This window comes from Paenibacillus algorifonticola (assembly GCF_050481745.1).
Taxonomy (GTDB): Bacteria; Bacillota; Bacilli; order Paenibacillales; family Paenibacillaceae; genus Pristimantibacillus; species Pristimantibacillus algorifonticola_A.
Window position 1 is genome coordinate 1 of record NZ_JBCNGR010000010.1, and the last position, 115,343, is coordinate 115,343.

Genomic DNA, 115,343 nt, shown 5'->3' on the forward strand with positions numbered 1-115,343 from the left:
GCAAAACAAGTCGCACAACGCAAATAGACCGCCCCCTGGTCAAGGAATGCGGTCTATTTCGGTCGTAAAACCTGATTAAAGCCTACTGCCCTTAAAAGCAGCTGTTGCAGGGGAGTCGTGTTCGCGCACGGCTCCTTTCTGCATTATAAGCTTCTGTTGCTAATAATATAACACTGTCGAGTGGATAAGTAAATTATCCACGTTACTTATCTATTCCTCACAAATTTAGCCTGACCATCATAAGGATACAATTTCTATACTTCCTGGCACAAGTACAATTCTTGCTATACTCACAGAGGTATCTTTTTGTGAATCATAATAAAAAGACACTTTAGAGATAAAACTCTAAGGTGTCTTCAATTACATGATGTGGTCATGGAATTATTCAATCATATGTTTCGTATGCGGAAGCATAGGCTACTTGGTTCCCATCTGCCGCGGCGTGCTAAAGCCTTGATTTATAAGGGTTTTCTCCACTCTTGTAGGGCCCTGTTTGATTGACGTTTACTCGGATATGACGGCTTTCGTCCCCAATTCGTCCCCATAAAAACTAAACTGCCCACATCAGCATTCACAGTTGTAATTCAACTCTTTCAGGTATTCCATTAATAAATGGTGCCCATTCTTCTTCAAACATTCCAATCACACTAACTCCAGAGTCGTAGATTGGTATCGGTGTAAATCCTAATTGTTTTCCTCCTATGGCGTCTATACAACTTCTTAATATCATCTGTCTTTCCAATGTCGCTACGTTTGCACCGTAGAATTCTATTAGAGGTATCCAGTCGTAGAATGCCCTGCATCTATCGAATGTAAATATATCCGTAAACATTTTTCTTACTTTTGCTGTATAACTATACCGTTTGTGATTGAACATTTGAGGATGATAAGGTAAACCCAACTGATTTAAAGCTATTTCTGTTAAAATATCTGGAAAGATAATGTCACAGAACAATCTTTTCTTTTCGATTTCATCCATAATTCTATACGTTTCTATTACGGACTTTAATAATGTTGGTGAATATATCTCAGTATTCCCTGTACTGAATCCCGAACGTAAAAGAGCTGCTATTCTCACAGCTTCTGATCTATTACATTTTCCTCCAGCTTCTTTAGTTCTATATACAGTATCCCAGTACTTGGATAACTTATAATCCGAGCGGTTTATTCTTTCTATAAAACCAACTTGAGGGTAATCTTCGTATACCATATATTCATCTCTATATTCTTGACTGATAAACTTATTATAAGCGGCTTCGTCATTATTAAATAATTTTTCAAACAGCACTCTTTCATTTGATACTCTATAATCCGGAGATATAACATTTGCATAAAAAATTGGATATAGTGAGCAGAATGAAGAATACGCACCTTCAAAATTATCTTCTATCTTGGAAACTAAAGCTGACTTATTCCCAGTACCATAATACGGCCCAACACCGTCGCCGAACCAAGTAATTAATTCTCCTTCCTTATCTAAAACACCATGCACATTGCCTTCAAGATATTTTTGGTCTACAAAGAAGTTAGCTAAAAAGTCGATCCCTTCGTCTGTTTTATCTGGAACTGATGAATTCGTTATCAAAATACCTAACTCAGAGAGAACTTGATTGTCAAAGATATTGTGTATTGTTAAAAATGGTTTTTTCTCCTTCGAAAACAAAGGAGCAGTAAAATCTAAATATATAATGTCGAAAGTCATAGGATATATCTTAAAAAAAGCTTCTATGCTGCCGTGAAAAACTTTTAATGTTGGATAGTTATTGCGTATGCTATCAATTGCTGTATTAAAATATCCTTTATCAGCTTCTATTGCCCAAATATTTTCTATGCGTAAACCTAATCGTAATAATATCTGCAAATCATTCTCTGGCTCTGGTCCACATAAATAGACGACTCTTAGATCACTAGCCTTTTTAAATCCATAGGTGTTATTTGCGAAATCGCACCATGAATTTAATATAGAGATATCAGGTTTAAAAGATGTAAAATAATCCTTTGTATATTTACATTTATAAAAAATATAATTCCACAAATTTCTAATGTACTCTTCTTTAAGGACTCTATTATTGCTTCTATTGCTAGTCAATGAATATACAGCATGCTCCCATATCATCTCACGAGATCGTTCTTTTATACCTTGCTTATAAGTTCCCACAGTTATCACCTTATTAGCACAAGGAATATTTTAAGCTTGAACCTTGTGCCCTAGTATTAGAGACTTGTAATTATCTTTATTAATTTTTGTCCCAATATGTTCCTTTAAGATATTAATATGATACTCATTTTCAATATTACAATCATATACAACTGCTTCAAAATTCCTGATATTTATACCACTCTTTATTACATTTTGCACGTATTCTATTATTACATCAACATAGTAGTGAAGATTTTCAATCAATGTACTAAGAAACGGCATGTTATAATATCCAGAATGGACAATCTCATTTCTACATCTATATATTCTGTGCAACTGCCACTCTACTTTTTGTTGATGGATCTCGATACTTTTTAATATTGTTTTGGGGTCTGAGTAAATTGTTTTTAACTCGAAAATACGGTTAATAGCTAAGGGATTTATTTGATTAAATTTTTTGTAAAGACGTTCGGTTCTTTCGCTCTTATACTCATCGAGACAAACCAAAGCTATAAATCGTTCAAGATTTGTGCTTCCTGCTATATCATCTAACTTCAGATCAGGAAGTATTCTCGTAATATCTAAGTAAAACTCTAGAAATAAACTACTTATATATATCTTTCTAAGAATAGGACTGATGCAACTAATCAAGTAATTTATTCGGCTATTTTTATCTCTTGGGACAGGAAATAGTGTTTCTACTGCCGACCATAAGTTTAGTAATTGGCTCTGCTGCAAATCTGTTTTCATTGCAGCTCCGTGTAATGCCACAATTGTGCGTAGTCTTAAAGAAGATTCTTCTGACAGTCCTGTTCCAGATAGAGTTAAAATGGTATGTTTTATTACATCTTCTTCTTTCATATTTGGCCTTGTTTCCATTAAATGAATGGATGGTTTTATACTTTGTACATTACCGTCATTATCACATACTAGAGCCCACTTATTCCATGTAAGCTTTTTAGTATGTGAGTAAAGACTAATTACATTCGATAAACTCGTCAATCTATTGTTACTTATTCTAGCAGCATGAAAATAATCTAATGCATAAATGCGACTTTCGATTATTATTTCAAATGCTTTTTTATTATCATAAAATTTCTTTTCCTTAAGACTTGAAATAGTACTGGGAATTTCATCTCTCATAGAAATAATATCTAATGGGTCTGCAATGTCTCTAAATAATTTAAAATTTCGGTTTACTAAACGAAAAATTATAAACTCCTTTTTTATTCCTTTAAATAATTCAAAGTATTTGGAAATGTCTTCAAGAGAAGTGACTTCTTCAATTGGAGTAATAAATAAATCCTTTAATGAAAAGTACATAAATTGTTTGTCATACCCTAGATTTAGCAACTCAGAAGTTAATGTTCTTGAGAGGACAGAAATGAGTTTCTTTTCCCTGGGATTTTTAATTGCTTCCCTCAATTGAGTTTGAGTCTCTATTAAATATCTATTGTTCCCTAGGTGACGTAACATAGCATCAATGGAATGTTCTACTTCGTCTATATTATCAGTTGTGTTTAGTTTCTTTACTATAAAATCCTCTCTTATACCTAGAAGCTTTTTCGCAACTGAATCTGTTTTTAAATTTATCTTTATTTCTTCAATTAACGGAAGTAGATTGGGTAATACATTGATTTTTTCCGTCTTTACTTTGTTTATCAATTTTTTTGCTTCAAAAGCGAGCGTTCTTACATTTGTAGCATGCACCTTGGTTGAATGGGTATTAAAATGAAATAACATTTCATCCATTAATTGAACAAAAAGAAGTAATCCTTGTAATTCTTCATTTAGCATCCATTTTGTCAAAACTAACTGTTTCATACTGGTCTCCCTCATCAGGTTATGATGGCTTATTCTATTTCAAAAGGATGGTTATACATAATATAAGTGGGGAACTGCCTTAGAAAACGACAATTCCCCACTCATTTAAAATCCTAGCCTTTCGGTGGATATGGATCATTCCCATAGCTATTTTTGTCACGAATCTGTCCATCTACCCTGTGTATTACTACTTCGGACTGTTGATTTCGAGCAATTTCGGTTGCACGCACTATTGCTTCCGCTTGAGTATTCGTCCTAGCAGTTGCTCGATCATTCCCTGCTCCTTTTACTTGCCAACCTCCATCACGATGTGGAGTTACATGCTGGTTCTTTTTCATTTCGCATTTCCCCCAAGTTTATTTTATCTTTTTTACAACGCCTAACTTTGTGACGCTGGCTTTAGCCTTAACTTTCTTCCATTCTTGTACATGACCCATTAGGCAATCGATTAGAGCATCAACTGTTGTAAGAAATTCTTCTTTATTGGCAATTTTGATTTCTTCTATACTAGACAGAACATCTTCTGGAATCTCATGTTGACTCGGCACGCTATTTAGCAATGCATTAAGCTTTTTCACAATAGCAAGTTGACCATACCCAGAGTTAACAAAACCATTATTAAGAAAATCACTATTATTGGTACTTGTATCTACTGCCTTCAATTCGGGCTTGGCAGGATGCTCTTTTTTATCTTTCTCGTAATCGGACCAATCATTAATAAGTTGATGTACTGGTCTATTCAACAATATTTCCTTACTTTCAGAACTAATATCTTTCGCTAAAAACAACTCAGATATCCGTTTAACGTCTTTGACTGGAGCTTGTTCAGCGGCTACTTTTGAAGCGAGCTTATCTCGATATTCAATGGCTACATTCTTTAAAGGCAGTACTTGTTCCTCAGAAAGCTTATTGGGCAAAATATCTTTGCCACTGTGAATCAATTGCTGGACTTCCTTACCAAATATAAGGAGGTCTAACTTTTGACTAATGTATCTTTCGCTTTTACCCAATCTACTGGATAGTAACTTTTTGGAAATTCTAAATTTTGCATCATTTAAGAGCCTATTAAATGCTTCGGCCTCTTCAATCGGTGTAAACCCTTCTCTTTGAATATTTTCAGTTAACTGCTCTAAATAAATATCTAGTTCTGATTCACTATCAGATATGATTGCTGGTATTTGTTCCAAGTTGAGAAGTTGACATGCCTTAAACCGACGATTTCCAAAGATAATTTTATATCGACCGTTATCAATTTGCCTTACCTTAATCGGATTCAACAATCCTACTTCTTTAATACTTTCCGCTAATTCATTTAATGACTCTTCATTAAAGTTATATCGCGGCTGTTCTTTATCTTCATCTATTAAATTCAAAGCTACATTTATTACCCTCATGATAACCTCCTACTTATCCGTTTATCAGCTACCTTCTTCAGATAAATTGTCAAATAGATCAAGCTGCTCAGGCTGATTCTCACGTCGTTTTCCAACCTGACGAGCTCCATTGTCAAGTTTTTCAGCTTTTCCAATCATACCTTCGCCTCGTCTTCTAAGAGGCTTGCTTATTCTTTCAAATTGGTCAATGTAAACTGGAATCATATATCCATCACTAGTATACCCAAAGTATTGAAGGTCTTCATTTTTGTCGACTATTTTCCTCATGCGATACTTGAGACTATTCTTATAACTCGTGTTTTTCAATGCTATACCAAGCTCAGAGGCAAACTCTTTCAGATGCCGGGGACCAGTTTCGACAGTGCTGAACAAAACATGCTCAAATTTCGTATTTAAATCAAAATTCCATTTAAATGACATCTTGGTATCCTCCCTAATAATAATTGAACAAGTTGTGAATTTATTGCGTTAGGGGAAGGAATTTGTCACACAAGAAGAGAATATAGATGTTATGTACATAGTAGAAAGTTGCCGCAGATTCTCGTATCTATCAACGTACTTTTGGCGAAGGGTTGAGAGATATTATTTCTGTGTGTCAAATTCCACCCAGCCCCTTTAGCAGAATGCTAAAGGGGTTTAGTTTGGTGTCGAACGTCTATGGGGTCTGACAGAAATCGTTTTTCTTACTCCTCCTGGTGCACTTCTCTTGTGCGGCTTTACAGTAACGATTTTATTGCCTTTTTGAGTCTTAACCATATCTAACACCTCCTCTCACAGTAACCAATCTCTATTCCGATTCCTGTTCCCCGTCAGTAGCCTGTCCTTCAATAGGATTATTAAGATCTACAAGAAGCAACCCTGTATTTTCATCCCACTTTGACAAACATCGAACTGCACGATCAAATTTCAAGTCTGGACAATAACGTGCAATAAACCGAATAAAATCCTTATTATTAACACGAGTAAAGCCATTTCGTTCCTTTCCAGCAAACGGTAGAGAATCTTTATCTTCCTCGTCTTCTTCGTGAAGCGGTTTTACACCAATTATTTTTAAATTTTCATCAAAGCCTATTTGAATCCTTAGCGGGTTTCCCATTTCCTCTGCCGCTGCTCTGTTGAAGGTTATACCATATTCTGCTATGGACACAATCGGCGTTCCGATGCTTGGCTTGTACCATCTAAAGTTGAATTCCATTCTCTCCACCGCAATTCTCGATTTTTTTCTAGCAATTTTATTATAGCATATTTTACCGCTTGACTACATATTTTTTCCTCCTCCGTCGCGTTTCTGTCGCATTATTTTCCGCCCCCTCTCCTTTGTTATCTATCGAGTATTTATTTTGAAATTCTCGTGCGCTTAAACAGCCCTCCCACTCCTCGAGAGTATTCATACGTATCTCTTGATTTTCTCGGAGTCCAATTTGTTTTTTTACTTCTAGACTGCGCGAAACCGGGGTATTATCATCGCTTCATTCCAGTATCTTTTTGATTAATTTTATTTACATACACTCATTTCTGATTTTTCAAAACCTTTTTTCACTTTTTTTGTATTTTATCATTGGTTTAAGATACAGTATCCTCGATGTTTAGGTAGTATCAGCGCATAGCAACTAAACTCAATTATATATTATTATAATGAGAATGAACGAGAGCTTATCTTAAGTCCTCGTTCATTTATCTATTCCTTTATACACGCCATTAGACTGTTACAAATTACTAATTATTGAGGAGATGATTTAAATGCTAGCAAACGTTTAATGAATATTTTTGTAAATTTATTGAGCCAACCACTTTATAAACTGTACCCTATGTAAAGGACATTTCAAAAAAAGCTAGGCAAATTGAAGGAGATGCTGTCTGTATCGTGCAGGCGGCATCCTTTTTAGGTTCCATTGTCCGCGATAATGATTGTAATAGATCATATAGCTTTTCACTTCGCGTTTCACATCGTTTAAGGTCCCACAGCCTTTCAAATCCATTTCATCTTTTAAATGACCAAAGAAAGATTCTTGTGGTGCATTATCCCAACCGTTTCCTCGTCGAGACATAGACTGTCCTAATTTCATTTTCTTTACCAACTTTTGAAACTGGGGATTGGTATAGTGGAATCCCTGATCCGAATGAATAAAGGCATCTTTCACGACATGCGAATGATTGCGTTTTAGTTGATGTAGCGTATTTAGGGCAATATCTAAGGTGATCTTATCGGATACTTCATAGGCTAAAATCTCATTCGTTTCAGCATCTTTAATCGTCGATAAGTAAGCACGTTTACCGTGTGCGTAGGTTAAGTAAGTGATGTCCGTTAATAATACCTTACCTGCGACACCTTGCTTAAATTGGCGCTGCAGGAGGTTTGGACACGTACGGTGCTCGTGTGTCGCTTTTGCCATCCGACGATATGGATTTGCTTTTCGGATCGGGCAGAAGATATTAAATTTCTTCATAATACGACGAATTCGTTTTAAGTTGTAAGTGATCCCATATTGATTTTCTAACGTCATTTTAATTTGGCGAGCCCCTTTCTTTCTTCGACGAAAAGAATAGGCTTTTAAAATAATGTCTCTTACTTCTTCATCTGCTGCATCGTGTGCTGCACGCTTTTGTGCTGATTTCTCATGGAAATAATGATAGTAACCAGAACGAGATACACCAATCATTTCACACAAATAGCGTACCAGACGCTTTAACTGATATTTTTCAATCATCTGTTGAATGAGTTGGAACTTTTGTTTCGCTACAAGTTTGGTTTCTTCTTCAACATCCGCCTTTCGAGTAGATCGAGCTTTTTTAAAAGTTCATTTTCCGCCCGTAATAATTGATTTTGTGCTTCTAGGCGTGAAATCTTTTCTTCTACACTTAATTCTCGTTCTAAAGGGCGACCTGAGCTTGTCTTTCTTGTATCTTGTAGACCTTCAGCTCCGTGTTCCCGATAAGCTGCACGCCAGCGCTTACCCGCAGATTGGATGCGTTTTAAGCCGATTATTTCAATATCTAAGCCGGCTTCTTCAAAAATAGTTCGGGGTACTTTCCCTTTTTCATTTTCAGTAAGGAATAGCCGTTTAAACGCATCAGAATAGGTGATGGCTTTGTCACTAACCGCTTGAACATGGGGATTCCCTTTTAATTGGGCTTGTTCTTTTTCCGTAAATACTCGCTTCCTCATATTCGTTCGCTCCAACCTGTTTTTTCTGGCTTATAAACAAGAATACCCTACAGGATAGACTTTTTTCAAAGTGTCTATTCTATAGGGTACAGTTTATTATGGGGTTGGCCCTTTTTCTTTGCAATGAATCATAAAATTAATTTGTAAAGGAGAACTGAACTTTATATGAAGCATGCTCCTACTGATCTAAAATCATTATTGGCCAGTTCCCTTCGTGAAAAGCCGGGAAGCTATATCGTGGAAGAAATCTTGAACCGCTTCCCTACCTTTGCTGAACTTGTTGATATCACAGAACAGGAACTGCTTGCGATTGAGGGAATTGGGAAGGTGAGGGCGAGACAGATCGTTGCCACACTTAAACTTTCCCAAATCATATCTGCCCCAACGCCTTCCGTCAAAACGATAAAATCACCTATGGACGTATATAAGCTTCTTGAACCGGAGTTCCGGCATTTAAAACAGGAACAATTCATTTGTTTGTTCCTTAATACAAAGAATGGCGTAATCGGAAAAGAAACCATCTCCATTGGTTCTCTAAACGCGAGTATCGTTCATCCAAGAGAGGTTTTTCGCCCTGCCATTAAACGAAGCAGTGCATCCATTATTTGCGCTCACAATCATCCAAGCGGCAATCCTGACCCAAGTCCCGAGGATGTTGAGATTACAAAAAGGTTGGTAGATTCGGGCAACATCATTGGAATTGATATGCTCGATCATATTGTAGTTGGCAACTACAATTTCGTCAGTTTAAAAGAACGAGGGTTGATGTGACATTCACATTCAACCCTCAATTTATTTTGATGAGGTACCTTATTTATGTTAACAGTGCCAAATTTATCGCAGGAAGGCTTTTCAAAAATATATATTATAAACTTGACGCTATGCATGATAGCGGTCAGCGCATCGGATCATACGAAGTAGGATCATACAAAATCCCACCATGAATCAGGAACGTGCATCGTCATCATAGTACAAATCATACTTACAGCATTTTTAGTGACTATATCCATTTATTTAGCGTTTATATCCTGTTGAGAGGAATTGGTAATTGCACTATCGTTTTATGTGGGGTGAGAAGAATGACGAACATAGAACGTATCGGGGAGAACGTCCGTTTTTACCGTCAAAAAAAGGGATTAAGCCAAGAGCAACTGGCGTTGCAATCGGAAATAAACACCTCATATATCGGGCAGATTGAGCGCGGCGAAAAAAATCCGACCATCAAGACACTAGAAAAAATAGCCGCTGCACTGAATATTACGCTAATCGATATCATTTCTCCTTTCGAATTGCGGAAGGGAGGGGAAGAGAGAAGTCAACATCAACAGTTTTTAGCCCTTCTTACCCCAGAGGATATTAAACGATATATGATAGGAATTTTAAAAGATGAATCAAATCGTTCATCACATTAAAGCAAATTCAATCTACTAATGGAGGAAACGAACATGTCAGGTGAATTGATGCCAACATTACCGGAAGTGAAAAAGAAATCGATATTCAAGAAATGGTGGTTTTGGCTGCTAGCGTTCGTATTGTTAATTGTGATTATTTCGGTATCATCCCAAGGTGAATCCAAGATCTATGAACTGAGTCAAATGGTACAGATGAACAAACAACAGATCGTTGAAAAATTCGGAAAACCGGATGAAGTTGTTAGGGATGATCAAGATGGATACAGCTATGCATACAACGGAGGTTTTACGGTTAGCGGCAACGACAAAGGAGCATCAAATATCGTATTATCGAGCGCATTTACAAAAATCAAATCTACCGATTCTTATAAAATATTCGATGTTCAATTGGACTCCTCTCTTCAGGAAAACATAAAAAGACTAGGCAAGCCCCAATTAAGCCTTAATCAGGACGATAAGAACTTGGTTGCATACTTAACAAAGGAAGGCTATCTGCTCACGTTTTCCTCCAAGTATAACGAAGATAAGGTGAGTGCGATTGAGATTAGCAAGTATAATTCAAGCACTTTATCTATGGCATTAGACATAAGCAAAATGCTGAACAATCAAGCTACAGAGAATGACATTAAACAAAGCTTCACAATCAATGACAAGTCAACGGAGTCCAAGATAACAACTTATTACTTGGATGACTTTAGTTTAATAGTTGATAACAAGGATCAAACCATTTTGGAAGTTATCATTAATTCTGACAGCATCTTCAACATTTTGGGTCTTAGAACTTCTGATTCACTCGATAAAGCCGTTCAATTATTCGGAGAACCTGTCCAAACCGCTGATGGAGTACAGAACACAACGCGATATATATTCAAGGTCGATAACGCTGGTAAAAAAAGTAACTTACTTGTAACTGCCGATAATTCCAGCAAAAAAATTCAATTTGTTAGCCTGTCAATACATTAGGCGGGGGTTCTAAACTATGGAGTTATATGTCGTAATATCCGCTATATTTGGATGGATGTTTATTTCAAAGTTACAACGTAACTTCGTCATTTTCACTACGATTTCGAATTATATTGTGGTCAAAGATATCTTAGCATTATTTACAGGATGGGCCGTTACCCCGTTTTATATCATTGGTTATTTGTTAAAGATCATCAAACGAATTCTGCTGCAGTAAATGAAAAATCGTAAGTATTTAATCAAGCAGCTATCTCCGGTCATCCCAAAGATAGCTGTATTTTTTTGTATTTCTTAAGTTTCCCCCATTTAACAACCATACAATGTAAGACCATTTAAAGCGAAATAACGTCGCACAATGTTACTTAATGGAACAATAACATAAATAAAGCTTAAAGGAGATGACAAGATATGTATGATGATTATAATGAAATTATCACTGTCGACCAACTGGCCGAGCTCTTGCAGATTGGCATGAACACTGCATACAAGCTGATTAACTCCGGGGAGATAGAGTCATTTCGAATTAATAATGCCCATCGAATTCAGCGGAGTGCAGTTACTGATTATATTATCAGGAAGAGCATCAGTTGCCATGGGACTAAAGGAGATTAGTCAGATATGTTGTATATAAATTCAACTTCGCAAGACAATATGAAAGAATTAGCTAGACTTTATCATTTACCTGTTCGCGGTCCCAAGGAAATTGCCAATACTTCAATACTAGCTGAGTATGTGTTTCAAAAGTGTTTCCACCTCATTCCACATGACATAAAGGAATTCTTTAAAATCGGGCGTAAAGACAATATTGTAAAATCAGAATTAATTATGCATATGATAATTAACGCATATATGGTTCAACTCAATGAAACCGAAGGGCATATAAAGCGAAACGGGGCCTTCTTCACACAAGTTTTTGATTTTTTTGAAGTTGCCTTAACTAATGAAAAGCCGGTAAGTAACTTATTTGGGGATAAGAATGTGAGCCGGGCTGCACAAGAGCACTTTAAAAAATTGGCTGATCACTGGATGCTCACACCCTTAAACGATCATTCCTGGGCTATTCCTGCCTTTGCATCTCCATTTATTGCATTTCAAGCCGTTCATGTTGACTCTCATAAGGTCATAAAGGACTACAAGGATAGTCAGCATAGTTGGAGCTATCTCAAGAAGCATAAAGGTAAGGGTGAAAAACTACATTTGCATTTTTACGATAATTTTAAATATCTGTTAGATCAGTTCCCTACCATCGACAAAATTGAACGATCGTTTGAAAATAATCAATTAAGTTATCATCCTACCCTCAACAGGATTCTATTTGAACGTGAATATCAAATAGGGCTCGCAAGTAAAATCGCAATGATGACTATGCATTATCCCGATGAAATTAAAATACAATACTATCGTTTACTTAGCACAATCGCTATGCTCCCAAATGTTAATGGTAGATTGTATTATTTAACCTCAATGCTAATTGGAATTCCCTTTACTTCCCGCAGTCAGGTCGCTTTTATTGAAGAGAAAGACCAAGTGTTTGAATCATTGATTGTAGACGAGCACTTAATCAGGGTAAAAAAAATCCGATCTGCTCTTATAGGTATGGCGCTGATAACCATCCCTGTAATGGAAGTCTATTTTCTATACTTATGGAAACAAAGAATTGACTCAATTAAAGTCCCTAATATGAAACAGGTCATGGAAGAGTATGCAAGGTTGTTGTTTTCCGATAAACGGGTCATGCCACTGAAACTCTTTGGAAATGCTTCAAGAATATTTGGAGCGCAATTGGGAGGCGAATGGGAACTTGCGGATTTACCCTTTAATCAGATTCGTGATATCTTACTAATCCTCAATAAAGTTTTAGATGGTATTCAGATGTTTTCATTAAGCAATATTTATGTAAGACCTCACCAGTATTTAGAAAATAATGGATACGATAAATATGATCTGCTGTTATTAAATGAGGGCCAAGTCGTTAAAGCTATTTCGGAAGTAGTTGAAGAGAAGCATTTCCGAACATTATGAATAAGACATGACAAAGTGAAGCAACAATTAAAAAATGGAGTTGACCCTTACATGAGGGTCAACTCCATTTTTTAGTTAAATATTTTATCACAATCAATCAATAAAAACTAGACAGTTTTCTAAAAAACAAAATGGTTTATCGACAGTTTTTATGAGTTTTATAAAGTACGATCATTCACAGAGGCGCCTCAAAAAACCAATCTACAAGGAGCGGAAACGAATGGTCACAAATGTATTGCTCGATAAAATAACTGAAAAGGAAAAAAAGCTTGCTTATCTAACCCCCTGTGTCAGACTAGTTGTCGTACCCCTCAAATGAAAGTATAGTGAGAAAAAAGAGAACGAGGTGGACGACAATGAATCAAATGAGCCTGGAGCTTAAGCAGCGTATGTTAGAGCGTATGATGCCGCCCAAGAACGAACGGGTCAGTGAGATAGCGAGGGAAAATGGAATATCAGAAGCAACGCTGTACAAATGGAAAAAGGAAGCAAAGGCGCAGGGGCTAGTGATGCCAAACGGAAATCAGCCGACCAAACAATGGAGCTCGCGAGATAAATTTTCCATCGTGGTGGAGACGGCAGCGTTAAGTGAAATCGAGATAGCAGAATACTGCCGAGCCAAAGGACTTTATGTCGAACAGGTAGAGGAATGGCGCGATGCTTGCATGCAAGCTAATGGCGGAGTCGCGGAGCAAGCTGCAAAGAGATCTCCGGTCAAAAGAACAAGAAGTAAAGGCACTCAGTCGTGAACTGCAAAGGAAAGAAGCAGCGCTGGCCGAAACAGCCGCTTTACTCGTGTTGCGAAAAAAGGCCCAAGCGATCTGGGGGGACCAAGAGGACGAATGATCAGTGCCCCAAATCGTCAGCTAGCCGTATCACTGATTCATGAAGCGGTTGAAGCCGGCGCAAGAGAACGGCACGCTTGCCTGGAACTTGGACTTACCCACCCAGCGGACCTTGCAACGTTGGCGCCAGCATGACCGTCGTGAAGATCAGCGTCCACGGGCGAAACGTTCTGCCCCTGCCCATAAGCTGAGCGAGGAAGAAGAGAAACAAATGCTGGCCGTCCTTCATCAGCCCGCCTTCCAGAGCTTGCCGCCCAGTCAAATTGTGCCTGCGCTTGCCGATCAAGGCATCTATATCGCCTCCGAGTCGAGCTTCTACCGGGTGATGCATAAACACCAGCAACAACACCATCGTGGACCGAGCAAAAAACGGACAACGAGACCGTTAACTAGTCACTGTGCAACAGGTCCTAATCAGGTTTGGATGTGGGACATCACCTGGTTGCCAGGCCCAATCAAAGGGTTGTTTTACTACCTCTATCTGGTTCTTGATCTATACAGCCGTAAAATCGTAGGCTGGGAGATCTGGGAAGAGGAATCTGCGGAACACGCAAGTAGACTCATCCATCGAACCGTGCTTCGGGAGCAATGCGTGGTTCGTACAGAGCCACTCGTGCTGCATTCAGATAACGGAAGTCCGATGAAAGCGACGACCCTACTCGAAACGTTGTACAGCCTAGGTATTACACCATCCCGAAGTCGACCGCGGGTAAGTAATGACAACCCCTATGCAGAGTCTGCCTTTCGGACATTAAAGTACCGCCCCATCTATCCAACCAAAGGATTTAAGGGTCAAACTGCCGCACGAGAGTGGGTATTGCGATTTGTACGTTGGTATAACCACGAACATCGCCATAGCGGACTCAAATTTGTGACGCCCATAGAGCGGCATCAAGGACGTGCAGGTCAGGTATTGGAGCAGCGAAGACAGGTTTATGAGAAGGCGAAAGCCCAGCATCCGAATCGGTGGTCAGGTGCTACAAGTGATTGGAACTTGAGCGATGAGGTATGGCTCAATCCAGAAAAATCAACGCCCGTTCAAGCCGAGCAATCCCGTCAGAACTAGCTCTCGTTTAGAGGAATCGCGACAACTATCTTGACAAACACCGGTATGGGGAAGAATAAGCGGGCATCACAAGGTAATGAAGAGTTCTATGATTCCGATCAAGAATATCTAGAGCTAATGTATCAATTAAAAAAAGGAAGTCTACATCAAGATAACCTGAAGTCAAAGAGCATCGAATTCGAAAGTACCGACTTCTCAGATTTCAAAAACGGTTGTATTGAAGATGACTACATTCGGTCTCATGACACGAACATTCATGAAATTGATATATCCCCTTCATCGGGGAGCAAGGTAAAGCAAGAATATATTGTACAGCATGATGAGCGGATTGAAGAACCTAAAGAGGCAAAGATTACCGTTCCGTCTAAATTCGCGGATAATGAATTGGAGCCAGAGGAAGTTATTACTGATTCTCGAATACCTTTTGACGTCCAAGTCAAAAGGGCATTTCTTGAAAAACGGGCTGTACGATGTTGTGGATCAATTGTATTCCTCTACAATGACGAGTTTGGGTATTACGAGGAACAAACTGAGACTAGCCTTCATGTAGCAATCCGCCAGAGCTTGAGTCCTGAGATGGATATGAAGCTCGGTAAACACAAAATAGCAGATGTTGTCCATCGTATTGTAAGTTGCCCTGAACTTCAAGTAAATCACGACGAATTTGATAGTCATACTCATTTGATCAATTTTAGGAACTGCGTGTTTGACGTCAATAAGCAAATGAGTTATCTCCACAGTCCTGACTATTTATTCACTAGTTACATCGATGCCGGATACGGGGAACCACCTCCTCCTATCCGGGTTTATAACTCGAACTATAGTCGCAAACAATCAAATCAAGGCTATTACTTTACGAAGTTTTTAGAAGACTGTACTGAGAGCGACCAGTTCAAAATTAAATCTCTTCAGCAATTAACCGGCTACATTATTAGTAACGAATGGCGGGCTAAGAAATTCTTTGTGTTGATTGGACTCCCGCATACCGGAAAAAGCGTATGGTTAGCATTATGGCGATCATTAATTGGCCCTAAACATACTACTGCTATGTCGTTAAAGCAATTGGGTGAATCACGGTTCATGACAGCAGAATTATTTAAGTCAAAGTTAAATATCAGCGCAGAAATGGATGAAAACGGAACTATTAAAAGCGCGGATATCATTAAGACGATAACGGGTGGTGATCTACTTACCGCTGAAAAAAAGGGAAAAGACCCATTTCAATTTTATGGGAAAACAAAGCTCGTGGCAGCTGGAAACCATATGCCGTTACTTAATAAGCTCGACGGCACTTCGGCCTTCACTGATCGCATCCTATTCCTAATGTTCAGCAATACCATCCCAGAAGAACGAAGAGATAAAACTTTAATGGACAAGTTGATTAACGAGAAAACGTACATCGTTGAATGGGCACTAGATGGTTTGCGTGAATTGATGAAAAACAATCTGATCTTCACAGAGAGTGAGAAAGCGCACGCTTTTAAACTGCGTTATATCAATGAGATAAACAACGTCTCAGAATTTGTCCGAGATTGGTGCCACATCGACCTAGAAAATGAAGATTGCAAGGTACATCGCAAAACAATTTATCCGACTTATAAGCAATACTGCCGTGATAACGGGTATAAAGCTATCAGTAAGCAGGAGTTTTTCATTGAGATTTTAAAGATGAACGTGAAGTCAGGCAAGTTTCGAGTAGATGGATCAACGCCATTACAAGGTTTTCGTGGTATGCGACTTCTAACAAAAACAGAACAAAAACTACTAGAAGCACAGCAGGTTGAAAGGTCTACTTTGGCTACATAGTCTCAAAACCCTTGATTTTATTGAATTTATGAAGCTTTTACCGTAGATAATACTAGCTACGGCAAAGCTACACTAAGCTCCGTTACTAGCTATTTTAATTGATATTCGTTAAGGCTCCCCAAATAAATATATATTATTCATCTGATAGTCCATAAATATTGAGGTGAATCCGATGCAACAGAAATCAACTAGCAATGTTTATTTTACAAACGAAGCACATCAAGGTAATTTCCTTAAATGCATGCATCAATTCAAATGTAATAATCGAGAATATCGTTCTACGTGCTACTTAGCAGCGTTCCCTGAAATTTTCAAATGTTTCTCACTTGAAAATCAAGAAAACGGCCCATTTGACTGGTATTTTGAGCAAATGCAGAATGCTGACTCTGCTAATTACGAAGGATCAATCAAGGGCAATACTGCACCATTAACCAGCCAAACAAACGCACTAGTTCATCTGGCTCTGAACCTGTGGAATGGGAACAAATTCGATCTTGCAGATGGCCTTTCGATCTGGGATACCGATCTTTACAAGGTTGCTCTGCAGGCAATCGATCTAAGACGACGTGAACAAGAATTAATCGTCCAGTAATACTCTATCGATTCTAGGAGGTTAAATGGAATGAACAATACAGTTCAGCAGTTAGTTACTAACCCGGATTTTAATCAACTTGAACAACATCACACTTATAATACTCTCACATTTTCGGAAGCCTGGGCAATCTTCTTCCAGGGGAAAATATCCAAAGACAAACTCTATAGCGAAGTAAGGGCCGGTAAAATCCCCCACCTTCGTGTAGGAACCAAAATTTTATTCAGAAGATCCACATTGAATGCTTGGTTTCAACAGCAAGAGCTTAGTAGCCTACGTTAAAACAGTAGTGGAAAGGCTCGTGCATCTCACGAGCCTTCTGTTTTATAAAGACTCAATAATTGGGACATAAAGAAATTCTGAACCAGGAGGTAATTACATGGCAAGCATAGAAAAACGCGGGGAAAATTCATGGAGACTTGTGGTTGAAGTCGGATACAGTGCTAATGGTAAGCGTTTAAAACGATATAAATCCATTAAAATTGAAGATCCGGCCTTACTAAAAACAACGAAGCGATTGAAGGATTTTCTTAATGATGAATTGGTTAAATTCAAAATTGAGGTAGAGGCAGGAGAATATATCGCTCCAGAGAAGATGACTTTCGAAGCCTTTGTCCAGGAATGGGAAGTCAATTGACCAGATTAAACCACTTCATATCGTAAGTTTTATCGACTCATTATCTAATGAAGGAGCTCGTTTAGGCTTTAGAAAAGGAGATCTGTCTACTGGTACGATTGAGATCAATCACCGAGTACTCAAAAATATATTCTCTAGGGCTGTTGAATGGAAGCTAATCAAGCAAAACCCGGTTTCCGGCGTAAAGAAACCAACTGTTAAGCACAAGGAAACCATTCCGTATGATGAAATCGAAGTTCAGGAGTTGCTTCACGCCTTGCAGAAAGAGCCTATTCATTGGCGAGTCATGATAACACTTGCTCTCACTACCGGACTTCGCCGCGGTGAACTGCTTGGATTGGAATGGCATCATATCGACTGGGAAACGGGCGTCCTTAGTGTAATACAAAGTGTTTCAATGTCTCCTGCGGGTATAGCCCATGTAAAGGAACCCAAAACCAAATCATCCAAACGCAAAGTAGCCCTCCCCTCTTCCATGCTTGAAGAATTGAAGGAATATTACTTATACAAGCTTGATGTACGCAATAAAATCGGGGATAGATGGCAGGGTTGTGAACACAATTTTATGTTCTGCCATTCAGACGGCAAGGCATTCCATCAGGAGCGGCCTTACCTGTGGTTTCGTGCTTTCCTCAAGAAAAACAATTTAAGGTACATCAAGTTTCATACGCTTCGGCATACGAGCGCTACGCTCCTGATCAACCAGGGAGTTCATGCCAAAATCATTTCTGAGAGACTCGGCCATGGGAATATTCAAGTAACCATGAATACCTATGGATTCGCACTTCGATCCGCTGATAAGGCTGCTGCTGACAAATTCGAATCCATCCTGATAAGTAAACAGAGACGTGAGTAACACACACGTGAGTAACACACACTCACTCAACTTTTTACTCGAAAAATTATGATATAATGAAATTATCAAATACCATTAGCGAGGTGTTTATCATGCAATGGCAAGAAGTTCGGAGCATTTACCCTGATCAATATGTCCTGCTCGAAATTTTGGACTCTCATACAGAAGACAGTGTTCAATATGTTGACGAAGTTGCCCTAATCAAAGCAATCCAAAATCCTGACGAAGCAACCAAGGAACTACTTAAGTGCAGAAACAACAATATCGTCTATCATACAGGTCAGGAAAAAATAGCAATTGAACTGAGAAAAAATCCTTTCTACAGGAGTCGGTAGAATGCAGATTCAATTCATCGATGGTTTGCTGCAAGCTTCCATGACAATCTGCTATAAAGGACACTCATTAACAATTGACAAGCTCATTATTGATACCGGCGCGGCGCATTCCCTTCTATCCTCCGATACTGTCTCAGAGATCGGCATTAAATTCGAAAACGGAGATAAGCTCGTAAGAAGCTTCGGGATCGGCGGAGATGAGTATTCGTTCCGAAAACAGGTAGATCAAATCCAGTTTGGCGATCTGGTTATGACAGACATCCCTATTGATTTCGGTATCTTCCATGACGATATTAATTACATTAATGGCCTAATAGGTCTGGATATTTTAAAAAACGGCAACATGATCGTTGACCTGCATCGAATGGAAATTTATCCGGCTCACCTTAAAAACAATTAAAATGGGGACGCGAATCGCTCGCGTCCCCATTTCGTCCCCAAATACCCTCTGTACTTACTCAAAACCCCTATAAATCAAGGAACAAACGCTCTCGATATGCACCGTATGCGTGAACAGGTCGACAGGTTGCACGCTCACACAAACGATTCTGTGCATCAAACGAAAAAAAATGATATTATGTATGATGGGTAAAGGACTTGCTATAGCTTATAGGGTTTTTTATATATTGCAACAAGAGGAGATAATATGAGTAACGAACAAAATTTTTGGCTAGACTTACCAAAGCCATTTTTTATATTAGCACCAATGGAAGATGTCACAGATGTTGTATTTCGTCACGTCGTTAGTGAAGCTGCAAAACCCGACGTATTTTTCACGGAGTTCACAAATACAGAAAGTTATTGTCACCCTGTCGGCAAAGACAGTGTACGTGGGCGGTTAACGTTCACAGAAGATGAGCAGCCGATTGTCGCTCATATTTGGGGCAATAAACCAGAATTTTTTAAACAGATGAGTATGGATATGAAAAAGCTTGGGTTTCGTGGTATCGATCTGAACATGGGATGCCCCGTCCAAAACGTCGCATCCAATGGAAAAGGTGCTGGTTTAATCCAGCATCCTGAATTGGCAGCAGAAATTATTCAAGCCGCAAAAGCAGGTGGATTGCCGGTTAGCGTTAAAACAAGATTAGGCTACTATAATATTGACGAGTGGCGCGATTGGTTAGGACATATATTAAAACAAGATATTGCGAATCTTTCCATTCACCTGCGTACAAAAAAAGAGATGAGTAAAGTAGCGGCGCACTGGGAACTAATCCCTGAAATAAAAAAATTACGCGATGAAATTGCTCCAAATACGTTGTTAACGATTAATGGAGATATTCCTGACCGCGCAACCGGATTAAAATTAGTAGAACAATACGGCGTCGATGGCGTTATGATTGGCCGCGGCATTTTCACCAATCCATTTGCGTTTGAAAAAGAACCTAAAGAACATAGCGCGAAGGATTTTCTCCTTTTGCTTCTTTTACAGTTGGATCTTCACGATAAATATTCAAAAGAAATTCTGCCACGTTCATTTAAACCGCTTCTTCGCTTTTTCAAAATCTATGTTCGTGGATTTAGAGGCGCAGGCGAGCTAAGAAACCAGTTAATGGATACAACGTCAACAGATGAAGTACGTCGTTTAGTAGAAGCTGTTTTAGAGCAAGAATTAGATTGAATGATGCTCACGTGTGCATGATTAAAAAGACTTGCTGTTTAAATAATGAGAGACCTTTCAAAAGTTCAATGAACTCATGAAAGGTCTCTTATTTTTGTAATATGTGGTCAAACGGTGTTTTTACTCAAGGAAGCTTTTGATGCTACAGACTTCCCCTTTCGCAGAGGCTGGAGCAAATATCTTTCAAATCAATGAGCGACTCGGGCATAGTAGTGATGAACTAATCCGTACCGTATATCTACACGTCACTAAGACAATGAAACAGAGGCTTCCCCAAAATTCAGTGAGCTCATGAAAAATCCTTTAGTACATCTGGATGCTACTGTCAGTTTGGTAATTGTGAGTAAACCCTGAATCAGCTATACTTAATCCAAGGACGGTGATTAACATGAACTTCGTCAGAAAAATTACAAATAGCGATGCTTTAAAGCATATCGTCGATCTCCCTGAAGACCTTCAGAACCAGGATGTTGAAATAATCATATTGCCTATTGGGGACTCCTCTCTATTCAAACATCCCACAACTTCTTCCCACACTGCCAGAGGGGCACTAAAGCAGTACGCCAATTGGGATTTAATCCAATACGAACAAGACGCTTGGGAAAAGGGTGTGCAAGACAAACATGAACATCGTTGATGCAAATTTAATTCTGCGTTACTTGCTGTAAGATGCGGTTCAGTTCATAGGACAAGCTAGAGACAAAATCGAAAATCATCATATCTTTATCCCTAACGAAGTCATCGCCGAAGTTGTATATGTGTTGAAAAAGGTATACAAAGTCGAACGAGTCAATATCTTTGATGCCTTACAGAACCTGCTCACTTATAGCAACATTACAACACATGACAAAAGTATCTTGGTGGAAGCCTTAAAGATTTACAGTGAAATCAAAATCGATTTTGTTGACTCGCTGCTCTTCGCTTATTCAAAGATCGGTGGACATACCGTTTTTACTTTTGACAAGAAGCTTAACCAAATGCTTGATGAACTACGCAACGCTTAATAAAATAGGCTTCTCACAAAGTTCGATCTGAACTCGTGAGAAGCCTATTTTTAATTGATTTGGTCAAAATGTGGTCATTACTACAGACTTCTCAGCCTGATTACCGCATGGAGCGCTTTTCAGCTCCATCGGCGATGAAATCTACCGCTTAAGCGCGGTCGCTCATCATCGAATTACTTCGATAATGATTTCATCACATCATGCCGCCCATTCCACCCATGCCGCCCATGTCAGGCATGCCGCCGCCAGCACCTTTTGGTTCTGGCTTGTCAGCAACAACCGCTTCAGTTGTCAGGAACATAGCTGCAACGGAAGCTGCGTTTTGCAGCGCGGAGCGTGTAACTTTGGCAGGGTCAACGATACCTGCTTCGAACATGTTAACCCATGTTCCAGTAGCAGCGTTGTAGCCTACGCCGATTTCTTCGTTTTTCAAGCGCTCAACGATAACCGAACCTTCTTGGCCAGCGTTCGCAGCAATTGTGCGAAGCGGCTCTTCAAGGGAACGAAGAACGATGTTAACGCCTGTTTGCTCGTCGCCTTCTGCATTAACAGCAGCAACTGCTTTATATACGTTAATTAGAGCAGTACCACCACCGGATACGATACCTTCTTCAACCGCTGCGCGAGTCGAGTTCAGGGCATCTTCGATGCGAAGCTTGCGCTCTTTCAATTCTGTTTCAGTAGCAGCACCGACTTTGATTACTGCTACGCCGCCGGACAATTTAGCCAGACGCTCTTGCAGTTTCTCACGGTCGAAGTCGGAAGTTGTTTCTTCCAGCTGCGTACGGATTTGGCTTACACGAGCCGCGATGTCAGAAGCGTCGCCGCTGCCGTCAACCACGATTGTGTTTTCTTTTGTTACACGTACTTGACGAGCGGAACCCAGCTGCTCAACCGTAGTCGATTTCAGCTCAAGGCCCAGTTCCTCAGTAATCACTTGACCACCAGTAAGTGCAGCGATATCTTGCAGCATCGCTTTACGACGGTCGCCGAAGCCTGGTGCTTTAACAGCTACGCAAGTGAATGTGCCGCGCAGTTTGTTCACAACCAGAGTTGCGTTCGCTTCACCTTCAACATCTTCTGCAATGATCAGAAGCTGTTTGCCGGATTGAACGACTTTCTCAAGCACAGGAAGAATTTCCTGAATGTTTGTAATTTTTTTGTCAGTGATCAGGATATACGGGTTATCCAGAACAGCTTCCATTTTGTCCGTGTCAGTAACCATGTAGTGGGAGATGTATCCACGGTCGAATTGCATACCTTCAACCACTTCAAGCTCCGTTACAAAGCCTTTCGACTCTTCAACGGTAATAACGCCGTCGTTGCCCACTTTTTCCATAGCTTCTGCAATCAGTTGGCCTACTTCATCGTCAGCGGAAGAAATGGCCGCAACTTGAGCGATGGATTGTTTGCCTTCGATTGGTTTAGCGATGTTTTGCAGCTCTTCAACTGCAGCTTTAACCGCTTTTTCGATACCTTTGCGGATAACCATTGGGTTAGCGCCAGCTGTTACGTTTTTCAGACCTTCGCGAATCATCGCTTGAGCCAAAACAGTAGCTGTAGTTGTACCGTCGCCGGCAACATCATTTGTTTTTGTTGCTACTTCTTTAACAAGCTGTGCACCCATGTTCTCGAATGCATCTTCCAGCTCGATTTCTTTTGCGATGGATACACCATCGTTCGTAATCAACGGACTGCCGAATTTCTTCTCCAGCACGACGTTGCGGCCTTTAGGTCCGAGTGTAACTTTTACAGCATTTGCAAGTGCATCTACACCACGCAGCATTGCGCGGCGAGCGTCTTCGCTAAATTTAATATCCTTTGCCATTATCATTTACCTCCCGAAAATATATTCATATAAGTATGCTTAACGGCCTGCGCCGTTTCGTTTAAGTCCAGTCAAGCTGTATGTGAGCAGCCTATTCAAAGATCGCGTGAATGTCGCTTTCTTTCATAATCAAATACTCTTTGCCGTCGTATTTAACTTCTGTTCCCGCATATTTGGAGAAAAGGACGCGATCGCCTTCTTTAACTTCAAGCGCTACGCGAACTCCGTCTTTCAGCGCGCCGCTGCCAACAGCCACCACTTTACCTTCTTGCGGTTTTTCCTTAGCCGAATCTGGCAAAACGATACCGCTTGCAGTCGTTTCTTCTTTCGCGATCGCTTCTACTAATACACGTTCACCCAAAGGTCTGATCATTGAAAATAGCCTCCTTTAAAAATTTGTCGCTTATTTTTGTTAGCACTCATGAGCATGAAGTGCTAACAATCATGTTTATCATACTTTTTTTCGTTATTAATTTCAAGTGCTTAGGAATGATTTTTGCAGGAAATTTACATACCACTGGAAAAAGACCGCTTTATGAGACCGTCTACTTTAACTTGCAGCGCTAGCAAAGCCCCTCATCCATTGTTACCGAGCTTATGTCAAGGTAAACGGTCTTCTGTCAAAGTTTGAGGCGCGGCTGAAGCTTCGCATTTATAAAGTGCGCAGGCCACAGATAGCTGCAAAAATAAGAGAAAGCGCACCTGTATGAAAATGGCTGCGCCTCTTCACTTACTCTCGCTGCTGGCAGCTGGTAATCATACTCTTGCTCATAATCTTGTTCATAATCTCGCTGCCTATTATGACTGCTACCCCTTTATTGCATGATCAATTGAAAAAGCACTCCCTGACCACGCTTTGCGCGCTGTCCAATCCTCGGGCTCGCCGCTCCAAAAGGGATGCTCGGCGGCAAGGCCCAGCGGGAGAAACACAGCCGCGCATAAATACAGGCTTCCTGTGGAAATATAATGCTCGCCAATGTCTGGCTGGCTTCCGCAAAAGCCGATGGTCAGCCAGCCGTCCTCTGTAAATGTGCCGGGGACAGACAAGCTGCGGCGGATAACCGCTGTCAATGCGCAGCGCGCCTGTGCCGGAGAAACGCTGCCGGGAAGCTCGCCGAGCAGCGCGCTTTGCGCCAAGCTTTGCATGGCGCCGCAGCGGTAGGCAAGCGAGCGGCCCAGCGGTGGAAATGTGCCCTCCGGCGAAATGAGCCGCTCCTGCACCTCCGCCCAGCGCTTCGCTCTCTCCTTGATGCTCGCCTGCATCGCATCCCAATCTTCATAGCAGCCTCGAACGGCTGCTATGATGTCAACGAGCATAGGCTGGATAACAAAGCTGTTGTAATAGTCGAAGTGGAACGATGGCCCATCACCATAGGCCCCATCTCCGACATACCACTGCTCATGCTGCTTAAGGGCATAATCAATGCGCATCGGGTCCCAGTCGCTTTCTCCCATGCGGTACAAGGCTGCTTCAATGATCGCGGAGAAAAGCAGCCAGTTCATGGCGAATGGCTTGCGCGAGCGGGTTAGTTTGAAAGCTTGGACAACGTGCTTCTGCACCTCGGCATCCAGCTTGTCCCATAACTCCGACGGCGCACGCAAAATCGCCTGCGCGAGAAACGCCGTATCGACAATCGGCTGAAAGCCTTCTGCAAAATTCATATAGTCCGGTGACTGCGGATCACAGCCAGCGGCAATCGCGGCCCGTGACAGCTCCGCATATTGCTGGCGAAGCCGCTCTTCTGCTTCATCTGCCCCGCCGCTGCCTTCAAGCCAGGGCGCTATTCCACATAATAGGCGGCCCAGCGCCTCCAGATGGGTCACATCGGAGCGATCCTGTCCCGCAGCAGACTGGACGGGCATCGTTTTTTTCAACTCACGAGCCGCAAGCAGGCGCAGCACAGGCTCAGCAACCCGGCATAACTCGCTCACCCAATACTTGCGTTCCTCCGCTAACCGTACTCTCTCGCCTGAATCTGTACCTTTTTCCCCAATCAACGGCCGTTCGCCCCTTTCTGTTTCCTATCTATGCGAATTGGATAACGATCAGATGACACTTGATGCTCGCCTTACGACCAGAAGCTGTCGTAGCCGCGCAGCTTGGACAAGCCCTCCGTAAAGAAATAATCACCGTAGATGAGCGGGACGTCGAGATTTTTGCGTTCCGGATAGTGGCTCGTGCCATGCAGAACCAGCCCTTCCTCCTGTGCATCGTCCGCCCAAGCGCCATAGTTCTCGTACAGCGATTTCAAAATCCGCTCGCCCGCACTGCGATACAATTTACGCTCAACCTCTGGCACTACATCCGCAATAGCCAGCAAACCGCAGGCTGCGCAAGCGCCCGCCGATGAATCGCGGTATGGCTCCACGCCATCCGGTAACCGGAAATCCCAATGCGGCACGGAATCCTCTGGCAAATTCGCCAGAAAAAAATGAGCCGTGCGCTTCGCCGCATCCAAATACCGCTGCTCGCCGCTATGGGCGTAGCTGAGTGCCATGCCGTAAATCGCCCAGGACGCGCCGCGCGACCATGCCGATTCGGCTGCAAGTCCTTGCCCGCCATGCTTTGCAGCTACTTCGCCACTTTGCGGATCAAACTCTACGATATGATAAACCGAGCCATCCGGCCGAATAAAATGCTCCAGCACCGTATCGGCATGCGCCATCGCCAAATGCTTGTAGCGCGGGTCCTCCGTCGTACGCGAAGCCCAGTAGAGCAGCGGCAAATTCATCATGCAGTCGATAATGGCCAGCCCGTCATTGCGCTCGCCTTCCCGCCAAGGGTTCCATGCCCGAATATAGCGTCCTTGAATATTGAAGCGGCCGCACAGCAGGTTTGCTGCAAGCAGCGCCCGCCGCCGGGAATCTTCCTCCCCAAGCAGCTTATAACGTGCCACACTAGTCAGCGTCCACATGAAGCCGATATCATGGTCGAGCCGGTCATAGCCCATGATGACTTCGTCGAGCTTAAGCTCGCAGGCTTCGGCAAGCTCTTTATAGCGCTCCGTACGCGAATTCTCATCTTGATAGAGCAGCCATAGCAGCCCCGGCCAAAAACCCGCCGTCCACCAATGCGCCGCCTCCAGCACATAAACCCCGTTCACGCTTGCATGGGGAAATTGCGAGCCGATGCGGCCGCTAGTCCGTCCGATCTTCTGATTCACCTTGTCCCAAGCTTCATTCACCCAATTTTGCTGCTCCTGCACCTGCACCTTCTCCTGCACTGTCATGGCTTCGCTCTCCTTTTCTTTGGCGCTTTAATCTCGTGCTCTTAGCTATTCCACCCTATGGCTCAAAGCGAAAAACAAACTCGGAATCCACGTCCGCAGCTCCCGCCTCCAAATGATGAAAATCCAGCGTGTACCATTGCCGTTCACGCCCAAAATGATCCATGTCGCTCCGCTGCGTCACCACTTGCTTCCACTGCTTCGCATCGAACGCAATCGTCAGCCTCTTGCGTCCCTGCAGGACCACGACACCGCCGGCCTCCCCGGCCTCCGGCATCTGCCATGCAACGAAGCGCTCGATAATCTCGCGCCCGCCGACTACTTCCTCCCGAAACCGATACCGGCTTCGGATCGTCAGCACAGGCAGCGCGCCCTTCTTGTTCCACTCGAAGCGCCGCCCCAGCACGGCAAGGCCCGCTTCCTCGCCGTACGCGGCCTGCATTTCCAGCTCCAGCACGTCAAGCTCCGCGCTGGTCGCCGCCTGCACAACCATGGCGCGCGCGTCCGCGCCCTCGCGCTGGCGCGCGCCGCCAATAATCGGCACGGAATGTCCCTGCGAGCCGTTGCACCAAATCGTATACCGCTGCGGGCCAAAATAGTCCGCCGTATACTCCCCGCTGCCCAAATCCGCCAAATAGGCTTCTCCGTCCGCATGCAGTACGAACTGCCCGACATCATTATGATTATGCGGCTCGGCGTTATGTCCGCCTTTGGCGGCAAAGCTATAAGTAGCGCCATTCGCTGCGACATAACGGGAAAGCAGCCACTGTACATTTTCCAAATAAAACGATTCTGTCGGCCATAGAGCTGCAGCGCTCTCCGAACCTCTCAGCCCCTCGGCACTTTCGCTATTCGTTGTCGCTGTCGTTCTCGTTGTTGTTCTCGTTGTCGTTGTCGTTGCCGTTGCGTTTGCCGTTGTCGTTGCGTTTGCCGACTCCGCCCACCAAAGCAAATTCCGCACCGCAGGCGCCCACCTTGCGCAGTGATCCCCTGTGTAGCTGTCGCGCAGGCTGGCATGCGGCAGAGCCACAGCTGGAAACTCCTGATGCAAATAAGAGCTCAGCCCCATGAAGATTCCGCTTTCAGAAGGGGCATCGGAGAAATTCACAATGCTGCGTCCACCCGTAAAGCATTTCTGCTGAAACATTGCGATCTCTTGTACTTTTGCGCTGCGGAATAAATCAAAGGCTCCATCCGTTGCCGCCTTAAGCAGCTGTGCAAAATAAACATAAAAGCCAAAACCATATTGCCAATACGAATACCCTTCCGCACAAGCTCCGTCTTCGCCATAGCCATCCAAAAAGCAATCCATCGCAGCTAATACGCGCGAAAGCACCGCTTCCAGCCGTTCGCGATCATCCATCAAATGCAGCGCCGCTGCGCCAATCGACCCGGCACATACCGCCGCCCAATTATGCTCCGCACTCTCCCAAAAATAAGGTCCCTCGGTCAAAAATGGCTGAAACAGCCGCTTTTCCACTTCCTCACGAATACGCAGGTGCAGCTCCTCTGGCAGCCGGGGGCCGAGCAGCACGCTTATTTCGCTGAGCGCGAAGCCCGTCTCCGCAGCGAATAAATCAATCGGCGTCTGCTGCTCCGCCCCGCCCAAATGCGCAGGCAGGCACCACGTCCGCTCCTCGCAGATCGACCAAAGCGCAGCCTGAAGGGCTTCCAAATATGGCGCTTCCTCCGGCTCAATCAAGGACATCAGTGCGAATGAATTCAGCCGCCGCCTTTTTTGAAAATAAACCCGTTCGTACGGCAGCCGCTCCCCCGTCTCCCCGTACATTCGAAACAAGGTTTTACTCAGCTCCGGCTCTTCGCTTACCAATTGGCGCTGTGCCTCGGCGCGAATCTCCGCGACTAACGGACGCTGCATCTCAGCTTGGCGCAGCTTGTCATACCATGCCTCGACTAGCTGTCCCGCAGACAGCGGCTCTCCATTCACCAACAGCGCCAGTCCGCTCCGGCGCTCTGTCGGCAAATACAACTGCTCCGAGAAACGTTCCGCAAAGCGCCTTTCCAGCGGTAGTTGCTGTTGCTGTTGCTGTTGCTTCTTCTGCTCCATATATCCCGCCCCTCTCCCCAAACTTCTACAGCCTTACGTTTGTTCTCCGTTCCCTATCCGTTACTATCTGATTTCGTTCTGCCCTCGATCTTCTCTTGATCTGTTCTCTATCTGTTCTCTATCTGCTCTTGATCTGTTCTTGATCTGTTCTTGATCTGTTCTTGATCTGTTCTTGATCTGTTCTTGATCTGCTCTCAATCTGTTCCCAATCCATTTCTATCTGCTCTCGATTTCCTCTCTATCTGTTACCTATCTCCACCCTATCCGTTTCCAAGCCGATCCCGACACCTTAAGCAACTATCCCATCTCACCTAAAAATAACAGGCTTCCAGCTACCTTAGCATCTCTTACAATCGCTTTGCCCTTCTTACAATCTCTTTTGGCCTCTCCGATATTCCACAGGTGTCACACCTGTACATGACTTAAACAGTTTTATAAAATAGCTCTGGTTATCGTAGCCGAGCGTCTCGCATATTTTGCCGACGGGCGAGCCGGTTTGATCAAGCAGCTCTTTGGCCCGATGCATTTTCATCCGTATTACATATTCGATAAAGGTCTCGCCCATTTCCTTCTTGAACAGGCGGCTGAAATAGCTGGGGTTCATAAACAGCTGATCGGCGACCTCGTCGAGACTGATCTTTTTGTCCAGATGCAGCGAAACGTATTCGCACGCATCGATGACCTCGGCTCGCTTGCTGCCGCTGACGCCATTTTCGGAGGCGGTTATGGCTGACAGGCAGTGGGCAATCAGCCACGCTTGCAGCTCGGAGAGGCTGCCCAGCTCCCACACCTCATGGTGGCTGACGTCAATCGAGCTGGCTGAGCGGGTATGCTGCATCAATTGAAGCTTGAGCTTTACGTCCAGCAGCAGCTTAAACACCCAATCCTTCACCTGCTCGGGCGGCAGCCTCCGCTGCTCCGCGAGCGACAACCACTGGCGCACTAATTCCTCTGCCGACTCGCGCTTATGGCCCAGCAGCGCCTCCCGCAGCAGCTCGGCCGCCTCGCCAAACCTTTCCAGCAAAGGATTGGCGCTATCTGCCGTTGCAAACTGTGCCGCCCGCACGGCGTCTGCCTTCACAATAGAGCCAGGCGCGCGGTAAAAGCGCGCCTCCGCCCCGGAAAGCAGCTCCGCCAGCGATTCCCGCAAGCGCAAAGGTTCGCTCGCACTATCGCCGATCAGAAAAGACATCGTTAGCTTCAGCGAGCTTTTGAGCATGCGCTGCACTTCCGCGAGCAGCAGCTTTACCTCGTCGAACCCGTTAATTTTCAGCCCGTGCGGCCCTACCTGCATGAAGAAGGATTCCTGTGGACTGTACACAAAATGGGCAGCGGGGCAGCCTGTCTCCCTGCTCGCCATCACCTCGCGGGTAACATTGTCCACTACAAAACGCAGCACCTCTTCCGAGCGAAAACGCTGCAGCGCCCGCGGGTAATCGTCGATGATGCCGAGCACGGGAATGACCCGCTCGCAGGCTCCGAACGGCAGGCCGAATGCTCCCAGCTCCTGCTGCCATTTTTCGGGATCCAGCATCGGCTGATGAAGCGTCGCCCTAATAAACTGCTCCTTCAGCAGCGCCTTGTTACGATCGACCATATGCTCCTTGCGGAGCTGCTCCATATGCAAATCTTTCGTCTCATTCAGCTCCGCCTGAAATTGCAGCAGCAGCTTGCGTATGTCCGAAGGATCAAGCGTATCCTTGAGCAAATAATCCTGCACTTGCAGCTTGAGCGCCTGCTGCGCATAACGGAACTCATCGTGGCAGGACAGCACCGCTACGCGCAGCTCAGGTTTGTGCTCCTTCAGCCGGCGTATGAGCTCCAGTCCGTCCATGCGCGGCATCCCGATATCTGTAATTAGAATATCCGGCATTTCCTCCAGCGCCGCTGCCAGCGCGACCTCGCCGTTCTCATGCATGCCTAACAGCCGAAAGCCCAGCTCCTCCCACTCAATGGCAAAAGCCAGCAGATCCAGCACGGGATAATCATCATCAACCAGCATCACCTTAACCATCAGAATCCACCACCTGCTTCGGAATGTACAGCGTAATGACTGTGCCTTGCCCGATATCGCTGTCTATCGTCATCTGGAAGCGCTCGCCGTAGGTTATGCCCAGCCGCTCATACACATTAACAAGCCCAATGCCCGAAAACTTGCCCGGCAAGGCGCCTGTTTCTCCTTCTTCCTCGCCTTCGGCTCCCTGCTCTAGCTCTAGCTTTTCTAAGGATCCTGCGCCCAGCTTATGTCGCAGCCGTTCAAGCTTTCCCTTCTCAATGCCTTGACCGCTGTCGCTTACCGTTATTTGATAGCCGCCTTCCGCTTCGCTCGCACTAATCGTCATTAAGCCGGCCTGCTGGCTGAAGCCGTGAATGAGCGCATTTTCAATAATCGGCTGCAGGCAGAAGCGCGGGACGAGTGCCGTTAAGCTCAGAGGCGACAGGTCGAGCGTCAGCTCCGCCTTCTCCTTTTGCCGCATATTCATCAGCCTCACATAATCAATGGCGAGATCGACTTCCTCATGAAGCGGAATGACGCCTTTATCCTGGCTAATGGTCATTCGCAGCAGCTTCGACAGCGAGCTGATCATTTCTGCGCTTTCCGAATCTCCTTTGCGCAGCACCTTCATCCGGATCGAATTCAGCACATTAAACAGAAAATGCGGGTTGATCTGCGCCTGGAGCATCGCAAGCTCCGCCTTGCGCTTTCGCACCTGCGTCTTCGTAATTTCGCCAATCGTCTCCTTCACCTTATCGAGCATTAAATCGAAGGACTGGCCCAAATAACCGATCTCATCCTCCCCGCGAATGCCCGAGCGCACCTCCAAATTGCCGCGCTGCACCGTCTCCGCTACCCGTCCTAGGCGAACGAGCGGCCGTGTGAATTTACCCAGCAAATAAAGCAGCAGCACCATAAATAAGCAGAAAGATACGAGTTGGAACGTAAAGACGCGTTTGAAAATGACATTCAGCTTAAATACAGCGCGGTCATAAGGCGTAAGCGACACCAGCCTCCAGCCCGTAAGCGAATTCGTATGCCAGGCCATTAAATAATCCTCTTTATCCATTTGCAAAATATGCGGGTCCGACTGCTCGCTTGCAAGCGTTGCATAAGGAAAAATCTCGCCCACACGCTTAGCGTCGGGATGCGACAAAATGCGGTCCTCGCTGCCAAGCAGCATCGTCTCCTGCTCCAGCTCGATTTTCCGAAAAATATCGCTCACCTTGGTTTCCAGTATCGTCACGATAACGTAGCCGTAGGGATTTACGCTGTCGCCGCGCAATGCCCGAGCAATGGACAGTTGGTAGGGGCTGCGGCCTTTATCACTGTCAAATACCGTCGGCGTAGCTCCCGGCCAATACGATTGCAGCCCGGACAACCCATTCAACTGCGCGAACCAAGGCTCCTCGCGAAACAAGCTGGGGTCGTATTCATCAAACGAATAATTGGCAAAATTCGTTCCGTCCTTCAGCAAAATCGTCACATACGCCTTATCACCGACGACGGTCATATTTTCAATTTTATTCATAATTTTCATGCGATCGAGGTAGCGGTCATATTCCGCGCTTGCGCCCTCGTAGGTTTTGCCTGAAGCAATCGCTTTCATAATCCGGTTCATTTCCGAGTCCAGCTGTACGTTATTGGCGATATAAAACATATAATTAAACAAATTCGACACATAGCCATCCACCAGCTCCAGCTTTTGCTGCGATTGCGTGACCGCCTCCTGCTTCATCGCATCCTTCGTCAGCATATTGTAGACGGCGAGCGTAATTAAAGCGGGGAGGAGCAGACAGACGACGGCCGCTACCATCAACCGATAGCGAAACGACCTCAGCCGCAGCAGCGACAGCCATTGACCAGACATAACCCCACCCCTTTTTTCGTCGTTCTTTCAAGTGTAACGGAAAAGCACCATTTCCGCGTCGTTTTCCCTTATGATTTTTTCAATATCGATTGGTCTAGAGCATATAAAATCGGGAAGCTTCAGTCGATCAGCATTGACCCTAAGATAAAGCTGTTTAAATGGAAATAACCTTTTGTCGTACTGTGAGGCCGTTATTTGTGAGCAAAACAAGCTTTGGCCGTGCTCGCGGACTCAGAAGCAGCTAAATGTGCTGCATAACATGAAATGAGCCTGGTTTGAGGGATATAACGGCCTCACAGTCCGCGAGCAACGCAAGGAGTGCAATTGCATAAAGAACGCCACGGTACAAAGCTGTACGAGACAACAAAATCATTGATTTTCTGCGGTTTCAGGCAAAAAGAAGTGCAGCAACAGCTCTGCACTTCTTCCTATTCCTTTCACCGTGTGGCAAGCGTAAACGGCTGCCGCCGTCCTCTGGCGGTAAAGCTAACGTTTCGCGGTGAAATATAAGCGGAGTATAAGGGTGAAACTTATAAATTCTTATTTTTCGAAAAAGTCTGCGCAGCAGACTTTCCTCCACCACACGCTCCTGCTTCTACTTTTTGTTCGAATCAATCACCTGCTGTACACGCTCCTGCAGGGCGGCTAACGTCTGATCAATGTCCTGCTGATCAAAAATCAGCTTCTCGTACTCCTCATTGATCACTTTATAAATTTCCGCTTGATACGTAACCGGCGGAATGATTTTGGAAGATTTGGCGTTTTTCAGCACCGACAGCAGCGACTGCTTGTCGACCTTCTCCGGATTTGCCGTACCACTCAAAATCGTATCAATAATCGACTCCAGCTGGGAATCGTCAATGCCATTCCAGGACGGAACATTTTTACCTTGAGCAATCTGTCCTTCAGTCGTATACCAGCGAACAAACTGGTACGCAGCATCCTTATGCTTGGAGGCAGCCGCAACCGATACATAATCCGTCGTCACCATCGTGTAGCCGCCTTCGTCTGTGGCTGCATTTTTCGGAATAGGAGCGACTGCTACTTCAAAGTTAAGCGGGAATTGCTCGGTTCCGCCAAGCTCGGTGTTCATCCAGCTGCCAATCATGACCATGCTGACTGCTTGGTTGAAAAACTGATTACGGTAATGCAGCTTCTGCGAAATCATATCGGTGTAAGGGGATGCCGATTTGTCCAGCTTCTCCATCTGCACGCGCAGCTCCAGCGTTTTGCGCATAAGCGGATTATCCAGATTGGAGGTGCCATCCGCCTTCAAAAACTCGGTATTATCCGGCTGATTAGCCAGCGCCAGCTTCAGAAACTCCATCCAGCCGCCATTTTGCGGACCGTGGAAATACGTACCATAATGCTTCGATGCCCCGTCGCCTGTCGTAAGCGTCTTCGCATAGCTCATAAAGTCATCCCATGTCCATTCGGTTGGCACCTCTAGCCCCGCAGCGGCCAGCTGCGTCTTGTTCAGCAGCACATACCAAGGGTTGAACTTGCCTGGCAGCGCATAATATTTTCCGTCCAGCATCGTATCGACCTTGTACTCCTCATTAACCTTAAAGCCTTCTTTAGCAATAAAATCATCAATTGGAGCAACCATGCCCAGACCAACGCGCTGCGCATAGCCAGCTGGATCACTGAACATGATGACATCCATCTGCTCATTGGAGGATGCGGCAAGATCCAGCTTCTGAATCGCCTCCTGCGTATCGCCCTTCTCGCTCAATACGACGACATCAACCTTGATGTTTGGATTTTTCTCCTCAAATGCCGCAATCGTCTGCTTCCAATTATAGCTCGCTTCGTTGCCGAACGTATGCAGCTTAATCGTAACCTCTTCATCAGCCGCCTGCGCCGGGCTTTCCGTGCCGCTGCTCGCTGCTGGCGAAGCCGCTGCCCCGCCGCTATTTGCGTTTCCGCCTGATGAGCAGCCCGCCGCCACCATCATAATCGACATCAGCATAAGCGATAACCATTTCATTTTTCTAAACATGCAAACCCTCCTCCTCAAAAATAAAAAATAGCGATAGCTGTCTGAAATATATTTGTATACGCTTTCTATCTATCGTTATTGTAGCAATGCGGCAGCCCGCTCCTATACTACAATATTGACTACATTTACGACTATTTTGACTTCCCCTAGAAGCCTGCTTGGGGTAGGCATCGCTGCCGCATATCCTGCGACTGACCCTACTACCCCTTTACGCCGCCCAGCGCAATGCCTTCAATGACGCTTTTTTGTCCAATGACGAAAATGATCAGCAGCGGCAAGATGGACGATACGGCGGCCGCCATAATGAGCGAATAAAACTCGCCATTAATGGTCGTAAACTTTTGCATCGCCAATTGAATCGTATACAGGCTGTCTGTGCGCAGGAAGATCAGCGGATTCTGATAGTCGTTCCATGTCCAAATGAAACGCAAAATCGCATACGTCGCAACGGCTGGACGCACGAGCGGAAACGCAATTTGCATAAATATCCGGGCATGTCCCGCCCCGTCGATTTTCGCCGATTCAATATATTCATTATGAACGCCCATAAAAAACTGGCGCAGCATGAAGGTGCCAAGCACGCTAAAGCTGCCGAGCAAAATAAGTCCCAAATGGCTGTCGAAAAAACCAATCGAGCGATACAAAATAAACTGCGGCACTAAAATCGCCTGCTGCGGGATCATATAAGTGGCGAGTACGATAAGAAACAAATATTTTCCTGCTGCAAACTGGATTTTGGAGAAGCCATAAGCAGCAAGCGCGGATACGATGCACGATAGGATCGTCGTGACTACTGTAATTTTAATGGAATTCAAATAGTATTTATAGAATGGAAATTGCCCATTCCACACCTCCTTGTAATTTTCGATGATATGCCACGTTTTCGGTATCCACTGAATCGGATAGGTAAACACATCCGCCTCGATTTTGAAGGAAGTGGATAGCATCCAGACGAAGGGCAGCAGGAATAAAATGCTCATGCCCATCATAAGCACCGTGAAAATCGATTTGCGAACCGTATTTATCGTTTTTTGGTTCATTCTCTTCTTGCCTCCCTTATAGAAATGCTATTAATAATTCACCCACTTCTTCTGCGAGGCCCATTGCAGAAGGGTAATGAGCAGCACACAAGCGAACAGGACGACTGCCATCGAGGAGGCATAGCCGATTTTCAAATTGACGAATGCCGTATCGTATAAATACCAGACGATCATGCTGGTCGAGGAAAGTGGCCCGCCCTTGGTCAAAATCGCAATTAAATCAAACACCTTGAACGTCGAAATAATGCCTGTCACAAGCAGGAAGAAGGAGGTCGACGACAGCTGCGGGAACGTAATGCTTTTGAATTTCACCCAAGCGTTTGCCCCATCAATATCGGCTGCCTCATACAAATCCCGCGGAATCGATTGCAGTCCTGCAATGTACACGATCATATTAAAGCCGATAGCCGTCCAGACGGTAATCATCATGAGCGATGGAAGCGCATATTTGGGATCAGCTATCCATTTCGGCGGATTTTCGACACCGAGCGCCATGAGCAGTTGATTAACCGGTCCCGCTGACGGGTGGAAAAGCACCTGCCAGACGATAGCTACCGCTACGATGCTGGAAATGTACGGCATGAAATAAGCAACCTTGAAATAGCTTTTCAAATACACATGCTTGTCGATCATAATCGCGAGAAACATCGAAACGGCCAAATAAGCGGGAACGGTCAGCAGGAAATAAGCATTATTTTTAAGCGATTTCAGAAATGCCGCATCTTTTGCCAGCCGCTCAAAATTATCGAAGCCGACCCATTTCAGGCCATCAAAGCCCGCAATAAAATTCCAGTCTGCCAGCGACAGCCCGAAGGTTGCAAGTATCGGCAGCAGCGTCAGCACCGTCACTCCTATTAGCATCGGCCCTACGAACAGAAAACCCGCAAGCGTTTCTTTTCGCTGGATCGCGCCGCTTGACCGCCTCGCCGCCATTTGCTGTTTGCCTGAACGCTTCTGCTTAGTCGTTGTTTGTTGTAGCGGATTCATGAGCCTTCACCTCGATCTATAATGGATACCTTTATCATAGAAAAAATGCCGCTCGCGCTGTGACGGTATTTTGCCAACCTATATCATTATTTTGACTTTATCGCAGGCAAGCTTGAGCATCTGGCAAAAAAAAGCGATGACCAGCACCTTGAGGCGCCAATCATCGCTCTTACCTTTTTCCGCTTAGGCTTGCAGCGGCTTATTCTTTTTGTCAGAGGGGAGAAATACGGTGAATAGCCCCAGCAGCGGCAAATACGAGCAGCATTGAATGACGAACACAATGCTTGTCGCATCAGCAAGATTGCCGAGAATCGCCGATCCCGCACCGCCAAGTCCGAAAGCAAGGCCGAAGAAAATGCCGGATACGAGTCCGACCTTCCCTGGCAGCAGCTCGTTCGTATACACCATAATGATCGAGAACGCCGAAGCCAAAATCAACCCCGCAAAAAAGATCAAAATAACCGAAAACGTTAAATTCGCATACGGCAGGGCGAGTGAAAAGGGAGCCGTCCCCAAAATCGAAAACCAGATCAGCGCACGACGGCTAAATTTGTCCGCTAGCATGCCGCCGAACAGCAGTCCAATAACGTTGGCAACCAGGAAGACGAACAGAATCATTTGCGCCTGACTCGTCGATACCCCGAATTTTTCTATTGCATAAAAAGAATAATAGCTGGTTATCGCTGAAATATAAACATATTTAGAAAAGACCAAAATCATAATAATCGTAACCGCAAGCGCTACTCTTGTCTTAGAGAGGCCGCTTCTTGCGAACGGATGATTTTGCACCGTCCCCTTGCGCTCCTTCTCAGCCTTCAAGTGCTTCGTGTACCAACGGGCTACGTAGCTTTGCAGCATGAACCCGACAACGAGCAGCAGGGAAAACCAGATGACACCCTTTTGCCCCGTATGTACAAACAGCATCGCTGTCATAATCGGAGCAAGCGCTTGTCCAATATTTCCGCCAAATTGAAAAATCGATTGCGCCAGTCCTTTGCGCGCCCCGCCTGCCAAATAAGCTACCCGTGCCGACTCTGGGTGGAATATCGCTGACCCGACCCCAATCAGCATAACCGCAGCAAGAATCATCCAATAATACGCCGAGAAGGACAGCACCAGCACACCCGCAAGAGTGAAAAGAACACCGATCGGCAGCAGCCTTGGAATCGGCCGTTTATCAGTGAAAATGCCAATTAGCGGCTGTAAAATCGCTGCCGTCAAATTAATAATCAAAGAAATAAAGCCAATTTGTGAAAAGGTTAACGAAAAAGAATCTTTAAGCACCGGATACAGTGCAGGTACAATGGCTTGAATCGTATCATTGAGCAAATGTACCGAGCTTGCAGCAAATAAAATCGGAAAAAAAGTGGTGGCCGCGACATTGGCCGGAGCCGGCCGAATAACAGCTTGATTGGTTGACATCAGGTTCTCCTTTTTCGAAGTAAAAATCGACGTTTGATATGCGATATATTGCATATTATATTCTGATTATGTATGATATAGCAAGATTTATTTTCCCGATTGCTTTTTGTCTATACCGAGCTTACTTTAATCCATTTGCGCCCTCTTGCTGCTTCGATATATGATAGGAAGTAGCCAAAAACACCGTTAAGAGCTGCTGTTCGAATTTTTTTGAAGAAGGTGATGCAATGCCGATACCGACTAATTATTCCTCGCCGCTGCGAATATCTGCGAAGGACCGGGCCTTAGCCCAGCTCCAGAAATGGATTATAGAGGGCACGCTTCAGCCTGGAGAAAAGCTGATCGATGCTGAGCTTGCAGATGCGCTTGGCGTCAGCCGGACACCGATTCGCGAAGCGCTGCAATTACTTGAAGTACAAGGGCTTGTACAAATGATGCCCAGCAAGGAAACCAGAGTGACGATGATTGAAGAAGAGGACATGCCTAAGCTTTATGCGCCGCTTGTTGCGCTGCATGCGCTCGCGGCGGAGCTTGCGGCACCGCATATTCAGCCGGAGCATATAGCCCGCCTTAATGAGCTGAACGCCCAGTTTGCGAAATGCATTCAGGAGAATAAGCCTTATGAAGCGCTCGAATATGACGAGGAATTCCATAATGTCATTTTAGAGCTGGCGGATAATGCCTATATTCAATCGTTCACCTCCTCGCTGCAAATGCACCTTCGCCGCTATAAGTATTTATTTATTAAACAGCCTGCTTTCATTGCCCAGGTAGGAGTTAGAGAGCATCAGGCGATCATCGATGCGCTGGAAGCCCGTGATGCGGAAGCTGCTTCCCTGATGATGAAGAAAAATGTAAGCATTCATATTTAGGCACTAAGCTGGCTTTTGCTCATCTTGGGTGAAAAAGAAAACCAACTTCACTCCCCGCTTGTTACAACGGAGTTAAAGTTGGTTTTCTCGTATTTATGGATAATGTTATTCGGCTTATTCCGACGGTTTTAACGCTTTTAGAATAAAGGCCGTCGTATCTGCGATCCGCTCTTCCAGCGTGGTCGTATCCTCTCCCATAAGCACCAGCATACGAGTATTACCTTTAGGAAAAAGCAGGGTTGAGCTAACCGCTGTGAAAGCCGTATGAATCGAATTGAATTCAAATACTCCCTGCTCACGCCCCTCCAGCAGCCATTTATGAATCAGCTGCCATAGCGGGAGGACACGTTCCTGAATCATTTCAATACGCGGAGTGAGCAGCGCAAACTCGCATTGAATAATGTAAGATAGCTCAGCATCCCGATAACGAAAGGTGAGCAGCTCCCGAATAACGAGCTTCATGCCTTCAAGCGGCTCCATATCTTGAGCGATAGAAGCAATGCCTCTGCTAGGAAAAAAAGCTTCAAACAGGGCGAAAAACAAATTATCTTTTCCGCCAAAATAATAAGAGATCAGCGCCACATTCGCGCCCGCTTCCTCACAAATTTGCCGGACGGATGTCCTGTCAAAGCCTTGAGCGGCAAACAGCTTTTTCGCTGCCAGCAAAATTCTCATTTTCACATCGATATCCGCAGCCTTCATCTCAGCCTCCTAACGGCAACCACTTTATTTGATGCAAGCACTCGGGGCTGACCAGAAAGCGCGGAAACGAATTAATTCGACTTCATCGCCACTTGCGCAGCTTTTGGAGCAGCCTGCTTCTTCAAGCCAACCGCTGCCATGCTGATCACAAAGCCGACGATCGCAATAATAGCCAGTGCTGCGACCTCGCTTCCGATGCCCGTGCCACCGAACAGCACATTCATTAGCCCCTCAACTGCATAAGTTGCAGGAAGCGCTTCTCCAAGCTTTACATAAAAATCTGGGAGCAGCTCACGCGGCACAATTGCGCCGGAAGAAACGAGCTGCGCAGACAGCGCGATAATATTAAACAGCATGCCAGCCATGCCGAAAACGTACAGGAACATTTGAGAAACAAACATAAAAGCAAGCACGAACATGAGCTGGAACAGCCACAGCTTCAAGAAGCCCTGCTCCATTTGTCCATTAAATGCAGCGAGTAAAGAAGAGCCTACAAGAGATACGCCAATTGCCGAACCTGCCGTAATGATGCTTCTAGCTGCAAAACGCTTCCAACGACCAGCCTGAGCACTGACCATCATCGACGATTGCTCCAGGTTCATCCCCATAATCATCGCGCCGACATAAGAAGCTAGTACCATCATCATCGGAACCATCTGATTGTTCATGCCTTTGACTTGGTTGGTCGATTCAATGCTGGCCGTAATACGTTCCGCTAAGCTTTGACCGGCAATCGCCGCCTGCTCCGTCGGAACACCCGCCTTGCCAAGCGTACCGGCGATACCTTGCTCTACCGCCTGTGCATTAGCTTCTTTCGTTACTTCTGCGGCAACGCCGCTCATAATAGATTTAATTAATGCAGGATTGGATTCATTAATAATATAGCCAATATCCGCTTTGCCATTTGCTGCCATCGCCTTTTGCGTAAAATCAGCAGGGAAATAAATAATCATTTGCAGTTCACGTGCGTTAAGCTGCTGCTTCGCATCCTCAAGACTGGATGGCTGCGACATTTGGAAAGGCAAACTGCTCACCAAGGAGCCTGCGATTTGCGTGCCGAACTGTTGATCCTCATTGACCACTGCAATATGCAGTTTATCAATACGATCGGTCACTCCATTATAACCTGTCATCCATATAACTGAAAATACAATTTGAAACATAAGCGCCGTAATAATACCAACAATTGTTGTTGGACGCTTCATAAAAGCTTGAATCGTGTTTTTCATCGCCAATCCCATCCTGTCTGTGTCTATTTATCCGGTTTAAACAAATGTTTTAAACAATCGATTTAAACAACTGTTTTAATATTATATTTTGCTTCAAAAATTGTCAACATGAATATTATGATGTCCAGCTAGCTTATAAAGCTGAGCATCAGCCTAATAAATGATAAAAATCCCTGTGCCCGCTGCCATGAAAGCAGCGGATACAGGGATTTTTATAACGCTGGCCGCGCACGAAGCTATAACGCTTCTTCGTTCATTTCCTCTTCCTGCAGTTTGTCTGCCGCAAGCTGCTTGCGGTATATTGCAGCGGACAGGAAAACGCTCATTTCATATAAGCCGATTAATGGGATGGCAACGAGCGAATCCGATACAAAATCAGGCGGCGTCACTACAACCCCAATAAAAATCATAATAAAATAAGAGATACGGCGCATTTTGCGCAAACGAATCGGGTTCAAAATCCGGATTGCGGTCAAAAACATAATGACCAGCGGCAGCTCAAATAAAAGCGAAATCGGAATCAAAATATTAAACATAAAGGTGAAATATTGAATAATTCCGAACGTCTCCACCAAATTCAAACTGTCCGATACATTTCTGGTGAAATGAAACGCGAGTGGAAAAACGACAAAATAAGAAAACGACAATCCCACCAAAAACATCAATAAAGCGAATGGAATATATTTAAGCGTTGCCCGCTGTTCCTTCACATGCAAAGCCGGCTTAACGAATGCCCACAGCTGATACGCCGTAAACGGAATCGTAATAATAAGCGCAATGACGAGCGCGAATTTCATATAGACGCCTACGCCATCCCACAAGGAGAACGTATGCATCGGCAGAGAGCGCGCTGGCTCAAGGCTCATAATGAAATCGTATGCAGGCTTGGCCACAAACAATCCGGCAATAAGACCGACCAAAATAACAAGCAGCATATAAAAAATCCGTTTGCGAAGCTCTCCGATATGCTCCAGCAGCGGCATCAGGCCTTCCTCACGCAGCCGTTCGCGATTAAAGGGTTGTTCGGTAGCTTTGTCTTGCCTGATTCCCATCTGTCACAATCTCCTTCCAGAAAAAAAGCGGGCCCGATTAATCCGGCAGCCGCTTGTTATTCGACTCAGTATTGTCTGATTTGGAAACGTCGATCCGTTTCTCCTCTTTTTCCTTAGGCTCGTCATCCAATACATCTCTTGCACCTGCTTTAAATTCCTTAAGCGTCCGACCGAAAGCTCTACCCAATTCAGGAAGCTTGTTAGGACCAAACAACAGCAGGGCCACTAGCACCAGCAAAATAATTCCCGTTGCACCAATAGATGGCATAATCGTCTACCTCCTTCTCACTCTTGGATGTCTGTCCAAACTCAGCATCCGTACAAACCGCCATAACCGAGCTGTGTAATATCTTCCTTCACAATTTGATGCCCAGCAAGTATGCGTGCCAGCAGGACATCGAAAGAAGTAAACGGGTCATGCATGACGCATCCCGGTAAGCCAAGTATTGGCACTTCATTCAAATAACCCATTAACAGCATGGAGCCAGGCAGCATCGGCGTTCCATAACTAACAATGTGTGCACCCGACGCCTTAATTGCGCCTGGTGTGCGGTCGTCAGGATCGACAGACATTCCGCCTGTTACCAATATCATATCATAATCTTGCCTAAGCAAATAGTTAATTTCATTAACGATCACCTGCTTGTCGTCGGGTGCAAAACGCTGCTCGATGACCTCTGAGCCGAAGGCTTCCAGCTTGCTGCGGACAGCGGGACCAAATTTATCCTCGATCCTTCCACCGTATACTTCTCCACCCGTCGTAAGCAGACCCACTCGCAGCTTGCGAAACGGCGTTACCCGAAGCGGGGCAGCGCCCTTATGTGCCGAGCGATATTCAGCCGCCAGCCGTTCCACTTCCTCTATCTTGGACTCCGGCACGACGAGCGGTATGGCGCGAGTAGCCGCGAGCTGCCCGTCCTTCTTCACTACGCTATTCGTCTTTACCGTCGCAAGCGCAATTTCGCCCAGCGAATTAATCGCATGCACTAATGCTTCGTCTACCTCGACGAGCCCCAGCAGCTCGGATTTCATGCTTACTTTGCCTTCATGCGGCTCACTAAGCCAAATGCCGTCTCCGCAAAGCGCCTTTGCCATCCTGCTTGCAGCATCATCCTCATGGAGCTCACCAGCGGCTAGCTCCATAATGTAAATATGCTCCTTGCCAATATCGAGCAAATTCGGAATATCAGCTTCGGTTATAATGTGGCCTTTTTTGAAAATCCGGCCTTTAAACTCACCCGGCACAATGCGGGTGAGGTCATGAGCCAGCCGCAACCCAATCGCATCATAGACGGAAACTTCCTTTAGCACCGTCTTGGTTTCCAAACTCAGCTCAGCCGCTGTGACTGCTTGCCCTTGCTGCTTTTGCTGCCCGGCGCTGCTCATAATACGTCCTCTCCCTGTGTACCGGAAATAATCTCAAGGGCTTGAGGCAGTTGATCCATAATGGCCATTAAGCTTTCATGGACGCCCTTCGGGCTGCCCGGCAAATTCACAATCAGCGACTTGCCACGGATGCCGCATACGCCTCTGGACAGCATCGCGCTTCTCGTCTTTTGAATCGCGCCAAACCTCATCGCTTCTGCCAGCCCCGGAATGACCCGATCAACCACGCGCAATGTAGCATCAGGCGTCACATCACGGATCGCAAGTCCCGTCCCTCCCGTTGTCAGCAGTAAATCCGCCTGATAATATTCTGTCATCTCAATGATGGCTGCCATAATTTCATCCTGCTCATCGGGAACGATGCGATAATCGACAATAACGCCGCCAAGCTCCTCCTCTACCAGTTCCCTGATAACTTGAGCGCTCGTATCTTCACGTTCTCCGCGCGAACCCTTATCACTAGCCGTCAAAATAGCCACTTTCCACTGCATTTACCGTTCCTCCCATCCCTTGTCCGATCATGGGTGATTCCATCGCTGGAAACAGCCGCTCAGCTTTATTTTTCTCTCGAGTCTGCTTCCGCTTGAAATTGGTAATCGCCGTTTTTGCCACCAGTTTTTGAAACAAGATGTGTCGGGCCAATTACCATATCCTTCTGGATTGCTTTGCACATATCGTAAACGGTAAGCGCCGCGATCGATACCGCCGTCAGCGCCTCCATCTCGACCCCTGTTTTACCTGTTGTTTTCACGGTTGCCTGTACGTAAAGTTCATTTGCGCCATTGTCATCAAAGCGCACATCCACACCAGTCAAAGGGAGCGGATGGCACATTGGAATGACGTCCGATGTTTTTTTTGCGGCCATAATAGCTGCAACCTGCGATACAGCCAGTACATCCCCTTTGCCTATCGTTCCCGCTTTAATCCGTTCCAGCGTCTCGCTGTGCATCGTAACGGTCGTCTGTGCTGTAGCGCTGCGAGACGTAACATCCTTTTCGCTTACATCCACCATTTTGGCTCTACCCTGCTCGTTAAAATGCGTTAACCCCACAGCACACTCTCCCCTTCACTGCTTCTATATGAAATGAATCCCGGACTCCGTTACGATTCCGTTCATCTTTAAATCATGCTCCTGCATCGGAACCTGCTCTGCAACCTGCGCCTCATAAGCTGCGCCTATCCAGAACGCGCGCTTCCCGGCCTTACCTGCCCGCTCGGCGAAGCGATCATAATAGCCTCCACCATACCCCATTCGTCCGCCCATGCGATCAAACTGAATGCCGGGAACGATGATGCTGTCTGGCGCATGCCCCTGCGGAAGCTCCACGCATTTTGCCGGATCCGGCTCACGGATTCCGTATGCGCCCTCCATCAAATCTGCTTGCGATTGCAGCCGGTACAGTGTCATCGAGCGATCAAGCGGATGACAACGGGGCACGATTACTTCACGTCTTGTTGACCACAACCAGTTTATTAGCGGCCACAAATCCAGCTCGGAGCGAAACGGAACATAACACATGATTTCGCGCTGCTCCGGATGCTCTTCCAGCCACTGGATTAACGCGCCGCAAGCAAGCCCGGACCATAATGCCCGATCCTGCTTCGACAGGCGATCACGGACTTTAGCAGCATCTGCTCGTATACGCTGTTTATCCGCTTTAATTTGCGATTTTTCATTGTCCGCCATAACCGCTATTCTGCCTTTCCAATTCCTCAATTTCGATTATGTTCAGTTTACCATTGTTATGCAACTTTCGCCAATGGCGGCTTGCATTTGTGGTAATATATAATGAAACAGCAAGCAAGCAAAAGCTAAGCAATTATTCGTTGGAGGTATTTTTCATGCTGCTTCAAGTTTCTAATATAAGTAAAAGCTACGGTGTAGATCCCATATTATCAAATATTACGATGCAGGTGCTTGAACGCGAGCGCATCGGACTCGTTGGCGTCAATGGCTCTGGCAAGTCCACACTGTTAAAAATCATTGCCGGAGAGCTGTCTTTCGATTCCGGCGCCATCCACAAAGCCAAGGAAACGCGGCTCGGCTATTTGGCTCAAAACAGCGGTCTGCAATCCGACCGCACCATTGAAGCCGAAATGCGCGCTGTGTTCGCTCATTTACTGGAGGCTGAGCAGGAGCTGCGCGATCTGGAGCAGCAAATTGCTGATCCTGCGCTGCATGAACAGCCGAAGCGATACGAAGAGGTGCTCGACCGTTATTCCCGCCGCTCCGACTGGTTTCGCGAGCAAGGCGGCTTTGAAATCAATACGCGCATCAACAGTGTGCTCCACGGCATGGGCTTCGGCACCTTTCCGCCGGATACACCTATCCATACGCTAAGCGGCGGTCAGAAGACGAGGCTGGCACTTGCCCGTATTTTGCTTCAAGCGCCTGATTTACTCATGCTCGATGAGCCGACCAACTATTTGGATATTCCGACGCTCACTTGGCTCGAAGGCTACTTACGCAGCTATTCTGGCGCCATTCTTGTCGTTTCTCATGACCGCTATTTCCTTGATGCGCTTGTGCAGACGATTGTCGAAATCGAACGGCATTCCGCTAAACGTTATACTGGCAACTACAGCCGCTATATTGACCTGAAGGCCGCAGAATACGAAAGCGATTTAAAGCAGTTTGAGAAGCAGCAAGACGAAATCGCCAAGATGGAGCAGTTCATTCAGCGCAACATTGTCCGTGCCTCTACTACGAAACGCGCTCAGAGCCGCCGTAAAGCGCTCGACAAAATGGACGTGCTCGACAAACCGCTGGGCGATTTAAAGAAAGCCAATTTCACGTTCCAAATTGAGCGCCAAACCGGTAAAGATGTTTTGCAGGTATCGGATTTATCCGTGCTGTTTGACGAGAAAAACAAGCCCTTGTTCCAGCATGTATCCTTCCGCTTGCAGCGTGGCGAGACGGTAGCTCTTATTGGGCCTAACGGTATCGGCAAATCGACATTGCTCAAGACAATTGTCGGCCAGCGTCAGCCGTCGAGCGGCAGCATCGCTTGGGGCTCTAACGTCAAGCTCGGATATTACGATCAGGAGCATACCGGACTTAATCAGACCAATACCGTACTGGAAGAGGTTTGGGGGCTCTACCCCCATATGGAGGAATCCCGTATTCGAACGGTGCTTGGCAGCTTTCTTTTTAGCGGCGAAGATGTGCTCAAGCGCATTTCAGCACTCAGCGGCGGCGAGAAAGCTCGTGTATCACTAGCAAAGCTCATGCTGGCTCAAGCCAATGTGCTCATTCTGGACGAGCCTACCAACCATTTGGATTTATACAGCAAGGAAGTGCTTGAATCCGCTTTGCTTGATTATGAAGGCACGCTGCTCTTTATTTCTCATGACCGATATTTCCTTAATAAAATGGCGGAGCGTATTGTCGAACTGACACCTGCGGGCACCGAACATTTCCTAGGAAATTATGACGAAATGATAGAGAAAAAGCATGAACTCGAAGAAGCACGGCTGGAGGAAGCAGCTAAGCGGGCTGCATCAGGCAATAAAGCAGTTGTGTCTTCCGACCCCGTTAGCGATTACGCGTTGGACAAGCAGGCAAAGCGCGAGGAACGCAGCCGTCAGCGCAAACTGGAGCAGGTAGAAGCTGATATTGCCGATCTGGAGCAAGCCATTGCGGATTTGGAGCTGCAGTTGACCGACCCTGCTATTTTCAACGATTACATGCGAATCCAGGAAATCCAATCGCAAATCGACCAGAAGCGCATCGCATTAAGCGAAGCCTATGAGCAATGGGAAACGCTTAGTGAATAATATCCGCTACATCACTTCCTCTTTAGATTAACTTTGTAGAGCATTAACCATTCACAAGGCTAGACGAATGGGTTAATGCTCTTTTTTTATATTAAAAAATGCTGGTGAACGTAGTCGTTTAAAAAATATAAAAAGATGCTTGCGCTATAAAAGCGCAAGCATTGAGAGGGAAACCAATGTTAGGGTATTACTGGGGGGATCAAATGACTGCAGCTTGCAAATATTGCAGCAGCTATCCCAATATAGAAATGTCATTGCCTATCGAATATATAGGCAGCGACAGTAAAACTCAAGGGACAAATTGCTCAAGCCGGATAATACCAAGCCGTTTTGCCTCAGCGATCGCTTCCGATCGGGACCTAACGTTAAGCTTTTCAAAAATCCGGGTCAGATGGTACTCTACAGTACGCTGACTCATATGCAGCTTTATGGCAATATCTTTGTTGCTATTGCCGTACGCGACCTGCTGTAAAATATCCTGATCGCGTTCTTTGATCGATACTTCTTCAATTACTTTCTCAGCACGCGTAATTTTGACTTCGTTGCGTCGTAACTGCTTAAGTAGTGAAATCGGAATAACCGCTTCCCCTCGCATAGCGCATCGTATGGCGTTATGCAGCTGTTCTCGCGAGACCGTCTTAGAGATAAAGCCGGAAACACCGCATTCAATCAATAAATTATAGTGCGTACTAATTTCATACCCAGTATATATGAGCACTTTGCGATCTGGATCCTGCTGAATCAAACGTTTTGCAAGCTCAAGACCGCTAATGCCTGGCATGTTCAAGTCATATAATATAATGTCAAAGCCTTCGTTGCTAATCGCATCCAGCGCTTCCATAGCCGATAATACTACCGTCACCTTCATTTCAGGATCTTGTTCAATCATCGTTTTGGTGCCTTCTCCAACAGATGGATGATCATCAACTAATAAGATACGAATCACGCAGCAAACCCCTTTCCGATCGGCCAGTCGTCATATTTTGCGGCAATATAATAATGACCTCAAGACCTTTTCCACGTTTCGACCGGAATGTTATTTCACCTTCAAGGCTAGCGACTCTTTCTTTTATACCGGATAAACCCATATGCTCGAAAGAAGCCTCCATATAATCGACATCCATGCCAACCCCATCATCCTTATAGTGAAAATAAACCATGTTTGTTCGCTGCTCTAATTCTAGCGTGACCAGATTGGCACGCGCATGCTTATCAGCATTGCGAAGCAACTCTTGGACAATGCGATAAATCGCTGTAATCTGCTCTTCGTTAAGCAGGTTGTCGAAAGGCTTGGCCCGAAAATCAACCGCAAAATTGTTTCTCATTTGCGTATGCTCAATAATCGATTCCAAAGCTTCAACAATGCCCATTTCCTTAAGCAGCGGCGGTCTTAACTCATTGCAGGTTTCCCGAATTTGATGGATGACATCAAGCAGCCCTTCCTTGATTTCGTCAAGCTCGACTTCAAGCTTTTCTGTAATCGGATGGTCCAGCATGAGTGCTTCCAGCCTACGGTACCACAATAACTGGTCTTGAAGCGCAGAGTCATGAAGATCTGCTGCAAGCTTCCGCCGTTCATTTTCCGAGAGGCAAAACAACAATCTTAAAATCCAAGGTGTTGTAGCCTGCTCCTTCTTAACCTCAGATTCCAAATCCTCGATTAAGCTTTCAATCAGATATAAGTTTTCAAACACGATACTTGCATAATTCGCAAGCGTCTTGAGCCAACGAAGCTCGTCTGAATTGAAGCGGGTATGGTTGGTTTTGGAGCCAATCCATACAATATACTGCTTTGACTTCTGACAGCCAATAACTAGTCCCAGACCATGAGGCAGCTCAACGACTTCCCCGACTTGAAGCGAATCAGACACTTGCAGTAGAAAAATAGCTGTACTCTGCTCATCATCCTGCTCTCCTACCGGTTTAACCACTGCTTCAATCTGGTCTACAATGAGAAAATCAATTCGGCTAGCCGGAAGCAATGCCCCAATTTCTTCTTTCAGCACCATCTCCAGATCATCCCGTTTCATGACTCGTGCAATTTTGCGTGAGAAACGATCGAGGCTGTCTTGGTAACTGTACATCGCTTTAAAAAGCTTGGGACGAAATTTATGATCAATCTGCTCCTTAGAATAAAGAAACAGGGTCATAACAACGTAACTAACGATAAAGATTTGAAGCCATCTGACCCAGGAGAATACAGTGTCAACACTTACAATCCCCGCAATCGTCAATGTAACGATAAGCGCTGGCAATAAGGACAGCAATGTATAATACTTAAAGCGGGTCAATATAAAATCAACATCAAACAATTGGTTGGATGTTAATAAATAAAAGTAAACGATCGGCAGCACGAACAAAAACGGTGCTGTGAACGCCGCTGGCAAAATTTGAATGTTCCCTCCCAACAACGGCAATAAATTCATTGTCGTAAAAGGAGTAAAAGCAACCAAATGTGAGCTTAGCGTTATTTTGAACAAAGAGTTGAATCTGCTACTCCGATAATAAAAGAATTTCCTAAACAACTGATAGACACAAATAAAATTACCAACTATCAGCGTGGCATGATATACCATTCTAGCGTTTAGAAATACTTTTTCCGGCATGAAGTTCGTCCAAATATAGACGAGACAAAACAATGAAACGACACTGAAAGCTACTGCCAGCCACCAGATTAGCTTAGGGCTAATAAAAATGATGCTATATCTTCGCAGGTACATATTCATAAATAGCAGGAACAAAATAGCTACAAATGGAATTACCGCATACATGACGGTAACGCCAACCAAATCATTTCGATAGGCTGCGGCTGAAGAGAAATAACTGATTCCAATCGCCAAGAAAAATAATATGAGCATAATGGCAGAACTATCATTTTTCCGTTTCCTATACAGGAAAGTTGATAGACCCAAAAACAACAGCAGGGACGCCCATGGAATATAAAGTTGAATGAGCAGCTCCAAACCGGTATGATCACCGTTCCAACCCCGATTGAAAGTGACTGTCCTTTGTTCGCTAGTATTTCCACTAACGACAATGCTATCGACTCTCTCCACGGAAGAAAACTTGATGATATTAACGTTTTGCCTAGCTGGCTTTCCATTCACTTCATCGATAATATCCCCAAGCTGAATCCCCTTTAAAACAGCTTGTCCTGCTGGCTCAAGCGACTCAACCAAGTATTCACCTTGCGAATTTTTTACAGTTACTATACCAATAAACGGGTCGCTAATGATTACAACTGTAAGGTAGCCGACTAAAGCGAATAATCCACTCAGGAAGAGAAAAACCAATAGTTTCCTTGAGCGCAACAGCTTCATCTTTCTCCCCCTAAATTCATGCAGCACATTACCTTATGTCCAATAGACCAGTTGGTAATTATCCTTCTTATCTGCTTGGATGCTCAGGGTTTCAAAAATCGCTTTCTTCTCCGCTGTAGTTACTCCAGCCATCTGCAAATTCCCGCTAGTTGCCAAATTCATTAATTGCGAGTCTTGCGCTAAAGAACGTATAAATTCTTTCAACACTGGAACTCCTCCTCGGAATGTATAAAGGTCTTTCTGTAGTTAACTATAGCAGGAAATGATAGGTAAGCAAACGCAAATCTAGTTCGTATTTACCGCAACTACCATTGCGGTGTTATGGCGAAAGCTATTCTTTAGCCAATATGCTTAAAAGCATTTCCTTATGCAAGGCCACTTCAGGCACCGATTCCATGAGCTCCATAAAACGGTTATAGTGTGTGCGCATCACAACTGAACCGTACAGCATGGCACCGGATTTTTCATAAGCTTCCTCAAGCAGTCCGCGCTTATCCGCTACATCAGCCTCATTCAAGCGGCCTTCAAAATAATCCCTAATCCAATTATGCTGGTCTACAGCGTCCTCAAGCATGTACAGAGTAAGAAGCGTTTTCTTCCGCTGCAAAAAATCATTTTTCTCATCCCAGCGAAGCAAATCGCGAATGTCATTTTTAATTTGAGCCGCCATTCCCACCTCAACCGCATACTCCGCTACAATCGGATGCCACCCGCGGCCGGTAAGCATAACGCCTGTCATGCAGGCATGAACGATCAAAGCTGCCGACTTTTGCTTAATCGACTGAAAATAAGACTGCTCGTCGGATACAGCGTTCATCAAATCCATCATTTGCCCATTGGCCGCTTGCAGGAGCTGAAGATTCATCATTTTCATTGTTGTTTGCACATGGGAGCTATCGAATTCAGAATCCATCATCGCTTGCTGCGAAAGGGTCAAAAAAGCAGCTGCAAGATGCAGTGCTATAGGCAGAGGAGCTTGAGACCATGCCTGCTTTGGCGCATCCTGATCCTGCAAATCATCGAAAATATCGGTCGCCAAAATAAGAAATTCAACCGCTGCCGCCGCACGATATACTGCCGCCCCTTCACCACCGAACATCCGGTAGTGAAGCACGGTCAAACGTCCAAAAGGGAGCTGCTCATTCAGCCTGTCCATTAAAAATAAATAGGCGTACTGAATTAAAGAATCAACTGTAAAATGGCGTTTGACCATCTCTCGCATTTCAAATTCGATTTTAGGTACACAGTCCTCCAACTTTAGACCCCCATCGTTTCAAGATTTTTCTATTTTACACGATGGAGTAAAAACGTACCAACATTTTTCAATATATTAGAAATAATACCCGCCTTTCTCTTTGAATTCAGCCTATTCTGTTCCATCTCCTCCTCGTTTATTCGGTTCACCAGCACAGCGATCATTTCCATTCGTTTCCTGAGCATGTCGGCACGATTGACAAATGGGCCTGTGGTGTCACGATCCCGGTTCATGAATGTCAAGCCCTCCTTCCAACTGCTGCTGTTACACGGCTCCCGCGTAAGCAAAATGGACATATACGGCTTCCATCGTTAAACCACCGGCTGGAATTTGCGAAATTAATCGCTTAGGGGTATCACATTTTACTAGATTTCCTTGACGCAGCACAGCAATACGATCACAATGATGCTGCATTTCCCCCATATCATGGCAGGACAAAACAATCGTTTTCCCTTGGCGCTTGAGCTCCAATATGATGGACCAATATTCTTCTCTCGCCTGCATGTCCAGCCCAGTAGTCGGTTCGTCCAGAAAAATAATCTTTGGGTTGTTGACGACAGAAATCGCCAGTGCCACGCGCTGCCGCCAGCCACCAGATAGGCGCCTTACTGGACGATCCAAGTAGCTTTCCAAACCAAAGCGGTCAATAATCTCTTTCATTTCGGTTGAGCATTTATAGAAGGAACGGAACATTTCCAGCGCCTCCCTCACACTCAGCTTATCCACCAGCGATATACTTTGCAAATGAAGGCCAATATGCTCCTGAAGCTCAGTTGCTTCTACAGCCGGATTAATGCCAAGCACCTCGATTTGTCCCTTGTCGGGCTGACGCAGTCCCATCAGCATTTCGAGCAGCGTCGTCTTTCCAGCGCCGTTCGTACCGATAATGCCAAATAACTCTCCTTCTTTTATTCGCAAGGAAATATTATCGACTGCCTGATTCGAGCCATAAGCTTTACATACCGAGTCTACCTTAATCATTGTCCTTCTCACCCAATTGTCGCCTCCCTGATTGATAAGACGTTATGGCATAACCCCGTTTCTCTGATCTACTGCCGTAAACCACCGCTTGTCTTATAACCTTACCCCATATGAACGGTAATTTCACCGTAAAAAAACGCAATTACGACCGCAAGTTTATTGCGGTTCCGCAACTTTTGCCGGGATTTTGACAGATTTATTGGAGTAAAGCCCAACAATATGACTTGATATGTAAGGTTTCAATGATTCATTTTCAAAATGGGCGATCGCTGATGCCTTTCTTCTATATAAACAGCCAGACAAAGTATAACAAAGCATGACAGAGGAGGTTACTTTTTCAGCTAACGAAAAACTACTCGCATCCCCTTACCTCCCTGCTCTCTTGATTTATTTCGGCAAAAAAGACTTTTTCCCTTTTTTTAAGTCGTACGAATAACGGCTGTTCAAAAAATAGCACTTGAACCTCCTGTTACAGGAGATTTTATCCTGAATAAAGCAGCTGCTGCAAGGCTATTGCCAATTACAGAAGCAGCACTTGAGGAGGCACAAGTAAGATGAGGACGATAGAATGGATTTATGTGATTTTCAACGTAGTTATGATTATGGGGTTGTTAAGCGCTCGCAACAAGACTCGCAGGATGCTTTGGGGTGGGTTTGCAGGTTCTGCTTTCCTGTTTCTATTGCACAGTTTCACTGAGGGGCTGCGCTGGCCGCTGATTCCCGGATATTTGATTACTATGGTCCCATTAATCTCGCTCGTTAAGATGTTCGCCAGATCGCGAAAGCAACCATCTGCCCGAGCTTCAGCAGAAAGCTCCTTAATAACGTCCACAACGCGGTATAGAAGCAAAATCACCGTCGTTGCACTTTCAGTCCTGACACTCGTGTATGCCGCATTAGCGGTAGCACTGCCGCTGCTATTTCCGGTATTTTCATTTGAAAAACCGGCTGGCCCTTATGGTATTGGCACTGTATCGTACCACTGAATACCGAATCGTTTTAACGGTGGAACCGACTATTTTAGCCGCTTCACCAATAGAATACGTATCTTTGGATGGCAAAGTTAGATCACCTCGTAACCATTATACATGCTGCCAATTTAAACTATCATTAATTTCCCCTTCTAGCGCAAATAGTTTAGCAGCTTTAAGCATAGCTTCCAAATCAACGCAATTATTCGCAGAAAAATCTCCTTGCTGTCCTCCTGTTACAAGTTGAATGATTTTATCTTCGGATTTTGATAAATCTAATAGATTAAAAAAAGATACATTGTCGAAAGTCGCATATACATTGTATAAACCCGAATTGCCGCCACCTATCCCCATATAAATATCTTCATCCTTGTTTAGCACGACCTGCGTCTTGTTATTCCCATTAAGTTCCGTTAGTATTTTCTCTATCACTCCCCAATTCAAATCTTGATTTTGATCATGTATAAATTCCCCTTTGTCTCTGCCATTAACCCAATTATCAAAATGAAGTCCCTTAATAAACATTTGTGCACCTCCATGTTTTTATTTAAATAGATTATTTTATCAAATGGATTTATCTTCAACGTAATAATCACATGCTTTACAAAAGGCTCTTCATAAGAAACTTTATTTTTATCACAAGACCACTCTTGAGGATTATCCGCAATTTAAAAATACTCTTCAATAATTAATTATTTGAGTAGTGTTAAAGTCTAGGTGTAGGAAAAAATCTCATTCCTCCCCAAACTTCAGTTGGAATAAGCTTTTCTAAGCTGCATTCATTTCAAGCAATAATTATATTCCTTGTTCGTCTTCTTCCTCTTCGATTAGTTCCTTATTCTAAAACCTCATCCACTTGTCATGCCATGTTTTCACTAACCTTTTTCGCATGTTTTCCCTTATGAATGCTTCTAGTTGGATGCAATGTACTTTTTCTTGATTGAAGATCATAACCAGCAACTTTGATAAGTACATGGTTTTTAATAACATTAAGCAAATAATTTTTCAAATAAAAAAATCTATTCGCTCAATCTCCATTTAAAAAGAACGGCTATATATTCGATAATCACACCTTAATTCGTCAAATTATCTATTAACTACATTCTAAAGACACTATCCTAACTCTTCTTTATATGCTAACGCAATCTCAACTACTTGCTCTGGGGATAAATCTTCTTCACTCCAAAATATCAAATCACTAGGAGCCGGATGCGGAACATTTTTTTCCAACAGATCAATATATTCGCCAATCTCCTTATCAGAAAGCTCCGGATTACAAATTAGCTCAACAAGTTCAACCAACTCTTTTTTAGAAAGTTTACTATCCATCTTATCCACCCTTTTAAATATTAAAGTCTTTTTTTGGCAAAATGATAGGCAGGATCTAGTATTTCTTGATGCATCTTCGGTGATAAGTGTCTAGCTTCACATTTATCAAGGGACATATTTTCGCAAATTCCTCTCCATAAGTAACTGGATTTTTTATCACAAGACCACTCACCGGATCGCCATTCACGTGACCAGAGAGGTTAAAAGTAAGGTTTAAGAAAAAAGCCTATTCCTTCTCAAATTACCAGTCGGAATAGACTTATAAATTATTATTTCAATTTCTCAAAACAGTTTTTAATCGGGCTCAATCTAAAAGTTAGTGCTTGACAGTCCAAGATCATTGTCATTAAATTTTGGCTGAAAAGAATTATCCGCTTTACAACTACAACGGTAAATTCTTCTTAAGGAATAGATACCATTCTTCAGAATCAGCATTCGGTACTAACTCACCGTATTGGGGACCGAATACATAATTGGCCAGAAAATCACTTACAGATCCTAGGTCTCTCCCTTCAGTATCAGGTTCTTCTTGATTGAAGAGATATACTTGTCCAGATTCTTTATTAATTACTACCGGTTCATATAAAACCTGTCCAATTTCAATCCATTTTTCTTCTGCTCCAGAGAAATCAGATATACGAAATTGATGCTTTGATAACTCTCCAAATGACCACAGGTCGAACATTCCACATCGTGCACCATCAGCTTCCCTTAAAAAATCATAATATTCTTTTAGATAATCGTTATCTGTAATAATTTTTGTATTGCCTTCATTTATTTCAGCATAGATTATACTTTCGGGTTCATCCAGCAAATTTCCTCTCAACTTTCTAATAATAGATAGTAATTTTTCGTCCATTTTTCTTACCCTCCCATATCAATTTTAATTTTAATTTTTGTACCTGTTGGCAAGTTTCGAATCTACGGTCTAATTTGCTTAACACCTATATGCCAGTTCGTAAATGTATCTAAAAATTTTAAATTCTTAACAGTATCAGGCCCACCTAATTGTAATTCCCAAACAAACATGATCCGGCTGCATATCACTAGTTATTCTTTTAATTAATTTTTAAGCAAAAACAGGATTTCCCTTGCCGTATTGATTCCATATTCTCTTTATCATGTCTTGTCGATATTGTTTTGTAATATTAGGGTCTCTAGATACAGGATTTTGAGCTTTGTATAATAAACCTTGATCCCCTAGTTCTTTTAATTTTTTTGCCTTTCTTTCAAATTCGTTTTTAGGCATTTTCTTATCATACTTAAGAGTAATTACTACAACTTTATCTTTAGCCTTCCCCTTGGAACACTCAATCATTGCCTCTAATCCAAACGGATCAATAAAACTCACCGGATCGCCATTGACATACCCAAACCGGTTAAAGGTCTGCCCTTCTACAATGCTTCCACGCAACATCCCGGTTCAAAAACCGCTTGATGCCCGTATGATAATACCGCGCACGCATGTAGTAAAGACCGTTCGGATCGGTCATGACGCCGTCCCGTCCATTATAGCAAAACGGCTGCCGCGTTGTCCCTTCGTGATGCTCCCGCTCTCCGTACAATCCGTACGTATAACGGTCTGTCACGCGCCCGTTCTCATCCGTCAGAAGCGTCGTACTGCCGCGCAAATCATAATGATAGCTCTGATAGCGACCCATGCTGTCTTCGCGACCAATAAGTCCTTCCGCTCCATACACAAAATAGGCCTTCGTCTCGCCGCGACCATCCTGCTCTAACAACACCCGGCTCAGCTCTTCTACCTGATCCGTCGACATTCTTCAAATACTGAAAAACGAATAATTATTTTGAAATACTACTACAAAAAAAGCTTATTCTACTTTAATTCAAGCAGAATAAGCTTTTGCAAAATTAATAAATTTTATATCACACTATTTTTACTCCAAACCTTTTTTAATCAAAGCTGGGATTAAATATTTTTTGACCTTTACATGGGGCCAAGTCGTTTAGGTTAACTAGCGTCGTCTTATTAATTAATTCAAATGCATCATTTAAATTTTCAAACTGATGAATTTCTTCTCTTCTATATTCTTCAGAATCCATTTTATCCTCTTCTATTTCATCAATATATGCTTTATAGATATTATTCCATTTTTGTATAGCTACAGACGACCAGATTTTTTTACCATTATTCTCAAATGAGAAATTTATACCAAGCTGCTTCCCTTCTTCAAGCCAATTTTCTATTTTCTTTATCTCAGACAAAATATCATCTCCCTACAATATTAATTAATACTTTCTTTCCGTCTTTTCTTTTTATATTTATATGAGGATAATTCCCGTGGTCATTATTATCTGCATGCCCTCTTACACGACCTGTTTGGGGATCAATAGCATAGTCTTTATGATATGCCCCTCCCTTTTTAAACCGGTCCATTTTTTCTTTCTTCCTTTTCCCAACAGCATCTTGAGGGCCTACACCTCTTACCTTTTGATAATCTGGAAAAGCTTCATTTAATAATTTGTGAGCCTCGGCCTTGTTCTTAACATTTACAGTTGTATTATTAGGCCCGTTTCTTAATAACTCTACTTTTTTACAATTACTCAACGCTTCTAACCCAAACGGATCAATAAAACTCACCGGATCGCCATTCACATACCCAAACCGGTTAAAGGTCTGCCCTTCTACGATGCTCCCACGCAGCACATCCCGGTTCAAAAACCGCTTGATGCCGGTATGATAATACCGCGCCCGCATGTAGTAAAGGCCGTTCGGATCGGTCATGACGCCGTCTCGTCCATTATAGCAAAATGGCTGCCGCGTTGCCCCTTCGTGATGCTCCCGCTCTCCATACAAACCATACGTATAACGGTCTGTCACACGCCCGTTCTCATCCGTCAGCAGCGTCGTACTGCCGCGCAGATCATAGTGATAGCTCTGATAGCGACCCATGCTGTCTTCGCGACCAATAAGTCCTTCCGCTCCATACACAAAATAGGCCTTCGTCTCGCGGCGTCCATCCTGCTCTAACAACACCCGGCTCAACTCTTCTACTTGATCCGTCACATAATGTGTCGTCTGTCCGCGCCATGTCACCGACATGCGCACTTGCTCGGCATCGTAGGTATAGCTGGTTCGTCCAGCCTGCGTCAGACGATTCCGCGCATCGTACCGATATGTCGCTGTCTCTGCCTGAACATCCTTCTCCAGCACCATGGGCAAAACGAGTAAATTCCCGTCCGCATCATATACGACGTCCTTGCCGTTCACCGTCGCGAGGCGATTATCCTGCGCATAGCTCATCGCTGTCGCAGCCAGCGGCGCTTCGCCCGCTTCTGTCAGGTTGCCGCCGAGGTCGTAGCTGTACCACAGCTTCCGTCCCGGCATCGCTCCGCTCACCAATCGGCGAAGATTATCATAGGTGTACTGCTTTTCTTCCTCTTCCACCAGTTGGCCCAGCTCATTGTATGTCATGCGATACTGCTGTAACATGACGCCCTGACGGTTAATATCCCACAGCCGCACCAACTGGCCCTGTGCATCATAGCTTCGCTGCTCTATACTTCCATTCGGACGTTCGGTGCGAACCAGCCTGCCGTTCACATCATAGCTGTAACGGGTCACACGTCCATGCCAGTCCTTCACCTGTGTCATCTGGCCTGCAAGATCATACGAATACGTTACTTGCTTGCCGTCTGGATAAGTCATGATCCGCAAATTTCCGGCTTCATCATAGGCGTAGCGAATCGTCTGGCCATTGCTGTCCTGACAGGAGGTGAGGCGCCCCAAAATGTCGAATGTGCGCCGCTTAACAACGCGCCCTTCTTCTTCTACCCGGATAACATTCCCGTCGATATTATAGCTGAGGCCAATCTGCCCCGCCTCATCCTTTATGGATTTTAATTGGCCTGCGGCATCATAGCCATACGCTGCCTGCTGGCCTCGCGCATTCGCCCTTCCCTTCAGCCAGCCGCGATTGTCATACGAGAAGCGCAGCACCTCGCCTGTTCCATTCTCTTCCTGCTGCAGCAGACCGCTGCGATCATACGACAGCTTCGTTTCATTGCCATTCGCATCGGTATAGCTCGTAATTTGCCCTTCGCCGTCATATCTCTGACGATACGTCGCTTCGTCATGCTCCATGACCTCCGTGATTCGGGCCGCCGCATCGTACGCAAACGTCGTCTGCTGCCCTTTCGCGTTTTCCTTCGCGGCAATCTGTCCCGCTTTGTTAAAACGGTAACGCGTCGCTTGGCCAAGCGCATTGATTTCCGCTACCCGATTGCCTGCCGTGTCATAATCGAGCTGGGCGATTTGCACTCCGCTGGCATCCCACATGGCGTTTACTCGGCCCAGCCCATCATAGCCAAAACGCTCCGTCCTTCCGAGCGCATCCGTAACAGCGACCAAATTGTCCGCTGCATCCCACTCATACTGCGTCTGCCCGCCGCGCGCATCCGTCCGCGCCACCAGCCGTTCCTCGGCATCATAACGATAGGCGGTCACCTGTCCCAGCGCATCCTTTTCACGCTCCAGCAGGCCATTCGCATTATATACATAGACGGTTGTCGCACCAGAAGGCAGCGTCTCCAGCGTCTTCCGATCGAACGCATCATAGCCAAAAGCATATACCCGTTTCAACGGATCGATAACTTTTACCAAATTATCATTCGCATCATACTCGCGTAAAATGGTTCCACCTGTTGGATAGCCTAGGCTGGCAACCCGCCCCGACAGGTCATATTCCACAACCATCATACGCTCTTCGCCGTCTTTTATTTGCAGGACGCGTCCATCCGGGCCGTAAGCATACGAGGTCGTTACACCGTTAAAATCGACGTAGCTTTCCCGCTGCCCGTTCGCATTGTACGTCATTTTGGCTACTGCGCCATCCGCGCGGAGGATTTCAGCTAGTCTTCCTCCGCCATCATAGGCATAAGCGGTCGTCCGCCCTTCCTCATCCGTTTCACTCACGAGCAGCCCCTGCTCGTCGTAAACGTAGCTCGTCTCATGGCCTAGCGCATCCGTCATGCTGACCAGCTGCCCATAGTCATCATAGGCCATCGCAACTGCGCTGCCATCCGCCTGCGTTTCCGATATCAGCTTGCCCTGCTCGTTGTATGTCAGCTGCACGAGGCTGCCGTCCTTCTGGACGATTTCCACCAATTGAAGCAAATCATTATGCACCAGCACTTCAACCGCGCCCAGCCGATCCGTTGCTGTCGTAATTGTGTAGCCAAAGCGGCTTTCCACATCATAGTCCAAATACGCGATGGCGCCGGATGCATCCGACTGGCTCGTAATGCGGCCAAATTCATCGAACGTATTCTCGTATTGAATCGCTCCGCCTACACTCATCCGCGCAAGCTTGCCATTCCAGTGGTAGTCGATGTCCGTCTCATTGCCATTCGCATCGATATAACGCGTCATTTGATGCGAGGCATTATATTGCATTCGAATGATTCGCTTGCCCTCGCTCACGCGGCTGAGCAGCCCCTGCGTATCGTAAGTCAGCTTCAGCGCTTGCCGTGTAATCGCATCCGTTAAGCTGGCGAGACGTCCCTGCGGATCATAATGCATATCCAGTGCCTGTCCATGAGTATTCACCCATTTCAATGCCTGGCCTGCCGGGTTAAAATAAATCTGCTCCTGCGTTTCACGCAGCCACAGCACATAGCCTTCCGGCTCCTGCCGCAGCTCCTCGCCCAGCACATCGCTATCCGCACTGCGATAAACCCCATCTGCATGTCTTACAAAACGGTTGCGGCGGCTTTGCGTCCGCCAGACCGTAACACCTGGCGGATTAGCATCGGCAATAGGCTGCTTCGCAAGCAGTACCTTATCAAACAGTGCTTCCGCCTCAGTAATTGCCGCATGATCGGCTGCCACACGATCAACTGCCGTACGACCGACTGCCGCTGCTGCGTCCGCTTCATCCTCCTCAAACGTAAGAGCCAGCTCAAAGTTGTGCGTCCATACGGCGCCCATCACTCCGCCCGTTTCCAGCAGCGAATGGTAATGCATCTCGAACGTCCAAGTATCCGCGCCATACAGCTTGAGGGCCGGATGAATAATAAATTGCCCGCCTGAGCCCGCATGGATCGGGTCATTTTTACAGCTGCGCTTATCCGCCTTGCTCGGATCTTTCTTGGCAGATTCCTTTGTCGCCTTCTTCTGCTTCTCCTGATTCAGCTTCTTCGATGGTTTGCTCGGGCTGTTATTGCTGCCTTTTCCTTTGCCCTTGCTATGGCTCTTCGCCTTCCCTGAGCTTTTCCCTTTGCCTTTCCCGCGTTTTCCTTTCCGTTTCTTGCCTCCGCCGAGATAGGACAAATACGCCAGATTTTCAAGCCCCGTCTTCTCCAAAACATAATCCATCGCCATGTCTCCGGCAAAATCCAGCGCTTGCTCGACGCCCGGCAGCTTCATCACCTTTTTGAGCTTCTGCACCTGCTCCAGCTTGTCCAAATTGCTGCCGACCTTGCGCGCTGCCGTCAGCACCTTGCCGTCTACCGCCTTAATGCCGCTCACCATCTGCTTCATGAAAGCCGTGGTCGACTTAAACGCCTTTTGCGCCGCACTCAGCGTCTTGCCGGCCGTTTTGGCGGCATCCGCAGCCTTCATCATCGCCTTGCCGGCTTTGGCGGCATTTTTCGCCATTCTCGCTCCCTTGAGCGCTGGCCCTGCTCCCGGCACAATACAGGACGCCATAGACATTGCCGCGCCCAGATAGTCGCCGCGTCCAACTGAAATTGCCGCATTCGCCACGTTTGCGACTACACCAAGCCCTGGCACACAGCCCGCGATATCCAGACCGACCTGCACGACATCGAGCAGCGTGCCGAGCCAGCCGCCTTTTTTCTTCGGCTCCTCCGGCTCTGGAGGCGGTGGCTCGGGCAGCGGCACCGGCAGCACTTCCTCCTCTTCGAGATCCTCTACGACGACGGGAGCAAAATACGTGCCGACCAGCAGCAGCTCATCGGCAAGCACATCCGTGTCGCCGTCCATCACAATGCTGCTGTTGCCGCAGACGAGATACAGCCCTTCCTGCGCCGTAATCGCCAGCTTCGTCTCCGAGGAAAGCTCAATCGGCTGCTCCGATTTAATCGCAATTGCTGTATCGCTGCGGATTTCAATGCCGTTCTCCTCATGCAGCTGAATGAACAGCACGCCTTCCTGCGCAATGAGCGACAGCTCCTGCCCGGCGAGCTTCATTTCCTTGCCATATGGGGTCGTCCATGACTTGACGCTGGAATCCGCCATTTTTGGGAAATCCTGCCCGCTCTTGCGCACCGAGCTGAGCGCCATCGCTTCCCCTTCCTGGTGGCTTGGAAAATACACCTGCACCACATCGCCCTGCTCCGGCATGCAGTGCATGCCGGTCCCATCCTCCGATGCGTATACCGATGCGTACGGAAGCCAGCTGGCTTCCTCCTGCTTCTGCTCCGCATCCACATCCAGCTGCACGCGCACGGCTGCGTTTTTCACCTCAAGAATTCGCCCTTCGAGCGCTGCGCCTACGACCTGCTCATTAAACAGCTCGCTTTGGCGAATGCCGGATGGGGGCAGCAGCTTATAGGTAAAGACGAGCAGCGCCTGCCGCAGCTCTGCCTCCACCTCAGCAACAGCCAGCTCGCGCCCTTTTACCTCTACGCGATCACCAATTTGCAGCACCTGCTCGCTGACGACTTCATAGCCGAGAAAATCCTGCTCGCTTAACGACCCTCCCTCGCCCAAAGCAGCCGCCTCCCGATAGGGCGACAATGTTTTCGTAATCGTATAACTATGCAGCGGAAGCTCCACGAGCCGCCCCTCGCCTAAACCGAACCAGAACTTAGGCGATGCAGCGGCAGCCTCCGGCACCAGAACAGCGCCAAAGCGCGAGGCCATACGCTTGAGGAAAGCCCAGTCCGTCTCCTCATACTGCAGCGTCAGCTCGCCCAGCTTTTCCTTGTGCGCCGCCTCATTTATCGTATCGGCCCTCGGATATGCCGCCAGCACCGTCTTCAGCAGCTCATCATACATCATTTCCCCATGCTGGAAGGAGCGCGTGCTGCGCTCCAAATCCATGCTGCTCGTATGCGACAGCACCGTGAGCTCGAACGTATATACGCTGCGAATCGCTCGCACAAGAAAGCTCGCGACGGTCCCGCTAAACAATATTCGCACCATGCCGCCCTGCTCATCCACCTGATGCAGCTCGACCTGGTCCTGCTCGCTGACGAGCTGCAAATCCAGATCCTCCCGCTCCTCCGGCAGGATGCCGCTTACCCATAGAAGGGCATGCTCATTGACGCGTTTCTCGATGCGCAGCCCTTGAATTTGCTGCACGGCATACGGCCATTGCAGGCGCAGCTGCTCATAGCCGATGGCCTTTTTTTCCGTGGACATTCCATAGCCCCCCTTCCTCTGACAGCCGCATGCCTATACGCCCTGCCCGTCATCTTCAATTGAGATCGTGCCGCAGTACAAGCATGAATTTTTGGAGCAGCTGAGCAGCGCAGGCAGCCCGCCAACCTTCGTTTCCGTTTTGCCATTCGTCCATGGCAGCGCGATGATCGGCGTACACGGCGCAATGCCTCCTGCAGCGACGACAGCCGGATTCGACTGGCTCATGCACCGTTCAAAAGGCATAATGTTCGTCCCCAGCATATAATCGCCAATATTGAGCTGCGCTTGCTTTTGGATATAAACCCCATGGCTGAGAGGCGTCTTAAGACGCACTCGCTTCGTCCCCCAATTGCAGGAGATGATTGCGCCCGCTACGACGTAGCTTTCTGACGCCCCTTGACCCGCTATAATCGTTGCCGACTCGTTTCCACCACCGCTCATCCCCATCGCTCCTCTTCGGATAATTGAAGCTGCACCTTCGTAAATCGAATGCCCGCCACTTCCCGGCGCAGCAAGCTTTCTGCCACCCCAAGCTGCACGAGCGTCACATCCTCACGCAAGCCGCCAATTTTCAGAAACGGATGCTTGCCTGCTTTAGAGGGATCAACTACCAGCCGTTTGCAGGTCCCATCAGGAAAAAATTCAGTTTGCGCAGCTAGGCAATGGACGAGCGGGCGCTCCAGCAGCCAATACGAGGCTTGTATGCCGCTCCCCGGATCGACAAGCACGACCGAACGAAACAACGCGCGCGGCGCATACTTTGCCAGCACTTCCTTCACGATGTCCGAGACGAGCGGGGCAGGCTTTTGGATAAAATCGACCGCTACAACCCTCTTCTGCTGCATCAGCCTTAGCGGTGCGATACTTTGGGAGCCATCCGGTTTGAAAAACGATGCTCCTCCCTTAGGGCCAGCCAGCGCCTCCGCCAGCACCCCTTCGCTGTCCATCGGACGAATGGCATCGGCTACTCGCTGATCCTGCGTCATAATGAATAAGCCCTTCCTCATGCTCCGCCGTCCTCCTCTATCCATATGGCCTGTGCCAGCTGCTCCTCGCTGAAAGAAGCCTGGCTGCGGGCACTGGCACTAAACAGCGCCTGCTCTATATTCGCTTGCTCGAATATGGCACCATTCAAATTAGCCCCGATAAAGCTTGCTCCCTTCATATTAGCGAGCGTAAAATCAGCCCCGCTCAAATCCGCGCCATTAAACCGCAGCGGCACAAAACCCGGATGCTCCCATACGAAAGGATCACGCATTCCGCTAGGCCCGCTGCAATAGCTGAAATCCGCTCCCCGCAGCTCGCTGCCGCGAAAATCCGCTTCACACAGCAGCGCGTAGCGAAAGCTGGCCTGCGTGAGCTTACTAAAGCTTAGCTTAGCTCCGACTAGCGCCCCGCCTTCAAACGAGCTATGCGAAAGGTCGCTGCCGCGAAAATCGCTATACAGCGCCTGAATGCCCGCATAATCGCCCCGGGCCAAATCCAGCTCTGCAAACACCTCATAGGTGTAGGCCAGCTCCTCCTTTTGCTCCAAATAAGCGCGAACCTCGACAGCCTCTTTTTGGCGAAAATCCTCCTTGTACACCGTCTCGCTCTGATCCATATACTCGCCAACGCGAACCTCGCATTCCACTTCCTTCTCCAGCTCCCTGTAGGCTTGCAGCTTCGCCGCCTCCGGCATCGCATAGCGGATTAAGCTGATGACGTAGCGATGCGCCTGCACCGCTGTTCTTAGCCGAAATGCCTCGGCCTGCAGCACAGCCTCTGAATCGGGGAAGTAGCCTCTGGCCTCGGCCAGAAGCTCCTGCTCCAGCCCAGCCAAATCACGAAAAGCCCAGCTTGCATCGTAGCTGCCAAAGCAGCTGTTTTCATCCATATACCATGTTTGATCCGTTGCCTCTGCCATATAAAGCGGGCTGCCCGCAAGCAGCTCCGTCCGCAGCAGCGAATAGGTGATATGCCCCAGCTTTCCTTGCAGCCCCTGCTGCTGCCTTCCTCTGATATCAAAGCATAGCTGCTCAAACGATTGAACGAACAGCTCTGCAAGCTGGTCCCTGTGCGCTGCAAAATACCGCTCCAACGCCAGCAGCGCCCGCTGGCTTAGCTCATCAGCCACCTGCTCCTCAAATAGCTCGAGCCGATTTTCCTGCATGAACCGCTCCCCTTTCATCTATTGAATGTATGTCCTGTTTCTTATGACTTATCTCGTAAGCTCTCCCCTTGCTTGTGTAGATTGGTTTTCTGCTAGGTTTGCATTCGCGGCCTTCATTCGGCTTTCATTCGCCTTTAATTCGTCTTGAGCTCCTTGCCCTTAATCGTCGTATTGCCGTCCATCTTGATCAGGCTTTCCTTGCAGGTCAGGCTGATTTCATCCTTGGCGGAAATGAGCACCTTCTGCCCGGAATCAATGGAGATGTCTTCCTCAGCTTTGATTGTAATTTTCTTTTTGCTTATAATTTCAATGCCGCCCTCATCGCTAAGCCGGATGAACACCTCGCCGTCCTTGCCGGTAATAATAATTTCCTCAGGCGTCATTTTCAGCTCTTTGCCTGCTGGCGTGCGAAAAAACTTATGATCGGGATTGCCCAGCTTGTTATGCTCACCCTCCTCGACATTTTGCCGGACGGAGCTTGATGCAATGCCATTCTCTTCCTTGCCGCTCGGAAAATACACCCTGACCTGGTCGCCCTTCTCCGGCATGCAGTACCAGCCCGTCCCCCCTTCCGCCGTATACACGGAGGAATAAGGGAACCAATAAGCTTTGCCAGCGTCCTGCTTCTCGTCAATGTCGAGATGAATTTGCACCGTGTCCTTCGCTATAGCCAGCACCTTGCCTTGCAGCGACGCTCCGGTGAGGGCCACGGCATAGAGCGGAGGCTGGCTTAGCCCCTTGCCCGAACAGAGCAAATAACGATGCGACAGCATGCCTTCCTTCCACTGGCTGTGCATTTCGCATACATAAAGCTGCTGCTTTTTGAAGGTGATGCATTGCCCTAAGTCCAGCAGCCACTGCGTCGTCTCAATTTCATAAAAAATAAAGTCCTGCTCCGTCACGCCCTGCATGCCGATTTTGCACATCCTCCGGTAATGCAGCACATCCTTGCGCACGCTGTAGGGCATATCCGCAAGCTTTCCGGCAGCATCGCCATCCGGCGTTCCAAGAAATACTTTAGGGGAATTAAACATCGCCGACGGCATCAAGCCCGCCTGAAACCGGGAGGCCATTCGTTTGAGAAATGCCCAATCCGTCTCCTGATATTGCAAGGTAAACTTTCCAAGACTCGCCCCTTGCGTTGCCGTATCCAGCACATCCATGCCGGAATAGCTCGCAGCCATTTGATCAATGAGAGCCTTGTACGTCATTCCCGTATCTTGATAGGACCGGGTATGCTTCTCCAGATCGAGCCGGCAAGTATGGGACAGCGCCTCCACCTTCAGCACATAAACGTCGCGTACCGCCTTAACCTCGATGCGCTGCACCAAGCCATAAAATAACGGGGACAATCCCCCCTCTTCGTCCTTCTGGCTTACCTCAACCTCCGTCTCGGAGTCGGTCATTTCCACGTAGCTGTCCTTCAGCTCCTCCGACACAATGCCGGTAAACACCAGCTTCGTATGCTCATTGATTTTTTTCTCGACGGATAAAGACAGCATGTGGACAAGCTCAAATGGGGCAATCTGCACATTATGCGGGGCAATGATATTCGTGCTCATTATCGGTCACCTTCCTTCTCGGGCAGATGCCATTTGATCGAGGTCAGCATCGCCTCCCCAAGCATTTTCCAATCATCCATTTCCTCTTCCATGCAGTTGAAGGTGCAGGCGATGGCCCGTCCATTCAGCTCGGCAATCAGCATCAAATTGTACAGGTTGCAATCCAGCGCAGGCGTCAAATAAGCGAAAAAAGCAACCTGCTTCCCGCCAACCTCCCGCATGCCTTCTTGGAACCAGCGCGCTGCAGGCTGCGACCGCTTGAGTACGGCCAGCATCGTTCCGCTGAATTCCTCCACGTCATCTGCTTCAATCTCAAAGCCCGTCTGCTGAAAAGCGACGTTAATCGATGTTTGCTCATTTGTGAAAATCAGCTTAGGCCGCCGCTCAGCCGGATATTTCAGCCTTGCCGTCCCCTCATCCATCACTGTAAACGCCTGCGACAGCACAATGGATGCTTCCCCCCCGGGGATGATGCGGCGTGCAAACTGGTGACGCTCTTCCTGAACGTGAAGCGTCATCCCTTCAAGCAACGGTGATGGCGAGTCCTCCTCCTTGCGGTCCTTCTCCTGCTCCTCCTTGACTCCTCCGAAAATCATGGCAATGATCTTCTCATCCGCATACTTCATCACATGTCACACTCCCGTTCATTTGCTGAGCTCCCGTACACAGAAATTGCGACCGTGCACGCCCTTGTATGGATAAAAATCCAACCATTTCTTATCCTATTTTTCTAATATCGGATGGAAAACTGCATAAATTTAGGTTATTAAGCAAATTAAAAGGAAACCTATAGGAAATTTTCATTTTTTACATCGAAAATGGTTATCCACAAAGTTGTCCACAATCCGACGCAAATTGTTAGTAAATTCTGTCGACATTTTCCGACGGAAATAAAGGATTTGTAAACGTTAACGTAATAAAATTTTAATGCCGTCGATTTTCTCAAAAAATTATTCACATTATCCACAATTCCAGTGTCGATAAAGTGAAAAAAATATCCACTTTCCACGAACAGCCCCTCCCCAGTCAAACCCTTGATTTTACGCATAAAAAAAGACTTATCCACAAAGCTTAATGCCCTGTGAATAAGTCCCTTTCTTGAGCTTGCTATTAAATTACATTTTGTTCATTCGCCCGTTTATTAATGGTCAGCATCGCTTGATTGCAGGCTCCCACATACGCCTGCGCGGCTGCATATACAATGTCGCTATGAATCGAAGTTCCACGATAGCGCTCGCCAGCGTGGACAATCGTCACGACTGCCTCGCCATGTGCATCCTCGCCTGTGGACAACGAATGGATTTCCAGATCCTCAAACTCTGCTGCAACGGGGATCGCTTGCTGAATACAGTGAATGACTGCTTCTAGAGGACCTTCGCCGGATCCAGTATAGGAACGCTCGGTATCCGCATCATTTTCACGAATCGTCACGGTCGCAATACGGGATTGATGACTGCCCGACAGCACCTGCAGATCGGTCAGTACGTACGGGTCAGGTTGAGTAGCCGTCATTTCGCCAGCGATGCGAATCAGCTCATTATCCGTCACCAGCTTTTTCTCATCAGCTACTTGCTTGAAGCGATTGTATACATTAACCAGTTCCTCGCCTTCTACGGCAATTCCGTATTCGGACAGGCGATGCTTGATCGCGTGGCGGCCGGAGTGCCTGCCCAGCACGATCATGCTGCGTGGAATACCCATCGCTTCCGGGTCCATAATTTCATACGTATTGCGGTTTTTCAGCAGGCCGTCCTGATGAATGCCAGACTCATGCTGGAACGCATTGCGGCCCACAATTGGCTTATTATACGCAATTGGATAGTGCATCGCCCGGCTGACCATCCGCGACGTTTCATAAATTTCGCTTTGATCAATCCGCGTCTCCATTTGCAGAACCGACCCCCGAGTCTCAATAATCATCGCAATTTCCTCAAGTGAACAGTTGCCGGCGCGCTCTCCAACGCCATTGACGGTAACCTCTACCTGCGTCGCACCTGCACGAATGGCCGCCAGACTGTTCGCAGCTGCCATCCCCAGATCATTATGGCAATGAGTGCTGTAGCGAACCGTTTCTCCGCCTCTAGCCAGGCGACGAACAGAGCGGAACATATCATCGATTTCGTCTGGCATCGCATAGCCCAGCGTATCTGGCAGATTGATGATTGTCGCCCCTTCGGCTATGGCCGCTTCGACCAGTTCTATGACAAAATTGCGATCCGAGCGCGTTGCATCCATCGCTGAAAATTCAATTTCATCTACGAACTGCTTGCCGTAGGCAATCATCTCACGGGCGATTTGCACCACTTCCTGGCGCGTTTTATTCAGCTGGTGCTGCAGATGAATGTCGGAAGAGGAAATAAACAGATGCAGCCTTCTTCTTGCCGCATCCTGCGTCGCCTTGACCGCCGCATCAATATCGACCTTCATCATACGGGCAAAGCCGGCAATTTCAACATGCTGCAGCTCGCGGGAAATTTGCTGAATCGCTGCAAATTCGCCGGGACTGGAAATCGCAAAGCCCGGCTCGATGATGTCAATGCCCAGCTTGCCCAGCTGACGGGCGATAATAATTTTACGCTCAGGATCAATGGAAGCGCCCGGAGACTGCTCGCCATCACGCAGCGTCGTATCAAAAATTTGAATTTTTCTCATTCCGTTATTCGTCTCATTTGCCGTTGTCATCGTTATGACCTCCTGAAATTTTAGTTAAATAAAGCTATAGCAGCAATCAAGGTGAAACGGCTGTCGCCATCCTTTGGCGGCGCGGCGCGTTTCATTCCGAGAAATATAGAGAAAGGATTGCGTTAGGACATCCTTTCCTATATTTCAAGGTGAAACGGCTGTCGCCGTCCTTTGGCGGCGCGGCGCGTTTCATTCCGAGAAATATAGAGAAAGGATTGCATTAGGACATCCTTTCCTATATTTCAAGGTGAAACGGCTGTCGCCGTCCTTTTGCGGCACGGCGCGTTTCAGTCCGTGAAATATAAGCTGTTTATAAGGGTTAAACTTATAAATGCTTATATTAAAAAAAGCCTGCCGTCTCTAATTGAAAGAGACGACAGGCTTTTCACCCACCGTGGTACCACTCTAATTGGCTGGACCCTGTATGCGCTTGAGCAGAAAAACCAGATTGGCTTCTCCTTTCACGCTGCTGCTGGATGGGTAATCCCATGCCTGCAGCATTCGCGCGGGTCCACACCCGCTTGATGCCCGATGACGGTGGCTGATTCCGTAACGATGTACGCCTCAGGCTCGCAGCTAACCGCAGCCGCCTGCACTGATGGTTCCATCATTCCGCTCCCAGGCGAGTTCGAACGTAAGCTTCGACTGCGTCGCACCATCCCGCAGCTCTCTGCAGCGCTCCTTGTCGACCATGCAGCAGCTTTGTTATCCGCCTGCCGCACCTCATTCAAGGTTCCCGCTGTTGTCCCGCTTTACCGCTCTACTACTCCTGTTCGTTGCGTTTTCTGTATGTGATTTCAGCTTATTGTGCTGGTTCATGTTTAACTTGCCTGCTTGCTCATTTCATAGCTCGCTTCCAACTTTGAACTTCCAAACAACAAGAAAAGCCTGTCGTCTCTTGAATAAATCAAGAGACGACAGGCTTATTATAATCCTGCGCGGTACCACCCTTGTTGACCTTCCGCTTTGCTATTGCAGCAAATTAGAATGCCCACCTTAGGCACATCATCAACTCCGGATGTTGATTGATGCGCACCCGATTACGGGGGTTAGCCGTGACAGTGTAGTAAATCCGGCTATCCATGGTTAGCCAGCTGTTCCACTGTTCCGCTCCCAGGCGAGCTTCAGGCTTCCGTCGACTGCGTTGCACTAGCCCGCAGCTCTCTGTTCATTCCGGGAATGGCCCTACTATTCCTGTTCCTTGCGTTTGCAGAATATGAAGTTCAAAGTATTGTTGCCTATTATATGCCTTCAAAAATTAGATGTCAATCACAGCACTCAAAAAAATTTCGAGCAGCCGTTAGTCTAGCTCTGCGCCTGAGATGCCATCCAGCCTTCGAGACTGAAGCTTGGCTCGGCTTTAAGATCGAGCGACGAATATTCGCCGCGCTGCCATTTCAGGAATGCGGCGGCTCCGATCATCGCCGCGTTATCCGTACACAGCGTCAGCGGCGGAATGAGCAGCGGCACGCCTTCCGCTTCGCAGCGGGAAGTCAGAGCTGCCCGCAGTCCGCGATTCGCCGCGACGCCTCCGCACAGCAGCAGCTGCTTGGCGCCATAGGCGCGAACGGCGCGAAGCGCTTTTTCAACGAGCACCTCAATGACCGATTCCTGAAAGCCCCGTGCCAGCGCCGCTTCATTGAGCGTATCCCCGCGCATCTGCGTCTGATTTATAACCGCCAGCACCGCCGACTTCAAGCCGCTGAAGCTGAAATCGTAGGAGTCCGCCTCCAGCCATGCCCTTGGCAGCGTCAGCGCTTCCGTTGCTTCTGAAGCCAGTCGGTCGATATGGGGCCCGCCCGGATAAGGAAGCTTGAGCGAACGAGCTACTTTGTCGTATGCTTCCCCAACCGCATCGTCGCGCGTACGCCCAATCATGCGGAAGGAGCCTTCATTTTCGAGCAGCACCAGCTCCGTGTGCCCGCCGGAAACGACGAGCGCCATACATGGATATTCCAGCTCATGCACGAGCTGGTTGGCGTAAATATGCCCCGCAATATGATGGGTGCCGATCAAGGGCAAATCTAGCGCCATTGCCAGTGTTTTGGCCGCTACGATTCCGACAAGCAATGCACCAACTAGCCCCGGTCCCTGCGTCACCGCAATTGCGGACAAATCCTTCAGCTTTATGCCCGATTCAGCAATCGCCTGTTCAATCATCAGCGTAATGACCTCAACATGCTTGCGTGAGGCAATTTCCGGCACAACGCCGCCAAAGCGCTGATGCACCTCAATTTGGCTCGAAATGACATTCGATAATATATGTTTACCATCCTGAATGACGGCAACGGATGTTTCATCACAGCTCGTCTCAATGGCAAGAATAAGGCCAGACTTGCTCTCATTTGCCGCTGCCGCTTTCGCCGCTTCCTGTTGTTGCATGCTCAATACTCCTGCCCCTCTTCCCGGACGCCTAAGCTGCTCGTATCAAGCTCCGCCCACATAATGAGCGCATCCTCCTGATTATCCGAATAATAGCCGGGACGAATGCCCGACGATTCAAAACCAAGGCTGCGGTAAAGCCGCTGCGCCACCTCGTTGGATACCCGGACCTCCAGCGTCATTTTGTGTGCCCCGAAAAACACAGCCGTCCGCTGAAGCTCGCCCAGCAGCAGCTTGCCAAGTCCTTGTCCGCGATGATCGGAGCGTACCGCCACATTCGTCACATGCGCCTCGTCCACGATAACCCACATGCCCGCATATCCGATAACTTCCTTCTCGTATTCCATCACCATATATTTGGCAAACATATTATTCGTCAACTCATTCGTAAAAGCTTCTGCTGTCCACGGCCCCGTGAAAGCTTCCAGCTCGATCGCCACAATAAACGGTATATCTTGCAGCGTCATGGACCGATAAATCATTGCATCCCGATTGATTTCTCTCATCATGGCTCCGCATCCTTTACTCGAGCCGCATCCACATCGGCATTAATTGCAGCCTTTAGAGAAGCCGATTGTGCGGCTGCCCTTTCAGCTTCCTGTTCAGCCTTTAAAGCAGCTTCCTTCTCCTGCAGCTTAACCTCCGCCTCATGCAGCTGTGTATAGTTTGGCGCAAGCGTATGGAGGTCATCTACATCCCCTGCAAGCAGGCGTTTCCGCCCCAGCTCAGCTATCGCCCGGCCTTCCAGCTCATAAGGAAACAGACTAACCTCTACCCCCGCTTCTGCACAGCCTTCTACGAGCCGCTGCGCCTCCGCCTCGTGGAGCTTAAGATCGCCAGTGATGTAAATTTTAGTAACATATCCAGCTGGATTTTGAGATGGCTTAAGCTCAGCCCGCTCTTGCTCTTGCTCTTGCTCTTGCTCTTGCTCTTGCTCTTGCTCTTGCTCTTGTTCTTGTCCCTGTTCTTGTCCCTGCTCTTGTCCCTGCTCCTCTTCTTGCTGCCAGTTCCGTTCCTGCCTCTTAGCTTGTCCTAGAACCTGTTCTTGAACCTGCTCCCGAACCTGCTCCAATAACTGATCAACCCAATCCCGCATCAGTCTGATTCCATCTGCAGCGCGGCGTTCCCATTGGTCGCCATATTCATAGGAGAAGCTTGCCGTATATACTTGGCCCCGCCTTGCATCCATGATAGGAATGAACCATGCAGCCATCTTGTTCATTTTAGGGTGAGCCGCTTGAATTGATTGCTGCACGGTTGAAATCATCGCATCGGTTTGTTTTAATCGCTCACACGCCCCGTAAGCAATCGCTTCAAGGCTGGACAGCGCTACTAACGGCTTATCCCAAGTCCAAGCAAGCGTCTTAGCCGCTGTTACTGCAATTCGCATGCCCGTGTAGGAGCCTGGGCCGCCCCCTACAGCGATGCCGCCAAGCTCGTTCTTACTTACACCACAATCCTCAAGCAGCTGCTTTAAATGCGTAATAATATAAACGGAGTGATTGCGCTCCGCAAAAGATTGAATTTCACCTAAAATCCGATCACCTTGAATAACAGCCGCCGCAAGGGCAGCCGTCGAGGTATCAAATGCTAATATGGGCTGCTCCGCCTGCTCAACCATGTTGCTTCCCTACTTCCCTGTCATTCAAAGACTGGCACCAGCCTGCGTAGGCTTCTCCGATGCCTTTCAGCCGAATTACCCGCTCTTCGCCGCCCGTATGCTCCAAATACAGCTCTAAGCGCTCCTCGGGCAAAAGCTCTGCGATCAAGCTTGCCCATTCCACAATCGTCACGCCGCTGCCGTAAAAATATTCGTCAAGTCCCAGCTCGTCCGCTTCCTCAAGGGATACGCGATAAACATCCATATGATAAAAGGGCATCTCAGCGCCTTCATATTCTTTGATAATCGTAAAGGTCGGACTGTTTACTATGCCCTGCACGCCGATGGCTTTCGCAAAAAACTGCGAAAACGTCGTTTTCCCCGCACCAAGATCGCCGTCAAGCGCCAGCAGCGTGCCTGGCTTTGCCCATGAAGCAATAAGCGTCGCAAGTGCTTCCGTATCCTTCGTGCTGTTCGCCTTCCACTGTGCTTCTCCAATCGCTGTTTGCATCTTATTCACCCAATTTCATTTCTTAAAATGATTATAGCCTCGCTTGGCAAGGGGCATACACTTGCCCTTGGCAGCAGCTCCGTCAACCTTGGCTGACAATGATGGCTCCAGCACCACTGAAGGCGCCCCCTGCCGCACCTCGCCAACGATATAAAATGGCAAGCCTTCGGCATGGAAAGCTTCGCGTGCTGCCTGCACATCAGCGGCTTCCATTGTGCCTAGCAGCACATAATCCTCGCCGCCATAAAGCATCCACTCCAGAGGATCGATTCCAACATCCGCCGCATAAGCAGCCATACTGCCGCTGCGTGGAAGCATATCTTCCTTAAGCATAAGGCAGCACTGTGAGGCTTCAGCAATCTCCCATGCTTCGCTGGCAAGCCCATCGCTCACATCATTAAGGGAATTACAGCTGCCACGCTCAAGCAGCAAACGTCCCGCACGCAGGGAAGGTGCAGGGCGGCAATGCGCCCCTATGAGCGCTGCCGCTCCACGCACCTCTTCGTGCTGTGCTTGATTTGAAACGCCCGCAGAGCTTGCCGCTTGCAAATAACCAGCAGGCTGTGTCCCACTGGTGTCACTGGTGTCACTGGTGTCACTGGTGTCACTGGTGTCACTGGTGTCACTGGTGTCACTAGCTCCGCCCGTTACACCCGATTCAACTGCCTCGCGCGCCGCCTGCTCTTGCCGCTCCTGCTTACGCGCGAGCAGCAAATGCAGACCTGCCGCCGACAGTCCGACGGCTCCGGTCAGCACAACCGCGTCTCCGGGCTTCGCCCCGGAGCGGCGCAAAGCCCGCCCAGCTTCGACGGCACCCGTCACCGTCACCGCAACAACCAAGTGCTGCGGCGAAGACGTCGTATCGCCGCCAACAATCGCGACGCCGTAATCCGCGGCGCACGCATAAAGCCCATCATAGAGCCGGGCTATCCGCTCCGGCCCATATGCCGCCGGCACGCTCACGGACACGAGCGCATGTCGCGGCACACCACCCATTGCCGCGATATCGCTCACGTTCGCGGCAAGCGCCTTATATCCGACATCCTCATCGGTCATCGTATACGCATTAAAGTGCACCGTCTCCACCATCGTGTCGACGGCCATCAGCAGCTCCAGCGGACCATCCAGCTCATCCGCCATTGCCGCAGGAGCAATGATGGCTGTATCATCGCCAATGCCGAGCGTCACGCCTCTTTGCTGCTGCCATTCAGCGGACTGTCTGCCCGCCGTCCAATGGCTGATGCTTGCAAACTCATCCAAAGCTTAAACCCCTTTGCTAATGAATATCACGCTTCTTGAAGCGGCCGCCCTTCACATCATGAATGTTGCCGACGGCCAGAAAAGCAGCCGGATCAAGCTCCTGCACAATCGATTTCATCTTCGCTTCTTCCAGCCGGGTAATGACGCAAAAAATAATCCGCTTCTGCCCGCCGGTAAAGCCGCCCTCGCCGTGCAAATAAGTGACGCCGCGGCCGAGACGGCTCATAATAGCTGCGCCAATCTCCTGCCAGCTTTCGCTGATAATCCAGACGGCCTTCGATTCCTGGAAGCCTTCAATCGTAATGTCAATCATTTTGAATGCTATGAAATAAGAAAATAGCGAGTACATCGCCCGATCCCAACCGAATACAAAGCCGGCGCTGCACAATATAAAAAGATTAAAAAACATCACGACCTCGCCTACTGAAAACGGCAGGCGCTTATTGCTCAAAATCGCAACAATTTCCGTCCCGTCCAGCGATCCGCCAAAACGGATAACGAGTCCAACCCCAGCGCCCAATATGACACCGCCGAAAATAGCGGCCAGCACATATTCGCTCGTAATCGCCTTCACCGGATGCAGCAAAAACGTGCCCAGCGACATGACGCTAACGCCGTATAAAGTCGATAAAGCAAAGGTTTTGCCGATTTGCTTATACCCTAGCAGCAGGAAAGGAAGATTCAATAAGAACAAAAACAAGCCGAGCGGCAGCCCCGTAAAATAGGATACGATAATGGAAATGCCTACAATTCCGCCGTCGATAATATGGTTCGGCACCAGAAAAATCTCTAAAGCTACAGATACCAACGCAGCCCCAATTGTAATAAATAGAATTCTGCGAATAATATCCAGCTTGGATAAAGTATGATGCTGCACACCCATATGTAACAAAGCTCCCCCTTTATACATCTATCCCCATATTACATGAAGATAGAGAAGATTCAAAGAGAAAGCAAAATCCTCCTGCCCTCTCCGCCTGTTATAAGCGGAAAATGCAAGAGGATTTGAAGTTAGCCAATAACCGCGAAGGTTTGTACTCCTGCCGGAATGAACGCCGTACGGAACAATACGCCATTCGAGTTGTACAAACGAATCGTGTAAGACACCGTTGTCAGCGTCTGAATCTGGTTAAACCTGACGACACCGAAGCGGTCAAATGAGGAAATCGCAACGACATTATTGCCTCTAAACAGACGGGCGAAAAAACCAGTCGTATTAAACGGCACTCCATTGTTCGTAACCCATACGACCGTCAGACGGTTAAAGGTTGGGCCTCCGCTTTGAAGCCTCTTCGTCCGCTTTACCTTGCTGATTACTTTTCCGGTGCCCTTAGGACCGAGAAACGGGGGGATCATTTTCTTAGACATTACAACACTCCTTTATGTGCTTGTCGCCCTAACAGCTTATGCAGCATATGGAATGCTCGTATAGTCAAGCCCCCAGCCTAACGAACCCAATTAAATCCTTGCTTGGTTACAGCTTTGCGGGAAAAAGCTGCCTTAATGCACAACAGAGCTTCGGCATGCGATTACAGCTCTTTGACAATCGTCAAATACATGTCGTCCTTAAGCTCAATTTCAATAGGAGCTGCTGCACGCGAACCATCGGCTTCACGAATAATACGTACGCGTGGACGATGCAAGGCCAGCTCATTGTTCGCTGTAACGACGGCAGTCTGTCCAGAGCTGAGCAGCAGCGTCGTCGCCACCGGATAAATGGAAATATGGCGGCAAAAAAGTTTAATCAACTCAAAATCAAAGTATGTATTGCCTGCTGCGAATAAAAATTCGATGGCTTCCGTTGGCGTATATCTTTTGCGATAGGGCCGCGGGGAAGTCAGTGCATCATATACATCGGCAAGCCCGACGATTTGAGCGAACATATGAATATCATCATGCTTCAGCCCGCGCGGATAACCCGAGCCGTCATAGCGCTCATGATGCTGCAGCGCACAATGGGCCGAAACGAGGGAAATATCATGATATTTCCGTAAAATATCGAAGCCCTCCATTGCATGCGACTGCATGATTTTGCGATCTGCTGCGGATAGCGGCCCTTTAGTCGCCAGCATCGGCTGAGGCAGCTTCGTCATGCCGATATCAAACAACAGCGCGCCAATGCCCAAATCCTCCAGTTGATTGCGATTGAACCCTTTGGCAATGCCAATAACGCCTGCGAGCACCGCTACATTGACCGAATGCTGAAACAAATAGGCATCCGCCGAATGAATGCTGGACAAGTTGACCGCCATGTTTGGCCGGCTCGCCAAATCCTGCATAATGGACCCGAATACTGAACGAAAGGTCCGGCCAATGTCTGGGGCAATCGTCCTCCCCTTCAGGGCCGGTTCTTTGAACGCATCCATCGTTGCGGAAACCGCTTCTGCCGCTTTTTTGCGCGTCTCGTCGCGAATGCTGTCCTCGGGCATAATGTCCTCTGTGTCCTTATCTTCAATAAACACAAAATCATAGCCCATATTTTCAAGCCTATTAATAAAACGGTCATTCATCTCCACGCCTGCGCCGAGCAGCACGCTGCCGTTATCCTGAAAAATAGTTTTGGCAAGCCTGTCCCCCGGCTGCACCATGCCAATCTGAACTTTTCTCATTTCCTTGTTTCCCGCCTTTAACCATGATAACGCTAGTAATCGGCATCTTTCATTTGGTCGCTATCATCCATGCATTCATTAAAGCAATTTTCAAAAAAATGATATACTTGCTAGTTTGCGGGCAAACGTCCGGCAAGCAGTTTCTCAAGACTAGGTGCTAATTGCAGAAAATTACGAAACTGCTCATATTGCTCCCATTTTTTTGTCTGTATGCCCGAATCGCCGCGAACCGCTCGAATGAGCAAATTTTTGGGCGTATGCTCCGGATCAACAAACTCCAGCATTTGAACTTTATAACCCAGCACCTCAAGCAGTGTGCCACGGGCCGCATCGGTTGCAATAGCCGCAAAACGTTCTTTTAATAAGCCTTGCGATAAAATAGGGACCAAAACGTCACTGCTCACCTGCTTAAACAACTCATGCTGGCAGCAAGGCACGGACATAATGACCGAGGCTCCCCAGCCGACGGCCTTGGCAAGCGCAGCATCGGTAGCCGTGTCGCATGCATGAAGCGTTACAACCATATCCGCTTCGCTTACACCTTCATAATCGGCAATATCGCCCACCATAAATGACAGTTTATCATAACCAAGCGTATGTGCAAGCTCCGAACAAAAAGTGATGACATCTGCCTTCAAATCAAGGCCGACAATGCGAATATCCCGTTTCTGCTCTACCGCCAGCAGATGGTACAGGGCAAACGTCAAATACGACTTGCCGCAGCCAAAATCGATAATGGTCAGCGGCTTGTCCTGCGGAAGCTGAGGCAGCACATCGGAAACCATTTCCAGGAAGCGATTGATCTGCCGGAACTTATCCTGCTTTTTCGCATGGACCTTGCCTTCCGGCGTCATAATGCCCAGCTCCACCATAAACGGAGCCGCCTGCCCTTCCGCAATGACGCGCTGCTTCTGGCGGTTGTGCTGCTGCTCGGTGCTCGCCGCACTAGCGGTTGGCGGCTTTCTGAGCAAAGTCGGCTTGCCTTTCTTGCTCAGAAGCAGCTGTATATCTGCTTCCTGCGTTTTGAGAAGCGCCTGGCGATATTGCTCACCGAGCAGCTCGATCAGCTTTGGCCCCGCATCTTCCGGAAGCCAATTATTATGTATAACCTTATTCGCATAATGAGCTTCAAATTGATAATGAAGACCATTTTTCAACTGTACGGGACGAATGATGATTTTGGGCGCTGCGTCTCCATCCTTGCGGCGAAGCTGGCTCAGCGTTCCCTGCAAAAGCCCGCCCGTTTCTGTCAGGCGGCATATGTCCTGCTGCCACTGTTCTGTCATTGCTATTGCTCCATCTCCAGGCTGTTAAGCCCTGTTCTGATTTCCTCTATCGGCAAGCCGCCAGCCGCAAGCTTGTCTTCCTCAAAAGGAAGCAGCCGTATATAAAACGCGGCAACCTCGCCTTTGTCCACTGCGCCGTCCTCAAGCAGCTCGTACCAAATATTTTCAGCGAGCGCAAAAGCGCCCTCTGCTTCATGCCATTCAGCTACCAGAAGCTTCGTTCGAGAGGGCAGCTCGTATGGCGATAGCTTGCCGAGTAGGTTCACTGCTTCTTCGCTCGAGTCTGTAAGCGTCGGCGGCGCGTCGATGAGTGAAAGACGCATAAACAAGTGCAAGGCCTTTAAGCTGTGCGCGAAGCTTTCTGCTTCTTTGCCCAAATCCTCATATAGCTCTGCCTCCTGCTTGAACAAAATCGCGATTGCCTGAAGGTTGTCCGTCTCTACGATGCCGTTCTTCGTCATTACCGCGAGCAGATCCTCATCTGACAACGTACGAATCAGCTTCCCGCTTAGCCCAAACCTGCGGTCCAGCAGCTCGTCAATGACGACAAGCGCCTCCTCTTGCTTCAGCTCTCGCCTTAGCTGCATCACTTGTCCGACCGCTTCCGTCATCTGCTCAATCATACGCATAAAATAATCCCGTTGAAACATCGCTCCATGCCCCTTTCACTAGCCTCTATCTGCCTAACCATGATTTAGCTTGAACGATGAATGCCACTGCGAGAAAGGTTAGTCCAACCTATAGCCGAGCAATAAAGCTGCTGATTGCCTCTGCGCATGCTTCCGGCTGCTCCAGCATGCTCATGTGGCCGGCATCTGAAAGCAGCACCTGCGTGATGGAGGGGCCTTCAAATAACAAGGTCCGCTCCGGTGGAACGATTTGGTCGCCTTCCCCGGCAAGCAGCAGTACAGGCAGCTTGGCCTCACGCAAAATGCTCGTCCGATCAGGCCTTGCCTTCATTCCGGATGCCGCAGCGATCGCTCCTGTTCCACCCGTCTGATAGCCAATCGCCTTCACTCGCGCTACCTTGCTAGGCAGCCTGTCCAAGTTATCTGGAGCGAACAGCTTTTGCGACATGCCATCAATAACCTGCTCCAGCTGGCCCTGCTTGATTAAATTTATCGTATTGTCCCGATTGTCCTTCGCGGCCTCGCTGTCGGCTAGAGCTGTAGAATGCACAAGCCCGAATGCCGCCAACTGATCCGCATACCGCTCTGCAAAAGCCAATGTAATGTAGCCGCCAAGCGAATGGCCGATAAGGCACACTTTATCTATGCGAAGAGCTTCAAGAATAGCGTAAAGATCATCTGCATACAATTCCATAGTAGCTTCAAGATCGGCGGCAGCTGAGGATAGGCCATGACCGCGCAAGTCAGGAATGATCAAGCGCGACTGCTGCGCAAGCATCGGTGCAACCTCTTCCCAATAGGCTGAGCTGCCGCAGTAGCCATGCAGCAATACAAGCACGGGAGAGGGGTGGCCTGCCTCCGGATCTTCTGTTGCTCCAGCCTGCCATTTCAACGCTTCTGAATCGTAAAAGCTGAGCTCGGTGCCTTCCTCAAGCATCAGCTTTTGATTCGCCAGGGAAACCCAATTAGCCAAAATAAACACGCTCCTCTTCTGTCCATTTCAATAGGCGTTTGCTGCCGGGCCATGCTTGCGCTATCGCTGCTGCCAACTGCTCCGCCATTCGCATGACGTGATACAGCGATGTCGTCTGAATCGTTATATAAGGCTTGTGGCTTATTGCATTCACAACGCCTGCAATGCTGTAATGTCCGACGGGAGGTAGCCTTCGGCCCGTTGCCGCTCCCGGCTGGAGGGGACCCGCTATCGCCAGAAAGGTCCCAACCGACTGCGGCTTGCCGAGACAAGCATCAATCGCAATGACGACTGCACGATTTTCAGCCTTGAGAACTGCCTGTTCCACTGCATGGGCGTCACACGGCTGCTCCATTGTGCCGATTACATCCTCCCAGCCCTGCTCCCGCAGCAGCGTGCCGACGAGAGGCCCAAAGCAATCTCCTGTCGAACGGTCTGTACCAATACATACGAAGGAAATATCGCTTCTATTCGGGTACTGCCTGGCAATCGGAGCCAGAAATTCAGCAATTTCGAGATTGAAACGATTTGACTGCCCCATCTTCCTGCTCCTTTAAGCTAACCTGCTTATTCCAATTTATCTGCGTTCCTTCATGCTCTACTTTATAATTACCCATCCTGCTATTAATTGTATCGGATTTATCGGTTCTATTCAATTTATCTGATGCCCGTCCTTAAATTATGTTACAATGACGGCATTAGTATGAAACAGCAGGCGCATGCATTCATGCCCTGAATGATGAAGGAGGATTTACCCATGCTTGATCTTGAACAGCAAACGCCGCAAAATATTGAATTTATGATTGATACCATCAAAACAAAATTAAAGATGGCTTCGGCTGCCGCTATGCAGGCTTCCCATTTCAATATTACGCAATACGAAGACATTAAGGAACTGTATGAGGTCGTTGCAGGCAAAGAAAAATTCAGTATCAGTGAAGTTGAAGCCCTTGTATCAGAGCTAGGCAAGCTAAGGAACAAGTAGTACAGCCCTTCAAGTAATACCATTAAAATACATTATATTACACCCTTCGACAACACAAGAAAACCGGTGCACTCGCAAGAGCTGCCCCGGTTTCTTTGTGTTATTCTTCTGTCGTTTCGGATTCCTTGACTGCTACAGCTGCTGCTGCTTCAAGGGACAGCGAAATGGCTACTTGTTTCTGCTCGCCTTTCAGGAAGAACGCAAGGCGCTCGAGTTTCTCAGCAAGTTCAGCACCGCTGAGCGTTGTGTTCAAGTTGTAGTTGAACTGATCTGCTGGAAGCTTAAGCTCCTGCTGAGCGTAAGAAGGCTGTCCTCTCCATCCACGTTCAAATCCACCCGATTGTGAAGACAAATGATCAGGAACCGGATAGAACTTGTCCGATTTATTTACAACCCGCTCGTAGATACGGAGTTTCTTAAGGAGCATGTAATACTGAGCGGAATGTTTGAAATCCCAAGCTTCACGAATATCCTTAAGCGTATAATCCATTTTCCACCTTTTCAGCTTTTCCACTTGCTCATCTGAATTCAACTGCAAAAAATCATCTAACGGCATAATAGTTTCCGGCATATAAACTCCTCCATCTAATTGTAATGTTGACGATCACAATAAAACATTAGTAACGTAAATACTATTTTTAATCATATAAAAAATACCATAATTTTTTACACATTTCAAATTAATTATTTCACAGATTAAAAGCTGGCTCTCAATCCCCTCAGGATTAAAAGCCAGCTTCAAGGTTCAGCCTATATTATTCAGTTTGCAACCCAAGGGAAAACAGGAACTTTTGAAAGCTTGCTTTTCCAGCATCGTTGCGTTTGTATACCCCTGCGTCCTTCAGCACATCGAGGAACTTTGCGCCCGTCTGAGCCTCTACATGCGCCTGAGCTTCGTTCTCTGAGCAAGAAGTTCCATAAGACGCTACCAGCTCTCTAATCCACTCTGCATGCTTGTGAAGCGGATGAGCGCTTTCCTGAAGGGCAGCATCCATCGTCGCCTCTCCAGTCAAGTAAGCGGCAATTTGACCGAGCTCCGTTGCCAGTCTGCCTGGCAGAACAGCAAGACCCATCACTTCGATCAGGCCGATATTTTCTTTTTTGACATGATGCAGGTGCTGATGGGGATGAAAAATCCCGTCGGGATGCTCGTCGCTTGTCCGATTGTTCCGAAGCACAAGATCAACCTCGTACTCGCCATTGTCGCGCAGCCTCGCTATTGGTGTAATCGTATTATGCGGCGTCGGTGCCGCATCCAAAGCACCTGCGGTAAAGGCGAGGACATCCGCATCCGCATCGCTGTAACCGCGCCAAGCATCAAGCAGGCTGCAGGCCGCCTTCAGCACATCGGCTTTCGAAGCACCGTTAATCCTCACAACGGACATTGGCCAGCTTACGATACCGTATTTGACGCCTGGCAGCTCTGGATTAACGAAGCTTGCTTCCACACCTGCCGCTTCCATCGGAAACGTATGACGACCTGCCTGAAAGTGGTCGTGACTCAGAATCGAGCCGCCGACAATCGGCAAATCAGCATTGGAGCCGATAAAATAATGCGGATACAGCTCGACGAAATCGAGCAATCTCGCAAACGAGGAATGCGAAATCGCCATCGGCTCATGCACGCCCTTGAATACAATGCTGTGCTCGTTGTAATAAACATAAGGCGAATATTGAAAATACCATTGCTCTGCCTGCAAGGTCAGCGGCAGGACGCGCAGATTTTGCCGCGCGGGATGATCCGCGCGTCCGGCGTAGCCTACATTTTCAGCACATAACAGGCACAATGGATATTTGGCTTGCGGCAGCGTCTTAAGCAGCGCAATTTCCTTCGGATCCTTTTCCGGCTTGGACAGATTGATCGTAATCTCCAAATTGCCGTAATCCGTATCGTACAGCCAATATTTGTTTTTGCGAATGCGGTCCATGCGGATGTAGTTGGAATCGATATTCAGCTTATAGAAGGCATCCGTCGCCTTGGAAATGCCCTCTGCTTCTGCCGTCCGATCGAAAGCAGCTACCGTTTCAGAGGGGCGCGGCATGAGCAAGCCCATAATACGCGCGTCCAGCAAATCGCGATAAGTCGTAATATTTTCCTCAATCAGGCCGATGCTGTAGCCATAATCGAGCAGCTCCTCCAATATCGAAACCGCGCTATCCAGCTGCTCCTCAGCTACTTCCCCTTCATACGGCTCCGTAAAGCCGAACAAATCAAGCAGCGCATTGCGGGCAGCATGAATGTCCAGCTTGTGAAGCAAGCCTTGGCGGTAAGCAAAACCAATCAGTCTTTCAATATTTACAAGCGCCTTCGCCGTATTTGCGGCGACTGTCTGGCTGTCTGTCATGCGAAAACCGCTCCTTCCTCTTGCTCTTACTCCTGTGCTTTACCTTTGTAGCCTTGCGGATTCGCGACATGCCAGTTCCAGGCGCTGCGAATAATGTCCTCCAGCTTGTCGCGCTTCGGATTCCAGCCCAGTTCATTGCGGGCACGATCCGATGCCGCTACCAATACGGCTGGGTCACCCGTCCGGCGCGGCTCAATGACAGCCTTGATCTCGCGTTCGGTTACGGAGCGCGCAATATCAATCACTTGCTTGACGGAGAAGCCTTGTCCGTTGCCGAGGTTGTAAATCGAGCTGTCCGCACCCGTACGCAAACGTTCTACAGCAAGCACGTGCGCGTCGGCCAGATCGCTGACATGGATATAGTCGCGGATGCAAGTGCCATCCTCTGTTTCATAATCTTCGCCAAACACGGAAATATGCGGGCGTTGTCCAAGCGCTGCCTGCAGCACGATAGGAATAAGATGCGATTCCGGATTGTGGTCCTCGCCGATCAGGCCACTCTCATGTGCGCCAGCTGCGTTGAAGTAGCGCAAGGATACGAATTTCAAACCATGCGCGACGTCGAACCATTTCATCATTTTTTCCATAGCCAGCTTCGTTTCGCCATAGGCATTGGTCGGCAGCGTACGGTCATATTCGTCGATTGGCACGTTTTCCGGCTCGCCATAGGTGGCCGCTGTGGATGAGAACACAATTTTAAGCACGTTGTGCTCAATCATTTTCTCAAGCAGGCATAATGTGCCATAAACGTTGTTATGATAGTATTTTCCTGGGTTTTGCATGCTTTCCCCTACGAGCGAATTAGCTGCAAAATGAATGACGGCATCAATGCTGTTTTCCTTGAATACCGTTTCCAGAAAATCCTTATCGCGCAAATCGCCAACGTACAGCTTTCCGCCCGTTACCGCCTCGCGATGTCCCTGCTCCAAATTGTCGACCACAACGATTTCTTCGCCGCGCTCTTTAAGCGATGCTACGGCATGCGAACCAATATATCCTGCTCCACCTGTTACCAATACTGCCATTGTATTATCCCTCCCATATTTGCTTGCATATAAGCGTTCACGGCTATCACCGTCCTCCGGCGAAAAAGCTGCCGTATCGAGGGTGAAATTAAGCCGCTCCACTCGTTTCAGACGATAAGACTGCTTAAGCCTGTTGCTGTTGCTTAAACCAACTGTTCAACGCCATTGCCGATGCTGCATACGTAGAAATCCGCTACAAGCCCGGTTTCCGCCGTGTATTCCTCGCCCACTTGCTGTTTGAAGCTCTCGATGCTGTCTTCATGAACGAGCGATACGGTACAGCCGCCGAAGCCTGCGCCTGTCATGCGCGAGCCAAGCACACCATCTACTTTGCGAGCCGCAGCTACCATCGCATCCAGCTCCGCTCCTGTTACTTCATACAAATCGCGCAGCGAGTCATGCGAACCGTTCATCAGTCGGCCGAACAATGCGAGGTCATCTTTTTTAAGAGCTTCCATCGATTGCAATACCCGGTCGATCTCCTCGACAACATGCTGCGCGCGATGGCGGACGATATCTTCTTTGATCAGATGCTTGTTTGCATTAAACTGCTCCAGGTTAATTTGACCAAGTAGCGTCAGCTCAGGGAATGCCTGCTTCAATTCCTGAACAGCTTGCTCGCATTGGCTCCGGCGCTCATTATAAGCGGAATCCACTAATCCACGGCGCTTGTTCGTGTTGCCGATTACGAGTTTGTAGCTGCCTGATTGGAACGGAATGAGATCATAGTCCAGCGTATCGCACATGAGCAAAATCGCGTGATCCTTCTTGCCGTTTGCCACAGCAAATTGGTCCATAATGCCGCATTGCACACCATTGAATTCATTTTCCGATTTTTGCGAGAGCAGCGCAATTTGCACCTTGTCGATCGGCTGTTTTTCAAGCGTCAGCAAAGCATAAGCCGTGACCACTTCGATGGAAGCCGAAGAGGATAGTCCTGCTCCGTTCGGAATTTCCCCATGATACAGCAGATCATAGCCGGATGTGTAGCTCACGCCGCGCTGCTGCAATTCATGAACAATCCCTTTCGGATAGTTCATCCAGTCATCCGCTTCGTCATAAACGATATTTTCAAGGTCGAATTCCCGGCTCATTGGAAAATTCGTCGTTGCCAGTCCGAGCTTGCGGTCTCCGCGCGCACGAATGAGCAGCGTAGTGCCAAACGTTAAAGCAGCCGGAAAAACGTAACCGCCGTTATAATCGGTATGCTCGCCAATCAGATTCACCCGGCCTGGAGCATGAAATACTTGAATGGAGGAGGCGTCTCCACCAAATTGTTGGATAAATTTCTGTGTAAGCTCTTGAACATTGGCCACTTGCAATCACGTCCCTTTTTATCGTCTATTGTAATTTGATGTAAGGCGATGTCTTCCTCTTCAGTATAGCGCAAGGCAAGCGGCAATTAAAATGGCGCAAAGTGCTATTTACATGGATATATGTGACTTTCATATCGATCTAAAGACATGCTATGATTATTAAAATCCGCATATAAAGCAGTCTTTATTCCCAATTGCAGGCAGGTGTAATGAATGAACAGACCAGAGAACTACAAAGTCGCCTCAAGCCCTATGATCATCGAAAATGATCTGCTGCACGTATTGTTCGCAGGGGAAAGCCAGACGAAGCCCGCGCATCGCTTGGGCCCGAAAGTATATGATTTTTATTTGATGCATGTTGTGCTTGAAGGCAGCGGCATCTTCATTTGTGGCGACAACCGCTACGAGCTGCGGGCAGGGCACACGTTTCTGATTGAACCGGAGCAGCTTGTCAGTTATGAATCAGATATTCAGAACCCTTGGCGCTACCGCTGGGTTGCCTTTAGGGGCACACTGGCAGGAGGGCTGCTCGAAGCTGCAGGCTTATCCGTGGCACAGCCTATCGTTGATACTGGCAGCAGCAGGCGGCCAGCCGTGCTGTTTCATCATATCTTCCACATTTTCCGCTCGAATGAGGCGGCTGCGCATTTGAAGGCAAATGGCTATCTGCAGCTGCTGCTCGCTGAATACAGCGCCGTTATGAGCGATACCGCTCGCGGCAAAGCGTTGATGGCCGATGAAGAGGGAGAGCAATTGCTCCAAAAAATGATCCATTATTTATCGACGCAATATGCCCATCCTGTTTCCATTGAGCAGATGGCAGAGGCGCTTGGCTACAATCGCGCTTATTTATCGCGGTTTTTCAAACGCAAAACGGGAACGACGCCCGTCACCTTCCTGCTCAAGCTGAGAATAGACAAGGCTAGACAGATGCTTCGAGAGCGTGGAGAGCTGACGATTGAGCAAATTTCCGCTTCTGTCGGGCTGCAGGATGCGCTTTATTTTTCCAAGCAATTTCGGCGTTTTTATAATCAATCCCCTACCGCGTACCGCGAAGCGATGCGCAGCCAGAAAGAATAGCGGGCAAGCCGCATTCCTTGTAATACGGAGAGACTGTTATGGGACATATTAGTGGTACGGCAATTCAATAGATAAGCAATGGTTTCTGATAGCGCCATTTAAAATCAAATGAACAGGAGCTGTGCCTCAGATGAAGGAGCTGCATACAGGCAGTCTGTATTGGCCTACCACCTTAAATTCCCCGGCAGATTATCCGAGTATTACCTCGAACAAAAAAGTGAAGGTTGCCATTGTCGGCGGCGGTATGTCGGGTACCATTTGCGGCTATATTTTGGCAAAAGGCGGCATTGAGGCAGTGATGCTTGAACGGGGAAGCGTAGCAGGCGGCAGTACGTCGGCCAACACGGGCTTGCTCCAGTTTTCCAATGATATTATGCTGTCGGAGCTCGCTGACCAAATCGGTGAATACGATGCTGTTCGGTTCTATCGCGGCTGTCTGGATGCCGTGCGGCAGCTTGGGGAAGTTGCGGCGCAGCTTCCCGTTGATGTCGGCTTCATTCCAAGAAGCAGCCTATACTATGCAACTTCTGAGCAGGATTTGCCGATGCTGCGAAAGGAATATGAGATGCTGCGCAAGCACGGATTTGACGTCATTTTCCTGGAAGCGGACGATATTTCCCGGCAATTTCCTTTCCGCAAACCAGGTGCTATTATGACGCAGGGGGATGCCGAGGTTAATCCGTTCCAGTTCGTGCAGGGCGTCTCTGCCGCAGCGGTGGAAGCCGGGCTGCAAATCTTTGAGCATACCGACATCGTAAAGCATGAACGCTCTGCCGAAGGCAGACAGTTGCTGCGTACGGCGGGCGGCTGGGAAATCGAGGCGGAGCATGTGATTTTCGCTATTGGCTATGAGCCTGAGGAGCTGCACGGCCAGCTTGTCAAAGCTGACATTAACCGCTCCTTTGCCGCCGTTACCGGCGTTCAGGGCGATGCGAAGCTGCGGGCCAATTGGCCGGGGCAATGTCTGATTTGGGAAACGGCACGCCCCTATTTATACTTGCGCACGACGGTGGATGGCCGTATCGTCGTTGGCGGACTGGACGAAAAGACCGAAGCGCCGATTGAGAGCGAGAAGCTAAGGCGCAAGCGAACCGATAAGCTGCTGGAAAAAATAACGGCATTGTTTCCCATGCTGGATCAGCCGCTGGAATTTGAATGGAGCGCCACATTCGGCGAATCCCGTGATAATTTGCCCTTTATCGGTGCTGATCCGAAAATACCCGGCGTCTATTATTGCCTAGGTTACGGCGGCAATGGCACCGTCTACAGCATGATGGCTGCCTATATGCTGCGGGACATGATTAATGGCGAGGAGCATCCGCTCGCCAGCATCGTGCGCCTTGACCGTCCTTCCTTATTAAAGGTTTAAGCAGGCTTGCATCCCTGTCATATAGTGTGCTTATATACACAACTATATAGAAAAGAAGGGCATCGCCAATCGGCGGAGCCCTTCTTTTCTATCATGATGTAAACTTTTTTTGATATAACCATTAAATATCGGCAATATGCACAGCGCCTTGATTGCGGAATACAGATTCCGCAATTGAAAGCCGCGCCAGCTTCGGTCCGCCCTCTTTGTCCATCATCGTATGGCTTTCATCCGTCTCCACGACGACGATGATGCTCCCTGCACGAATCGCTTCCCGGCTTTCATCCTCGGCTTTATCCAGACCGAGCGCTCTGAGCGCGTGACTAACGCCATCATCGTCTGAAATAAAATTAGTCGCCAGCAAGCCATCCGTTGTCATTGGCACCGCGCTCCAGCCACCAGCTCCGGTCATGCCAGTCGCAGGCATTACAGCGGCAGCAGCAATCGTCGTTCCCTCATCCATCATACGGCTTCCATTCGTGCGCGCCAGTTCCATGACCTCATCGGCATGGATATCGGTTTCCGCTTCAATTCGGCGGGAATGCTCGCCATCCTTAGCAATGATTTGAAGCTCCCCCGGTACGAATCCGGCTTGCTCCAATGCGGCAACCGTATCAATCACTTCTTGTTCCGTCTTGAAAATCCCCAGCTTCTTAGCCATTAGAATCTCCTCCTAAACCTGATTGAGATTACAAAAGCCTGCTGATTCCGGCTAATGATGTGTATGCCATATTTCAGCTGGCTTCATCCGAGCGCTCTTAGAATAGTTATACCCTCAGCGGCAACGAATCAATCGCAATGTTGCAGATTCGCCGTCCGGTTGTTGTACAACAAACACTTTCAAGGTATGATGGAGGGAAGTGAAAAGGAAATCGGACAAGCAGGGGGCAAGGCGATGATTCATCGAGTGCTTCGCTATCCCGCGCAGTGGGATTGGCAAATGCTGCAGCTCGAAAGGCAGCATGCGGAGATCGGGCAGAAACTGCCCAAACGCAAGGACAACAGAAAAAATAATGAAAGCCTCCTTGCCGCGCGGCCATATCCTGTTCAGGCGGGAAGCGGTGCCGATTCGCAAAAGCTGGAGGCGAAGCTGCTGCTTCCTGAATGCGCCTCCTGGCTTGAGGAATGCGACGGACGGACGACGAATCAAATTACGGTTGCCCCAGCAACTGAGCATGGCCCGCTTGTGCATGGCACACTGATGATCCAAATTTCGGATGTGCAAACGGATATACAGCCGTTTCACTTCTGGGTATCGGGCAAGCGGCTTGTGACGATGCATGAGGATATGCGGCTAGCTATACGCTTTCAGGCAGATGATGTAACGAGCAGGCTGGAAACGTGCGATACTGCTCCGGAAGCCTTGCTTGTTATGCTCGGCGTTATTTTAGGCCCTTTCCACGAAGGGCTGGATGGCTTTGAGAATCGGCTTGGCGATCTTGAAAATAATATGCGCAGCGCCAATCGTACCGGCTTGATGGACACCATCATTGAAAGGCGATATGACTTGCTGCATTGGAGCCATCTTTTTACGCCCGTTCGCGAGCTTCACGGCTCGGTGAAGGAAGCTTTTCTCGATGGGATTATGGAAAATGAAGCCTACAAGCGCATTACTCACAAGCTGGAGCGAATTGATACGCTGCTCAAGCATTATTCGCTGGAGATCGATACGCTCATTTCAATGGACGATGCAATTTCCAACTTCCGTGGCAATGATATTATGAAGACGCTGACGATCTTCACCGTGATTTTCACTCCAGCTACGGTCATTTCTGCCCTTTGGGGTGTGAATTTGGAGCCGCTGCCCTGGGACAAAACCTGGTGGGGCTTTACGATTCTTTGCGCCTTCATAATCGGCATTACCATACTCATTTACGTTTGGCTTTGGAAAAAAGGCTGGACTGGCGATATGCTGATTGGCCGTGGCGGCTCAGGCAAGCTGGCTGCCACTCGTTCTGACCGACACAGCCGCAAGAAGTATAAGGAAACGCTTGCGGATGAAGACAGCGGGCGGAGCCCTTCTTCGGAGCGTACATCATCTGCCAAGACGGCCTCACAGGAGCAGGCTGCGCCCGCAGCGAAGCCATTGACTAGATCACGCCGCTTGTAGCTCAACATGATTTATTATGAAATAAGCCCCTCCACTGCTCGCTATTTCGGCGAATATGGAGGGGCTTTTATTAATTTTATAGCTTAGCTCTATTCCTTCAACAAAGCGGCTAATCAATACGAGGGCAAACGTACAGGAAGACCCGATTTCGCCGATTGGTTAGCCGCAACTGTAATTTCCTGCGTCCGCAACGCATCCGCATAGGTCGAACGAATGAGCGAAGTGTCGCCGGTGCGAACGGCATGCAGAAAAGCTTCATTTTCAAGCTGATAAGGATCGCCCTTGTTTATGTACTCCGTTTTGCAGCTGGCTTCGATATCAATGAGCCCATGATGTCCAAGCTCCAATACCCCTTTATCCGTATAAATGTGCAGTCCGGCACGATCCCCAGCGCTAAGGGCACAGGTATTGCTGATAGAAGCTACTGCGCCGCTCGCCAGCTTGAAGGTAGCCGTTCCAATATCGGGAACCTCAACGCCTTCTTCCTTGCCTGCCATAATCCGGTTGCCATACGCGGCATAAACCTCCGTCACATCACCGAGCAAATAACGCAGCAAATCGACAATATGCGTCGTCTGCTCGACAAACTGACCGCCAGAGCCTTCCATTTTTCTCCACCAGCCGACACCTGGCATACCGCCCATCCAGCTCCCAATAGCCATAGCAGCCAGCCTGTCCGCCAGCAGCTCTTTCGCTTTATCCGTGCCATCCATATAGCGGAAATGATAGCCGACTGACGTAATCAGGCCGCTAGCCTGAACAGCTTGTCCAATAGCTGCCGGTGTTTCGATGTCAACACCAAGCGGTTTTTCGACAAGAAACGGAATTTCGCGCTTTACCAGTTCGTTTTCAATCTCGCCATGAGCAAACGGCGGGACACAAATATAGACGGCATCCAGCTTCCGGTCATCGAGCATATCGGAAACGTTTTCATAACCGCGTGCATCTGTAAACGGCTTAGCCGCATCGTCTGCCTTCTGCTTGCTTGTAGCCACTAATGCGGCTACGTTGACACCTTCCATACGCGCCAGTTTTTCAGCGTGCATCTTTCCAAACCAACCTGTACCGATAACACCAATCTGCAAAGCCATGTGCAAGCTCCCCTCGTAAAACTTTTTCCTGTTATTATAACGGCGTAAGCCCGCCTACGTCCATTGTTACTTTGCCAAATTTATTTGCCAGAGCTTGGCCCAAGCGGTTGCGCAGTCGCCCAGCCATTCATATGCTACAACATCAGCTGCCCACTTGCAGGCGGCATTTAGGCAGAAACTTCTTGCGCTGAGGCGCAACCTGGAGCGGAGGTCGGGCAATGGCAACTTTGAAAAAAAACAACCGGGAGTCGCAGCAGCTGGACACTCGGACTGCTTTATTTTTGGCTGCGGTATGCGGTCAAACGTATTTGCAATTTACGAATCCAAGCGGGCTGTTTCTTGTGCCGCGCAATTATACGCTGCTCGGGACATTCAAAGCCCGAGCCTACGACCAGACGGAGGAAGCGTTCGGCTTCCTGCTGATGTCGGAGCAGTCCTCCGTGCTCGCATTCCGCGGCTCTGGCTCCGCCGTCGATTGGGTATCGGATTTTATCGCCCAGCAAACGCCCTATCGTCCAGTGAAAAATGGCGGTTATACACATAAGGGCTTCACTGATATTTATATGTCTGCCCGCGATCAAATATTGGCGCTTATCGAGCAGGTGCCCGCTGATAAGCCTCTGTTTATAACGGGCCATAGTTTAGGTGGCGCTTTGGCTACGCTTGCAGCTGCCGATATAGCCGCGAATACTGAAATAAAATCGCCGATCGTTTATACGTTCGGGGCGCCGCGGGTCGGCGATCCTAAATTTGTGCGCAATTACAACCATCTTGTTGGCACTCATTGGCGTTTTCAAAACGAATATGATATCGTTCCCCATCTCCCAACCCTTGTGTACCAATCGCCACAAACAAAAAAAACGTATTATTACTTGCATGTAAAGGGTGAGGTCAAGCGCTCGTTCAGACTCGGCTCGGTTGCTGCCAATCATGTGCTTCCGAGCTATTTTAACGATCTATATGTAGAAGAACCTATCTTCGCACTGGCCATCTGTTCGGAGCCGCCTGGCTGGTGCCCGCTGCTTACGCAGTAGAACAAGCACAAAGAAGCTTGGCAGCAGGCAGATGCGAACGCATCCATCTATTGCCAAGCTTCTTTGAACGTTTAGGACGGCAGCATATAAAGCAGAATGGCGAAGAAATGCAGCACGGACCCGCCAAGCACGAACATATGCCATACCGCATGATGATAAGGAAACGCCCGCCACATATAAAATACGGTTCCCACCGTGTAGAGCAGCCCACCTGTAATGAGCAGTTGCAGGCCACCAGGTGCCAAATGGCTCGTAAGCGGCTTCCAGGCGAAAACGATCAGCCAGCCCATGGCCAAATATACGATAGTTGAGGTAAATAAAAACTTTGAAGCGAAAAAAGCTTTAAATACGACACCAACAAGTGCGAAGCCCCAAACGATGCCGAATAGAGCCCACCCTAACGTCCCCTGAACAATATGCAGTAAAATGGGCGTATACGTCCCGGCAATAAATACATAAATAAAGGAATGGTCCAGCGATTCAAAAACACGCTTCGCCTTGCCCTCTGGAAAACTGTGCACCAAGGTTGATGCGGCATAAAGCAGCAGCATCGCTGTTCCATAAATCGTAAAGCTGACCACATGAGAAGCTGTCCCCTTCTCCACTGCAAATACGATTAAAATAACGAGTGCAGCAATGCTAAGTGCAGCTCCAATGCCATGTGTAATGGCATTGGCTATTTCCTCGCGTCTGGAATACGTATGCGTGTTTGCCATAGCTATGGCACCTCCGTTTCAACCACTGAAAGTTAAAAGCCCTACTACTTACAGTGTAGAACATCAGTGCCAGTCTTTCAACCATAGCCGCAAGCGGTCGATCGTTTTATCCAAGTTGCAGATCGCATCTTGATCGCGAAACGCCTCCTGATGGCGGAAATAATGAGCATGCCCGCCAATGACATGTATCGGCTCAACCTTGCCTGGCGCATGCTTCATTCGCTGCCATTGCGGCACTCCTGAAGCGCTTCGCTCCCAACCGCCCCAACTGCCGATGCGGCTTACGGGATCATTAAGCTTGCCCGCCTCGTTTACGGCATACAAATAACACACTTTGTCTTTCAGCTGCGGCGCAATATGATTGCGCGGCGAGCCGACCTGCACGACGCGAAAATTGCTCATGAGATTGCGCTCCATCAGCATTTTCGCCGCCTGATAGGCTGCCGCCCCACCGCCGCTATGTCCGATGAACAGGGATGGCTCATCCGCGCTGAGCAGCTTCTCCTTCACTTGACGGTAGGCAATTTGCCCACCTATGCGTCCAGCTGCAATAAAGCTGGTCAAATCGCTTCCCACCTCAAGCACTTGACGAAACAGACTGCGGCTATTGTCACCATAAGGATGCAAAATATGAATGCGCGGCTCAATGCCGGATTCGCGGAATAATTGATCAAGCTTGTCCCGACAAGCGTTAAAAGCACTTTTCGTCGTAGCTACACCCGCCAGCAAAAATATGTTAACGGCTCCTCCACCTGCTGCCAGCATGCTTCTCCCTCCATCGCAAAGAAATATGGTATAGGTACATTATGCGGGAAGAAGCTGCGATTCATTCCTGCAAGGGCCACCTAAAAAGAGTTGTATTACAAGCGTAAACGGCTGAAGCCGCCCTCTGGCGGCAAAGCTTCTGTTTCGCGTAGAAATATAGAGAAAGGATGGGAAAATTATATACTTTCCTATATTTAAAAATAAGCCTTTTGCTATGCTGCACATTCTCAGCATAGCAAAAGGCTATTCAGACGATTAGGCATTATTCAGCTGAATGCTGGCTATACACCCATCTTTTTGCGTTGATTGTTGACCTTCTTCGTGTTTTGGCTCTTCATTTGCTGCGTGTTAGTTGAAAAGCCGCCTTGTGCGAAGCCATCTGCTTTGCCTTGCTTCTTCTGAGCCAGCAATTGCTTGGCTTTCTCCGCTTGAGTCAGCTTCTTAGGCTGCTCCTGTACTTCCTTGTTCTCCACGTCCGACATATTATCACCTCGCTTTATTATTTAACCAACGTAATAAATCTTGTAAAAGCGCCCTTATGCAGCTCGCAGCGATCTACCAAGCTAAATCCGGAAGCTGAAAGCTGCGTTTCAATCGGCTCTGTCGTCACAATGACTGCAAGGTCAGCAAGCCGTCTTACACTTTCCAGCATATCAAGCTGCTCGCCAATCGGCAAGACCGAACATAAATTATATGGCAGATCTACGATTGCCGCATCATAATGCCCCTCCAGCTCACGCATATCGCCCAGTGAAACAAGCTCCTTGCTATAGCCAAAATGAGCAAGATTGACCCGGGCCCCCCGCACCGCAAGCGGATTGCGATCCACGCCGCGAATCGCAATGCCCATCGACAGCGCTTCAATTAGTACGGTACCCATGCCGCAGCATGGATCGATCACACTCAATGCCTCGCCATCCGGCCCTGCGGCAATGTTGACTACCGCCCGGGCCACTCTCGTGCCAAGTGCGGTTGAATAATTTTGCGGCTTCTGCCGATGGGCGAGCCAGACTGCGCTTGCTTCCTCACAGTCGCCAAACCAGTATCGCTGCTGCCAAAAGGTAATGCCCAGCAGACGCTCTGGCTCCCGCATATCCGCTGCTCCAATTAATGATGCACCGACGGAACGCTCTAGTCCGCGCTGCTCTTCATAGCTGTACGGAGCTTCCGCTACTGTGCAAAGCACCTTGAATGTCGCTCCATTCATATCAACAAGCGGCAGCTGCTCTAGAAGCTCCGGCAAACTTGCTCCTGAAAGGGCCAGCTCTACGCGTCGCTTCAGAAACGGACTGCGGCTCGGAGAAACGCGATGCTCGCTCACGACAAAGCCATTGCTTAGCGGAGCATCCAGCAGGCGGCTTAACTCCAGTCGGCATAGCTTCAATTCCTCTTCATGACAGCTGTAGCTGTATAAATAGCGAGCCATTAATGATCTACTGACGTCCGCGCCTGAGGGGCAGCAATCTCATCAATGCTGAATGGCTTGAGCTCCGGCGCTGCCTTTTTTTCCACCTCAGCTGTTAATTCATTCACCTGTTTATTCAGCAGCTTAACCTGGCGCTGCAAACGGAATACACGCACCATTCCAAATAATCCAATCACTAGTCCGCCAAGGAGCGTCGAAGCGAGAATGACGAGAATGAGCGGAATTTGAGTCTGCGCAAACATAAAATTAACTTGCACCGAATTGACATTTATTACGGCAAACAACGCAATAACGAATGCAAACAGCAGTGCGGATATAAGCATCGTTTGAGCCTTCATCGTTTTCTCCACCTTTATCTGGGTTGTTATTAGTTTATCATATTCCCTATTAAACCAATAGTCATAACGCCAAACAGCAAGCGGATGCCCGCCACAAAGGCAAGCATCCGCATTAGTTGTTCACAAAATAGTTATAATGGCTAATTACACTTTTCTTCCCATCTGCTGCCACACAAACATCACGATAATGACCAGCAATACCCCAAGCTGCGTAAGCGCCGTCTCCAGCGTCGGATAAAAACCAAGGAAGCCGATAGCAGGCAGCTTGCTTACCGCATGCGTCGGCAGCCAAGCAGCAACCTGCAGCGAGTGGATGCTTTCGCCCATAAAACGGAACACCAAATAATATATGAGCACCGATGCCACAATGAAAAAGGGGCGAATGGGCAGCTTCGTGCTGAAGCGAATAATGACGAAAGCAATCGCCAAGAGCAGCAGAAACGTTACCCCGATCCCTAAAATCATTTGGAATGGAGCAATGGAAGGCGCCATGCCGACATAAAAAATCGTCGTCTCCGCCCCTTCCCGCATAATCGCAAGCGCCGACACAGCGAACAGGGACCACAGACTGCCGCGCGCAATGGCACTGCCCATTTTGTTGTCAATATAGCTGTTCCAGCTGCGCAAATTCGCTTTGCTGTGCAGCCAATTACCGACCGTGATCATCAAGATGACGGAAACAAGACCGGCGATGCCCTCAATCGCTTCACGCGCGCTGCCTGCAGCCGCCTGAGCAATCGCATAGGTGAGCAGCACAGCCATTACAGCGCTCAGCAGCAGGCCGACCCAGACGCCAGACCATACCCAGATGCGCTTCGACTCATTGCCCGATTTTTTCAAATAAGCCAGCAATGCCGCAAGCACGAGAATCGCCTCAAGCCCCTCGCGGAGCAAAATCATTCCGGCATCCCAAGCGGTATAACGCGTTTCCTCCACCATCGGAGCGAGTATTTCTCTGATTTCAGTAATTACCGCTTGGGCTTTATCTGGTACTGGCGGATTAGAGAGCAGATAGCCCGATACCGCCGTCATTTTAATTTCGATTTTCGTATAAGCCTCAGCAGAGCGAATTTGCACCTGCCCCTCGACCGAAGGCCATTTTGAAATGAAGGCTTGCATTTGGCCATCAGCCTCATTCAAATTGCCTGCAACTATGTCTTTTGCCGCTTTATCAATGATCGCAATCAGGTCAGCAATACCCAGCTTTACCGCAGGTGCAGCAGCCGCATTGATTTTGCCTGCGATATAATCATTAATCAGTTGAATCATGGCATTCGTTTCTGTCTCGGCTTGCTTCGCACGCGGCGGCTCGGCCTGCAGCGCAATGCGAATCATGCTCATGGCAGTCTCCAGCTTGCCGTAGACGGTGAAGTTTTCCGAGCGAATCGCAGGTTCAATCGTCAGCCAATTATCGTTAATCGTCTTATAATCAGCGCTCGCCTTCACCCATTGCTCTCCTTGAATTTCGATCAGCAGCTTCGTGACCATAGGCAGAAGCTGCTCCGCGGCTTCCTTGCCGGTCAGCTTAGCTTGATCGTCCTTCTGGACGCTTTTCACATATTTATTAATCACCTTCGCCAGCTCGGATAAGGAAGCTTTTGCTTCATCCGGCTTATTGTCTGCCTCATCCAACAGCAAGATTGCATGAGCCAGCGCGGAATCGACATCGGCGGATAAATCTGATTTTTTCACGTTTAGCTGCTTCCAACGTTCATTTGCTTCTTTAATATGACCGGATGCCTGCTCCCAGTCGCTCTGGCTTGCCGCCGCTAACGCTCCGCCCACAAGCGGAAGCAGCTTATCCAAATCGCTGGACGTTTCTGCAAATGCAGGCCTCACACCGATCGCTCCTAAAGCTATCGCCGCCAATATCACGATAATGCCCAGCCACTTCCAGCCTATGCTGTAACGGCTTCTACCTAAAACCATACGCCGCTTCCCCTCTCTCCCGCTACAATAACGTCTCTCCAATATAGCCGCCCTCGCTAACGCCAGGGAAACAAGCAAACACGGCGCTGCCCGTATGCACGATATATTCATTCAGCTTGTCCATGCGGCTCAGCTTGGTCTGCATCGGGATAAACTGCTTGCTCGTATCACGGTTATAGCAAATGAACAGCAGCCCCGCATCAAGCTGTCCGGTCCGATTGTCCAGACCGCTGGAGTAGGAGTAGGAACGGCGCAATATTTTCAAAGAGCCGTCCCCTCTAGCTAGTGCCAGATGAGAGTTAGCTGGAATGACCGGCTTGCCGCTCTCATCCTTTTTGTTAACATCAACGGTGTCAAACTCCTTCAGGCTGCCAATTGGAGCACCGCTCTCCCGGTGGCGGCCGAAGGTCGCTTCCTGGTCAGACAGCGTTGAGCGATCCCATACCTCTACCCTCATGCGGATTCTTCTGACGACCATATAGCTTCCGCCAGCCATCCACGGTACGCCGTCATCAGCCGAAGCCCAGACGACTTGCTTCATCTGTGCCTCATCACTCGTATCCGGGTTCGCGGTCCCATCCTTGAAGCCCATCAAATTGCGTGGTGTCGCGCCCTGCTTATCGGCGCCAGAGGTGCGTTGAAACCCTTCTGTCGTCCAGCGCAGCACCGCTTTGCCCCGTGCAATACGCGTCAAATTGCGTATCGCATGGAAAGCGACCTGCATATCGTTCGCACACACCTGCACGCCAATATCACCACCGCACCATTCAGGCTGCAGCTCATCGCCGCCAAAGGCAGGAAGCTCCTCAAGCGACGAAGGCTTTTTGCCCGATAAACCGAATCGTCCATCAAAAAAGCTCGGCCCAACGCCGAATGTAATCGTAGTTTTGGAAGGTGACAGCCCTGCGGCTTCGCCCGTATCAGATGGTGGCAGATTCAGATTGTTATTGTCCGTGCCAATCATCGTTCCTTGCGTCATCGCAGCAGATGCGGCTGTCCATGCTTGAAACAACGTACGCACCTCATCTATTGAAGCTGCTGTCAGATCAAAAGCGGCAAATAATATAAAATCCTGTGACGGCGTTGCAATGCCTGCCTGATGAGCGCCATAAAACGGCAGCACATCTCCACTTGCTCCAGCTTCGTCTCCGGTCGTCGCTGCGACGGACAGGCTTTTGTTTGCCGCCTGCATAATGCCGCCTACGCCAGTCGCACCAATCAGCAAACCGGCCCCGCCAACGCCCATGAGCCGCAGTAAATCCCTGCGGCTCATCGGTTTTTCCAGCACGCTGTCACCAGCCTGCTTCTGATTATGCTTCTGTTTGTCGTTGTTGTTAGTAGTAGAACTCATGACATTAAGCCCCCAAAATTTTGCCCATTTGTGAAAGCGGTTCTGCCAAAGCATCGAGCAGTTGGCTCAGCTTCTTCGTATCTTCTTCTTTCAAATCCAAGTACGATTTATATCCATCGCCATCTTTATAAACAGCAAGCGCATCATCAAGATTTTTGAAGCTTGTGCCAATCAACGTTTCCAGCGCGGCGTCGTGCTTGTTCAGCTGCGGCTGAAGCAGCTCATAAATTTTCTCTGCCCCTTCTACGTTCGCAACAAAATCATACAAGTCAGTATGCGAATAACGCTCTTCCTCGCCGGTTACTTTAGAGGAGGATACTTCGTTCAGCAGCTCAACAGCTCCCGTAACGAGCAGGCTCGGCTCGATTTCAACCGTCTCCATTAAAGCGCGAAGCAGCTTGATATCCTCAAGCAGCGTGTCGGCATAACCTTCAGCGCCTTTTGTCGTATTTTCTTCCCATAAAATTTTCTCGATACGGTGGAAGCCTCTCCATTCCTTCTCGTCGACATCATTTTCACGGGCATCAATATGCGGGTCAAAATCGCCCAAAGCCTCGGCAATCGGCTCGATTCTTTCATAATACATTCTCGATGGCGCATACAACTGCTTCGCCGACCTGATATCACCAGCTTTAACGGCATTGACGAATTTTTCAGTTTCAATAACGAGCGAATCCGCCTCTTTAATCGTAAAGGCGCGATATTCATCAAGAACAGGCTGCCATTCCTCCTCCGTGGCAGGCGCTACTGTAGCAGCAGCTGGCGCTTCCGACGCTGCCGGCGATTCTGCAGCTGTATTCGTTGCCGTCGCTGCCCCATTGTCTGTTTTTGTATTGGTAGCAGTATCAGAGCCGCAAGCAGAAAGAAACAATAGACTTGCACAAGATAATGAAATTGCGACTAACTTCCAGTTCATTCGAAATATCCCCTTTTAAAGATCCACGTCGTGTGAATTTATTCTATTGCGAAGTATATTCCTGATGAGAATCATTGTCAATTATATTTTTATGGCAATGATGGCACTTATCCGCGCTCATTTTATCGTTTTTCCACAAAAAAGTTCCAGGTTTCTACATTTTACTTAACTCCCCCCTCTATCTTCAACCGCCAAAACAAAGTATAATACTGGAAAACAAATTGTTTTATAAGCCTTTAAGCCTATTATATAAAGATAAGAGGACTCCGAACCCATGCCATTTACCACTCCTTTTGAATCCAGCCTGCAAGCTGTTTTCACCAAAGCACAGCAAATAACCGCAAAATTTCCCGAGCCGCTAAATCATACGGGACAAGCGTATATCACGCATATTAATCCTCTGCATCGCAGTGGCAACCAGAACTATATCGGCTATTTGCTGCCTTATTGGATGAGGGAAATGGCCTCTATGACTGAGGAGCAATGCGAGCAGCTAGCGCTTGCCAATGTATTCGGCATGCTGCATTTTTTCATTGTGGATGAAGTGATGGATACGGGGAGTGCGGAGAGCAGACAGAAGCTGGCTTTGAGCCATTTATTTTATACGCAGATGTACGGTGTTCTACACCGTCTTCACACCTCTGACTCTAAGTTTTGGGAGTATTACGATCGCTACATGGCCGATTGGTCGATTGGGGTAGCTCATGAGTCCGCTGAAGATTATTTTAATACCGATCCGCTTCGCACCGCTTTAAAGTCGTCACTCGTGAAAATAGCCAGCACTGGAGCTTTGCTCCTCTCGGGCCAGCATGCCTCCATACCAGCAGTGGAGCAAGCTGTTGATTATGTACTTGTCGCCCTTCAGATGGCCGACGATTGGACGGATTGGGAAGCTGATTTGGCAGATGGAAGCTATAACGGATTACTAGCGTTTTTCATGAATAAATGGCCGGAGCATTCGCCTATTACGGTTAGTAAAGTGAGGAAAGCGATATATGTACAGGGGCTACTAACGGACTATGCGGAGCTCGCTTGCCAATTTGAGCAAGCCCATCAGCAATTAGGCCTTAAGGCTGGTCATTTGCTGGCATTTCATGCCTCCATAACCGCTTCTCTTGCAAAGGATGCCCAAAATATAGAGCTGTCTCGGCAAAAACAGATGGAGGGCGGACTTTTCCACATACTAACATGACGAAATTCGTCAAAAAAAGCTTATTATCAGCAATGTTTTCTGAAAATATATAGTAGTTTTTGTCGAAATTTCATGTTACAATATGTAAATGGAACTTATACATAATATTAGAAAGGTGGAAAAGTATGAGCAGCGAAAACAATTTACGACAGCAAATTATTCAGAAAGCATGGGAAGATGAGGCTTTCAAGAAGCAGCTCCTTGCTGATCCACGTACCGCTATTAAAGAGGCGTTTCAAGTTGAAATTCCAGAAGGCGTTGAAGTAAAAGCAGTAGTAGAACAAACTAACAGCTACTATCTCGTTATTCCTGTCAGCCCTGCTGATAGCTCCCAAGCGGCTGTCGCATCCCCGCCTTGGAAGTAAACCTCTACGTACAGTCATAAATCAAGCGCCCTGCCGGGACGGCAAGGCGCTTTTATTGAATTTCTGCTATAGGCAAACTTACGAACGCTTCCGTGCCTACTCCTTTAATACTGTTAAAATAGATCCGGCCGTTCATCACTTCTATAATGCGGAAGGTAACCATCAGCCCAAGCCCTGTACCTTTGGACTTATTGGAGAAATACGGCTCGCCCAATCTTTCCAGCTCGCTCTCTTCCATTCCGACTCCATTATCGCTAATGCGAATAATGACGGTAGAATCCTCCTGATAGGCAATAATGTCGATGCTTCCCTTTGTCGGCAGCGCTTCGATGCTATTTTTCACAATATTAATAATCGCTTGCTTGAATTTAGAGGAATTCCCCCGCACATACAGTTCAAAATTCGACTCTACTCGCAATTCTCCACCTTGGATTGTAGCTAGCGGAGATAAAATCGCTTCAATTTGTCCCAATTCCTCGGCTATATTCAAAATCGTCGTCATTTCAACCTGAGGCTTGGCAAAGGTCAAGAAGTCCGTAATGATGCTGGAAGCCCGATCCAACTCGTCGATAGCAAGCAGCATATAGTTTTTATCCTTCTGATCAGCGGAACGGTGGCCAATTAGTTGAAGAAAGCCGCGAGTCACCTGCAGCGGATTGCGCACCTCATGTGCAACCGATGCGGCGAGCTGGCTAATAATTTCCATTTTCTCCGAACGCTGCAGCTCATTATTGAAGACTTCCAGTTTTTGGGAGTACAGCAGCATTTGCTCATAATTATTAATGATCCGCCGGATCAATACCACAATTAACGAAAAGATGAAAAACAATGTTCCCCATTTCCAATAAAACATTTCATAATCTTTTTGCGTAAAATAAATGACCAGCTCCGACACTACGGTTAGCGCAAACAGCGCAAAGCCTGCGGAAATAATAATGCTTTCCCGGTTACGCTTCACACAATAAAATGTAAGCACCGAAATCAAAATGATATTGCCGATCATGACGGACGAAGCGAAGATGAGTGGGATGATGCTCTCATAATAATGCAAGATCCTTCCGCCTAGCAGGACGCTCAGCAGCAGCCATACGAAGCTTCCAATAGAGATGACTAATTGGACACGCAAGCAATATTTTAATATCCGGCTTGTGCCTTTACTAATAATTTGCTCAAAAAACAAAAAGATCCAGGTCATAATAAACGTCGAGGATATATCAAACAAATAATAATACACCCGGCTGGATTTGCCGAAAAACGCATACAAATACGGGGAAATCGTCAATGTCATTACCCCAATCGACAGCATGAGGAGACATAATGAATTCCAGCCTGGCCAATATATTTTATTCACAAACAGCATGCATATTAGCAATGAAATCGATACAAATACAAGCGTGCCGCCCAAAATAATATCCAAAATATTTTTCTGCAAATATTTAGAATTCATGCTTTGGAAATCGCCAAACTTCACGCTCCCATCGATTCCGAGCGAGCTTGCATCTGCATTGCCTTTTAAATAGATGTATATTGGCTTATTATAATAGTGAGGAGACAGCTTCAGCAAAATATTGTTCGTCTCATAGCCGTAGTTTCGCTCATCCTCATAAATAAGATAACCATCGTTAAATATACGAATTTGCTGCGCATAGTTCACATCCAGCATAATACCTGGGTTTTCCCAATTGAGCTCAGGAACCTCAATCTTGATCCAAGCGGAGTTAAAGCCGTCCGGCTTAGCGGTTAGCCGATCATTGCCTGTTGCCAAAATCCATCTATCTCTGTGCTCCTGATCCATCACATCTGCGAGAACTGGCTCCTGACTTGCCTCATCTAGCCATTGAATATACCACTGATCAATATATGTTATTGGTGGAGGAGGAGGGCTCGCAAAAGCTCGAGGAACCATTAAACAGATGGATAAAACGAAGAATAATACGATGAACCTTGCGTATCTCAATACTTCTCTCATTCCTGCACCTCAAAGCTTCGAAAATTCATCACTAGCCCATTTCTCCTAAAGTATTCGACAATCTTTGATAGCATCCCTGCCTTTTTTACCTATTGGCAAAAAAATTATATAACACAAAAAAAGAGCAGACAAGCCGCTCTTTCCATTATACAGCCTATTTTGCGGCCTCTCCGCCTAATGTTGCTTTGCGATAAATCCGCTCATTCGGGTTAAATTCGACATATTGCAAATGCTTATCGAGCTGCACAATGGACTCCTTATTTCCCAATCCGAGAAATCCCTCCGTCGCCAAACTGCTGTAAAACAGCTTATGGACTTGCTTCTGCAAGGTTGTGTCGAAATAAATCATCACATTGCGACAAATGATCAAATGAAATTCATTAAACGATCCATCCGTCACCAAATTATGCTGGGCAAACATAATATTATTCCGCAGCTCCGGCAAGAAATATGCATATTGATGATCCGTTTGATAATATTCGGAGAATGCGATCATTCCGCCCGCTTCCATGTAATTTTTCGTATAAATTTGCATTTGCTTTAGCGGGTAAGCGCCGCGCTGGCACTTCTCAATCGCGCTCTCGCTCATATCGGTCGCATAAATTTTGCTGCGCTGCGTAAGGCCTTCCTCCTTGAGCAAAATCGCCATAGAATAAACCTCTTCACCAGTCGCACAACCAGCATGCCATATTCTTATTTCCGGAAGCCCTCGCAAATAAGGAATAACCTCTTGACGCAGGGCAAGGAAAAAACCAGGGTCTCGAAACATCTCGGTTACTCTAATGGAGAAATCATGCAGCACCTTGTCCAGCATTTCTTTATCCCGAAGCACCTGATCAAGCAATCTTGTAATCGTAGGAATCCCTTCAATACGCAACCGATTTTGAACTCGGCGCAAGAGCGACGAACGAATATAATGCCGAAAGTCAAATCCATAATAGCGGTAGATGCCTTCTAAAAATAATTCCAGCTCTACGTTCTCCACTTCTTGATTCATCGGCCCTCCTGCTTCGTCATCCATACGCGCAGCAGCGAGTAAAGCTGCTCCATTTGGAGCGGCTTACTAATATAATCCGAGGCGCCCGCCTGCATGCAGCGATCCCGATCATTCCTCATTGCTTTCGCTGTAAGCGCAATAATCGGCACCTCTTTCATAGCCGGATTGCTGCGAATGCTGCGTATCGCTTCCAATCCGTCCATAACCGGCATCATAATATCCATTAGAATAATATCAAAATCAGGTTGTCTATTCAAAAGCTCCAGGCCAAGCTTGCCGTTGCTGGCCGATTCCACGATAACCCCTTTACTGTTAAGCGCCGTCTTAAGCGCGAATACATTGCGATCGTCGTCATCCACGAGCAGCACCCGTTTCCCCTCAAATAGTCTCGTATCCTCTAAATGAGCTTTTAGCTGCGAGGCCTCTTCCTCGCTAAACCCTTCATCATACAGCTGCTTGGAGTCACCCCGAGCATCATCAGATGTAAGCCATATTACGGTGTTAGCACCAGCCGCTGACTGGTCGCGGGTATTCAGCATTTCCTGACTGATCGCTACGAATTCTTCACTTAAGCTTGGCAAATACAACGTAAACGTACTTCCCTCGCCCTCCACGCTTTCAAGCTGCAGCCGGCCCCCAAGCAGGCGGGTAAATTCTCGGCAGATCGATAAGCCTAGACCCGTACCGCCATATTGGCGATTCGTCGTGCCATCGGCTTGCTGGAACGCTTCGAATATAATCGCCTGCTTGTCTGGCGAAATGCCGATGCCGCTGTCGGTTACCGAAATCGCAATCATCGTATCTGATGGAGCCTCACCATTGTAAAGCTCCAGCATTCGTGAGTGTTCCACAGAAGAAATGCCAAGGCGAACGGAACCACTATCTGTAAACTTAAACGCATTAGACAGCAGATTTTTCAAAATATGCTGCAAGCGGTGACCGTCCGTCGAGATAATAGGAGGTGCTTGCTCATCGAATACTGTAACGAAGGAAAGCTGTTTTTTCTCCGCTACGGGGTCAAATAACTGGCGCATCAGCATTGGAATTTCTGTCATATTGACATCGTCTATCGTCACTTCCAGCTTGCCCGCTTCGATTTTCGATAAATCCAAAATATCGTCGATCAGGCTAAGCAAATCCTTGCCTGCTGAATGGATGACGTGGGAATAATGCTGTTCTTCCTCCGTCATCGTCTTATTTTCATTCTCATAAAGCATCTGCGACAAAATCAAAATGCTGTTAAGCGGCGTACGCAGCTCATGCGACATATTGGCCAGAAAATCCGTCTTATATTGCGAGCTCTGCACAAGCTTCTCGGAATAATCCTCAAGCTCATGCTTCGTCTGCTCCAACTGGGTATTGCGCTGCTCGGCCAAGTCCCGCTGCTCCTGCAAATAGTCGTTCGTCAGGCGCAGCTGCTCCTGCTGCATTTGCATTTCCTCAGACTGTGCCTGCAATTCCTCGGACTGCGCCTGCAGCTCCTCGGTCAGCATTTGCGATTCATTGAGCAGACGCTCGATCTCCATACGGCCTACGACGCTGTTTATAGCTACACCAAGGCTTTCCTGCAGCGTTTTAATAAGCGTATGATGCTTATCTTCAAATGTTCCAAAGGAGGCAAACTCCACAACCGCCAGCACTTTGCCCTCGAAGAAAATCGGAGCTACCAGCAAACTTCGAGGAGAAGCCTCGCCTAAGGAAGAACGGACTTTAACGTATCCCATTGGCAAATCAGTCAAATGATACAGCCGTTTGTCAACAACACATTGGCCGGCAATTCCTTCTCCAGGCTTGAAGCTTAATGCTGCTTCTATCGCATGCTCAGGCCCTGCAAAGGAGGCCGTCTTCACATAAGTAGTCACACCATTTTGGATATGGCGCAAATATATGGCGCTATAAGTAGCATCAAGCATCGGCGTTACTTGATAGACAAACGCTTCGGACAGATCAGTAATATTCTTAAAGCCCTGATACATATCCGCTATCTCCACGGTACGCTTCTGTACCCAGCTTTCTTCATTGACGTTGTCCAGCAATTCATTGGTCGCCTCAGCCAGCTCGCGAATCTCATCCTTCGTATTCACGCGAATACGCTCATTAATATCGCCTTCTGACGCAATGATGCTGCGAATCGTATGTTTGACATCCTTAATCGTACGAACGATGGCGCCTGAGACGAACATTGCAGCACCGATCGCGCTTATCGTTACTAACGCAAACGCAATAACTAATACATATTGCAAATTGCGATTATTTTGTGAGAGCGCCTCCACCCTTTGCTTCGTAAGCTCCTTCTCTGTAGTGCGAAGCTGCTCCAGCTGGGTGCGCACCTTTTCCACAATTTCCTTGCCCAGATCGCTTGTGTAATAGGTCCGTATCGCATCCATCTTGTTTTCTTTCCGTAGTTGAACAACGGGCTGCCCAGCAAACTTGCCCCATTGCTCAATATTCCCTTTAATTTCCTCTAAATTCACCTGTTGGGCAGGATTATCATTCAATAGCTCATACAGCGTATTATAATTATTTTCCCATACTAAATTAGCATCGTTGTAAGGAACCAAATACTTTTCGTCACCACTGATAACGTAACCGCGCTGCCCATTTTGCATATCAAGCATATTGATTTCAAGTTGATCAACCATTTCATGAACGGCAATATCATGATCTGCTATGAAATTGATTTCGCTCTGCAAAGCATTTATACGAACAACAATAATGGCAATGGCAACAGCTAAACATAATAGGATGCTAAGATAGCCTAATAAAATTTTCGCTCTTATTGTAAAGCGCATCGAACGCCAAATAAGTCATTCCTCCATTCCCACCATACCTATAACTCTATCATCAATTCTAAGAGTATGGCAAGAAAACGAGGCACGCGGAAAAACCTACAGCCATGCCCGCAGCTTCTCAATCGCACGCTTCTGAATACGGGAAACGCTCATTTGCGACACACCCAGCTTATCGGCTATCATTCGCTGCGACTGGCCTTCCTGATAGATTAAATGGATGACGGTTTGTTCTTCTTCCTTGAGGCTTTTCATTGCTTCTCCTATGTCCAGCTTCATATCAAGCGCTTTAAATTCATCAGACGGATTAGCGATGAGATCGCCAATTGAAGCGCCATCCCCTTCGCTCGTCAGCGGTGTATCAAGCGACGTATAATGGTAATAATCACGTCCAGCCAAAATTTCAATCGTCTCTTCCTGCGTAAGCTCCAGATGGGCGGCGATTTCCTCCACTTTCGGAGAGCGTTCCAGCGTTACCGTCAGCTCATCAATCGCATGCTGAAGCATGCTGCCTTTTTCCTTTACACGTCTAGGCACTTGAATATACCAGGAGCGGTCACGCAAATAATTTTTCAAATTGCCGATGACGCTTTTCATCGCATAACCTTCAAACGGAATACCGATTGAAGGGTCGTATTGTTTAAAGAGCCGCAACAGCGACATTTGGCCTACCTGATATAAATCTTCATATAAATCCGGGCGGCTGCGAGACATTTTGCCAGCAGCCATCCGAACAATATCCTCATAATGCACCAGAAGCGCCGTAGCCGCCTCATTACAACCTTCATCACGGTAGGTTTGCATGAATGCGGCTATTTCGCTTGGAGCTTTGGAGGAGGGTTTTGTACTCATGCCATCTCCTCTTTTCTGCCAAGCAGTTTGGTGAGAATGACCTCCGTACCGCTAGTCGTATTCACTTCCACATGATCCATGAGCGCCTGCATCATATACAGGCCAAGTCCGCCAATTGGAGCCTCGCTAAGTCTCGTCGCATGAAGCGCTCCCGCTGTACGGTTGACAGCCTGTTCATAATTAAAGCTGGATCCTTTGTCACGAACGCAAATTTTCAAGCCATCTAGCTGCTGTTCAAAACTTACATGAAGCTCGCCCGAGCCGCGATGCTCATAGCCATGTATAATCGCGTTATTGCACGCCTCGCCCACAGCTACCTTCATATCTTCAATTTGCTCATATTCAAAACCTAATTTAACGGCAAGACCATATAAGGTCAACCTTACGATATCGAGATAATCTGCCTCCGCTGGAATTGTCAATTGCACCGATGTTTTCATATCAGCCATTCTTTCCTTTCTACAGTAAAATGTTAAGTTCTGTACGTCATGCTGCAAATAATCTGTTTACTGTCTGCTTGAAGCTGTATTATGCATAGCAGCCGGCCTGGATACATCGTCTGCTGCTGCCGTATTGGCTTTACGCTCTACAAGCATCTGCAGCACCTTCGCCGCAAGCGTTGCTCCTTGGGCAATTAATTCCGTCTTCGTGCTATTCACTGCCACTTTCGGCCTTGCTGCTTCCGCTCTGGCTTGTACGACAGCTCTTTCTTTCCGCAGCTTCTGTCCCGTTTTCACAGAGGAAATGAGTGCGACAGCCGATTCCTTAACCGCCGAGGTCGCTTCCTGAACGACATGGCCTACATCATCCAGCGAGCCAAACAGCGAATCAAGCGATTTGAGCTTCATATTTACATCATCTGCAACAGAGTTTGTCGTTTGAACGATACCCTTCACCTCTGTACCGATTGCCGATATCTCATGCTTCACTTCGACTAAAGCTACCCTCAACTCATCAAGTGAATACTTAAGCGCTCTAAGCGTCTCTATCACATAATAAACGAGTATGGCAAAAGCAATTGCTGCTATCAAAACCCCTATTTCCCATAGCATAAGCATAGCCCCCCTTACTTTCCTTGTGCTTCTTGTTACGTTTTAGTTACCCTGCTCCACAAGGAATGAAACAGCAGCCGGCCAGCGATATAAAAAAAGAAAACCACGACTTGCCGGGGCGTCCCATGCCTTAGTCGTGGTTATTTGTTATTGCAGCGGCAGAAGGCGCTTGGTCATGACAACCTGCGTACATTCAGCGGAATGTATATTAACCTCATCCATTAGCGCTTGCATTAAATACAAGCCCAGTCCACCAACTTCCAAACCGCTCGTATCCTCACCTTCGAGCGGCCCTGCCTTTTCCATATAGGCGCCGGCTTCAAAGCCTGCTCCGCTATTCGTAATCTTTATCGTCAAGCTGTCAGGCAGCACTTCAAATTCAACTATAATTTGGAGCTCGTCCTCAGCTGCTTGAACAGCATCGACCGCTTCCCGCTCGACCGCTTGATGTGGCGTATAGTGTAAAACAGCGTTATTGCAGGCTTCTCCCACAGCAACCTTCATATCTTCGATATCCTCGTACGAAAAACCCATTTTAGAAGCAATACCGTACAGGCCAAGCCTCACGATATCCAAATATTGTGCGTCCGCCGGTATTTGCATCACAATACGCTTCATGCTTAGCTAACGGTCCCTTCGTTGATATAACCTGAAATGCCTGTAATATCAAATAGCCGCTTAATGCTTCTTGGAATATTTTTAACGATAAATTCAGCTTTCTTCTCATCACGCGCTTTAATGACCGACACCACGATGCCGATACCTGTACTATCGATATAAGCAAGGCGTTCCGTATCAAGTACTAGCGTTTTCTCCGTACGATTGACAACCGTTTCGAGCAGGGAGCGTAGCTCGGGCGCTGCGGCCAAATCAAGCTCACCGCCTACTTGTACAATTATCGCGCTATCCGTTTCATGAATAACTGCCTGAAATTTGTTTAACGTCATTGAACACACTCCCGAGGCAAATTTTAAGTAGATCATATCAATAACACCGTCACTGCACAAGCGGAGAACTGAGGGCCTGGAACATCAGCTGCCTGCTTGCCACTTGCGGGATGAAAGCGGCTATTACGTTTATCATGCCTACGTTTACAATGAAGAGATATGCAGCCAAACATGCTGTTCATAACAAAACCAGCATTCACTGAAATAGTCAGATATTCTTGTATTAAACCGTTTGGGAATGATTGAAACAGCTCACGGGCCATAATATCAAATTTTTTTTCGTAAAAGCATGCTGCCAGCTTTGGATCTTTCAATTTACGCTATTTGTATCTCGCTTGCCCTATCTATTACGCCTTCAGTTTTGTTTCGACCGTCACAAGGCAAATATCGTCCTGCTGGCTCACCTGTCCTAAACCTTCAAACAGATTCAGCACATGATCCTCGAGCTGTTCCCCATCTTCACCCAGCCTTGCTTGCAGCTGCTGAACGTCATCCTCTTGTCCTTTGGCGAGCTGATCGAGCAGACCATCGGTATAAAGAACGATTTTCACCTGATTGCGATATGCAATTGTGCCTTTTTTCACTTCAATATTATCAAAAAAGCCTAAGGCGCAGCAGCCTTCCGTCAGCAGCTGCGGTTTTTGATCCACAAAGGCGATGCCTGCGGGATGCCCGGCATTGACATATTCAATCGTCTGCTCGCTTGTGTCCAGCACATAATAGATGGCGGTAAAATAATAGTTCATCAGTTGATTCGAGCCCTGCAGCTGCATCATTCTCCGGTTTAGCTCAAGCACGACGAGCTCGGGATCAGATATGCTTTTGATCGTATCCTGCAGCGCCGAATAAATATACATGCATACGAGCGAGGAAGAAATGCCATGACCCATCATATCAAGCAAAATAACACCATATTTTCCACCGCCTAAGCTGTACCAGGCATAAAAGTCGCCTGCCAGCTCCGAGGAGGGCCGATAAATCGCATCGATTTTCACCCGTTCATTGTCAATCGGATCGCTGAGTATGCTGCGCTGTACCTGCTTCGCCAAATTCAGCTCGAAGGAAATGCGCTGATCGCGCTCCTTATGCCAATCCTTTTCATATTTTAGACGAAGCGCTGAGCGGATGCGGGCAAGCAGCTCGACTTTATTAATCGGCTTCATGACGTAATCAATCGCCCCTGCGTCCAGCGCTTCTGCCAGCTTATTTGAATCCCCAAGCGCCGTAACAAAAATAACCGGTATATCGCGGTAGCGCTCGTTTTCCTGAATACGCCTGCACGCTTCAATGCCGTCGATGCCCGGCATCATTAAATCCATTAGAATGAGAGAAACCGGCGGTTCCGTCGCATTCGGCTCATCTAGCTCCAAAATATCAAACAGCTCCATTGCTGAGGAGGCCGTTGCTATTTTCGTATATCCAGCTTTTTGCAAAATCTTCTCTATAATGAGCAAATTTGTAGCGTTGTCGTCCACAATTGCGATTCGCATATGTTCGCGCTCCTTTCGTTGCTACAAGTTAATCAACCTTTTTTTTCAAAGTGAAACGCTCTAGTAGTTATATCATATACGATTATGCCTTTCCAATCCTATAATAAATGATCCCTCCATAAGCATGTTTCGCTGCCATTCATTTTAACCCCTGTTTCAAAACCTGCTAGGCAGGTTACTTAGTGACATGAGAGACGATAACCAGATAAGAGGAGAGGATTACTATGTCAAACCCTGTAAACGAAGCAAAATCAAACGGACTGCTCGCGGGAATTCTTATTGGAGGTGCGCTCGGTGCTTTGTCGGCCCTGCTGCTTGCTCCAAAATCAGGCTCCGAGCTGCGAAAATCTCTTTCCAATACATGCTCGGATTTATCCCAAAAAACAGGTCGCTTAGCTTCCAATATTAGCGAGAAAACGAGCGATCTCGTTTCAACTATAGGCCATAAAACACAAAACCTCGCCACTACCGTTCGAGATGAGGCTTGCGACATAGCCGATCATGCGAAGGAAGGCACTGAGCATGTCATCAACGCTGTTACTGAGAAAGCCGAGGAAGCGAAGGAAGGCATTAAGGCGCAGCTTGAGGCACCGAAAGTTTGATTGCTTTCTTGCTAACGGCTTTTCACCTAAATAAGAATTGGGCAACATAGGCTTACAAAAAAAAGACGCCATCCCCGGAGGATGGCGTCTTTTTTTTGAGCAACCAGTCATTTTTCAAGTGTAAGGTATATCACCTTTCTTTAACTAGCCTCATTAAATTCTAAATTCCACATCCGTTGGGCTCTGGAAACCAGCTCTTGTATCTGCACCTTATTCTCTTCCATTGCTTTCATAGCAGATTCATCATTATTGTTTATAGGGTTCAAATTTCTATCCACCATAATTTCATATACTTCGCCGTTCACTCCTTGAAATCTGAGCCCGTATTCATATCCCCCAAATAATAGTGGCCAGATAATTAAACCGTTGAAACTATCGGCTTTAGCAACTCCTAAGTTTCCTGTCAATCTTAAATAACCAGGTTTTTTAACATTATAAATGTAATCTTCTTCTTTCATATATACACCATGAAATTTAGGGATTGGAACGGTATATTTATTATAGATGGCGTTTACAGCTATGAACCAGCCTGCATTCCAAAGGATAAATACAGCAGCAACTGTTAAGAAGATACTTTTTTTATTTTTCATAAATTTACCATGAGGCTCCCCTTTTCTTTTATCTTTTCATCATGCGTTACAAGAATGATCGTTTTTCCCTGCTCATTTAAATTTTTCAAAATGTTCATGACGGTTGCTGCATTCGTTGTATCCAGAGAACCGGTAGGCTCATCGGCTAGGATGACATCGCATTTCTTTAACATTAGTCTGGCCAAGGCTACCCTCTGCTGCTCTCCGCCTGATAATGTGTATACTTTTTTGTTCAATTTATCTTCCAAGCCTACAACTTTCAGTGCCTCTACCATCGAAAGGTTGGTTTGACAATCCTTACGAATCAAGTTCAAATTCTCTTTCACCGTTTTATTATCGACCAACGCAAAATTTTGGAAAAGAAGCCCTACCTTTGATCTAAAGTAATTCAAATGATTTTTTTTATTTTTAATGTCAATACCATCTACCTTAATCTCTCCCTCGTCTATTTTCTCAATGGCTCCAATCATATTAAGCAATGTCGTTTTCCCACAACCACTTGGCCCAGAGAATATAACGAATGCTCTGTCGTTAATCGTCAAATTAAAATTGGAAAACAGTAATTTGTCTTCAAATTTTTTAGTTAAACCTTTAATCTCAATCATAGATTTCCTCCCTTTAAAATTTTCTGAATCTTGGCTTTTTCAATTCTATGAATAAAAAATAAAATAACAGCCACTTCCAATAATAAGATGGATATTCCGCCAATCATTAAATAGTAGAACTCGCCGAAATTTAGCATGAAGGAAATAATCACAGTTAGCCCCATACTTAATGTCGTCGTTAACACGGTCAATACGAGTAGTTTTCTGTGCTTTTCAACCGCACTATATCCCATCACTTTCTTTATCGCGAGTTCAATCGCATTAATATCATATTCCAATTTAATAATTGAACTAATAATAAGAAGTTCCATTACGATAACCAATACACTAAACACTAGGTTGATATATAACACCCGTTTCGCGATAGTCCATTTATTTTCGTAGTTTTCCAAAGCATTTGTTCGGCTAACAATTTGATTCTCTAATCCATGCTCTTCAATAAAACGAGTGAATGCTTGATCCTCAATTTTATACATAATATCATGTAAAACATTCATTTTTTGTATGTTATTCGAACCCGCTGTGAGCATTTTTGGTGTCAGATTATTATAAATGATGACGGGATTCTCGAAAAAATCGCTTCCATAGGTATAATTTTCATCAATGCTTATCAATTCTATAGGATCTTCATAGTAAATGACCTCATGATCATAACTAAAGTCCGCACCCTCGTAGAAGTGCACAGCTTCCATCATTTTTTTCACGATACCAGCATCATTTGACAATCCTTTCGGTAATACGAAATAAACTTTCTCAGCTAGCGCTGCCTCTCTCAATTCTTTGATTTTGCTTGATAAGTAGGCATATGAATTTTGGTTGGCCAAAATTCCTTCTACCTTTGTTAGGTTCGAAATATTAACAAATGAAGTTGCCTTAAATTCCCGAAAAAAGGCTTGATAAAAGCTCATCTGTACGTTCACGCTGTCTGTCAGAGTATTCGTTGCCGAACCGTCACGATTAGGGACAGGTTTATACTGAAGCCGGATGTAATCGTATTCGGAATACTCTTCAAAAAAAGATTTCTGTTTATATAAGTTAAAGGATTCAACTATAAAAACTAAATTACTTGAAACAATTAAAATAGTGATAATAGATGTGAAT

The 115,343-nt window shown here is 47.1% G+C and carries 108 protein-coding genes and 2 pseudogenes (1 of these 110 running past the window's edge); 26 read left to right on the plus strand and 84 right to left on the minus strand.

Annotation, left to right across the window (positions count from 1 at the left end; all coding sequences use genetic code 11):
* Positions 1 to 571: 571 nt before the first annotated feature.
* The 7 genes from ABEW34_RS12150 to ABEW34_RS12180 all read right to left on the minus strand — a co-directional run bounded on the left by ABEW34_RS12150 (position 572) and on the right by ABEW34_RS12180 (position 8,524).
* Positions 572 to 2,158 carry a hypothetical protein gene (locus tag ABEW34_RS12150; RefSeq protein ID WP_430158832.1) on the minus strand — a complete coding sequence of 529 codons (1,587 nt, stop codon included), beginning with the start codon at positions 2,156 to 2,158 and terminating at the stop codon, positions 572 to 574.
* Between the two features lie 30 nt (positions 2,159 to 2,188).
* A complete protein-coding gene (locus tag ABEW34_RS12155) occupies positions 2,189 to 3,964 on the minus strand; it encodes a hypothetical protein (RefSeq protein ID WP_430158835.1) in 1,776 nt (591 codons plus the stop codon).
* Positions 3,965 to 4,077: 113 nt separating this feature from the next.
* On the minus strand, positions 4,078 to 4,302 hold the full coding sequence (locus ABEW34_RS12160) for a DUF2188 domain-containing protein (protein WP_430158837.1): 225 nt from the start codon (positions 4,300 to 4,302) through the stop codon (positions 4,078 to 4,080).
* An 18-nt stretch (positions 4,303 to 4,320) separates the two neighbouring features.
* Entirely contained in the window at positions 4,321 to 5,358 is a 1,038-nt protein-coding gene (locus tag ABEW34_RS12165; protein WP_430158840.1) for a ParB/RepB/Spo0J family partition protein, read from the minus strand.
* Between the two features lie 24 nt (positions 5,359 to 5,382).
* Positions 5,383 to 5,778, minus strand: a complete 396-nt coding sequence (locus ABEW34_RS12170; RefSeq protein WP_430158843.1) for a hypothetical protein — start codon at positions 5,776 to 5,778, stop codon at positions 5,383 to 5,385.
* A 367-nt stretch (positions 5,779 to 6,145) separates the two neighbouring features.
* Complete coding sequence (locus ABEW34_RS12175) at positions 6,146 to 6,553, minus strand: hypothetical protein (protein WP_430158846.1); 408 nt, start codon at positions 6,551 to 6,553, stop codon at positions 6,146 to 6,148.
* Positions 6,554 to 7,190: 637 nt separating this feature from the next.
* Positions 7,191 to 8,524 (minus strand): IS3 family transposase gene (locus tag ABEW34_RS12180; RefSeq protein WP_430158849.1). Its coding sequence is split into 2 segments (ribosomal slippage): positions 7,191 to 8,143 and positions 8,143 to 8,524, totalling 1,335 coding nucleotides; the frame shifts between segments, so codons are not numbered across the junction.
* Positions 8,525 to 8,689: 165 nt separating this feature from the next.
* On the opposite strand from ABEW34_RS12180, the gene radC reads away from it, so the two are divergent.
* The 15 genes and pseudogenes from radC to ABEW34_RS12255 all read left to right on the plus strand — a co-directional run bounded on the left by radC (position 8,690) and on the right by ABEW34_RS12255 (position 21,686).
* Positions 8,690 to 9,295, plus strand: a complete 606-nt coding sequence (gene radC, locus ABEW34_RS12185) for a RadC family protein (protein ID WP_430158852.1) — start codon at positions 8,690 to 8,692, stop codon at positions 9,293 to 9,295.
* 308 nt (positions 9,296 to 9,603) lie between these two features.
* A complete protein-coding gene (locus tag ABEW34_RS12190) occupies positions 9,604 to 9,936 on the plus strand; it encodes a helix-turn-helix domain-containing protein (RefSeq protein WP_430158855.1) in 333 nt (110 codons plus the stop codon).
* 33 nt (positions 9,937 to 9,969) lie between these two features.
* Positions 9,970 to 10,899, plus strand: coding sequence for a hypothetical protein (locus ABEW34_RS12195; protein WP_430158858.1), 930 nt, complete (start codon positions 9,970 to 9,972; stop codon positions 10,897 to 10,899).
* 408 nt (positions 10,900 to 11,307) lie between these two features.
* On the plus strand, positions 11,308 to 11,511 hold the full coding sequence (locus tag ABEW34_RS12200) for a helix-turn-helix domain-containing protein (RefSeq protein WP_430158861.1): 204 nt from the start codon (positions 11,308 to 11,310) through the stop codon (positions 11,509 to 11,511).
* A gap of 6 nt (positions 11,512 to 11,517) precedes the next feature.
* Positions 11,518 to 12,921, plus strand: coding sequence for a hypothetical protein (locus tag ABEW34_RS12205; protein WP_430158863.1), 1,404 nt, complete (start codon positions 11,518 to 11,520; stop codon positions 12,919 to 12,921).
* 356 nt (positions 12,922 to 13,277) lie between these two features.
* Positions 13,278 to 14,832, plus strand: a pseudogene (locus tag ABEW34_RS12210) (IS3 family transposase).
* 30 nt (positions 14,833 to 14,862) lie between these two features.
* Complete coding sequence (locus tag ABEW34_RS12215) at positions 14,863 to 16,638, plus strand: DNA primase family protein (RefSeq protein WP_430158866.1); 1,776 nt, start codon at positions 14,863 to 14,865, stop codon at positions 16,636 to 16,638.
* Positions 16,639 to 16,810: 172 nt separating this feature from the next.
* Positions 16,811 to 17,230 carry a hypothetical protein gene (locus ABEW34_RS12220; RefSeq protein ID WP_430158869.1) on the plus strand — a complete coding sequence of 140 codons (420 nt, stop codon included), beginning with the start codon at positions 16,811 to 16,813 and terminating at the stop codon, positions 17,228 to 17,230.
* A 30-nt stretch (positions 17,231 to 17,260) separates the two neighbouring features.
* Positions 17,261 to 17,512, plus strand: coding sequence for a helix-turn-helix domain-containing protein (locus ABEW34_RS12225; RefSeq protein ID WP_430158872.1), 252 nt, complete (start codon positions 17,261 to 17,263; stop codon positions 17,510 to 17,512).
* 97 nt (positions 17,513 to 17,609) lie between these two features.
* Positions 17,610 to 18,723: pseudogene (locus ABEW34_RS12230) on the plus strand (tyrosine-type recombinase/integrase).
* Positions 18,724 to 18,815: 92 nt separating this feature from the next.
* On the plus strand, positions 18,816 to 19,058 hold the full coding sequence (locus ABEW34_RS12235) for a hypothetical protein (RefSeq protein ID WP_199019022.1): 243 nt from the start codon (positions 18,816 to 18,818) through the stop codon (positions 19,056 to 19,058).
* 1 nt (position 19,059) lies between these two features.
* Entirely contained in the window at positions 19,060 to 19,458 is a 399-nt protein-coding gene (locus ABEW34_RS12240; protein WP_430158875.1) for a retropepsin-like aspartic protease, read from the plus strand.
* A gap of 246 nt (positions 19,459 to 19,704) precedes the next feature.
* Positions 19,705 to 20,682 carry a tRNA dihydrouridine synthase gene (locus ABEW34_RS12245; protein WP_430158878.1) on the plus strand — a complete coding sequence of 326 codons (978 nt, stop codon included), beginning with the start codon at positions 19,705 to 19,707 and terminating at the stop codon, positions 20,680 to 20,682.
* Positions 20,683 to 21,070: 388 nt separating this feature from the next.
* Positions 21,071 to 21,319, plus strand: coding sequence for a hypothetical protein (locus ABEW34_RS12250; protein ID WP_430158881.1), 249 nt, complete (start codon positions 21,071 to 21,073; stop codon positions 21,317 to 21,319).
* Between the two features lie 67 nt (positions 21,320 to 21,386).
* Positions 21,387 to 21,686: a PIN domain-containing protein gene (locus ABEW34_RS12255; protein ID WP_430159180.1), complete on the plus strand. Its 300-nt coding sequence runs from the start codon at positions 21,387 to 21,389 to the stop codon at positions 21,684 to 21,686.
* Between the two features lie 193 nt (positions 21,687 to 21,879).
* On the opposite strand, the gene groL is transcribed toward ABEW34_RS12255, so the two are convergent.
* From groL to ABEW34_RS12310, 11 genes are all read right to left on the minus strand, one after another.
* A complete protein-coding gene (groL, locus tag ABEW34_RS12260; RefSeq protein WP_056043601.1) occupies positions 21,880 to 23,514 on the minus strand; it encodes a chaperonin GroEL in 1,635 nt (544 codons plus the stop codon).
* Positions 23,515 to 23,605: 91 nt separating this feature from the next.
* Entirely contained in the window at positions 23,606 to 23,887 is a 282-nt protein-coding gene (gene groES, locus ABEW34_RS12265) for a co-chaperone GroES (protein ID WP_046229112.1), read from the minus strand.
* Positions 23,888 to 24,321: 434 nt separating this feature from the next.
* On the minus strand, positions 24,322 to 25,512 hold the full coding sequence (locus tag ABEW34_RS12270; RefSeq protein WP_430158885.1) for a DUF2264 domain-containing protein: 1,191 nt from the start codon (positions 25,510 to 25,512) through the stop codon (positions 24,322 to 24,324).
* Positions 25,513 to 25,583: 71 nt separating this feature from the next.
* Complete coding sequence (locus tag ABEW34_RS12275; protein ID WP_430158888.1) at positions 25,584 to 26,744, minus strand: glycoside hydrolase family 88 protein; 1,161 nt, start codon at positions 26,742 to 26,744, stop codon at positions 25,584 to 25,586.
* 55 nt (positions 26,745 to 26,799) lie between these two features.
* Positions 26,800 to 28,809 carry a hypothetical protein gene (locus ABEW34_RS12280; protein WP_430158891.1) on the minus strand — a complete coding sequence of 670 codons (2,010 nt, stop codon included), beginning with the start codon at positions 28,807 to 28,809 and terminating at the stop codon, positions 26,800 to 26,802.
* 367 nt (positions 28,810 to 29,176) lie between these two features.
* Complete coding sequence (locus tag ABEW34_RS12285; RefSeq protein WP_430158894.1) at positions 29,177 to 30,823, minus strand: response regulator transcription factor; 1,647 nt, start codon at positions 30,821 to 30,823, stop codon at positions 29,177 to 29,179.
* Complete coding sequence (locus tag ABEW34_RS12290) at positions 30,816 to 32,675, minus strand: histidine kinase (protein ID WP_430158897.1); 1,860 nt, start codon at positions 32,673 to 32,675, stop codon at positions 30,816 to 30,818. The genes ABEW34_RS12285 and ABEW34_RS12290 overlap by 8 nt, the downstream gene beginning before the upstream one ends.
* Before the next feature lie 595 nt (positions 32,676 to 33,270).
* Positions 33,271 to 34,677 (minus strand): ABC transporter substrate-binding protein, encoded by a 1,407-nt coding sequence (locus ABEW34_RS12295; RefSeq protein ID WP_430158900.1) that lies wholly within the window; start codon positions 34,675 to 34,677, stop codon positions 33,271 to 33,273.
* Between the two features lie 200 nt (positions 34,678 to 34,877).
* Entirely contained in the window at positions 34,878 to 35,717 is an 840-nt protein-coding gene (locus tag ABEW34_RS12300; RefSeq protein WP_430158903.1) for a carbohydrate ABC transporter permease, read from the minus strand.
* Between the two features lie 30 nt (positions 35,718 to 35,747).
* Positions 35,748 to 36,650, minus strand: coding sequence for a carbohydrate ABC transporter permease (locus ABEW34_RS12305; protein ID WP_430159183.1), 903 nt, complete (start codon positions 36,648 to 36,650; stop codon positions 35,748 to 35,750).
* A gap of 237 nt (positions 36,651 to 36,887) precedes the next feature.
* Entirely contained in the window at positions 36,888 to 38,126 is a 1,239-nt protein-coding gene (locus ABEW34_RS12310; protein ID WP_430158906.1) for an MFS transporter, read from the minus strand.
* Positions 38,127 to 38,353: 227 nt separating this feature from the next.
* Between ABEW34_RS12310 and ABEW34_RS12315 the strand changes: the two genes are divergently transcribed.
* Positions 38,354 to 38,998 carry a GntR family transcriptional regulator gene (locus tag ABEW34_RS12315; RefSeq protein WP_430158909.1) on the plus strand — a complete coding sequence of 215 codons (645 nt, stop codon included), beginning with the start codon at positions 38,354 to 38,356 and terminating at the stop codon, positions 38,996 to 38,998.
* A gap of 114 nt (positions 38,999 to 39,112) precedes the next feature.
* Here the strand turns inward: ABEW34_RS12315 and ABEW34_RS12320 are convergent, their stop codons facing one another.
* From ABEW34_RS12320 to ABEW34_RS12355, 8 genes are all read right to left on the minus strand, one after another.
* On the minus strand, positions 39,113 to 39,700 hold the full coding sequence (locus tag ABEW34_RS12320; RefSeq protein WP_430158912.1) for a TetR family transcriptional regulator: 588 nt from the start codon (positions 39,698 to 39,700) through the stop codon (positions 39,113 to 39,115).
* A gap of 71 nt (positions 39,701 to 39,771) precedes the next feature.
* Positions 39,772 to 40,929, minus strand: coding sequence for a YhgE/Pip domain-containing protein (locus ABEW34_RS12325; RefSeq protein ID WP_430158915.1), 1,158 nt, complete (start codon positions 40,927 to 40,929; stop codon positions 39,772 to 39,774).
* Between the two features lie 236 nt (positions 40,930 to 41,165).
* Positions 41,166 to 41,981: a twin-arginine translocase subunit TatC gene (gene tatC / locus ABEW34_RS12330; RefSeq protein WP_430158918.1), complete on the minus strand. Its 816-nt coding sequence runs from the start codon at positions 41,979 to 41,981 to the stop codon at positions 41,166 to 41,168.
* A 37-nt stretch (positions 41,982 to 42,018) separates the two neighbouring features.
* On the minus strand, positions 42,019 to 42,249 hold the full coding sequence (tatA, locus tag ABEW34_RS12335) for a twin-arginine translocase TatA/TatE family subunit (RefSeq protein ID WP_430158921.1): 231 nt from the start codon (positions 42,247 to 42,249) through the stop codon (positions 42,019 to 42,021).
* A 41-nt stretch (positions 42,250 to 42,290) separates the two neighbouring features.
* The gene (locus tag ABEW34_RS12340; RefSeq protein WP_430159186.1) at positions 42,291 to 43,307 is read right to left on the minus strand and encodes a molybdopterin-binding protein; all 1,017 of its coding nucleotides are present in this window, start codon (positions 43,305 to 43,307) and stop codon (positions 42,291 to 42,293) included.
* 56 nt (positions 43,308 to 43,363) lie between these two features.
* Entirely contained in the window at positions 43,364 to 43,858 is a 495-nt protein-coding gene (locus tag ABEW34_RS12345) for a MogA/MoaB family molybdenum cofactor biosynthesis protein (RefSeq protein ID WP_046229101.1), read from the minus strand.
* Between the two features lie 65 nt (positions 43,859 to 43,923).
* The gene (moaC, locus tag ABEW34_RS12350; RefSeq protein ID WP_430158925.1) at positions 43,924 to 44,418 is read right to left on the minus strand and encodes a cyclic pyranopterin monophosphate synthase MoaC; all 495 of its coding nucleotides are present in this window, start codon (positions 44,416 to 44,418) and stop codon (positions 43,924 to 43,926) included.
* A gap of 24 nt (positions 44,419 to 44,442) precedes the next feature.
* On the minus strand, positions 44,443 to 45,054 hold the full coding sequence (locus ABEW34_RS12355) for a 5-formyltetrahydrofolate cyclo-ligase (protein WP_430158927.1): 612 nt from the start codon (positions 45,052 to 45,054) through the stop codon (positions 44,443 to 44,445).
* A gap of 155 nt (positions 45,055 to 45,209) precedes the next feature.
* On the opposite strand from ABEW34_RS12355, the gene ABEW34_RS12360 reads away from it, so the two are divergent.
* Positions 45,210 to 47,144: an ABC-F family ATP-binding cassette domain-containing protein gene (locus tag ABEW34_RS12360; protein WP_430158930.1), complete on the plus strand. Its 1,935-nt coding sequence runs from the start codon at positions 45,210 to 45,212 to the stop codon at positions 47,142 to 47,144.
* 289 nt (positions 47,145 to 47,433) lie between these two features.
* Here the strand turns inward: ABEW34_RS12360 and ABEW34_RS12365 are convergent, their stop codons facing one another.
* From ABEW34_RS12365 to ABEW34_RS12390, 6 genes are all read right to left on the minus strand, one after another.
* Positions 47,434 to 48,090 (minus strand): response regulator, encoded by a 657-nt coding sequence (locus ABEW34_RS12365; RefSeq protein ID WP_430158933.1) that lies wholly within the window; start codon positions 48,088 to 48,090, stop codon positions 47,434 to 47,436.
* Positions 48,068 to 50,464: an ATP-binding protein gene (locus tag ABEW34_RS12370; RefSeq protein ID WP_430158936.1), complete on the minus strand. Its 2,397-nt coding sequence runs from the start codon at positions 50,462 to 50,464 to the stop codon at positions 48,068 to 48,070. The genes ABEW34_RS12365 and ABEW34_RS12370 overlap by 23 nt, the downstream gene beginning before the upstream one ends.
* 33 nt (positions 50,465 to 50,497) lie before the next feature.
* On the minus strand, positions 50,498 to 50,671 hold the full coding sequence (comX, locus tag ABEW34_RS12375; RefSeq protein ID WP_430158939.1) for a competence pheromone ComX: 174 nt from the start codon (positions 50,669 to 50,671) through the stop codon (positions 50,498 to 50,500).
* A 124-nt stretch (positions 50,672 to 50,795) separates the two neighbouring features.
* Positions 50,796 to 51,719, minus strand: a complete 924-nt coding sequence (locus ABEW34_RS12380; protein WP_430158942.1) for a polyprenyl synthetase family protein — start codon at positions 51,717 to 51,719, stop codon at positions 50,796 to 50,798.
* A 29-nt stretch (positions 51,720 to 51,748) separates the two neighbouring features.
* A complete protein-coding gene (locus ABEW34_RS12385) occupies positions 51,749 to 51,952 on the minus strand; it encodes a hypothetical protein (RefSeq protein WP_430158945.1) in 204 nt (67 codons plus the stop codon).
* Positions 51,953 to 51,983: 31 nt separating this feature from the next.
* Positions 51,984 to 52,712 (minus strand): ABC transporter ATP-binding protein, encoded by a 729-nt coding sequence (locus ABEW34_RS12390; protein ID WP_430158948.1) that lies wholly within the window; start codon positions 52,710 to 52,712, stop codon positions 51,984 to 51,986.
* A 542-nt stretch (positions 52,713 to 53,254) separates the two neighbouring features.
* Between ABEW34_RS12390 and ABEW34_RS12395 the strand changes: the two genes are divergently transcribed.
* The gene (locus ABEW34_RS12395; protein WP_430158951.1) at positions 53,255 to 53,686 is read left to right on the plus strand and encodes a hypothetical protein; all 432 of its coding nucleotides are present in this window, start codon (positions 53,255 to 53,257) and stop codon (positions 53,684 to 53,686) included.
* Between the two features lie 96 nt (positions 53,687 to 53,782).
* On the opposite strand, the gene ABEW34_RS12400 is transcribed toward ABEW34_RS12395, so the two are convergent.
* The 26 genes from ABEW34_RS12400 to yyaC all read right to left on the minus strand — a co-directional run bounded on the left by ABEW34_RS12400 (position 53,783) and on the right by yyaC (position 81,537).
* Positions 53,783 to 54,196: an Imm1 family immunity protein gene (locus ABEW34_RS12400; protein WP_430158954.1), complete on the minus strand. Its 414-nt coding sequence runs from the start codon at positions 54,194 to 54,196 to the stop codon at positions 53,783 to 53,785.
* A 588-nt stretch (positions 54,197 to 54,784) separates the two neighbouring features.
* Positions 54,785 to 55,000 (minus strand): bacteriocin immunity protein, encoded by a 216-nt coding sequence (locus tag ABEW34_RS12405; protein WP_430158956.1) that lies wholly within the window; start codon positions 54,998 to 55,000, stop codon positions 54,785 to 54,787.
* Between the two features lie 382 nt (positions 55,001 to 55,382).
* Entirely contained in the window at positions 55,383 to 55,859 is a 477-nt protein-coding gene (locus ABEW34_RS12410; protein ID WP_430158959.1) for a hypothetical protein, read from the minus strand.
* 210 nt (positions 55,860 to 56,069) lie between these two features.
* On the minus strand, positions 56,070 to 56,417 hold the full coding sequence (locus tag ABEW34_RS12415) for a hypothetical protein (RefSeq protein WP_430159192.1): 348 nt from the start codon (positions 56,415 to 56,417) through the stop codon (positions 56,070 to 56,072).
* Positions 56,380 to 56,778 carry an RHS repeat-associated core domain-containing protein gene (locus ABEW34_RS12420; RefSeq protein WP_430158961.1) on the minus strand — a complete coding sequence of 133 codons (399 nt, stop codon included), beginning with the start codon at positions 56,776 to 56,778 and terminating at the stop codon, positions 56,380 to 56,382. The genes ABEW34_RS12415 and ABEW34_RS12420 overlap by 38 nt, the downstream gene beginning before the upstream one ends.
* A gap of 136 nt (positions 56,779 to 56,914) precedes the next feature.
* Positions 56,915 to 57,226, minus strand: a complete 312-nt coding sequence (locus ABEW34_RS12425) for a hypothetical protein (protein WP_430158963.1) — start codon at positions 57,224 to 57,226, stop codon at positions 56,915 to 56,917.
* Between the two features lie 4 nt (positions 57,227 to 57,230).
* Entirely contained in the window at positions 57,231 to 63,350 is a 6,120-nt protein-coding gene (locus tag ABEW34_RS12430; RefSeq protein ID WP_430158966.1) for an RHS repeat-associated core domain-containing protein, read from the minus strand.
* Positions 63,351 to 63,383: 33 nt separating this feature from the next.
* Positions 63,384 to 63,791 carry a DUF4280 domain-containing protein gene (locus ABEW34_RS12435; RefSeq protein WP_430158968.1) on the minus strand — a complete coding sequence of 136 codons (408 nt, stop codon included), beginning with the start codon at positions 63,789 to 63,791 and terminating at the stop codon, positions 63,384 to 63,386.
* The gene (locus ABEW34_RS12440) at positions 63,788 to 64,357 is read right to left on the minus strand and encodes a hypothetical protein (protein WP_430158971.1); all 570 of its coding nucleotides are present in this window, start codon (positions 64,355 to 64,357) and stop codon (positions 63,788 to 63,790) included. Before ABEW34_RS12440 ends, ABEW34_RS12435 begins: the two co-directional genes overlap by 4 nt.
* Positions 64,354 to 65,502 (minus strand): pentapeptide repeat-containing protein, encoded by a 1,149-nt coding sequence (locus ABEW34_RS12445; RefSeq protein WP_430158974.1) that lies wholly within the window; start codon positions 65,500 to 65,502, stop codon positions 64,354 to 64,356. Before ABEW34_RS12445 ends, ABEW34_RS12440 begins: the two co-directional genes overlap by 4 nt.
* Before the next feature lie 134 nt (positions 65,503 to 65,636).
* A complete protein-coding gene (locus ABEW34_RS12450) occupies positions 65,637 to 67,064 on the minus strand; it encodes a phage baseplate assembly protein V (RefSeq protein WP_430158977.1) in 1,428 nt (475 codons plus the stop codon).
* The gene (locus ABEW34_RS12455) at positions 67,064 to 67,693 is read right to left on the minus strand and encodes a hypothetical protein (protein ID WP_430158980.1); all 630 of its coding nucleotides are present in this window, start codon (positions 67,691 to 67,693) and stop codon (positions 67,064 to 67,066) included. The genes ABEW34_RS12450 and ABEW34_RS12455 overlap by 1 nt, the downstream gene beginning before the upstream one ends.
* Positions 67,694 to 68,174: 481 nt before the next feature.
* Positions 68,175 to 69,746, minus strand: a complete 1,572-nt coding sequence (locus ABEW34_RS12460) for a 2-isopropylmalate synthase (RefSeq protein WP_430158982.1) — start codon at positions 69,744 to 69,746, stop codon at positions 68,175 to 68,177.
* 461 nt (positions 69,747 to 70,207) lie between these two features.
* Positions 70,208 to 70,354 (minus strand): hypothetical protein, encoded by a 147-nt coding sequence (locus ABEW34_RS12465; RefSeq protein WP_430158985.1) that lies wholly within the window; start codon positions 70,352 to 70,354, stop codon positions 70,208 to 70,210.
* A gap of 697 nt (positions 70,355 to 71,051) precedes the next feature.
* Positions 71,052 to 72,128 (minus strand): tRNA (adenosine(37)-N6)-threonylcarbamoyltransferase complex transferase subunit TsaD, encoded by a 1,077-nt coding sequence (tsaD, locus tag ABEW34_RS12470; protein ID WP_430158987.1) that lies wholly within the window; start codon positions 72,126 to 72,128, stop codon positions 71,052 to 71,054.
* A gap of 2 nt (positions 72,129 to 72,130) precedes the next feature.
* A complete protein-coding gene (gene rimI / locus ABEW34_RS12475; protein ID WP_430158990.1) occupies positions 72,131 to 72,637 on the minus strand; it encodes a ribosomal protein S18-alanine N-acetyltransferase in 507 nt (168 codons plus the stop codon).
* On the minus strand, positions 72,634 to 73,749 hold the full coding sequence (gene tsaB / locus ABEW34_RS12480) for a tRNA (adenosine(37)-N6)-threonylcarbamoyltransferase complex dimerization subunit type 1 TsaB (protein ID WP_430158993.1): 1,116 nt from the start codon (positions 73,747 to 73,749) through the stop codon (positions 72,634 to 72,636). Before tsaB ends, rimI begins: the two co-directional genes overlap by 4 nt.
* Complete coding sequence (gene tsaE / locus ABEW34_RS12485) at positions 73,742 to 74,239, minus strand: tRNA (adenosine(37)-N6)-threonylcarbamoyltransferase complex ATPase subunit type 1 TsaE (protein ID WP_430158996.1); 498 nt, start codon at positions 74,237 to 74,239, stop codon at positions 73,742 to 73,744. Before tsaE ends, tsaB begins: the two co-directional genes overlap by 8 nt.
* Before the next feature lie 15 nt (positions 74,240 to 74,254).
* Positions 74,255 to 75,499, minus strand: coding sequence for a thiamine-phosphate kinase (locus tag ABEW34_RS12490; RefSeq protein WP_430158999.1), 1,245 nt, complete (start codon positions 75,497 to 75,499; stop codon positions 74,255 to 74,257).
* 16 nt (positions 75,500 to 75,515) lie between these two features.
* Complete coding sequence (locus ABEW34_RS12495) at positions 75,516 to 76,382, minus strand: YitT family protein (protein WP_430159002.1); 867 nt, start codon at positions 76,380 to 76,382, stop codon at positions 75,516 to 75,518.
* Between the two features lie 128 nt (positions 76,383 to 76,510).
* Positions 76,511 to 76,867 carry a hypothetical protein gene (locus ABEW34_RS12500; protein WP_430159005.1) on the minus strand — a complete coding sequence of 119 codons (357 nt, stop codon included), beginning with the start codon at positions 76,865 to 76,867 and terminating at the stop codon, positions 76,511 to 76,513.
* 161 nt (positions 76,868 to 77,028) lie between these two features.
* Positions 77,029 to 78,108, minus strand: coding sequence for an HD-GYP domain-containing protein (locus ABEW34_RS12505; protein ID WP_430159008.1), 1,080 nt, complete (start codon positions 78,106 to 78,108; stop codon positions 77,029 to 77,031).
* Positions 78,109 to 78,218: 110 nt separating this feature from the next.
* Positions 78,219 to 79,394, minus strand: coding sequence for a class I SAM-dependent methyltransferase (locus ABEW34_RS12510; protein WP_430159010.1), 1,176 nt, complete (start codon positions 79,392 to 79,394; stop codon positions 78,219 to 78,221).
* Positions 79,395 to 79,396: 2 nt separating this feature from the next.
* Positions 79,397 to 80,044 carry a DUF6483 family protein gene (locus ABEW34_RS12515; RefSeq protein WP_430159012.1) on the minus strand — a complete coding sequence of 216 codons (648 nt, stop codon included), beginning with the start codon at positions 80,042 to 80,044 and terminating at the stop codon, positions 79,397 to 79,399.
* 88 nt (positions 80,045 to 80,132) lie between these two features.
* The gene (locus tag ABEW34_RS12520) at positions 80,133 to 80,996 is read right to left on the minus strand and encodes an alpha/beta fold hydrolase (RefSeq protein WP_430159015.1); all 864 of its coding nucleotides are present in this window, start codon (positions 80,994 to 80,996) and stop codon (positions 80,133 to 80,135) included.
* A complete protein-coding gene (yyaC, locus tag ABEW34_RS12525; protein ID WP_430159017.1) occupies positions 80,989 to 81,537 on the minus strand; it encodes a spore protease YyaC in 549 nt (182 codons plus the stop codon). The genes ABEW34_RS12520 and yyaC overlap by 8 nt, the downstream gene beginning before the upstream one ends.
* Before the next feature lie 216 nt (positions 81,538 to 81,753).
* On the opposite strand from yyaC, the gene ABEW34_RS12530 reads away from it, so the two are divergent.
* Positions 81,754 to 81,981 carry a DUF1128 domain-containing protein gene (locus tag ABEW34_RS12530; RefSeq protein ID WP_046229070.1) on the plus strand — a complete coding sequence of 76 codons (228 nt, stop codon included), beginning with the start codon at positions 81,754 to 81,756 and terminating at the stop codon, positions 81,979 to 81,981.
* Positions 81,982 to 82,081: 100 nt separating this feature from the next.
* Here the strand turns inward: ABEW34_RS12530 and ABEW34_RS12535 are convergent, their stop codons facing one another.
* The 4 genes from ABEW34_RS12535 to ABEW34_RS12550 form a co-directional block, all read right to left on the minus strand.
* Positions 82,082 to 82,552 (minus strand): hypothetical protein, encoded by a 471-nt coding sequence (locus tag ABEW34_RS12535; protein WP_430159021.1) that lies wholly within the window; start codon positions 82,550 to 82,552, stop codon positions 82,082 to 82,084.
* A gap of 184 nt (positions 82,553 to 82,736) precedes the next feature.
* On the minus strand, positions 82,737 to 84,326 hold the full coding sequence (locus ABEW34_RS12540; protein ID WP_430159023.1) for a UDP-glucose--hexose-1-phosphate uridylyltransferase: 1,590 nt from the start codon (positions 84,324 to 84,326) through the stop codon (positions 82,737 to 82,739).
* 26 nt (positions 84,327 to 84,352) lie between these two features.
* Positions 84,353 to 85,351: a UDP-glucose 4-epimerase GalE gene (gene galE, locus ABEW34_RS12545; RefSeq protein ID WP_430159024.1), complete on the minus strand. Its 999-nt coding sequence runs from the start codon at positions 85,349 to 85,351 to the stop codon at positions 84,353 to 84,355.
* A gap of 143 nt (positions 85,352 to 85,494) precedes the next feature.
* Positions 85,495 to 86,667 (minus strand): galactokinase, encoded by a 1,173-nt coding sequence (locus ABEW34_RS12550; RefSeq protein WP_430159026.1) that lies wholly within the window; start codon positions 86,665 to 86,667, stop codon positions 85,495 to 85,497.
* 213 nt (positions 86,668 to 86,880) lie between these two features.
* Between ABEW34_RS12550 and ABEW34_RS12555 the strand changes: the two genes are divergently transcribed.
* A complete protein-coding gene (locus ABEW34_RS12555) occupies positions 86,881 to 87,747 on the plus strand; it encodes an AraC family ligand binding domain-containing protein (RefSeq protein ID WP_430159027.1) in 867 nt (288 codons plus the stop codon).
* A 130-nt stretch (positions 87,748 to 87,877) separates the two neighbouring features.
* On the plus strand, positions 87,878 to 89,116 hold the full coding sequence (locus ABEW34_RS12560) for an NAD(P)/FAD-dependent oxidoreductase (protein ID WP_430159030.1): 1,239 nt from the start codon (positions 87,878 to 87,880) through the stop codon (positions 89,114 to 89,116).
* Positions 89,117 to 89,237: 121 nt separating this feature from the next.
* On the opposite strand, the gene ABEW34_RS12565 is transcribed toward ABEW34_RS12560, so the two are convergent.
* Positions 89,238 to 89,777: a hypothetical protein gene (locus tag ABEW34_RS12565; protein ID WP_430159033.1), complete on the minus strand. Its 540-nt coding sequence runs from the start codon at positions 89,775 to 89,777 to the stop codon at positions 89,238 to 89,240.
* 234 nt (positions 89,778 to 90,011) lie between these two features.
* Between ABEW34_RS12565 and ABEW34_RS12570 the strand changes: the two genes are divergently transcribed.
* Positions 90,012 to 91,226: a magnesium transporter CorA family protein gene (locus ABEW34_RS12570; RefSeq protein WP_430159036.1), complete on the plus strand. Its 1,215-nt coding sequence runs from the start codon at positions 90,012 to 90,014 to the stop codon at positions 91,224 to 91,226.
* Positions 91,227 to 91,339: 113 nt separating this feature from the next.
* Here the strand turns inward: ABEW34_RS12570 and ABEW34_RS12575 are convergent, their stop codons facing one another.
* Positions 91,340 to 92,317 (minus strand): Gfo/Idh/MocA family protein, encoded by a 978-nt coding sequence (locus tag ABEW34_RS12575; protein WP_430159038.1) that lies wholly within the window; start codon positions 92,315 to 92,317, stop codon positions 91,340 to 91,342.
* Positions 92,318 to 92,535: 218 nt separating this feature from the next.
* On the opposite strand from ABEW34_RS12575, the gene ABEW34_RS12580 reads away from it, so the two are divergent.
* Positions 92,536 to 93,351, plus strand: a complete 816-nt coding sequence (locus tag ABEW34_RS12580; RefSeq protein WP_430159041.1) for a lipase family protein — start codon at positions 92,536 to 92,538, stop codon at positions 93,349 to 93,351.
* 71 nt (positions 93,352 to 93,422) lie between these two features.
* On the opposite strand, the gene trhA is transcribed toward ABEW34_RS12580, so the two are convergent.
* The 8 genes from trhA to efeO form a co-directional block, all read right to left on the minus strand.
* On the minus strand, positions 93,423 to 94,067 hold the full coding sequence (gene trhA, locus ABEW34_RS12585; RefSeq protein WP_430159044.1) for a PAQR family membrane homeostasis protein TrhA: 645 nt from the start codon (positions 94,065 to 94,067) through the stop codon (positions 93,423 to 93,425).
* A gap of 63 nt (positions 94,068 to 94,130) precedes the next feature.
* A complete protein-coding gene (locus ABEW34_RS12590) occupies positions 94,131 to 94,832 on the minus strand; it encodes a hypothetical protein (RefSeq protein ID WP_430159047.1) in 702 nt (233 codons plus the stop codon).
* Between the two features lie 281 nt (positions 94,833 to 95,113).
* Positions 95,114 to 95,314, minus strand: a complete 201-nt coding sequence (locus tag ABEW34_RS12595) for a hypothetical protein (RefSeq protein WP_046229059.1) — start codon at positions 95,312 to 95,314, stop codon at positions 95,114 to 95,116.
* 17 nt (positions 95,315 to 95,331) lie between these two features.
* Positions 95,332 to 96,258, minus strand: a complete 927-nt coding sequence (locus ABEW34_RS12600; RefSeq protein WP_430159050.1) for a TRM11 family SAM-dependent methyltransferase — start codon at positions 96,256 to 96,258, stop codon at positions 95,332 to 95,334.
* Positions 96,258 to 96,596: a LapA family protein gene (locus ABEW34_RS12605; RefSeq protein ID WP_430159053.1), complete on the minus strand. Its 339-nt coding sequence runs from the start codon at positions 96,594 to 96,596 to the stop codon at positions 96,258 to 96,260. The genes ABEW34_RS12600 and ABEW34_RS12605 overlap by 1 nt, the downstream gene beginning before the upstream one ends.
* 144 nt (positions 96,597 to 96,740) lie before the next feature.
* Complete coding sequence (locus ABEW34_RS12610; protein WP_430159056.1) at positions 96,741 to 98,525, minus strand: FTR1 family iron permease; 1,785 nt, start codon at positions 98,523 to 98,525, stop codon at positions 96,741 to 96,743.
* A gap of 22 nt (positions 98,526 to 98,547) precedes the next feature.
* Positions 98,548 to 99,876, minus strand: a complete 1,329-nt coding sequence (gene efeB / locus ABEW34_RS12615; protein ID WP_430159059.1) for an iron uptake transporter deferrochelatase/peroxidase subunit — start codon at positions 99,874 to 99,876, stop codon at positions 98,548 to 98,550.
* A 4-nt stretch (positions 99,877 to 99,880) separates the two neighbouring features.
* Positions 99,881 to 100,792, minus strand: a complete 912-nt coding sequence (gene efeO, locus ABEW34_RS12620) for an iron uptake system protein EfeO (protein ID WP_430159061.1) — start codon at positions 100,790 to 100,792, stop codon at positions 99,881 to 99,883.
* 274 nt (positions 100,793 to 101,066) lie between these two features.
* On the opposite strand from efeO, the gene ABEW34_RS12625 reads away from it, so the two are divergent.
* Both ABEW34_RS12625 and ABEW34_RS12630 read left to right on the plus strand, forming a co-directional pair.
* On the plus strand, positions 101,067 to 101,984 hold the full coding sequence (locus tag ABEW34_RS12625; protein WP_430159064.1) for a hypothetical protein: 918 nt from the start codon (positions 101,067 to 101,069) through the stop codon (positions 101,982 to 101,984).
* A gap of 125 nt (positions 101,985 to 102,109) precedes the next feature.
* Positions 102,110 to 102,349, plus strand: a complete 240-nt coding sequence (locus ABEW34_RS12630; protein WP_430159067.1) for an NHLP leader peptide family RiPP precursor — start codon at positions 102,110 to 102,112, stop codon at positions 102,347 to 102,349.
* Positions 102,350 to 102,401: 52 nt separating this feature from the next.
* Here ABEW34_RS12630 and ABEW34_RS12635 read toward each other — a convergent pair whose 3' ends face one another.
* From ABEW34_RS12635 to ABEW34_RS12675, 9 genes are all read right to left on the minus strand, one after another.
* Positions 102,402 to 104,144, minus strand: coding sequence for an ATP-binding protein (locus ABEW34_RS12635; protein ID WP_430159188.1), 1,743 nt, complete (start codon positions 104,142 to 104,144; stop codon positions 102,402 to 102,404).
* A 328-nt stretch (positions 104,145 to 104,472) separates the two neighbouring features.
* Positions 104,473 to 105,315 carry a CheR family methyltransferase gene (locus ABEW34_RS12640; protein ID WP_430159070.1) on the minus strand — a complete coding sequence of 281 codons (843 nt, stop codon included), beginning with the start codon at positions 105,313 to 105,315 and terminating at the stop codon, positions 104,473 to 104,475.
* A complete protein-coding gene (locus tag ABEW34_RS12645; RefSeq protein WP_430159073.1) occupies positions 105,312 to 108,107 on the minus strand; it encodes a CHASE3 domain-containing protein in 2,796 nt (931 codons plus the stop codon). Before ABEW34_RS12645 ends, ABEW34_RS12640 begins: the two co-directional genes overlap by 4 nt.
* Before the next feature lie 96 nt (positions 108,108 to 108,203).
* Positions 108,204 to 108,908 carry a sigma-70 family RNA polymerase sigma factor gene (locus ABEW34_RS12650; RefSeq protein WP_430159190.1) on the minus strand — a complete coding sequence of 235 codons (705 nt, stop codon included), beginning with the start codon at positions 108,906 to 108,908 and terminating at the stop codon, positions 108,204 to 108,206.
* A gap of 44 nt (positions 108,909 to 108,952) precedes the next feature.
* Entirely contained in the window at positions 108,953 to 109,405 is a 453-nt protein-coding gene (gene rsbW, locus ABEW34_RS12655) for an anti-sigma B factor RsbW (RefSeq protein ID WP_430159076.1), read from the minus strand.
* A gap of 57 nt (positions 109,406 to 109,462) precedes the next feature.
* Entirely contained in the window at positions 109,463 to 110,008 is a 546-nt protein-coding gene (locus ABEW34_RS12660) for a DUF948 domain-containing protein (protein WP_430159079.1), read from the minus strand.
* Between the two features lie 147 nt (positions 110,009 to 110,155).
* Positions 110,156 to 110,626, minus strand: coding sequence for an ATP-binding protein (locus ABEW34_RS12665; protein ID WP_430159082.1), 471 nt, complete (start codon positions 110,624 to 110,626; stop codon positions 110,156 to 110,158).
* Positions 110,627 to 110,628: 2 nt separating this feature from the next.
* Positions 110,629 to 110,955 (minus strand): STAS domain-containing protein, encoded by a 327-nt coding sequence (locus ABEW34_RS12670; RefSeq protein WP_056037176.1) that lies wholly within the window; start codon positions 110,953 to 110,955, stop codon positions 110,629 to 110,631.
* Positions 110,956 to 111,302: 347 nt separating this feature from the next.
* Positions 111,303 to 112,445: a PP2C family protein-serine/threonine phosphatase gene (locus ABEW34_RS12675; RefSeq protein WP_430159085.1), complete on the minus strand. Its 1,143-nt coding sequence runs from the start codon at positions 112,443 to 112,445 to the stop codon at positions 111,303 to 111,305.
* A gap of 224 nt (positions 112,446 to 112,669) precedes the next feature.
* Here ABEW34_RS12675 and ABEW34_RS12680 point away from each other — a divergent pair, with 224 nt between their 5' ends.
* Positions 112,670 to 113,047: a YtxH domain-containing protein gene (locus ABEW34_RS12680; RefSeq protein ID WP_430159088.1), complete on the plus strand. Its 378-nt coding sequence runs from the start codon at positions 112,670 to 112,672 to the stop codon at positions 113,045 to 113,047.
* A gap of 140 nt (positions 113,048 to 113,187) precedes the next feature.
* On the opposite strand, the gene ABEW34_RS12685 is transcribed toward ABEW34_RS12680, so the two are convergent.
* The 3 genes in view from ABEW34_RS12685 to ABEW34_RS12695 are tightly spaced (each overlapping or abutting the next) and all read right to left on the minus strand, a layout consistent with a single transcriptional unit that may run on beyond the window.
* Positions 113,188 to 113,637 (minus strand): hypothetical protein, encoded by a 450-nt coding sequence (locus ABEW34_RS12685; RefSeq protein WP_430159091.1) that lies wholly within the window; start codon positions 113,635 to 113,637, stop codon positions 113,188 to 113,190.
* Positions 113,634 to 114,242 carry an ATP-binding cassette domain-containing protein gene (locus ABEW34_RS12690; protein WP_430159093.1) on the minus strand — a complete coding sequence of 203 codons (609 nt, stop codon included), beginning with the start codon at positions 114,240 to 114,242 and terminating at the stop codon, positions 113,634 to 113,636. The genes ABEW34_RS12685 and ABEW34_RS12690 overlap by 4 nt, the downstream gene beginning before the upstream one ends.
* A protein-coding gene (locus ABEW34_RS12695; protein ID WP_430159096.1) for a DUF1430 domain-containing protein crosses the window boundary here: on the minus strand, positions 114,239 to 115,343 show its 3' portion. It continues 866 nt past the right edge of the window; 1,105 of the gene's 1,971 nt are visible here — the last part of the coding sequence; the start codon falls outside the window, past its right edge — the gene reads right to left on this strand; its stop codon occupies positions 114,239 to 114,241. The genes ABEW34_RS12690 and ABEW34_RS12695 overlap by 4 nt, the downstream gene beginning before the upstream one ends.

Coding starts and splice junctions, on each gene's coding strand:
- ABEW34_RS12155 (WP_430158835.1), bottom strand. CDS start 3,964: ATGAAACAGTTAGTTTTGACAAAATGGATGCTAAATGAAGAATTACAA.
- ABEW34_RS12160 (WP_430158837.1), bottom strand. CDS start 4,302: ATGAAAAAGAACCAGCATGTAACTCCACATCGTGATGGAGGTTGGCAA.
- ABEW34_RS12165 (WP_430158840.1), bottom strand. CDS start 5,358: ATGAGGGTAATAAATGTAGCTTTGAATTTAATAGATGAAGATAAAGAA.
- ABEW34_RS12170 (WP_430158843.1), bottom strand. CDS start 5,778: ATGTCATTTAAATGGAATTTTGATTTAAATACGAAATTTGAGCATGTT.
- ABEW34_RS12175 (WP_430158846.1), bottom strand. CDS start 6,553: ATGGAATTCAACTTTAGATGGTACAAGCCAAGCATCGGAACGCCGATT.
- radC (WP_430158852.1), top strand. CDS start 8,690: ATGAAGCATGCTCCTACTGATCTAAAATCATTATTGGCCAGTTCCCTT.
- ABEW34_RS12190 (WP_430158855.1), top strand. CDS start 9,604: ATGACGAACATAGAACGTATCGGGGAGAACGTCCGTTTTTACCGTCAA.
- ABEW34_RS12195 (WP_430158858.1), top strand. CDS start 9,970: ATGTCAGGTGAATTGATGCCAACATTACCGGAAGTGAAAAAGAAATCG.
- ABEW34_RS12200 (WP_430158861.1), top strand. CDS start 11,308: ATGTATGATGATTATAATGAAATTATCACTGTCGACCAACTGGCCGAG.
- ABEW34_RS12205 (WP_430158863.1), top strand. CDS start 11,518: ATGTTGTATATAAATTCAACTTCGCAAGACAATATGAAAGAATTAGCT.
- ABEW34_RS12220 (WP_430158869.1), top strand. CDS start 16,811: ATGCAACAGAAATCAACTAGCAATGTTTATTTTACAAACGAAGCACAT.
- ABEW34_RS12225 (WP_430158872.1), top strand. CDS start 17,261: ATGAACAATACAGTTCAGCAGTTAGTTACTAACCCGGATTTTAATCAA.
- ABEW34_RS12235 (WP_199019022.1), top strand. CDS start 18,816: ATGCAATGGCAAGAAGTTCGGAGCATTTACCCTGATCAATATGTCCTG.
- ABEW34_RS12240 (WP_430158875.1), top strand. CDS start 19,060: ATGCAGATTCAATTCATCGATGGTTTGCTGCAAGCTTCCATGACAATC.
- ABEW34_RS12245 (WP_430158878.1), top strand. CDS start 19,705: ATGAGTAACGAACAAAATTTTTGGCTAGACTTACCAAAGCCATTTTTT.
- ABEW34_RS12250 (WP_430158881.1), top strand. CDS start 21,071: ATGAACTTCGTCAGAAAAATTACAAATAGCGATGCTTTAAAGCATATC.
- groL (WP_056043601.1), bottom strand. CDS start 23,514: ATGGCAAAGGATATTAAATTTAGCGAAGACGCTCGCCGCGCAATGCTG.
- groES (WP_046229112.1), bottom strand. CDS start 23,887: ATGATCAGACCTTTGGGTGAACGTGTATTAGTAGAAGCGATCGCGAAA.
- ABEW34_RS12275 (WP_430158888.1), bottom strand. CDS start 26,744: ATGACAGTGCAGGAGAAGGTGCAGGTGCAGGAGCAGCAAAATTGGGTG.
- ABEW34_RS12280 (WP_430158891.1), bottom strand. CDS start 28,809: ATGGAGCAGAAGAAGCAACAGCAACAGCAACAGCAACTACCGCTGGAA.
- ABEW34_RS12285 (WP_430158894.1), bottom strand. CDS start 30,823: ATGGTTAAGGTGATGCTGGTTGATGATGATTATCCCGTGCTGGATCTG.
- ABEW34_RS12290 (WP_430158897.1), bottom strand. CDS start 32,675: ATGTCTGGTCAATGGCTGTCGCTGCTGCGGCTGAGGTCGTTTCGCTAT.
- ABEW34_RS12295 (WP_430158900.1), bottom strand. CDS start 34,677: ATGTTTAGAAAAATGAAATGGTTATCGCTTATGCTGATGTCGATTATG.
- ABEW34_RS12300 (WP_430158903.1), bottom strand. CDS start 35,717: ATGAACCAAAAAACGATAAATACGGTTCGCAAATCGATTTTCACGGTG.
- ABEW34_RS12305 (WP_430159183.1), bottom strand. CDS start 36,650: ATGGCGGCGAGGCGGTCAAGCGGCGCGATCCAGCGAAAAGAAACGCTT.
- ABEW34_RS12310 (WP_430158906.1), bottom strand. CDS start 38,126: ATGTCAACCAATCAAGCTGTTATTCGGCCGGCTCCGGCCAATGTCGCG.
- ABEW34_RS12315 (WP_430158909.1), top strand. CDS start 38,354: ATGCCGATACCGACTAATTATTCCTCGCCGCTGCGAATATCTGCGAAG.
- ABEW34_RS12320 (WP_430158912.1), bottom strand. CDS start 39,700: ATGAAGGCTGCGGATATCGATGTGAAAATGAGAATTTTGCTGGCAGCG.
- ABEW34_RS12325 (WP_430158915.1), bottom strand. CDS start 40,929: ATGAAAAACACGATTCAAGCTTTTATGAAGCGTCCAACAACAATTGTT.
- tatC (WP_430158918.1), bottom strand. CDS start 41,981: ATGGGAATCAGGCAAGACAAAGCTACCGAACAACCCTTTAATCGCGAA.
- tatA (WP_430158921.1), bottom strand. CDS start 42,249: ATGCCATCTATTGGTGCAACGGGAATTATTTTGCTGGTGCTAGTGGCC.
- ABEW34_RS12345 (WP_046229101.1), bottom strand. CDS start 43,858: ATGCAGTGGAAAGTGGCTATTTTGACGGCTAGTGATAAGGGTTCGCGC.
- ABEW34_RS12355 (WP_430158927.1), bottom strand. CDS start 45,054: ATGGCGGACAATGAAAAATCGCAAATTAAAGCGGATAAACAGCGTATA.
- ABEW34_RS12360 (WP_430158930.1), top strand. CDS start 45,210: ATGCTGCTTCAAGTTTCTAATATAAGTAAAAGCTACGGTGTAGATCCC.
- ABEW34_RS12370 (WP_430158936.1), bottom strand. CDS start 50,464: ATGAAGCTGTTGCGCTCAAGGAAACTATTGGTTTTTCTCTTCCTGAGT.
- ABEW34_RS12385 (WP_430158945.1), bottom strand. CDS start 51,952: ATGAACCGGGATCGTGACACCACAGGCCCATTTGTCAATCGTGCCGAC.
- ABEW34_RS12395 (WP_430158951.1), top strand. CDS start 53,255: ATGAGGACGATAGAATGGATTTATGTGATTTTCAACGTAGTTATGATT.
- ABEW34_RS12400 (WP_430158954.1), bottom strand. CDS start 54,196: ATGTTTATTAAGGGACTTCATTTTGATAATTGGGTTAATGGCAGAGAC.
- ABEW34_RS12405 (WP_430158956.1), bottom strand. CDS start 55,000: ATGGATAGTAAACTTTCTAAAAAAGAGTTGGTTGAACTTGTTGAGCTA.
- ABEW34_RS12410 (WP_430158959.1), bottom strand. CDS start 55,859: ATGGACGAAAAATTACTATCTATTATTAGAAAGTTGAGAGGAAATTTG.
- ABEW34_RS12415 (WP_430159192.1), bottom strand. CDS start 56,417: ATGTTGCGTGGAAGCATTGTAGAAGGGCAGACCTTTAACCGGTTTGGG.
- ABEW34_RS12420 (WP_430158961.1), bottom strand. CDS start 56,778: ATGTCGACGGATCAGGTAGAAGAGCTGAGCCGGGTGTTGTTAGAGCAG.
- ABEW34_RS12430 (WP_430158966.1), bottom strand. CDS start 63,350: ATGTCCACGGAAAAAAAGGCCATCGGCTATGAGCAGCTGCGCCTGCAA.
- ABEW34_RS12435 (WP_430158968.1), bottom strand. CDS start 63,791: ATGAGCGGTGGTGGAAACGAGTCGGCAACGATTATAGCGGGTCAAGGG.
- ABEW34_RS12440 (WP_430158971.1), bottom strand. CDS start 64,357: ATGAGGAAGGGCTTATTCATTATGACGCAGGATCAGCGAGTAGCCGAT.
- ABEW34_RS12445 (WP_430158974.1), bottom strand. CDS start 65,502: ATGCAGGAAAATCGGCTCGAGCTATTTGAGGAGCAGGTGGCTGATGAG.
- ABEW34_RS12450 (WP_430158977.1), bottom strand. CDS start 67,064: ATGAGCACGAATATCATTGCCCCGCATAATGTGCAGATTGCCCCATTT.
- ABEW34_RS12460 (WP_430158982.1), bottom strand. CDS start 69,746: ATGACAACGGCAAATGAGACGAATAACGGAATGAGAAAAATTCAAATT.
- ABEW34_RS12465 (WP_430158985.1), bottom strand. CDS start 70,354: ATGGAACCATCAGTGCAGGCGGCTGCGGTTAGCTGCGAGCCTGAGGCG.
- tsaD (WP_430158987.1), bottom strand. CDS start 72,128: ATGCAACAACAGGAAGCGGCGAAAGCGGCAGCGGCAAATGAGAGCAAG.
- rimI (WP_430158990.1), bottom strand. CDS start 72,637: ATGATGAGAGAAATCAATCGGGATGCAATGATTTATCGGTCCATGACG.
- tsaB (WP_430158993.1), bottom strand. CDS start 73,749: ATGGTTGAGCAGGCGGAGCAGCCCATATTAGCATTTGATACCTCGACG.
- tsaE (WP_430158996.1), bottom strand. CDS start 74,239: ATGCAAACAGCGATTGGAGAAGCACAGTGGAAGGCGAACAGCACGAAG.
- ABEW34_RS12495 (WP_430159002.1), bottom strand. CDS start 76,382: ATGGGTGTGCAGCATCATACTTTATCCAAGCTGGATATTATTCGCAGA.
- ABEW34_RS12500 (WP_430159005.1), bottom strand. CDS start 76,867: ATGTCTAAGAAAATGATCCCCCCGTTTCTCGGTCCTAAGGGCACCGGA.
- ABEW34_RS12505 (WP_430159008.1), bottom strand. CDS start 78,108: ATGAGAAAAGTTCAGATTGGCATGGTGCAGCCGGGGGACAGGCTTGCC.
- ABEW34_RS12510 (WP_430159010.1), bottom strand. CDS start 79,394: ATGACAGAACAGTGGCAGCAGGACATATGCCGCCTGACAGAAACGGGC.
- ABEW34_RS12515 (WP_430159012.1), bottom strand. CDS start 80,044: ATGTTTCAACGGGATTATTTTATGCGTATGATTGAGCAGATGACGGAA.
- yyaC (WP_430159017.1), bottom strand. CDS start 81,537: ATGGGGCAGTCAAATCGTTTCAATCTCGAAATTGCTGAATTTCTGGCT.
- ABEW34_RS12530 (WP_046229070.1), top strand. CDS start 81,754: ATGCTTGATCTTGAACAGCAAACGCCGCAAAATATTGAATTTATGATT.
- ABEW34_RS12535 (WP_430159021.1), bottom strand. CDS start 82,552: ATGCCGGAAACTATTATGCCGTTAGATGATTTTTTGCAGTTGAATTCA.
- ABEW34_RS12540 (WP_430159023.1), bottom strand. CDS start 84,326: ATGACAGACAGCCAGACAGTCGCCGCAAATACGGCGAAGGCGCTTGTA.
- galE (WP_430159024.1), bottom strand. CDS start 85,351: ATGGCAGTATTGGTAACAGGTGGAGCAGGATATATTGGTTCGCATGCC.
- ABEW34_RS12555 (WP_430159027.1), top strand. CDS start 86,881: ATGAACAGACCAGAGAACTACAAAGTCGCCTCAAGCCCTATGATCATC.
- ABEW34_RS12560 (WP_430159030.1), top strand. CDS start 87,878: ATGAAGGAGCTGCATACAGGCAGTCTGTATTGGCCTACCACCTTAAAT.
- ABEW34_RS12565 (WP_430159033.1), bottom strand. CDS start 89,777: ATGGCTAAGAAGCTGGGGATTTTCAAGACGGAACAAGAAGTGATTGAT.
- ABEW34_RS12570 (WP_430159036.1), top strand. CDS start 90,012: ATGATTCATCGAGTGCTTCGCTATCCCGCGCAGTGGGATTGGCAAATG.
- ABEW34_RS12575 (WP_430159038.1), bottom strand. CDS start 92,317: ATGGCTTTGCAGATTGGTGTTATCGGTACAGGTTGGTTTGGAAAGATG.
- ABEW34_RS12580 (WP_430159041.1), top strand. CDS start 92,536: ATGGCAACTTTGAAAAAAAACAACCGGGAGTCGCAGCAGCTGGACACT.
- trhA (WP_430159044.1), bottom strand. CDS start 94,067: ATGGCAAACACGCATACGTATTCCAGACGCGAGGAAATAGCCAATGCC.
- ABEW34_RS12590 (WP_430159047.1), bottom strand. CDS start 94,832: ATGCTGGCAGCAGGTGGAGGAGCCGTTAACATATTTTTGCTGGCGGGT.
- ABEW34_RS12595 (WP_046229059.1), bottom strand. CDS start 95,314: ATGTCGGACGTGGAGAACAAGGAAGTACAGGAGCAGCCTAAGAAGCTG.
- ABEW34_RS12600 (WP_430159050.1), bottom strand. CDS start 96,258: ATGGCTCGCTATTTATACAGCTACAGCTGTCATGAAGAGGAATTGAAG.
- ABEW34_RS12605 (WP_430159053.1), bottom strand. CDS start 96,596: ATGAAGGCTCAAACGATGCTTATATCCGCACTGCTGTTTGCATTCGTT.
- ABEW34_RS12610 (WP_430159056.1), bottom strand. CDS start 98,525: ATGGTTTTAGGTAGAAGCCGTTACAGCATAGGCTGGAAGTGGCTGGGC.
- efeB (WP_430159059.1), bottom strand. CDS start 99,876: ATGAGTTCTACTACTAACAACAACGACAAACAGAAGCATAATCAGAAG.
- efeO (WP_430159061.1), bottom strand. CDS start 100,792: ATGAACTGGAAGTTAGTCGCAATTTCATTATCTTGTGCAAGTCTATTG.
- ABEW34_RS12625 (WP_430159064.1), top strand. CDS start 101,067: ATGCCATTTACCACTCCTTTTGAATCCAGCCTGCAAGCTGTTTTCACC.
- ABEW34_RS12630 (WP_430159067.1), top strand. CDS start 102,110: ATGAGCAGCGAAAACAATTTACGACAGCAAATTATTCAGAAAGCATGG.
- ABEW34_RS12635 (WP_430159188.1), bottom strand. CDS start 104,144: ATGGATCAGGAGCACAGAGATAGATGGATTTTGGCAACAGGCAATGAT.
- ABEW34_RS12640 (WP_430159070.1), bottom strand. CDS start 105,315: ATGAATCAAGAAGTGGAGAACGTAGAGCTGGAATTATTTTTAGAAGGC.
- ABEW34_RS12645 (WP_430159073.1), bottom strand. CDS start 108,107: ATGCGCTTTACAATAAGAGCGAAAATTTTATTAGGCTATCTTAGCATC.
- ABEW34_RS12650 (WP_430159190.1), bottom strand. CDS start 108,908: ATGCAAACCTACCGTGATGAAGGTTGTAATGAGGCGGCTACGGCGCTT.
- rsbW (WP_430159076.1), bottom strand. CDS start 109,405: ATGGCTGATATGAAAACATCGGTGCAATTGACAATTCCAGCGGAGGCA.
- ABEW34_RS12660 (WP_430159079.1), bottom strand. CDS start 110,008: ATGCTATGGGAAATAGGGGTTTTGATAGCAGCAATTGCTTTTGCCATA.
- ABEW34_RS12665 (WP_430159082.1), bottom strand. CDS start 110,626: ATGAAGCGTATTGTGATGCAAATACCGGCGGACGCACAATATTTGGAT.
- ABEW34_RS12670 (WP_056037176.1), bottom strand. CDS start 110,955: ATGACGTTAAACAAATTTCAGGCAGTTATTCATGAAACGGATAGCGCG.
- ABEW34_RS12675 (WP_430159085.1), bottom strand. CDS start 112,445: ATGCGAATCGCAATTGTGGACGACAACGCTACAAATTTGCTCATTATA.
- ABEW34_RS12680 (WP_430159088.1), top strand. CDS start 112,670: ATGTCAAACCCTGTAAACGAAGCAAAATCAAACGGACTGCTCGCGGGA.
- ABEW34_RS12685 (WP_430159091.1), bottom strand. CDS start 113,637: ATGAAAAATAAAAAAAGTATCTTCTTAACAGTTGCTGCTGTATTTATC.
- ABEW34_RS12690 (WP_430159093.1), bottom strand. CDS start 114,242: ATGATTGAGATTAAAGGTTTAACTAAAAAATTTGAAGACAAATTACTG.